Source organism: Prescottella sp. D32 (genome assembly GCF_037287305.1).
In the GTDB taxonomy this organism is placed as follows: domain Bacteria; phylum Actinomycetota; class Actinomycetes; order Mycobacteriales; family Mycobacteriaceae; genus Prescottella; species Prescottella equi.
Map to the genome: position 1 here is coordinate 1,312,894 of NZ_JARBSW010000001.1, position 115,343 is coordinate 1,428,236.

98 protein-coding genes and 4 tRNA genes (2 of these 102 only partly in view) are annotated in these 115,343 nt (G+C 68.1%); 83 read left to right on the forward strand and 19 right to left on the reverse strand.

Translation table 11 applies throughout. The features are described from left to right. A protein-coding gene (locus PSS76_RS06090) for a geranylgeranyl reductase family protein (RefSeq protein WP_005518210.1) crosses the window boundary here: on the reverse strand, nt 1–484 show its 5' end (the start). 803 nt of this gene lie to the left of the window's left edge; 484 of the gene's 1,287 nt are visible here — the first part of the coding sequence; it begins with the start codon at nt 482–484; its stop codon lies off the left edge, out of view. Between the two features lie 131 nt (nt 485–615). On the opposite strand from PSS76_RS06090, the gene PSS76_RS06095 reads away from it, so the two are divergent. Then, nucleotides 616–1,644: a polyprenyl synthetase family protein gene (locus PSS76_RS06095; protein ID WP_044991342.1), complete on the forward strand. Its 1,029-nt coding sequence runs from the start codon at nt 616–618 to the stop codon at nt 1,642–1,644. Between the two features lie 105 nt (nt 1,645–1,749). Beyond that, nucleotides 1,750–2,655: a zinc metalloprotease HtpX gene (gene htpX, locus PSS76_RS06100; protein WP_064077213.1), complete on the forward strand. Its 906-nt coding sequence runs from the start codon at nt 1,750–1,752 to the stop codon at nt 2,653–2,655. Nucleotides 2,656–2,730: 75 nt separating this feature from the next. Here the strand turns inward: htpX and PSS76_RS06105 are convergent, their stop codons facing one another. Continuing rightward, nucleotides 2,731–3,222, reverse strand: coding sequence for a YajQ family cyclic di-GMP-binding protein (locus PSS76_RS06105; protein WP_013416952.1), 492 nt, complete (start codon nt 3,220–3,222; stop codon nt 2,731–2,733). Nucleotides 3,223–3,389: 167 nt separating this feature from the next. On the opposite strand from PSS76_RS06105, the gene PSS76_RS06110 reads away from it, so the two are divergent. The 28 genes from PSS76_RS06110 to PSS76_RS06245 all read left to right on the forward strand — a co-directional run bounded on the left by PSS76_RS06110 (nt 3,390) and on the right by PSS76_RS06245 (nt 31,075). Further along, a tRNA-Tyr gene (locus PSS76_RS06110) sits at nt 3,390–3,472 on the forward strand. A 204-nt stretch (nt 3,473–3,676) separates the two neighbouring features. Then, the gene (locus PSS76_RS06115) at nt 3,677–5,173 is read left to right on the forward strand and encodes an aldehyde dehydrogenase (protein WP_064077212.1); all 1,497 of its coding nucleotides are present in this window, start codon (nt 3,677–3,679) and stop codon (nt 5,171–5,173) included. A 140-nt stretch (nt 5,174–5,313) separates the two neighbouring features. After that, nucleotides 5,314–5,386, forward strand: a tRNA-Thr gene (locus PSS76_RS06120). 45 nt (nt 5,387–5,431) lie between these two features. After that, a tRNA-Met gene (locus tag PSS76_RS06125) sits at nt 5,432–5,504 on the forward strand. Between the two features lie 63 nt (nt 5,505–5,567). Next, nucleotides 5,568–5,735, forward strand: coding sequence for a 50S ribosomal protein L33 (gene rpmG / locus PSS76_RS06130; protein WP_003941903.1), 168 nt, complete (start codon nt 5,568–5,570; stop codon nt 5,733–5,735). Nucleotides 5,736–5,884: 149 nt separating this feature from the next. After that, a complete protein-coding gene (hadA, locus tag PSS76_RS06135) occupies nt 5,885–6,370 on the forward strand; it encodes a (3R)-hydroxyacyl-ACP dehydratase subunit HadA (RefSeq protein ID WP_174525753.1) in 486 nt (161 codons plus the stop codon). Beyond that, nucleotides 6,357–6,782 carry a (3R)-hydroxyacyl-ACP dehydratase subunit HadB gene (gene hadB / locus PSS76_RS06140; RefSeq protein ID WP_005518222.1) on the forward strand — a complete coding sequence of 142 codons (426 nt, stop codon included), beginning with the start codon at nt 6,357–6,359 and terminating at the stop codon, nt 6,780–6,782. The genes hadA and hadB overlap by 14 nt, the downstream gene beginning before the upstream one ends. Nucleotides 6,783–6,945: 163 nt before the next feature. After that, a tRNA-Trp gene (locus PSS76_RS06145) sits at nt 6,946–7,018 on the forward strand. Between the two features lie 30 nt (nt 7,019–7,048). Then, nucleotides 7,049–7,537, forward strand: a complete 489-nt coding sequence (gene secE, locus PSS76_RS06150; protein ID WP_064058360.1) for a preprotein translocase subunit SecE — start codon at nt 7,049–7,051, stop codon at nt 7,535–7,537. Between the two features lie 59 nt (nt 7,538–7,596). Then, nucleotides 7,597–8,394, forward strand: a complete 798-nt coding sequence (gene nusG / locus PSS76_RS06155; protein WP_013416950.1) for a transcription termination/antitermination protein NusG — start codon at nt 7,597–7,599, stop codon at nt 8,392–8,394. Nucleotides 8,395–8,471: 77 nt separating this feature from the next. Continuing rightward, nucleotides 8,472–8,906 carry a 50S ribosomal protein L11 gene (rplK, locus tag PSS76_RS06160; RefSeq protein ID WP_005518227.1) on the forward strand — a complete coding sequence of 145 codons (435 nt, stop codon included), beginning with the start codon at nt 8,472–8,474 and terminating at the stop codon, nt 8,904–8,906. 122 nt (nt 8,907–9,028) lie between these two features. After that, nucleotides 9,029–9,742 (forward strand): 50S ribosomal protein L1, encoded by a 714-nt coding sequence (gene rplA / locus PSS76_RS06165; protein ID WP_005518228.1) that lies wholly within the window; start codon nt 9,029–9,031, stop codon nt 9,740–9,742. Between the two features lie 449 nt (nt 9,743–10,191). Beyond that, nucleotides 10,192–10,749 (forward strand): 50S ribosomal protein L10, encoded by a 558-nt coding sequence (gene rplJ / locus PSS76_RS06170; RefSeq protein WP_005518230.1) that lies wholly within the window; start codon nt 10,192–10,194, stop codon nt 10,747–10,749. Nucleotides 10,750–10,833: 84 nt separating this feature from the next. Further along, nucleotides 10,834–11,220 carry a 50S ribosomal protein L7/L12 gene (gene rplL, locus PSS76_RS06175; RefSeq protein WP_005518232.1) on the forward strand — a complete coding sequence of 129 codons (387 nt, stop codon included), beginning with the start codon at nt 10,834–10,836 and terminating at the stop codon, nt 11,218–11,220. 231 nt (nt 11,221–11,451) lie between these two features. Next, nucleotides 11,452–12,501, forward strand: a complete 1,050-nt coding sequence (locus tag PSS76_RS06180) for an ABC transporter ATP-binding protein (RefSeq protein WP_005518233.1) — start codon at nt 11,452–11,454, stop codon at nt 12,499–12,501. 11 nt (nt 12,502–12,512) lie between these two features. Further along, nucleotides 12,513–13,307 carry an MlaE family ABC transporter permease gene (locus PSS76_RS06185; RefSeq protein ID WP_005518234.1) on the forward strand — a complete coding sequence of 265 codons (795 nt, stop codon included), beginning with the start codon at nt 12,513–12,515 and terminating at the stop codon, nt 13,305–13,307. 4 nt (nt 13,308–13,311) lie between these two features. Next, on the forward strand, nt 13,312–14,172 hold the full coding sequence (locus PSS76_RS06190; RefSeq protein ID WP_005518236.1) for an MlaE family ABC transporter permease: 861 nt from the start codon (nt 13,312–13,314) through the stop codon (nt 14,170–14,172). After that, the gene (locus tag PSS76_RS06195) at nt 14,169–15,500 is read left to right on the forward strand and encodes an MCE family protein (RefSeq protein ID WP_064058359.1); all 1,332 of its coding nucleotides are present in this window, start codon (nt 14,169–14,171) and stop codon (nt 15,498–15,500) included. The genes PSS76_RS06190 and PSS76_RS06195 overlap by 4 nt, the downstream gene beginning before the upstream one ends. An 8-nt stretch (nt 15,501–15,508) precedes the next feature. Then, the gene (locus tag PSS76_RS06200) at nt 15,509–16,576 is read left to right on the forward strand and encodes an MCE family protein (RefSeq protein ID WP_037086055.1); all 1,068 of its coding nucleotides are present in this window, start codon (nt 15,509–15,511) and stop codon (nt 16,574–16,576) included. After that, nucleotides 16,573–17,568 carry an MCE family protein gene (locus tag PSS76_RS06205; RefSeq protein ID WP_005518239.1) on the forward strand — a complete coding sequence of 332 codons (996 nt, stop codon included), beginning with the start codon at nt 16,573–16,575 and terminating at the stop codon, nt 17,566–17,568. Before PSS76_RS06200 ends, PSS76_RS06205 begins: the two co-directional genes overlap by 4 nt. A 1-nt stretch (nt 17,569) precedes the next feature. Continuing rightward, nucleotides 17,570–18,817: an MCE family protein gene (locus PSS76_RS06210; RefSeq protein WP_084968908.1), complete on the forward strand. Its 1,248-nt coding sequence runs from the start codon at nt 17,570–17,572 to the stop codon at nt 18,815–18,817. After that, on the forward strand, nt 18,814–20,061 hold the full coding sequence (locus PSS76_RS06215; protein WP_005518241.1) for an MCE family protein: 1,248 nt from the start codon (nt 18,814–18,816) through the stop codon (nt 20,059–20,061). The genes PSS76_RS06210 and PSS76_RS06215 overlap by 4 nt, the downstream gene beginning before the upstream one ends. Continuing rightward, a complete protein-coding gene (locus PSS76_RS06220) occupies nt 20,061–21,311 on the forward strand; it encodes an MCE family protein (RefSeq protein ID WP_064077210.1) in 1,251 nt (416 codons plus the stop codon). Before PSS76_RS06215 ends, PSS76_RS06220 begins: the two co-directional genes overlap by 1 nt. Before the next feature lie 40 nt (nt 21,312–21,351). Further along, nucleotides 21,352–21,978, forward strand: a complete 627-nt coding sequence (locus tag PSS76_RS06225; RefSeq protein WP_013416945.1) for a hypothetical protein — start codon at nt 21,352–21,354, stop codon at nt 21,976–21,978. A gap of 69 nt (nt 21,979–22,047) precedes the next feature. Next, complete coding sequence (locus tag PSS76_RS06230; protein ID WP_337456010.1) at nt 22,048–22,770, forward strand: mammalian cell entry protein; 723 nt, start codon at nt 22,048–22,050, stop codon at nt 22,768–22,770. 388 nt (nt 22,771–23,158) lie between these two features. After that, complete coding sequence (gene rpoB / locus PSS76_RS06235; RefSeq protein ID WP_022597440.1) at nt 23,159–26,665, forward strand: DNA-directed RNA polymerase subunit beta; 3,507 nt, start codon at nt 23,159–23,161, stop codon at nt 26,663–26,665. A gap of 133 nt (nt 26,666–26,798) precedes the next feature. Next, nucleotides 26,799–30,758: a DNA-directed RNA polymerase subunit beta' gene (locus PSS76_RS06240; RefSeq protein WP_005518248.1), complete on the forward strand. Its 3,960-nt coding sequence runs from the start codon at nt 26,799–26,801 to the stop codon at nt 30,756–30,758. 116 nt (nt 30,759–30,874) lie between these two features. Beyond that, nucleotides 30,875–31,075: a hypothetical protein gene (locus tag PSS76_RS06245; protein WP_005518249.1), complete on the forward strand. Its 201-nt coding sequence runs from the start codon at nt 30,875–30,877 to the stop codon at nt 31,073–31,075. A gap of 1 nt (nt 31,076) precedes the next feature. Here PSS76_RS06245 and PSS76_RS06250 read toward each other — a convergent pair whose 3' ends face one another. After that, nucleotides 31,077–31,886, reverse strand: coding sequence for an acyl-[acyl-carrier-protein] thioesterase (locus PSS76_RS06250; protein ID WP_337456012.1), 810 nt, complete (start codon nt 31,884–31,886; stop codon nt 31,077–31,079). Nucleotides 31,887–32,094: 208 nt separating this feature from the next. On the opposite strand from PSS76_RS06250, the gene PSS76_RS06255 reads away from it, so the two are divergent. The 12 genes from PSS76_RS06255 to PSS76_RS06310 all read left to right on the forward strand — a co-directional run bounded on the left by PSS76_RS06255 (nt 32,095) and on the right by PSS76_RS06310 (nt 46,831). Beyond that, nucleotides 32,095–33,789 carry an FAD-dependent oxidoreductase gene (locus tag PSS76_RS06255; RefSeq protein WP_084847544.1) on the forward strand — a complete coding sequence of 565 codons (1,695 nt, stop codon included), beginning with the start codon at nt 32,095–32,097 and terminating at the stop codon, nt 33,787–33,789. A 71-nt stretch (nt 33,790–33,860) separates the two neighbouring features. Next, entirely contained in the window at nt 33,861–34,826 is a 966-nt protein-coding gene (locus tag PSS76_RS06260) for an NADPH:quinone oxidoreductase family protein (RefSeq protein WP_337456013.1), read from the forward strand. Between the two features lie 151 nt (nt 34,827–34,977). After that, nucleotides 34,978–35,448 carry a MarR family winged helix-turn-helix transcriptional regulator gene (locus PSS76_RS06265; protein ID WP_037084951.1) on the forward strand — a complete coding sequence of 157 codons (471 nt, stop codon included), beginning with the start codon at nt 34,978–34,980 and terminating at the stop codon, nt 35,446–35,448. Continuing rightward, complete coding sequence (locus PSS76_RS06270; protein ID WP_005518255.1) at nt 35,445–36,956, forward strand: DHA2 family efflux MFS transporter permease subunit; 1,512 nt, start codon at nt 35,445–35,447, stop codon at nt 36,954–36,956. The genes PSS76_RS06265 and PSS76_RS06270 overlap by 4 nt, the downstream gene beginning before the upstream one ends. Nucleotides 36,957–37,101: 145 nt before the next feature. Further along, entirely contained in the window at nt 37,102–37,455 is a 354-nt protein-coding gene (locus PSS76_RS06275) for a hypothetical protein (RefSeq protein ID WP_064077204.1), read from the forward strand. 79 nt (nt 37,456–37,534) lie between these two features. Next, the gene (locus PSS76_RS06280) at nt 37,535–38,365 is read left to right on the forward strand and encodes a TIGR03084 family metal-binding protein (protein WP_443147369.1); all 831 of its coding nucleotides are present in this window, start codon (nt 37,535–37,537) and stop codon (nt 38,363–38,365) included. After that, a complete protein-coding gene (locus PSS76_RS06285; protein WP_337456015.1) occupies nt 38,362–40,113 on the forward strand; it encodes an acyclic terpene utilization AtuA family protein in 1,752 nt (583 codons plus the stop codon). The genes PSS76_RS06280 and PSS76_RS06285 overlap by 4 nt, the downstream gene beginning before the upstream one ends. After that, nucleotides 40,110–41,258 carry an acyl-CoA dehydrogenase family protein gene (locus tag PSS76_RS06290; protein ID WP_041674410.1) on the forward strand — a complete coding sequence of 383 codons (1,149 nt, stop codon included), beginning with the start codon at nt 40,110–40,112 and terminating at the stop codon, nt 41,256–41,258. Before PSS76_RS06285 ends, PSS76_RS06290 begins: the two co-directional genes overlap by 4 nt. Continuing rightward, nucleotides 41,255–42,853: an acyl-CoA carboxylase subunit beta gene (locus PSS76_RS06295; protein ID WP_041674409.1), complete on the forward strand. Its 1,599-nt coding sequence runs from the start codon at nt 41,255–41,257 to the stop codon at nt 42,851–42,853. Before PSS76_RS06290 ends, PSS76_RS06295 begins: the two co-directional genes overlap by 4 nt. 8 nt (nt 42,854–42,861) lie before the next feature. Continuing rightward, the gene (locus tag PSS76_RS06300; protein ID WP_337456016.1) at nt 42,862–44,871 is read left to right on the forward strand and encodes an acetyl/propionyl/methylcrotonyl-CoA carboxylase subunit alpha; all 2,010 of its coding nucleotides are present in this window, start codon (nt 42,862–42,864) and stop codon (nt 44,869–44,871) included. Beyond that, nucleotides 44,868–46,031: an acyl-CoA dehydrogenase family protein gene (locus PSS76_RS06305; protein WP_013416933.1), complete on the forward strand. Its 1,164-nt coding sequence runs from the start codon at nt 44,868–44,870 to the stop codon at nt 46,029–46,031. Before PSS76_RS06300 ends, PSS76_RS06305 begins: the two co-directional genes overlap by 4 nt. Nucleotides 46,032–46,042: 11 nt before the next feature. Beyond that, nucleotides 46,043–46,831, forward strand: coding sequence for an enoyl-CoA hydratase family protein (locus PSS76_RS06310; RefSeq protein WP_064077199.1), 789 nt, complete (start codon nt 46,043–46,045; stop codon nt 46,829–46,831). A gap of 54 nt (nt 46,832–46,885) precedes the next feature. On the opposite strand, the gene PSS76_RS06315 is transcribed toward PSS76_RS06310, so the two are convergent. Next, nucleotides 46,886–47,020 (reverse strand): hypothetical protein, encoded by a 135-nt coding sequence (locus PSS76_RS06315; protein ID WP_005518268.1) that lies wholly within the window; start codon nt 47,018–47,020, stop codon nt 46,886–46,888. A 209-nt stretch (nt 47,021–47,229) separates the two neighbouring features. On the opposite strand from PSS76_RS06315, the gene PSS76_RS06320 reads away from it, so the two are divergent. The 7 genes from PSS76_RS06320 to tuf all read left to right on the forward strand — a co-directional run bounded on the left by PSS76_RS06320 (nt 47,230) and on the right by tuf (nt 53,747). Next, complete coding sequence (locus tag PSS76_RS06320; protein WP_005518270.1) at nt 47,230–47,844, forward strand: TetR/AcrR family transcriptional regulator; 615 nt, start codon at nt 47,230–47,232, stop codon at nt 47,842–47,844. 41 nt (nt 47,845–47,885) lie between these two features. Next, a complete protein-coding gene (locus PSS76_RS06325; protein ID WP_221282612.1) occupies nt 47,886–48,434 on the forward strand; it encodes a DUF3558 domain-containing protein in 549 nt (182 codons plus the stop codon). 46 nt (nt 48,435–48,480) lie between these two features. Then, on the forward strand, nt 48,481–49,038 hold the full coding sequence (locus tag PSS76_RS06330) for a DUF3558 domain-containing protein (RefSeq protein ID WP_069856953.1): 558 nt from the start codon (nt 48,481–48,483) through the stop codon (nt 49,036–49,038). 330 nt (nt 49,039–49,368) lie between these two features. Continuing rightward, nucleotides 49,369–49,743, forward strand: coding sequence for a 30S ribosomal protein S12 (rpsL, locus tag PSS76_RS06335; protein WP_003937662.1), 375 nt, complete (start codon nt 49,369–49,371; stop codon nt 49,741–49,743). Beyond that, nucleotides 49,743–50,213: a 30S ribosomal protein S7 gene (gene rpsG / locus PSS76_RS06340; RefSeq protein ID WP_005518273.1), complete on the forward strand. Its 471-nt coding sequence runs from the start codon at nt 49,743–49,745 to the stop codon at nt 50,211–50,213. Before rpsL ends, rpsG begins: the two co-directional genes overlap by 1 nt. Nucleotides 50,214–50,364: 151 nt before the next feature. Next, complete coding sequence (gene fusA, locus PSS76_RS06345; RefSeq protein WP_005518274.1) at nt 50,365–52,467, forward strand: elongation factor G; 2,103 nt, start codon at nt 50,365–50,367, stop codon at nt 52,465–52,467. A gap of 89 nt (nt 52,468–52,556) precedes the next feature. Further along, nucleotides 52,557–53,747: an elongation factor Tu gene (gene tuf / locus PSS76_RS06350; protein WP_005518275.1), complete on the forward strand. Its 1,191-nt coding sequence runs from the start codon at nt 52,557–52,559 to the stop codon at nt 53,745–53,747. 103 nt (nt 53,748–53,850) lie between these two features. Here tuf and PSS76_RS06355 read toward each other — a convergent pair whose 3' ends face one another. After that, a complete protein-coding gene (locus PSS76_RS06355) occupies nt 53,851–54,723 on the reverse strand; it encodes a LysR family transcriptional regulator (protein ID WP_005518276.1) in 873 nt (290 codons plus the stop codon). A gap of 102 nt (nt 54,724–54,825) precedes the next feature. Between PSS76_RS06355 and PSS76_RS06360 the strand changes: the two genes are divergently transcribed. Then, nucleotides 54,826–55,197, forward strand: coding sequence for a YybH family protein (locus PSS76_RS06360; RefSeq protein ID WP_013416928.1), 372 nt, complete (start codon nt 54,826–54,828; stop codon nt 55,195–55,197). On the opposite strand, the gene PSS76_RS06365 is transcribed toward PSS76_RS06360, so the two are convergent. From PSS76_RS06365 to PSS76_RS06390, 6 genes are read right to left on the reverse strand one after another with little or no spacing between them, the layout of a single operon-like run. Then, nucleotides 55,191–55,820 carry a pentapeptide repeat-containing protein gene (locus PSS76_RS06365; protein WP_069856749.1) on the reverse strand — a complete coding sequence of 210 codons (630 nt, stop codon included), beginning with the start codon at nt 55,818–55,820 and terminating at the stop codon, nt 55,191–55,193. The genes PSS76_RS06360 and PSS76_RS06365 overlap by 7 nt on opposite strands. A gap of 4 nt (nt 55,821–55,824) precedes the next feature. Further along, on the reverse strand, nt 55,825–56,442 hold the full coding sequence (locus PSS76_RS06370; protein WP_081184576.1) for a hypothetical protein: 618 nt from the start codon (nt 56,440–56,442) through the stop codon (nt 55,825–55,827). Then, nucleotides 56,439–57,392 carry a DUF6286 domain-containing Asp23/Gls24 family envelope stress response protein gene (locus PSS76_RS06375; RefSeq protein WP_069856745.1) on the reverse strand — a complete coding sequence of 318 codons (954 nt, stop codon included), beginning with the start codon at nt 57,390–57,392 and terminating at the stop codon, nt 56,439–56,441. Before PSS76_RS06375 ends, PSS76_RS06370 begins: the two co-directional genes overlap by 4 nt. After that, on the reverse strand, nt 57,385–57,564 hold the full coding sequence (locus PSS76_RS06380; protein ID WP_005518282.1) for a hypothetical protein: 180 nt from the start codon (nt 57,562–57,564) through the stop codon (nt 57,385–57,387). Before PSS76_RS06380 ends, PSS76_RS06375 begins: the two co-directional genes overlap by 8 nt. After that, nucleotides 57,561–57,881 carry an Asp23/Gls24 family envelope stress response protein gene (locus PSS76_RS06385; RefSeq protein WP_064058350.1) on the reverse strand — a complete coding sequence of 107 codons (321 nt, stop codon included), beginning with the start codon at nt 57,879–57,881 and terminating at the stop codon, nt 57,561–57,563. The genes PSS76_RS06380 and PSS76_RS06385 overlap by 4 nt, the downstream gene beginning before the upstream one ends. Continuing rightward, the gene (locus PSS76_RS06390) at nt 57,878–58,357 is read right to left on the reverse strand and encodes an Asp23/Gls24 family envelope stress response protein (RefSeq protein ID WP_005518285.1); all 480 of its coding nucleotides are present in this window, start codon (nt 58,355–58,357) and stop codon (nt 57,878–57,880) included. Before PSS76_RS06390 ends, PSS76_RS06385 begins: the two co-directional genes overlap by 4 nt. Before the next feature lie 172 nt (nt 58,358–58,529). On the opposite strand from PSS76_RS06390, the gene PSS76_RS06395 reads away from it, so the two are divergent. Together PSS76_RS06395 and PSS76_RS06400 are read left to right on the forward strand one after the other, a co-directional pair. Then, on the forward strand, nt 58,530–59,741 hold the full coding sequence (locus PSS76_RS06395) for an NAD(P)/FAD-dependent oxidoreductase (RefSeq protein ID WP_013416923.1): 1,212 nt from the start codon (nt 58,530–58,532) through the stop codon (nt 59,739–59,741). 18 nt (nt 59,742–59,759) lie between these two features. After that, nucleotides 59,760–60,527, forward strand: a complete 768-nt coding sequence (locus PSS76_RS06400; protein WP_005518299.1) for a glutamate racemase — start codon at nt 59,760–59,762, stop codon at nt 60,525–60,527. A gap of 23 nt (nt 60,528–60,550) precedes the next feature. On the opposite strand, the gene PSS76_RS06405 is transcribed toward PSS76_RS06400, so the two are convergent. From PSS76_RS06405 to mftR, 5 genes are all read right to left on the reverse strand, one after another. After that, nucleotides 60,551–61,168: a TetR/AcrR family transcriptional regulator gene (locus tag PSS76_RS06405; RefSeq protein ID WP_005518300.1), complete on the reverse strand. Its 618-nt coding sequence runs from the start codon at nt 61,166–61,168 to the stop codon at nt 60,551–60,553. Between the two features lie 26 nt (nt 61,169–61,194). Beyond that, complete coding sequence (locus PSS76_RS06410; protein ID WP_013416921.1) at nt 61,195–61,557, reverse strand: SPW repeat protein; 363 nt, start codon at nt 61,555–61,557, stop codon at nt 61,195–61,197. A 192-nt stretch (nt 61,558–61,749) separates the two neighbouring features. Further along, the gene (locus PSS76_RS06415) at nt 61,750–62,805 is read right to left on the reverse strand and encodes a ferredoxin--NADP reductase (RefSeq protein WP_013416920.1); all 1,056 of its coding nucleotides are present in this window, start codon (nt 62,803–62,805) and stop codon (nt 61,750–61,752) included. 159 nt (nt 62,806–62,964) lie between these two features. Beyond that, entirely contained in the window at nt 62,965–63,768 is an 804-nt protein-coding gene (gene mftM, locus PSS76_RS06420; protein ID WP_005518303.1) for a mycofactocin oligosaccharide methyltransferase MftM, read from the reverse strand. Beyond that, nucleotides 63,765–64,397 (reverse strand): mycofactocin system transcriptional regulator MftR, encoded by a 633-nt coding sequence (mftR, locus tag PSS76_RS06425; protein WP_005518304.1) that lies wholly within the window; start codon nt 64,395–64,397, stop codon nt 63,765–63,767. The genes mftM and mftR overlap by 4 nt, the downstream gene beginning before the upstream one ends. A gap of 124 nt (nt 64,398–64,521) precedes the next feature. Here mftR and mftA point away from each other — a divergent pair, with 124 nt between their 5' ends. From mftA to PSS76_RS06460, 7 genes are all read left to right on the forward strand, one after another. After that, nucleotides 64,522–64,623: a mycofactocin precursor MftA gene (mftA, locus tag PSS76_RS06430; RefSeq protein ID WP_103143061.1), complete on the forward strand. Its 102-nt coding sequence runs from the start codon at nt 64,522–64,524 to the stop codon at nt 64,621–64,623. Then, on the forward strand, nt 64,608–64,928 hold the full coding sequence (gene mftB, locus PSS76_RS06435) for a mycofactocin biosynthesis chaperone MftB (RefSeq protein ID WP_022597407.1): 321 nt from the start codon (nt 64,608–64,610) through the stop codon (nt 64,926–64,928). Before mftA ends, mftB begins: the two co-directional genes overlap by 16 nt. Before the next feature lie 61 nt (nt 64,929–64,989). Continuing rightward, nucleotides 64,990–66,240 carry a mycofactocin radical SAM maturase gene (mftC, locus tag PSS76_RS06440; protein ID WP_084866087.1) on the forward strand — a complete coding sequence of 417 codons (1,251 nt, stop codon included), beginning with the start codon at nt 64,990–64,992 and terminating at the stop codon, nt 66,238–66,240. A 33-nt stretch (nt 66,241–66,273) separates the two neighbouring features. Continuing rightward, a complete protein-coding gene (gene mftD, locus PSS76_RS06445; RefSeq protein ID WP_005518307.1) occupies nt 66,274–67,452 on the forward strand; it encodes a pre-mycofactocin synthase MftD in 1,179 nt (392 codons plus the stop codon). A gap of 12 nt (nt 67,453–67,464) precedes the next feature. After that, nucleotides 67,465–69,396, forward strand: coding sequence for a mycofactocin system FadH/OYE family oxidoreductase 1 (locus PSS76_RS06450; RefSeq protein WP_337456039.1), 1,932 nt, complete (start codon nt 67,465–67,467; stop codon nt 69,394–69,396). A gap of 9 nt (nt 69,397–69,405) precedes the next feature. Next, nucleotides 69,406–70,218 carry a mycofactocin-coupled SDR family oxidoreductase gene (locus PSS76_RS06455; RefSeq protein WP_005518310.1) on the forward strand — a complete coding sequence of 271 codons (813 nt, stop codon included), beginning with the start codon at nt 69,406–69,408 and terminating at the stop codon, nt 70,216–70,218. Between the two features lie 12 nt (nt 70,219–70,230). Beyond that, entirely contained in the window at nt 70,231–72,189 is a 1,959-nt protein-coding gene (locus PSS76_RS06460; protein ID WP_337456041.1) for a mycofactocin system FadH/OYE family oxidoreductase 2, read from the forward strand. A 27-nt stretch (nt 72,190–72,216) separates the two neighbouring features. Here the strand turns inward: PSS76_RS06460 and PSS76_RS06465 are convergent, their stop codons facing one another. Further along, nucleotides 72,217–73,518, reverse strand: coding sequence for an HNH endonuclease signature motif containing protein (locus PSS76_RS06465; protein ID WP_337456042.1), 1,302 nt, complete (start codon nt 73,516–73,518; stop codon nt 72,217–72,219). 70 nt (nt 73,519–73,588) lie between these two features. On the opposite strand from PSS76_RS06465, the gene PSS76_RS06470 reads away from it, so the two are divergent. The 4 genes from PSS76_RS06470 (at nt 73,589) to mftG (ending at nt 78,105) form a co-directional block, all read left to right on the forward strand. Beyond that, nucleotides 73,589–74,440, forward strand: a complete 852-nt coding sequence (locus PSS76_RS06470) for a DUF1707 SHOCT-like domain-containing protein (protein ID WP_337456044.1) — start codon at nt 73,589–73,591, stop codon at nt 74,438–74,440. A gap of 29 nt (nt 74,441–74,469) precedes the next feature. Beyond that, nucleotides 74,470–75,150 (forward strand): mycofactocin biosynthesis peptidyl-dipeptidase MftE, encoded by a 681-nt coding sequence (gene mftE, locus PSS76_RS06475; protein ID WP_337456046.1) that lies wholly within the window; start codon nt 74,470–74,472, stop codon nt 75,148–75,150. Between the two features lie 73 nt (nt 75,151–75,223). Beyond that, entirely contained in the window at nt 75,224–76,621 is a 1,398-nt protein-coding gene (mftF, locus tag PSS76_RS06480) for a mycofactocin biosynthesis glycosyltransferase MftF (protein WP_013416912.1), read from the forward strand. A gap of 2 nt (nt 76,622–76,623) precedes the next feature. Continuing rightward, entirely contained in the window at nt 76,624–78,105 is a 1,482-nt protein-coding gene (mftG, locus tag PSS76_RS06485) for a mycofactocin dehydrogenase MftG (RefSeq protein WP_005518321.1), read from the forward strand. 1 nt (nt 78,106) lies between these two features. Here mftG and PSS76_RS06490 read toward each other — a convergent pair whose 3' ends face one another. Continuing rightward, entirely contained in the window at nt 78,107–79,729 is a 1,623-nt protein-coding gene (locus PSS76_RS06490) for an acyl-CoA synthetase (protein WP_337456052.1), read from the reverse strand. Nucleotides 79,730–79,986: 257 nt separating this feature from the next. Here PSS76_RS06490 and exaC point away from each other — a divergent pair, with 257 nt between their 5' ends. The 11 genes from exaC to PSS76_RS06545 all read left to right on the forward strand — a co-directional run bounded on the left by exaC (nt 79,987) and on the right by PSS76_RS06545 (nt 92,479). Beyond that, entirely contained in the window at nt 79,987–81,510 is a 1,524-nt protein-coding gene (gene exaC / locus PSS76_RS06495) for an acetaldehyde dehydrogenase ExaC (RefSeq protein ID WP_013416910.1), read from the forward strand. A 27-nt stretch (nt 81,511–81,537) separates the two neighbouring features. Then, complete coding sequence (gene adhP, locus PSS76_RS06500) at nt 81,538–82,563, forward strand: alcohol dehydrogenase AdhP (protein ID WP_337456053.1); 1,026 nt, start codon at nt 81,538–81,540, stop codon at nt 82,561–82,563. Continuing rightward, nucleotides 82,560–83,090, forward strand: coding sequence for a DUF779 domain-containing protein (locus tag PSS76_RS06505; protein WP_013416908.1), 531 nt, complete (start codon nt 82,560–82,562; stop codon nt 83,088–83,090). Before adhP ends, PSS76_RS06505 begins: the two co-directional genes overlap by 4 nt. Nucleotides 83,091–83,154: 64 nt before the next feature. Further along, complete coding sequence (locus PSS76_RS06510; RefSeq protein WP_013416907.1) at nt 83,155–83,715, forward strand: hypothetical protein; 561 nt, start codon at nt 83,155–83,157, stop codon at nt 83,713–83,715. A 61-nt stretch (nt 83,716–83,776) separates the two neighbouring features. Next, the gene (locus PSS76_RS06515; protein ID WP_337456058.1) at nt 83,777–84,433 is read left to right on the forward strand and encodes a YoaK family protein; all 657 of its coding nucleotides are present in this window, start codon (nt 83,777–83,779) and stop codon (nt 84,431–84,433) included. A gap of 115 nt (nt 84,434–84,548) precedes the next feature. Beyond that, entirely contained in the window at nt 84,549–85,865 is a 1,317-nt protein-coding gene (locus PSS76_RS06520; protein ID WP_013416905.1) for an MFS transporter, read from the forward strand. Nucleotides 85,866–86,036: 171 nt separating this feature from the next. Continuing rightward, nucleotides 86,037–87,689 carry an AMP-binding protein gene (locus PSS76_RS06525; RefSeq protein WP_013416904.1) on the forward strand — a complete coding sequence of 551 codons (1,653 nt, stop codon included), beginning with the start codon at nt 86,037–86,039 and terminating at the stop codon, nt 87,687–87,689. A 15-nt stretch (nt 87,690–87,704) separates the two neighbouring features. Further along, nucleotides 87,705–89,345: a sigma-54-dependent Fis family transcriptional regulator gene (locus tag PSS76_RS06530; RefSeq protein WP_005518332.1), complete on the forward strand. Its 1,641-nt coding sequence runs from the start codon at nt 87,705–87,707 to the stop codon at nt 89,343–89,345. 106 nt (nt 89,346–89,451) lie between these two features. Beyond that, nucleotides 89,452–90,945 (forward strand): aldehyde dehydrogenase family protein, encoded by a 1,494-nt coding sequence (locus tag PSS76_RS06535; RefSeq protein WP_005518334.1) that lies wholly within the window; start codon nt 89,452–89,454, stop codon nt 90,943–90,945. 38 nt (nt 90,946–90,983) lie between these two features. After that, nucleotides 90,984–92,096: an NDMA-dependent alcohol dehydrogenase gene (locus PSS76_RS06540; protein WP_005518335.1), complete on the forward strand. Its 1,113-nt coding sequence runs from the start codon at nt 90,984–90,986 to the stop codon at nt 92,094–92,096. 119 nt (nt 92,097–92,215) lie between these two features. After that, nucleotides 92,216–92,479 carry a GlsB/YeaQ/YmgE family stress response membrane protein gene (locus tag PSS76_RS06545; protein ID WP_005518336.1) on the forward strand — a complete coding sequence of 88 codons (264 nt, stop codon included), beginning with the start codon at nt 92,216–92,218 and terminating at the stop codon, nt 92,477–92,479. Nucleotides 92,480–92,484: 5 nt separating this feature from the next. Here the strand turns inward: PSS76_RS06545 and PSS76_RS06550 are convergent, their stop codons facing one another. Beyond that, complete coding sequence (locus PSS76_RS06550; RefSeq protein WP_064078574.1) at nt 92,485–93,114, reverse strand: SACE_7040 family transcriptional regulator; 630 nt, start codon at nt 93,112–93,114, stop codon at nt 92,485–92,487. A 117-nt stretch (nt 93,115–93,231) separates the two neighbouring features. On the opposite strand from PSS76_RS06550, the gene PSS76_RS06555 reads away from it, so the two are divergent. From PSS76_RS06555 to PSS76_RS06595, 9 genes are all read left to right on the forward strand, one after another. Beyond that, a complete protein-coding gene (locus PSS76_RS06555) occupies nt 93,232–94,791 on the forward strand; it encodes a carboxyl transferase domain-containing protein (RefSeq protein ID WP_005518338.1) in 1,560 nt (519 codons plus the stop codon). An 8-nt stretch (nt 94,792–94,799) separates the two neighbouring features. Beyond that, nucleotides 94,800–96,824, forward strand: coding sequence for an acetyl/propionyl/methylcrotonyl-CoA carboxylase subunit alpha (locus PSS76_RS06560; RefSeq protein WP_084847102.1), 2,025 nt, complete (start codon nt 94,800–94,802; stop codon nt 96,822–96,824). Further along, complete coding sequence (locus PSS76_RS06565; protein ID WP_005518340.1) at nt 96,821–97,984, forward strand: acyl-CoA dehydrogenase family protein; 1,164 nt, start codon at nt 96,821–96,823, stop codon at nt 97,982–97,984. The genes PSS76_RS06560 and PSS76_RS06565 overlap by 4 nt, the downstream gene beginning before the upstream one ends. Nucleotides 97,985–97,987: 3 nt before the next feature. Continuing rightward, nucleotides 97,988–98,461 (forward strand): MaoC family dehydratase, encoded by a 474-nt coding sequence (locus tag PSS76_RS06570; RefSeq protein WP_005518341.1) that lies wholly within the window; start codon nt 97,988–97,990, stop codon nt 98,459–98,461. Then, nucleotides 98,458–99,315, forward strand: a complete 858-nt coding sequence (locus PSS76_RS06575) for an HpcH/HpaI aldolase/citrate lyase family protein (RefSeq protein WP_337456062.1) — start codon at nt 98,458–98,460, stop codon at nt 99,313–99,315. Before PSS76_RS06570 ends, PSS76_RS06575 begins: the two co-directional genes overlap by 4 nt. Nucleotides 99,316–99,318: 3 nt before the next feature. After that, nucleotides 99,319–101,280: an acetoacetate--CoA ligase gene (locus PSS76_RS06580; protein WP_084847101.1), complete on the forward strand. Its 1,962-nt coding sequence runs from the start codon at nt 99,319–99,321 to the stop codon at nt 101,278–101,280. Between the two features lie 161 nt (nt 101,281–101,441). Next, on the forward strand, nt 101,442–102,197 hold the full coding sequence (locus tag PSS76_RS06585) for a FadR/GntR family transcriptional regulator (RefSeq protein WP_005518344.1): 756 nt from the start codon (nt 101,442–101,444) through the stop codon (nt 102,195–102,197). 65 nt (nt 102,198–102,262) lie between these two features. Continuing rightward, on the forward strand, nt 102,263–102,679 hold the full coding sequence (locus PSS76_RS06590) for a PPOX class F420-dependent oxidoreductase (protein WP_013416897.1): 417 nt from the start codon (nt 102,263–102,265) through the stop codon (nt 102,677–102,679). Between the two features lie 356 nt (nt 102,680–103,035). Continuing rightward, a protein-coding gene (locus tag PSS76_RS06595; protein ID WP_443147370.1) for a non-ribosomal peptide synthase/polyketide synthase crosses the window boundary here: on the forward strand, nt 103,036–115,343 show its 5' portion. It continues 8,449 nt past the right edge of the window; 12,308 of the gene's 20,757 nt are visible here — the first part of the coding sequence; the start codon lies at nt 103,036–103,038; its stop codon lies beyond the right edge, outside the window.

A 115,343-nucleotide genomic window follows, 5' to 3' on the forward strand; every position in this document is an offset into this window, starting at 1 on the left:
TCTTCACCGTCACGGCTCGCACCCGGTCGCCGTCTCGCTCGACGCCGACGGCTTTCGCGCCCTGCACCATGCGGGCACCGGCGTCCACCGCGGTCAGCCGCAGACGATCGTCGAGTTCGGTGCGGGGGACCGCGCTACCGACGGCGGGCAGCGCGCCGCCCGGCCACGGCAGTTCCAGCTCGCGGCCCCAACCGGTGAGCCGCAGACCGCGGTTGACCGTCCGCTCACGCACCCAGTCCCCGAGACCGAGATGATCGAGTTCGGCGACCGCGCGGGGCGTCAGCCCGTCACCGCACGTCTTGTCGCGCGGGAAGGTGGCCGCGTCGAGGAGCAGGACGTCGCGACCGGCGCGCGCCGCCCACGTCGCCGCCGCGGAACCGGCCGGACCTGCACCGACGACCAGGACTTCCGTGCTCGAGGGCAGTTCCGCCGAGGGATTCGGGGCATCGCTGGACCCAGCGGTCGGGAAATGTTCGGCCACCACCCCACCATCCTCTCAGGCCGAGGTAGCGCGACGCGGCCAGGGCAGGTGTGGTGACGAGCGTTGCTGACGCTAGGTTCACTACCGTGGTTTCTGCGTTTTCCGGGCCTGCCGAGGCGTTACCGACTACAGGAATGAGTACTGACATCGTGAGCACTGAGGGGTCGAGCACTGTCGTCGCGGGAGTCGATCTCGGCGACCAGCAGCTCGCGGACGCCGTGCGCGACGGGCTCGCCCGCGTCGAGGAGCTTCTCGTCAGCGAACTGTCCGACGGTGAGGACTTCCTCACCGAGGCTGCGTTGCATCTCGCGAAGGCCGGGGGCAAGCGGTTCCGTCCGCTGTTCACCGTCCTGACCGCCCAGCTCGGGCCGGAGGGCTCGGACCCGGCGGTGGTCACCGCGGCGACCGTCGTCGAACTCGTGCACCTGGCCACGCTCTACCACGACGACGTCATGGACGAGGCCGCGATGCGCCGCGGTGCGCCCAGCGCGAATGCGCGGTGGGGCAACAGCATTGCGATCCTCGCCGGTGACTACCTGTTCGCGCACGCGTCGCGTCTGGTGTCCACGCTCGGCCCGGAGGCCGTCCGCATCATCGCCGAGACGTTCGCCGAACTGGTCACCGGCCAGATGCGCGAGACCATCGGCGCCCGCGAGAAGCAGGACCCGGTCGAGCACTACCTCAAGGTCGTCTGGGAGAAGACCGGTTCGCTCATCGCGGCCAGCGGCCGCTTCGGCGGCACGTTCTCGGGCGCCGACGCCGACCAGATCGCGCGCCTCGAGCGTCTCGGCGACGCCGTCGGAACCGCGTTCCAGATCGCCGACGACATCATCGACATCTCGTCGGCGTCCGAGCAGTCCGGCAAGACCCCCGGCACCGACCTGCGCGAGGGTGTCCACACGCTCCCCGTGCTGTACGCGCTGCGTGAGGAGGGCGCCGACGCCGACCGGCTGCGCGTCCTGCTCGACGGCCCGGTCACCGACGACGCCGACGTCGCGGAGGCCCTCGCGCTGCTCGAGCGCTCACCGGGCATGGCCGCCGCGAAGGCGAAGCTCGGCGAGTACGCCGACCGCGCCCGGGCCGAGCTGGCGCAGCTGCCGCAGGGGCCCGCGAACGACGCGCTCGTGCGACTCGTCGACTACACCGTCGAACGCGTCGGTTGATCAACTTCTGAAGTAGCCTGCGAACCAGCCCGGGAACCTTGTTCCCGGGCTGGTTCGTTGTCAGGTCAGCAAGCCACACGGTGGTGAACAGGGAAGAGGCGAGTCGTGCACGGTTACGCAAACGGCGCGAAGACGTTCGGACTGCTGGTCGGAATGTCGGCGCTGATCATCTTCATCGGCGCGCTGTTCAGGAACCCGACGATCCTGGTCTTCTCGATCCTGCTGGCCGTCGGCGCGAACGCCTACGCGTACTTCAACAGCGACAAGCTCGCGTTGCGGGCCATGCACGCGCAGCCCATCACCGAGGTCCAGGCTCCCGTCATCTACAAGATCGTCCGTGAGCTCGCGACGGCCGCACACCAGCCGATGCCGCGGCTGTACATCAGCCCCACGGCGGCGCCCAACGCATTCGCGACCGGACGCAATCCGCGTCACGCCGCGGTGTGCTGCACCAGCGGCATCCTCGACATCCTCGACGAACGCGAACTGCGTGCCGTGCTGGGTCACGAACTGTCCCACGTCTACAACCGCGACATCCTGATCTCGTCGGTGGCCGGCGCGATGGCGGCCGTCATCTCCGGCCTGGCCAACATGGCGATCTTCGCCAACATGTTCGGTGGCGGTCGCGACGGGCAGGGAGCCAACCCCATTGCACTGCTGTTGGTCTCGCTGCTGGGGCCGATCGCCGCCACGGTCGTCAAGCTCGCCGTCTCCCGGTCGCGGGAGTACCAGGCCGACCAGTCGGGTGCGGAGCTGACGGGCGACCCGTTGGCCCTCGCGTCGGCGTTGCGGAAGCTCGAGCGGGGCACGCAGGCCGCGCCGCTGCCGCCGGAGCCGAAGATCGCCGCGCAGTCGCACATGATGATCGCCAACCCGTTCCGCGCCGGCGACCGGGTCGGCAAGATGTTCTCCACCCACCCGCCCATGGCCGACCGGATCGCGCGGCTGGAGAAGATGGCCGGCGGTGGCCCCTCCGACGGGGGACTGCCCCCGACCTACCGGGAGCTCTGAGGTTTCAGACGGCACAGGCCGCACACGTTCCCGACGGGAAGGTGTGCGGCCTGTGTTTCGACAGCGGGGGCGACGTCAGCGGTAGTTGACGAACTGCAGGGCGATCCCGAAATCCTCGCCCTTGAGCAGTGAGATGACGGCCTGCAGGTCGTCACGCTTCTTGCTGCTCACGCGCAGCTCCTCGCCCTGGATCTGCGCCTTGACGCCCTTGGGGCCCTCGTCGCGGATCTTCTTCGAGATCTTCTTGGCGTTCTCGCTGCTGATGCCCTGGACCAGCGAGCCGCTCAGCTTGTAGACCTTGCCGGACTGCGACGGCTCGCCGGCGTCGAACGCCTTGAGCGAGATGTCGCGACGGATCAGCTTCTCCTTGAACACGTCGAGGGCGGCGGTGAGACGCTCCTCGGTGTCGGCGGTCAGCGTGATGGTCTCCTCGCCGGACCATTCGATGCTCGCCCCCGTGTTGCGGAAGTCGAACCGGGTGCCCAGCTCCTTCGCGGCCTGATGCAGAGCGTTGTCCACCTCTTGACGATCAACCTTGCTCACCACATCGAAGGACGAATCAGCCACTGCACACTCCTGAATTCATAGCGGTCGACCCCACCCGGACAGGGGTGGGTTGCCTAGGACGCTATCGGGTCGCAACCCCCTCTATCCACCCGGTTTGCGTATCCGGGGGGACTTCGTTGTATTCTTCGATATGCGTCAGAGCGAGCAAGAAGCTCTGGGCGCAGCCTGGCAGATTGCCCGAGCGGCCAATGGGAGCGGACTGTAAATCCGTCGGCTTATGCCTACGTAGGTTCGAATCCTACATCTGCCACACGTTCAGCCCCGACCTCGAAAAAGGTCGGGGCTGAACTGTTTTCGGGGCTCGGGCGCTGCGCTCCGCCGCCCCCCGGATGTGATCCATCCCACTCATCGAGACCGGCAGGTCTTCTCCTGGTCCCGGCTGTCTAGCGTCCGAACCTGAGTGGCCTCCGTCACAGGGCGGGTGCGCAGGACATGCGAAGGAGCCGAATCGGCGATGACAGGTCTGATCAACGCGAACGAGACGTCACCGAAGTTGCAGCACCCCGGCCGGTTGTTCATCGGCGGACGCTGGGTGGAGCCGAACACGGCGGCCACCTTCGACGTCGTCAATCCGGCAACCGAGGAGGTCTTCCTCACCGTCGCGGAGGCCGACGCGCAGGACATGGCCCAGGCCGTCGACGCCGCTCGTGACGCCTTCGACCGGGGCCCGTGGCCGCGGATGACCCACGCCGAGCGCGCCACCTACCTGCGGGCGATCGGCGCCGGCATCCGTGAGCGCAGCGCCGAACTCGGGGCGATCTGGACCAGCGAGATGGGCATCCTCGCCGCCGTCTCCTCGTACGCCTCCGCCGGCTCCGGCGACGTCTTCGACTACTACGCGGGGCTCGCCGACACCTACGAGTGGGTCGAGGAACACCGGACGAGCTCGGGTCAGGGCGTTGGCCTGCTCGTTCGTGAACCGGTCGGCGTCGTCGCCGCGATCATCCCGTGGAACAGCCCCCTCGGCCTGCTCGCCAACAAGGTCGCTCCCGCGCTCCTCGCGGGCTGCACCGTCGTCGTCAAGGCGTCCCCCGAGGCACCCGGCGCGGTCTACGCGTTCGCCGAGATCGCCGAGGCCGCGGGGCTGCCCGCCGGAGTCGTCAACGTCGTCACGGCCGACCGCGAGGTGTCGGAACTGCTCGTCCGTAACCCCGGCATCGACAAGGTCGCCTTCACCGGGTCCACCGCCGCCGGTCGCCGGATCGCCTCCCTGTGCGGCGAACGGATCGCGCGCTGCACGCTCGAACTCGGCGGCAAGTCCGCGGGCGTCATCCTCGACGACTACGACCTCGCCACCGCTGCCCAGTCCATCGCGACGTCGGCGCGGATCATGACCGGCCAGGTGTGCGCGTCGCTGACCCGCATCGTCGTCAGCCGTCACCGCCACGACGAGTTCGTCGACGCCCTCGGCGCCGCGATGTCCGCGATCCGCGTCGGCGATCCGTTCGACGCCGAGACCGAGATGGGTCCGCTCGCGATGTCCCGTCAGCTCGAGAAGGTCGAAGGACTGATCGCCAAGGGATGCGAGGAGGGCGCCACGCTCGTCACCGGTGGCCGTCGGCCCGCTCACCTCGAGCGCGGCTTCTTCATCGAACCCACGGTCTTCGGCAACGTCGACAACGACTCGACCATCGCGCGCGAGGAGGTTTTCGGTCCCGTCGTGAGCGTCATCGCGGCCGACGACGAGAACCACGCGGTCGACATCGCGAACGACACCGTCTACGGCCTGAACGCATCCGTGTTCACAGACGACATCGAACGTGCATGGACGGTGTCGCGGCAGCTGCGTTCCGGCACCGTGGGGCACAACAGCTTCAAGACCGACTTCGGGATCGCCTTCGGCGGCTTCAAGCAGTCCGGAATGGGGCGCGAGGGCGGTCTCGAGGGCCTGCAGCCGTACCTGGAGGCGAAGACCGTCCTGCTCGACGCGATGCCGCCGAGCCTGACCTGACCCGCTCGTGGTGGCGCGCGGCCGAATCGTGCGCCACCACGGCCCACGTTATGTCACGTGACCAGGCAATTTGTGTCTCGGGCGAAGGTCTGTGTAATCTTCTGGAGGCTTCAGCGCGCAGAGATGCGCGGGACAGCCACGCCCCCTTAGCTCAGTCGGCAGAGCGTTTCCATGGTAAGGAAAAGGTCGACGGTTCGATTCCGTCAGGGGGCTCGCTGGATTGTGGTGTCGCCGGCTTCGCGCGACACTCGACACCGAGGCGGTGTAGCTCAGTTGGTAGAGCAAACGACTCATAATCGTTGTGTCGCCGGTTCAAGTCCGGCCATCGCTACACAAGACGAATGATCCACCCTGATCTCTCTCTGATCAGATTCACGCGAAAGAAGGCGTCCCCGTGGCCTCCTCGACTGACGTTCGGCCGAAGATCACCTTGGCCTGTGAGGTGTGCAAGCACCGTAACTACATCACCAAGAAGAACCGCCGCAACGACCCCGACCGCCTCGAGCTGAAGAAGTTCTGCCCGAACTGCGGAACCCACCAGTCGCACCGCGAGTCCAAGTAGTTTCTCGGAGTCGGCGCTCGCGCGTTAGGTTCACTGTCAGACTGCCCTAACGAGGTTCGCGTCAACAGGGCAGGCAGGTATTCGCTGTGACAGAGACAGTCGTGAGAGAGGCCGAGGTGATCTCCGACCCCGCCGCGCACGCGGCCTCGATGGTCGGACATCACTACCGCGTCTCCGATTTCTACGAGATCGGCCGGGAGAAGGTTCGCGAGTACGCCCGCGCGGTACTCGACAATCATCCCGCTCATCACGACGAGGAAGCGGCCAAGGGCCTCGGTTACGACGGCCTCATCGCCCCTCCGACCTTCGTCTCGATCGTAGGCATGCTCGCGCAGCGCAAGCTGTTCGAGGAGGTCGTGACCGGTTACGACCTGAGCCAGATCATGCAGACCGATCAGCGCCTCGTGTTCCACAGGCCGCTGAAGGCTGGCGACCGATTGATCTGCGACGTGTACCTGGAGTCGTTCCGCCAGGTCGCGGGCAGTGACATCATCGTCACCAAGAACGTCATCACGGACGTGAACGGCGAACTGGTCCAGACCACCTGGACCACGCTCGTCGCTCGCTCCGGTGGTGAGGTGGACGAGAACATCGCGCACGCGGTCAAGGATGTGATGATGCATGTCGCTCCGTAGGTTCGAGGACGTCGCCGTCGGCGACGAACTGCCCGAGCGCGTCGTCACTCTGACCCGCGGAAATCTCGTCAACTACGCCGGCGTCTCGGGCGATCCCAACCCGATCCACTGGAGTGACCACGTAGCCCGACTCGCCGGCCTGCCGGACGTCGTGGCGCACGGGATGCTCACGATGGGTCTCGGTGGTGGATTCGTCTCGTCCTGGCTCGGCGATCCGGGTGCGGTGACCGAATACAACGTTCGGTTCACCAGTCCGGTGTACGTGGCGGCCGACAAGGCTGCCGAAGTGGAGTTCACCGGCAAGATCAAGTCGGTGGACGCCGAAAGCAAGACCGCAGTAGTCGCGATCGTGGCGCGGTCCGAAGGACGTAAGATCTTCGGACGGGCCACCGCAACGGTCCGTTTGGCCTGAGTGTCGGACGGATTGGGTTTGTTCCGGGGCTTTGAAGTACACTAGAGTTTCTGGGGTTACTCAGGCGCTGCGCGCTGCCTAACGGTGCTGTTGCAACAGCCCACGGGGTGGCGCGCAAGTCATGTAATCCTGGATAGGTCGACCAGTTCGATCGGTCGTCCAAAGGGGCGTAGCTCAATTGGCAGAGCAGCGGTCTCCAAAACCGCAGGTTGCAGGTTCAAGTCCTGTCGCCCCTGCACCCGGACTGGCTACTGAGAGGAACGACGGTGAGCGACGAGCGCAACGACGGCACTCCCGGGTCCACGGACCCAGGCGCCGTCGGCGATTCCGAAGCCGGCGCGAGCTCTCGCCCCGCGGCCGGATCCGATCAGAGCGGATCCCAGGCTCCGGAGGCTGCAGCGTCTGCGGGCGTCGTTCCCTCGGGCAAGCCCAGTGGCAAGCGCTCCGCGCGCCGCAGCTCCACCGAAGATCAGTCCGCAAAGAAGGCTGTCGCCGCCTCCTCCGTGAAGTCTCCGGAGTCGAAGCCCGTCGCGAAGACCTCCAAGGCAGACAAGCCCCGCTCGGAGAACATCTTCAAGCGGATTCGCCGCTTCCTGCGGGAAGTCGTTGCCGAACTGCGCAAGGTCATCTGGCCCAATCGCAAGCAGATGATCACGTACACCAGTGTCGTGCTCGTGTTCGTCGCTTTCATGGTGACCTTCATCAGCCTCCTCGACATAGGGTTCGGCAAGGGCATTTCCTGGTTGTTCGGCTAGCCGGGAACGCATGTCGGCGTTTCCGAACGATGTGATTGACGAGAGGAAGAGTGCCTCCAGTGAGCACCCCCGAGAACGACTCTGACGAGGCTCTGGCCGAGGAGCGTGTTTCGGCCGAGGCGGTAACCGAGGAAGACGTGGCTGCCGACGACGTGGCTGTCGAGGACGACGCCGCGATCGAGCAGGCCGAGGACGGTGCCGTGGAGGAGCAGGCTCCTGAGGTCGCCGAGGAAGAGGTCGATCCCGTAGCCGAGTTCAAGGCTGCGATGCGCCGTGCCCCCGGAGACTGGTACGTCATCCACTCGTATGCCGGTTACGAGAACAAGGTCAAGACGAACCTCGAGACCCGTGTCCAGAACCTGGACGTCGGCGACTACATCTTCCAGGTGGAAGTTCCCACCGAAGAGGTCACCGAGATCAAGAACGGCCAGCGCAAGCAGGTCAATCGCAAGGTTCTGCCGGGCTACATCCTGGTCCGCATGGAGCTCAACGACGAGTCGTGGGGCGCGGTCCGGAACACCCCCGGTGTCACCGGTTTCGTCGGCGCCACCTCGCGCCCGTCGCCGCTGACGCTCAACGAGGTCGTCAAGTTCCTCATGCCGCAGCAGGGCCAGAAGAAGCCGGCCACCGCTGCCGCCGCAGCCGGCGACGTGTCCGTCGCCGCCGCCGCGAAGCCGGTCATCGAGGTCGACTTCGAGGTCGGCGAGTCGGTCACCGTCATGGACGGTCCGTTCGCGACCCTGCCGGCGAGCATCAGCGAGGTCAACGCCGAGCAGCAGAAGCTCAAGGTGCTGGTCTCGATCTTCGGTCGCGAGACCCCGGTCGAACTGTCGTTCAACCAGGTCCAGAAGATCTAGCGGTCCCCGAACCGGGTACCCACACAAACTTGCACGCAGTACGCAAGAAACACACCCAGTAAGAACAAGGAACGAAGATGCCCCCCAAGAAGAAGAAGCTCGCAGGGCTCATCAAGCTCCAGATCCAGGCTGGTCAGGCCAACCCTGCCCCGCCCGTCGGTCCGGCGCTCGGTCAGCACGGCGTCAACATCATGGAGTTCTGCAAGGCTTACAACGCGGCGACTGAGTCCCAGCGCGGCAACGTGATCCCTGTCGAGATCTCGGTCTACGAAGACCGGACCTTCGACTTCAAGCTGAAGACTCCTCCGGCCGCCAAGCTGCTGCTCAAGGCAGCCGGCGTGCAGAAGGGCTCCGGCGAGCCGCACAAGACCAAGGTCGCGACCGTGACCATGGACCAGGTGCGCGAGATCGCGAAGACCAAGCAGGAAGACCTCAACGCGAACGACATCGAGGCCGCGGCGAAGATCATCGCCGGCACCGCGCGCTCGATGGGTATCACGGTCGAGGGCTGATTCTCAGCAAATTCTGCCGCGACGCAGAGTTTTCTCCTCCCTGTGGGAGGGCCGGCCAGGCCCGTCACCACAACTGAACCATTCACCGGGGTAGGCCCTGGTGAGAAGTAAGGACAGAAGAAATGGCAAAGCGCAGCAAGGCGTACCTCGCCGCCGCTGAGAAGATCGACGCGGACAAGCTCTACAGCCCCCTGCAGGCTGCGAAGCTGGCCAAGGAGACGTCGTCGAGCAAGATGGACGCGACCGTCGAGGTCGCCGTTCGTCTGGGCGTCGACCCCCGCAAGGCGGACCAGATGGTTCGCGGCACGGTCAACCTGCCGCACGGCACCGGTAAGACCGCCCGCGTCGTCGTCTTCGCCGTCGGCGAGAAGGCCGCCGAGGCCGAGGCCGCCGGTGCAGACGCAGTGGGCGCCGAGGATCTGATCGAGCGCATCCAGGGCGGCTGGACCGACTTCGACGCCGCGATCGCCACCCCGGACCAGATGGCCAAGGTCGGCCGTATCGCTCGCGTCCTCGGACCGCGTGGCCTGATGCCGAACCCGAAGACCGGCACCGTTACGCCGGACGTCGCGAAGGCTGTGGCCGACATCAAGGGCGGCAAGATCAACTTCCGCGTCGACAAGCAGGCCAACCTGCACTTCGTGATCGGCAAGGCGTCGTTCGACGAGGCCAAGCTGGTCGAGAACTACGGTGCGGCGCTGGACGAGATCCTGCGTGCGAAGCCGTCGTCGGCGAAGGGCCGCTACGTCAAGAAGGTCACGGTTTCGACCACCACCGGACCGGGCATCCCGGTGGACCCGAACCGTACCCGCAACCTCCTCGAGGACGGCGAGTAAGTCGCGATTCCACGCGACCTGATCGACATCGAAGGCCGGTACAGAGTTTCTCTGTGCCGGCCTTCGGCGTTCGAGTCCCACGTTCTTCGCCGACCAACCGGTCGCGGACGTGAGCTGAGTCGCACAACCGGGGGAGGCGATCGATCTGTTTTGCGTCCTGGGCATTCCTCCAGTACTGTCTCCGTTGGAGTTCGGTGCTAGATGCGAATTCCGCCCCGAAACATGTTCTACCAAAGACCGTTGGTCACCGAGATCAGAGATGAGATCGGTTGAAGGTCCGGGATTGCCCGGCGGCCCACGCAGGAGGACGAGGTGGGGGATGATTGTCTGCGCTCGGCCTCGGCCGAATGGATGGATCTCCTCGTGTACGCCCCGTGTGCCCTGCACCGGGGCGTTTTGCATGTCACGGCCCCAAGTGGAACAACGACTGTCACGAGAGGAGGCGAAGTATGGCAAAGCCTGAGAAGGTTTCTGCAGTTGCAGAGATCACCGAGCAGTTCAAGGATTCGACCGCCGCCGTGATCACGGAATACCGTGGTCTGTCGGTCACGAGTCTGACGCAGCTGCGACGCGCTCTCGGAGAGGGTGCCACCTACTCCGTCGCCAAGAACACCCTGGTCAAGCGTGCCGCCGCTGAGGCGGGCGTCGAGGGTCTTGACGACCTGTTCGTCGGACCGACCGCCATTGCATTCATCAAGGGCGAGCCGGTCGACGCTGCGAAGGCCATCAAGGCCTTCGCGAAGGACAACAAGGCACTCGTCATCAAGGGCGGGTACATGGACGGCGCTGCGCTGTCCGTGGATCAGGTCAACCAGATCGCGGACCTCGAGTCCCGCGAGATCCTGTTGGCCAAGCTCGCCGGCGCGATGAAGGGCAACTTGGCAAAGGCCGCCGGCCTGTTCAATGCTCCCGCTTCGCAGGTGGCCCGTCTGGCCGCCGCGCTGCAGGAGAAGAAGGCTGCGGAGGGTGGAGCCGCCGAGGCTCCCGCCGACGCCGCTGCCGAATAGCTGATCCGCACCTGCGCATCACAACCATCACCACCTGTCCGGTCGCGGATCGGCGACACAGGACTTAAGAGGAAGGACGCCACCATGGCGAAGCTCACCACCGAAGAGTTGCTGGACCAGTTCAAGGAGCTCACCCTGCTCGAGCTCTCGGAGTTCGTGAAGGCGTTCGAGGAGACCTTCGAGGTCACCGCTGCCGCTCCGGTCGCCGTCGCTGCTGCGGGCGCTCCGGCTGCCGCTGCCGACGCTGCCGAGGAGCAGGACGAGTTCGACGTCATCCTGGAGTCGGCCGGCGACAAGAAGATCCAGGTCATCAAGGTCGTCCGTGAGGTCGTCTCCGGCCTGGGCCTGAAGGAAGCCAAGGACCTCGTCGAGGGTGCTCCGAAGCCGATCCTGGAGAAGGTCGCCAAGGACGCTGCCGACGCCGCCAAGGAGAAGCTCGAGGCTGCCGGCGCGAAGATCACCGTCAAGTAAGACGCGTATCTCCGCTGCTTCTGTCCGAAGCATCGAGAAAGAGGGCCGTTCCCGTAGGGGGCGGCCCTCTTTCGTCACCGGAAAACTCGTCGGGCGGATCTTGATGACAGGGTTGTGATCCTTACTTACTCGTGAGTAGGATTTGGTGTCACGGATAACACTTCGATGCGATAGAGTGACGCAACCCACAGTGGATCGCGCGGTGGGGGGACGTTCCTTACGCAGGAGGTAATGGTGGGAGTCGAGGTAGCAGTCGAAGGGCTCACAAAGTCTTTCGGCTCTCAGAAGATCTGGCAGGACGTGTCGCTGACGCTGCCGGCCGGAGAGGTGAGCGCACTGCTCGGGCCGTCGGGCACGGGTAAGTCGGTCTTCCTCAAGTCGCTGATCGGTCTGCTGCGCCCGGAAGAGGGCTCGATCGTCATCGACGGCACCGACATCCTCCAATGCTCGTCCCGCGAGCTGTACGAGATCCGCAAGCTGTTCGGCGTCCTCTTCCAGGACGGCGCGCTGTTCGGGTCCATGAACCTGTACGACAACGTGGCCTTCCCGCTGCGTGAGCACACCAAGAAGTCCGAGTCCGAGATCCGCAAGATCGTGATGGAGAAGCTCGAGCTCAACGGCCTCGTCGGGGCCGAGGGCAAGCTTCCCGGTGAGATCTCGGGCGGTATGCGCAAGCGTGCCGGGCTCGCTCGCGCGCTGGTCCTCGACCCCCAGATCATCCTCGTCGACGAGCCCGACTCGGGCCTCGACCCCGTTCGCACCACGTACCTCAGCCAGTTGCTGATCGACATCAATGCGCAGATCGACGCCACGATCCTGATCGTGACGCACAACATCAACCTCGCGCGCACGGTGCCCGACAACCTGGGCATGCTGTTCCGCAAGCAGCTCGTCATGTTCGGGCCTCGCGAGGTGCTGCTCACCAGTGACGAGCCGGTGGTCCACCAGTTCCTCAACGGCAGCAAGATCGGCCCGATCGGCATGTCCGAGGAGAAGGACGAGGCGCAGATGGCGCACGAGCAGGCCCTCGTCGACGCCGGTCATCACCATGGCGGCACCGACGACGTCTACGGTGTGGTCCCGCAGATGCAGGCAACGCCCGGGCTCCCCGTGCGCCAGGCTGTCGCCCGCCGTCAGGCCCGCGTCCGCGAGATCCTCCATACCCTGCCGATCGAGGCCCAGCAGGGCATCCTTGCAAGCATGAACGACGACGCTGCCACGCAGGTGATCCCGGCATACGACGAGGGCGGCTTCGAGCAGACCACGTTCGAGCGCGGGTAGGGGACCTGCGTATGGGGGGCACGAGAGCGTCGCTGATGAAGCCTGTCAACGGAGCGCTGACGCAGGCCGGCAACATCGTCCAACTGTTCGTCGACGTGGTTCGGAACACGTTCAAGCGGCCGTTCCAGTTCAAGGAATTCATCGAACAGGCATGGTTCATCGCGAGCGTGACGATCCTGCCGACCGCGCTCGTCGCGATTCCGTTCGGTGCGGTCGTGTCGCTGCAGACCGGTTCGCTGATCAAGCAGTTGGGTGCGGAGTCGTTCACGGGCGCCGCCAGCGTGCTCGCCGTGATCCAGCAGGGCAGTCCGATCGTGACGGCCTTGCTGATCGCGGGTGCCGCGGGGTCCGCCGTCACCGCCGATCTCGGTTCGCGGACCATCCGCGAGGAGATCGATGCCATGGAAGTGCTCGGCATCAATCCGGTGCAGCGGCTCGTCGTCCCCCGGGTGCTCGCGATGGTGCTGGTCGCGGTGCTCCTCAACGGGCTCGTGTCCGTCGTCGGCATCGCCGGTGGCTACTTCTTCAACGTCATCCTCCAAGGCGGCACCCCCGGCGCCTACCTGGCGTCGTTCTCCGCGCTGGCCCAGCTGCCCGACCTTTACATCGCGGAGGTCAAGGCCGCGATCTTCGGCGTCATCGCGGGTGTGATCGCGGCGTACAAGGGGCTGACGCCCAAGGGCGGCCCGAAGGGCGTCGGCGAGGCCGTGAACCAGGCAGTCGTGATCACGTTCCTGGTGCTGTTCTTCGCCAACCTGATCCTGACCATGGTGTATCTCCAGATCGTTCCGGCGAAGGGGGCATGACCCGATGACGATCGCGAGGGGGCGGGGCGACTATGCCCTGATGCGTGCGCGGCGCTGGGCCCGTAAACCGCTCGACGTGCTCGACAACGCGGGCGAGCAGATGTCGTTCTATTCGCGCGCCATCGCCTGGACGCCCCGTACGCTGCGGCGGTACCGCAAGGAGATGCTGCGCCTGCTCGCCGAGGTCACATTCGGCAGCGGCGCCCTCGCGGTCATCGGCGGCACCATCGGCGTCATCGTCATGATGTCCGGTTTCACGGGTGTCGTCGTCGGCCTCCAGGGCTTCGCGGCCCTCGACCAGTTGGGCAGCTCCGTCCTCACCGGCTTCCTGTCGGCGTACGTCAACACCCGCGAGATCGCCCCGATCGTCGCGGCGCTGGCGCTCTCCGCCACGGTGGGTTGTGGCTTCACCGCCCAGCTCGGCGCGATGCGGATCTCCGAGGAGATCGACGCTCTCGAGGTGATGGCCGTTCCCAGCGTGCCCTTCCTGGTCACCACGCGCATGATCGCGGGGTTCGTGGCGGTGATTCCGCTCTACATCGTCGGTCTGCTCGCCGCGTATCTCGCCTCCCGAGTGGTGTCGACGGTCTTCAACGGACAGTCGTCGGGCTCGTACGACCACTACTTCAACCTGTTCCTGCCGCCCGAGGACGTGCTGTGGTCCTTCGGCAAGGTTCTGGTCTTCGCGTTCGTACTGATCCTCATCCACTGCTACTACGGCTTCCACGCCCGCGGCGGCCCGGCCGGCGTCGGCGTCGCCGTCGGCCACGCTGTCCGTACGGCCATCGTCACCATCGCCGTGCTCGACTTCTTCCTGAGCCTGGCGATCTGGGGGACCACGACGACCGTGCGGGTGGCCGGATGATCGAGTCGCCGTCGAAGCTGCGCCGCCGGGTCCTGGGAGTTGCCTTCTTCCTGGTCCTGGCTCTGTTCCTGGGCGGAACCATCGCGAGCTACAACAAGACGTTCAAGCATGTGGTCAAGGTCGACCTGGTCACCGACACGGTCGGCAACGCCCTGCCCCGCAACGCCGACGTCAAGGTGCGGGGGCTGATCGTCGGGGAGGTGCGCGAGGCGTCGACCTCGAACGGCAAGGTCACCTCGGTCATGGCGATCGACCCCGACAAGGCCGACCTGATCCCGTCGAACACCACTGCCCGGCTGCTGCCGAAGACGCTGTTCGGCGAGCGGTACGTGGATCTGGTGATTCCGGCCGATCCCAGCCCCAACCCGATCGAGGCCGGCGGCACCATCTACCAGGACAAGAGCGGCAACGCGGTGGAGCTCGGCAAGATGCTCGACGGGCTGCTGCCGCTGCTGCAGGCGATTCCGCCCGAGAGCCTGGCCTCGACGCTCGGCGCGCTGTCGCAGGCGCTCGACGGCCGCGGCGAACAGCTCGGCGTGACGCTGGACCAGCTCGACACGATCTTCGCGGGTGTCAACACCCGAATGCCGGACCTGCAGGCGGGCCTGCAGAGCTTCGCGACGTTCACGCAGACCTATTCGGACGCGGCGCCGCAGCTCGTCGACGCCCTCGACAACCTGCGCACCACCAACGCGACGATCGTGCAGGAGCGCCCGTCGATCGACGCGCTCATCTCGTCGGTGACGTCGACGGGGTCGAGCACCGCCGATCTGTTGACGACGAATCGTGATGCGCTGATCTTCATTGCCGCCGACTCGCGGGAGGCACTCGAGATCCTCGCTCGCTTCTCCGGAACGTTCGGCTGCACCTTCGCGAACTTCGCCGACGTGATGGCGCGGACCGGTGCGATCACCGGCGAGAACTCCCCGAATCCGGGCGCCCGGGCCACGATCGAACTGGTCAACCCGCGCGGCCGGTACCTACCCAACCAGGACGAGCCCCGCCTGATCGACACCCGCGGACCGCGCTGCTACGAGCCGCCACCGTTGGGGACCGACATCGGTCAGTACCCGGGCGGATCGATTCACGACGGGTCGTACCAGGTGCCGACTCGCAACCCGGGTGACCAGAACATCCCCGAGGTGGCGGCTCCGCAGTACGCGGTGACGCCGGCGTCCACTGCGACGCTCGCCGGTTCGCCGCTCGAGCGCGAGACCCTCGCCGTGGTGTACGGCCAGGCGACGGGGATGGCGCCCGAGGACGTGCCCGCGTGGACGACGACGATCGGCGCACCCGCGCTCCGTGGAAAAGAGGTGAGCGTCAAGTGAAGCGACAGCTGCGAGGGGTGGCTGCACCGCTCACCAAACTGGTGATCTTCGCGCTCGTGACGATCCTCGCGACGGGGGCGTTGGCGCTGACGATCGCGAACTCGGGGTCCCGGGGAGGCACCGAGTTCAGCGCCCGGTTCACGGACGTGACGTCTCTCAACAAGGGCGACGAGGTGCGGATCGCGGGTGTTCGCGTCGGTCAGGTCACCAAGATCGAGATAGTCGACGACCGTGAAGCGCAGGTCACGTTCGCACTCACCGACCGCGACTGGCTGCCCGCGAGCACGACCGCGACCATCCGCTTCCGCAATCTGGTGGGTCAGCGCTACATCGCGCTCGAACAGGGGACCGGTCAGCAGGGCTTCAAGATGAGCGCGGGGGAGACCATTCCGCTCGACCGCACCAAGCCCGCGGTCAACCTCACGACGCTGTTCAACGGGTTCCGGCCGCTGTTCCAGACCCTCAGCGCCGACGACGTGAACAAGCTGTCCTATCAGATCATCCAGGTGTTCCAGGGGGAGGGCGGCACCATCGAGGAGCTCGTGGCGAACACGGCGTCGCTGACGAACACGATCGCCGACAAGGACAAGGTCATCGGTGACCTGGTCACCAATCTCAACCGGGTCCTCGAAACGGTGAACAAGCGGGACGAGCAGGTGGACCAGCTGATCGTGAACACCGAACGTCTCGTGAGCGGGCTGTCCGCCGATCGCGGTGTGATCGGCCAGTCGGTGCAGTCCCTGTCCGAACTGACGAGCGCCACCGCGGATCTGCTGGTGCCGACCAGGCCGTCGATCCAGGGGTCGATCGCGGGCCTCAACACGTTGGCCGGACACGTCAACGAGCGGTCCGGGGAGGTGAACCAGGTGCTCGCGAACCTGCCGGTGAAGATGGAGAAGCTCGGTCGCGCCGGCAGCTACGGGTCGTGGTTCCAGTTCTACCTGTGCGGCATCGACGTCGTCGCCGGTCCCGGTACGGCGCCCCAACTCAACCTTCCGAGCGATCTGCCCACGATCAACCAGCCGATCTACACCAACGCGGCGCCGCGTTGCTGGGCGGACGGTGAGCCCCGATGACCAAGAAGCGCAATCCGGCCGTCACCGGTGCCCTGGGCATCGTCGTGGTCCTCCTCGCGACGATGTCGGCGTTCTTCCTCGACAGCCTGCCCATCGTCGGCGCGGGTAACCGGTACACCGCCGAGTTCACGGAGGCGGCCGGCCTCAAGCCCGGCAACGAGGTGCGGGTCGCCGGAGTCAAGGTCGGCAAGGTGTCGGACGTCGCACTCGACGGCGACCGGGTCCGGGTGACGTTCCAGACCAAGGACGCCTGGATCGGCGACCAGACGACCGCATCGATCCAGATCAAGACCATCCTCGGTCAGAAGTACCTGGCGCTGGACCCGCGGGGCACCGAAGTCCTCGACCCGGGTACCAGCATCCCGCTCGAGCGCACCACGTCTCCGTACGACGTCATCGACGCCTTCAGTGATGCCGCCACGACCCTCGAGGACATCGACACCACCCAGTTGGCGTCCAGCTTCGAGGTGTTGTCGCAGTCGTTCGCCGGCACCCCGGACGAGATCCGTGGTTCGCTCGACGGCGTCGCCCGGCTGTCCGAGACGGTGGCCAAGCGTGATCAGGAACTGAAGAAGCTGTTCGACGCGACCAAGCAGACGTCGCAGATCCTCGCCGACCGCAACGACCAGTTCCAGAAGATCCTGGCGAACGGTGGCCTCCTGCTGGAGGAGCTCAACACGAGGCAGCAGGCGATCGGGCAGTTGCTCACCAGTACCCAGACCCTCTCGCGCGAGCTGACCGGACTGGTCGCCGACAACGAAGCGCAGATCACGCCCGCGCTCACGCAGTTGCAGGGTGTCATCGACATCCTCAACGCCAACCAGCAGAACGTGAGCAAGGCGCTCGAGTTGGCCGCGCCGTTCTACCGGATCTACGCCAACGTGCTCGGCAACGGCCGGTGGTTCGACTCGGTCGTCACCAACCTGACCCCGCCCGGCCTGCCGGAGATCCCCGGGTACCGCGAGCCGCTGCGCACCATGGAGGGGAACTGACATGAGTGAGGAGCGGGCAGCAACCCGCACGTGGATCCCGGTGGCGCTGGTCGCCGCGGTCGTGGTCGTCGCCGTGGGCGTCCTGTGGTGGCTCTTCCAGAACGTCGGCGCCACGAAGATCACTGCGTACTTCGACAAGTCCGTCGGCATCTACGAGGGCTCCGACGTACGTGTGCTCGGCGTCAAGGTCGGCACGGTGGACTCGGTGGAGCCGCAGGGCGATCAGGTCCAGGTCACGATGACCGTCGACCGGGGCGTCGACATCCCGGCCGACGCCAAGGCCGCCCAGGTGACGCCGTCGGTGGTGTCCGACCGGTACATCCAGCTCACCCCCGTCTACACGGGCGGCGAGAAGATGGCGAACGACGCGACGATCCCGCGCGAGCGCACGGCGACGCCCGTCGAGGTCGACCAGTTGTACGCGAGCGTGACCGAACTGTCCGAGGCGCTGGGCCCGAACGGCGCCAACAAGGACGGCGCGCTGTCCAACCTGGTCGACACCGCAGCCGCCAATCTGGACGGTAACGGCGACGCGCTCGGCAACACGTTCACCCAGCTGTCGGCGGCGGCCCGGACGCTGTCGGACTCGCGGGCCGACATCTTCGACACCGTCAAGAACCTGCAGGTGTTCGTCAGCGCCCTTGCCGCGAACGACGCACAGGTGCGCCAGTTCAACACCCAGCTCGCGGACTTCAGCGGCTACCTGGCGGGGGAGAAGGAGAACCTCGGTCTCGCGCTGAACCAGCTCTCGCTGGCGTTGGGGGACGTGGCGCGGTTCGTGGAGGACAACCGGGAACTGCTGCAGGGCAACATCGAGGGTCTGACGACGGTCACCCAGACGGTCGCCGACCAGCGAGATTCTCTGGCCGAGGCGTTGGTGACGCTGCCACTGGCGATCAGCAACCTGGTCAACACCCACGACGCCGAGTCGGGGACGCTGCAGATGCGCGTCGACCTGCCCGATCTACAGGATCCGTTCGGTCTCGGCTGCAAGCTCATCGACATCGCCAAGCTCAAGCCGGGGGATCCCGAGTTCGAGGCGTTGGGTCGGCAGATGAAGCCGCTGATCGACAACTGCAAGGTCGTCACCGACCAATTGACCGCCGGCGTGAAGACGCCGACGCTCAACCTGCCCCTCGGCATCCTGAGCGGCGACAACCTGCAGCGCGGTGCGGTTCCGGGGACGGTTCCCGGAACCCCGTCCCCGCGCCTCGGCGGCGAAACGCAACTGCAGGGGGGCACGCCGTGAAGCATCTTCGGAGGACGGCCGCAGCCGCGGCCGGCGCATGCGTCGTCGCGTTGACCGTCGGCGCGTGCGGCTCGGACGGCATCTACTCGATCCCGCTGCCCGGCGGCGCCGACATCGGCAGCGATCCGATGCACGTGAAGATCGAGTTCGACGACGTACTGGACCTGGTGCCGCAGTCGACGGTCAAGGTCGACGGTGTCCCCGTCGGGCGCGTCGAGAACATCTCGGTGGCCGACGACGGCTGGACCGCGCAGGTCGAGACGCTGGTCAACAGTTCGGTGGATCTGCCGGCGAACGCGGTCGCCGAAGTCCAGCAGTCGAACCTGCTCGGCGAGAAGTTCATCGCCATCTCGGCGCCGCCGCAGGACGCGTCCACCGCCCGGTTGGCCAGCGGGGACACGATCCCGGTGGACCGTACCCGGCACGCCACCGACATCGAACAGGTCCTCGGCGCCCTGTCGCTGCTGCTCAACGGTGGCGGTGTCGCCCAGTTGCAGCCCATCGTCTCCGAACTGGAGAAGGCACTCGACGGTCGCGAGACCAAGGTCCGCGGACTGCTGGAGCAGGCGAACACACTCATCGCGGGTCTCGAGGAGCAGCGCGACTCGATCACGCGAGCTCTCGACGGCCTCGACACGCTGAGCGGCCGGGTGGCGGACCAGACGGTGAAGCTCGAGAAGATCCTCGACGAGCTGCCCGAGGGCGTGGAGATTCTGTCCGAGCAGCGCCCGCAGCTGGTGCAGATGCTGGGCCAGGTCGATCGGCTCGGGCAGGTCGGGACCGACGTGATCAACCGTTCCAAGGACGATCTGATCGCCGACCTGCGGGCCCTGCGCCCGACGCTGCAGGAGCTCGGTGCCGCGACACCCGACATCATCACGTCGGCACCGTTGGTCCCGACGTTCCCGTTCCCGGACTCGATCATCCCGTCCATCCACGGCGGTCAGGCCAACGTGTTCCTGTCCATCGATCTCCAGATCGGCGACACCCTGTCGAATCTGGGCGTCGGTAAGCCGGACCCTGTGTACTACCCGCCGAAGTACGGTCCCCCGGTTCCGGTGAACCCGGACAATCCCTACTACAACGGGAACGGGGCGCGGCCGGGCTGGCCGACGGTGTCGATCCTGCCGTTGCCGCCGATCGTCCCGAACCCGGTGCCGGAGCCGGGCACCGCGCCGGTGTCGGCGCCCGCGGCGGTCAACCCGTTCGACGCTTTCCTGAAGCAGTTGGGGGTGGGTGAGTGATGGTCTCGCGTCTGGCCAAGTGGCAGCTCGTGGCGTTCGTGGTCGTGGCCGTCCTCGGCATCGGTTACGTCGGTGCCAAGTACGTCCGCCTCGACACTTTGTTGGGGTTCGGGGAGTACCAGGTGGATGCCAGGTTCGCGAACTCCGGCGGGATCTTCACCAACGCCGAGGTGACGTATCGGGGTGTGCCGGTCGGTCGGGTCGGTGACCTGACCCTGACCCAGGACGGCGTATCGGTGGCGCTGATGATCGACGACAGCGCACCGCAGATCCCGGCGTCGGCGAAGGCTGTCGTCGCCAATCGGTCGGCGATCGGTGAGCAGTACGTGGACCTGCAGCCCGACACCGACGAGGGCCCCTTCCTCACCGACGGTTCGGTGATCCTGGAGAAGAACACCGCCACGCCGATCCCGGTGGAGGACCTGATCGGCAGCGTCGACCGGCTCGCCAGATCGGTGCCCACCGACTCGCTCCACACGACGGTCGTCGAACTCGGCAAGGCCCTCACCGGCAAGGGTGGGGACCTGCAGGTTCTCGTCGATTCGCTCGGACGGTTCACCGAGACGGCCGACGAGGCGCTGCCCGAGACCCTCGCGCTCATCAGTGACGGGCGGACGGTGTTCGACACCCAGGCCGACCAGGCCGGCGCGATCCGCACGTTCAGCGACGGACTCGATCAGATCGCGGCGCAGTTGAAGTCCAGCGACCCGGACGTGCGTCGTCTCATCGGTACGGGCAAGGACGCGTCGGACACCGTCGGCAAGCTCGTGGTCGAGAGCGGCGACGCCCTCACGACCGACCTGACGAACCTGTCGACCACGTTGACGAAGGTGTCGCCGACGTTCATCGCGCTGCAGCCGATCTTCCAGTTCCTGCCGGCGCTGTCCGCGGGCGCGTCGGCGGTCGCGCCGGGCGACGGCACGATCCACTTCGGGTTGGTCCTCGAGACCAACAACCCGGTGCCCTGCACTCAGGGCTACGAGGGCACGCAGGAGATCCTCGCGCAGATGAAGGCGGAGAACCCGAACTTCGACGACACTGTGGACAACTTCCCGTTCAACGCGGACGCGCGGTGCACCGTCCCCCAGGGCAACCCGACGGGCGTGCGCAGCGCCGAGCGGATCGTGTACGCCGATCCGGAGACCCCGCAACCGTGGGACAGCACGCCGAAGACGGACCCGGACAAGTTGAACCTCAACCCCATCGCGACGCAGATCTCGACCCTGTTGGGCGTCGTGCCGGTCCGGTAGCGTTCGGCAAGCATTCGTTACCCGAGAGTAAGGTTGCCGTGTGACGGAGACCACCAAGAACAACAACACCATCGTCGCGGCCACGGTTGCGGTCGGTGTGCTCCTCGTCGGCGCGCTCGCGGCGGCGGTGTGGTTCGGCTACGGGTGGGCGCACGCCGCGTTGTCGGAGAAGCCCGCCGCCGAGGCCCGGGAATCGGCACTTGCCGATGCGCGCCAGGCCGCGATCAACCTCAATTCGTTCGACGCCGCGAATCTCGACAAGTCGTTCTCCGACATCGAGTCGTCCATCACCGGCGCGCTGGTCGACGACCTGAACGCCACCCGCGACCAGTTGGCGCAGCAGACCCAGCAGACCGGGGCGCGCAGTCAATCGGAGGTGTTGGGGGCGTCGTTGACCTCGCTCAACACCGACGACGGCACGGCCGACGCGATCGTCGTTCTGGCAACCGACACGTCCTGGCCCAACGAGACGTCGCGCAAGGTGCGGGTGACGATGCGGCTGACGATGGAGGAGGGCGACGACGGAGTGTGGCGGGCGTCGAAGTCCGTCAACCTCGGCAACGCCGCCGTGCTCGAGGAGTCGCCCGCGGCCCCGCCGCAGGATCCTGCGGCTTCCGACCCGGATCAGGGCGTCCCCGCCCCGGAGTCGGACGCCGGCGGCCGGTAGCCGCACCACGTCTCACTGCACATCCCGGGCGGTAGGAATCGCGCCGCCCGACGGAAGGAGTTCTGCGTCATGCCTCCCATTCGCCGCACCACCAAGCCCGCGTCGTCCGGTCGGCGCCCGAAGATCGCCGGTACGGGTGGCGGGCGGCCGGGGAGTGAGGTCCGCGCGGCCGAGGTCGACGGCGACTCGAACCTCGGCGCCCCGGCGGCGGTCGGGGTCGCGGTCGTCGACGATGCTCGGCCGGTGGACTCGGCGCCCCCGGTGGGGGAGGGCCAGACCGGAACCGGCCCGACGCGGGCCGGCGGTCCGAGTCGCCGACTTCTCGCGATCCTCGGAGCGGTGGCGGCAGTACTGGCTGCGTTCGCCGTGGTCGCAGCGTTCGAGCCGGGCGCGGACGTCGCGAACACCGCGTACGTCGACATCGGCGGCACCGCGGAGGTGTCGGACGCGGCGCGCTCCGCACTGAACACGCTCTACACGTACAGCCCGGACACCATCGACGCGTACCCGGAGCAGGCCCGCAAGGTGCTCACCGAGAACATGCGCGGCGAGTTCGACAAGACGATCGATCCCACCGTGGCCGCGGTGAAGCAGGGCGGCACGGCCACGACCGTGCAGGTGACCGACGTCGGCGTGAAGGTGCTCGACGGTGACCGGGCCGAACTGATCACGAACGTGACAGTGAGCGCGGAATCGAACGGGGTAGCGCAGGACAGCGCGTCGGGCCCGTTGATCGTTCGGATGGAAAAAGTGGGCGGCGTGTGGCTATTGTCTGATATCGCGGATCAATAGTCCGGCGTCCCACAGATTCGGTCAGCGCCTCCTGTGGCCGGCGATTCGCTTGCACTGCCCCTCGGACGGTCCGTGATCGAATCGCCGGGGCCCAGGCTTGACGCGGCGATGATCTCGCGTCACTCTATCCGTGAACATTCACGCGTCTCACACGCGCGCAGCACCCCGACGGGTGTCCTTTCTGCTGCCCGGCTCGACATCTACTGAGTTTGGGTGTACTTTTGGACGTTGCGCTGGCTGCCTCCTGTCCACCTCTCGACCTCACTGCGGCGAAGTGATTACTTCCTGCTCCTGTGGCGAGGCTTCGTTCGGGTTGTAACCAGCGAATTCGCCCCACAGAAGAAGCAGATACAGCGGCGGTCGCACCAGCAAGAGCGGCCCGCGTGAGGTGCTGGAAGGACGCATCTTGGCAGTCTCTAGCCAGACCAAGGCAGTAGCCGGAATCCCCGGAGCCCCCCGAAGGGTTTCGTTCGCGAAAATTCGCGAACCCCTCGAGGTCCCAGGGCTCCTCGATCTACAGACTGATTCGTTCGAATGGTTGGTCGGCTCGCCGAGTTGGCGCGAGCGCGCGGCCGCACGCCGCGACGGAGCGGTGACCGGTGGTCTCGAAGAGATCCTGGCCGAGCTCTCGCCCATCGAGGACTTCTCCGGGTCGATGTCGCTGTCCTTCTCGGACCCGCGCTTCGACGAGGTCAAGGCCTCGGTCGACGAGTGCAAAGACAAGGACATGACCTACGCGGCGCCGCTGTTCGTCACCGCTGAGTTCATCAACAACAACACCGGTGAGATCAAGAGCCAGACGGTCTTCATGGGTGACTTCCCGATGATGACCGACAAGGGCACGTTCATCATCAACGGCACCGAGCGCGTCGTCGTGTCGCAGCTGGTCCGTTCGCCGGGCGTGTACTTCGACGAGTCCATCGACAAGAGCACCGAGAAGACCCTGCACAGCGTCAAGGTCATCCCGGGCCGTGGCGCGTGGCTCGAGTTCGACGTCGACAAGCGCGACACCGTCGGTGTCCGCATCGACCGCAAGCGCCGCCAGCCGGTCACGACGCTGCTCAAGGCGCTCGGCATGACCGACGAGGAGATCCGCGAGCGGTTCGGTTTCTCGGAGATCATGATGGCCACCCTGGAGAAGGATCCGGCCAAGAACACCGACGAGGCCCTGCTCGACATCTACCGCAAGCTGCGTCCGGGCGAGCCGCCGACCAAGGAGAGCGCGCAGACCCTCCTGGAGAACCTGTTCTTCAAGGACAAGCGCTACGACCTCGCTCGCGTGGGCCGCTACAAGATCAACAAGAAGCTGGGCCTGAACACCGGTCTGCCGATCGAGGCGTCGACCCTCACCGAGGACGACATCGTCACCACGATCGAGTACCTGGTGCGTCTGCACGCCGGCGACACCATGATGACCGCTCCGGGCGGCGTCGAGGTTCCCGTCGAGGTCGACGACATCGACCACTTCGGCAACCGTCGTCTGCGCACGGTGGGCGAGCTGATCCAGAACCAGATCCGCGTGGGCCTGTCCCGCATGGAGCGCGTCGTCCGCGAGCGCATGACGACTCAGGACGTCGAGGCGATCACGCCGCAGACCCTGATCAACATCCGCCCGGTCGTCGCCGCGATCAAGGAGTTCTTCGGAACCTCCCAGCTGTCGCAGTTCATGGACCAGAACAACCCGCTGTCGGGCCTGACCCACAAGCGTCGTCTGTCGGCGCTGGGCCCCGGCGGTCTGTCCCGTGAGCGCGCCGGCCTCGAGGTGCGAGACGTCCACCCGTCGCACTACGGCCGTATGTGCCCGATCGAGACCCCCGAGGGTCCGAACATCGGTCTGATCGGTTCGCTGTCGGTGTACGCGCGGGTCAACCCGTTCGGCTTCATCGAGACCCCGTACCGCAAGGTCGAGAACGGTCAGCTCACCGACCAGGTGGACTACCTGACCGCGGACGAGGAGGACCGCCACGTCGTGGCGCAGGCCAACTCGCCGGTCGACGCGAACGGCCGCTTCACCGAGGACCGCGTCCTGGTCCGTCGTAAGGGCGGCGAGGTCGAGTTCGTCTCGTCCTCCGACGTCGACTACATGGACGTCTCGCCGCGCCAGATGGTCTCCGTCGCGACCGCGATGATTCCGTTCCTCGAGCACGACGACGCCAACCGTGCCCTGATGGGCGCGAACATGCAGCGTCAGGCGGTTCCGCTGGTCCGCAGCGAGGCACCGCTGGTCGGTACCGGCATGGAGTTGCGTGCCGCGGTCGACGCCGGCGACGTCATCGTCACCGAGAAGACCGGTGTGGTCGAGGAGGTCTCCTCCGACTACGTGACGGTCATGGCCGACGACGGCAGCCGCACCACGTACCGCCTGCGCAAGTTCGCGCGCTCGAACCAGGGCACGTGCGCCAACCAGCGTCCGATCGTGGACGAGGGTCAGCGGGTCGAGGCCGGCCAGGTGCTGGCCGACGGCCCCTGCACCGAGAACGGTGAGATGGCGCTCGGCAAGAACCTGCTCGTGGCGATCATGCCGTGGGAGGGCCACAACTACGAGGACGCGATCATCCTGTCGCAGCGCCTCGTGGAAGAGGACGTCCTCACCTCGATCCACATCGAGGAGCACGAGATCGATGCCCGCGACACCAAGCTCGGTGCCGAGGAGATCACCCGGGACATCCCGAACGTCTCCGACGAGGTGCTGGCCGATCTCGACGAGCGCGGCATCGTCCGCATCGGTGCCGAGGTCCGCGACGGCGACATCCTGGTCGGCAAGGTCACCCCGAAGGGCGAGACCGAGCTGACCCCCGAGGAGCGACTGCTCCGCGCGATCTTCGGTGAGAAGGCCCGCGAGGTTCGCGACACGTCGCTGAAGGTTCCGCACGGTGAGTCCGGCAAGGTCATCGGTATCCGCGTGTTCTCGCGCGAGGACGACGACGACCTGCCTCCGGGCGTCAACGAGCTGGTCCGCGTCTACGTTGCCCAGAAGCGCAAGATCCAGGACGGCGACAAGCTCGCCGGCCGCCACGGCAACAAGGGCGTCATCGGCAAGATCCTCCCGCAGGAGGACATGCCGTTCCTGCCCGACGGCACCCCGGTCGACATCATCCTGAACACCCACGGTGTTCCGCGTCGTATGAACATCGGCCAGGTTCTCGAGACGCACCTCGGCTGGATCGGCAAGACCGGCTGGAACGTGCAGATCGCCGGCGACGGTTCGCGCCCGGACTGGGCTGCGACGCTGCCCGAGGAGATGCTGTCCGCACCGGCCGACTCGAACATCGCCACCCCGGTGTTCGACGGCGCCAAGGAGGACGAGCTCACCGGTCTGCTCGGCTCGACGCTGCCCAACCGTGACGGCGAGCGCATGGTCGGACCGGACGGCAAGGCGACGCTGTTCGACGGTCGCTCCGGCGAGCCGTTCCCGTACCCGGTGTCGGTCGGCTACATGTACATCATCAAGCTGCACCACCTGGTCGACGACAAGATCCACGCACGTTCGACCGGCCCGTACTCGATGATCACCCAGCAGCCGCTCGGCGGTAAGGCCCAGTTCGGTGGCCAGCGCTTCGGTGAGATGGAGTGCTGGGCGATGCAGGCGTACGGCGCCGCCTACACCCTGCAGGAGCTGCTCACCATCAAGTCGGACGACGTCGTCGGCCGCGTGAAGGTGTATGAGGCCATCGTCAAGGGCGAGAACATCCCCGAGCCGGGCATCCCCGAGTCCTTCAAGGTGCTCCTCAAGGAGCTCCAGTCGCTGTGCCTCAACGTGGAGGTGCTGTCCTCGGACGGCGCAGCCATCGCGATGGCCGACGGCGACGACGAGGACCTCGAGCGTGCCGCCGCGAACCTGGGCATCAACCTGTCCCGGAACGAGGCCGCGACCGTGGACGATCTCGCGAACTAGTTTTACGGTCCCCGGGCCGTGGGCACGCCCACGGCACCCACGGCCCGGGGGCGCTAGAGCACATTTGAATTGGCAGTCAGGAGAAGCGGATCTCACCCGCTGATCCACAATCCCTCTGGGGAAAGGAAGTTACGTGCTCGACGTCAACTTCTTCGATGAACTCCGCATCGGTCTCGCGACCGCGGAGGACATCCGCAACTGGTCCTACGGCGAGGTCAAGAAGCCGGAGACCATCAACTACCGCACGCTCAAGCCCGAGAAGGACGGCCTCTTCTGCGAGAAGATCTTCGGCCCCACCCGGGACTGGGAGTGCTACTGCGGCAAGTACAAGCGTGTCCGGTTCAAGGGCATCATCTGTGAGCGCTGCGGCGTCGAGGTGACTCGCGCCAAGGTGCGTCGTGAGCGCATGGGCCACATCGAGCTCGCTGCTCCGGTCACCCACATCTGGTACTTCAAGGGTGTGCCGAGCCGTCTCGGCTACCTGCTGGATCTGGCTCCGAAGGATCTCGAGAAGATCATCTACTTCGCCGCCTACGTCATCGTCGGTGTCGACGAGGAGCTGCGTCACAACGAGCTCTCCACGCTCGAGGCCGAGATGGAGGTCGAGAAGAAGACCGTCGCCGACCAGCGTGACGCCGATCTCGAGGCCCGCGCGCAGAAGCTCGAAGCGGACATCGCCGAGCTCGAGGCCGAGGGTGCCAAGTCCGACGTCCGCCGCAAGGTCAAGGACGGTGGCGAGCGCGAGATGCGTCAGCTGCGTGACCGCGCCCAGCGCGAGCTGGACCGCCTCGACGAGATCTGGACCACGTTCACGAAGCTGAGCGTCAAGCAGCTCATCGTCGACGAGTCGCTGTACCGCGAGCTGGTCGACCGCTACGGCGAGTACTTCACCGGCGCGATGGGCGCGGAGTCCATCCAGAAGCTGATGGAGAACTTCGACATCGAGGCCGAGGCCGAGTCCCTGCGCGAGACCATCCGCAGCGGCAAGGGCCAGAAGAAGCTGCGTGCTCTCAAGCGCCTCAAGGTCGTCGCGGCGTTCCAGCAGTCGGGCAACTCGCCGATGGGCATGGTCCTCGACGCCGTTCCGGTGATCCCGCCGGAGCTGCGCCCGATGGTCCAGCTCGACGGTGGTCGTTTCGCGACGTCCGACCTCAACGACCTGTACCGCCGCGTCATCAACCGCAACAACCGCCTCAAGCGACTGATCGACCTCGGTGCTCCCGAGATCATCGTCAACAACGAGAAGCGGATGCTGCAGGAGTCCGTCGACGCGCTGTTCGACAACGGTCGTCGTGGCCGGCCCGTCACGGGCCCGGGCAACCGTCCGCTGAAGTCGCTGTCCGATCTGCTCAAGGGCAAGCAGGGCCGCTTCCGTCAGAACCTGCTCGGTAAGCGTGTCGACTACTCGGGCCGTTCCGTCATCGTCGTCGGCCCGCAGCTCAAGCTGCACCAGTGCGGTCTGCCGAAGCTGATGGCGCTCGAGCTGTTCAAGCCGTTCGTCATGAAGCGTCTGGTCGACCTCAACCACGCGCAGAACATCAAGTCCGCGAAGCGCATGGTCGAGCGTCAGCGTCCGCAGGTGTGGGATGTCCTCGAAGAGGTCATCAACGAGCACCCGGTGCTGCTGAACCGTGCACCCACGCTGCACCGTCTCGGCATCCAGGCGTTCGAGCCGCAGCTCGTCGAGGGCAAGGCCATCCAGCTGCACCCGCTCGTGTGTGAGGCGTTCAACGCCGACTTCGACGGTGACCAGATGGCCGTGCACCTGCCGCTGTCGGCAGAGGCGCAGGCCGAGGCTCGCATCCTGATGCTGTCGTCGAACAACATCCTGTCGCCGGCATCGGGCCGTCCGCTCGCCATGCCGCGTCTGGACATGGTCACGGGTCTGTTCCACCTGACCCGCGAGGTCGAGGGTGCGATCGGCGCCTACCAGCCGGCCGCCGACGGCCAGCCGGAGCAGGGCGTCTACAGCTCGCCGGCCGAGGCTCAGATGGCCGTCGACCGTGGCGTGCTGTCGGTGCAGGCGAAGATCAAGGTGCGTCTGACCCATCAGCGCCCGCCGCGTGAGATCGAGGCGGAGCTGTTCCCCGAGGGCTGGAACTTCGGCGACGGCTGGATGGTCGAGACCACGCTCGGCCGCGTGATGTTCAACGATCTGCTCCCCGCGGACTACCCGTTCATCAACGAGCAGATGCCGAAGAAGCGTCAGGCGACGATCATCAACGATCTGGCCGAGCGTTACCCGATGATCGTGGTTGCGCAGACGGTGGACAAGATGAAGGACACCGGCTTCTACTGGGCCACCCGGTCCGGCGTCACGGTCTCGATCTCCGACGTCCTCGTGCCGCCGGAGAAGGCTCAGATCATGGAGCAGTTCGAGGCGCAGGCCGACCAGATCGAGAAGAAGTACCAGCGCGGTGCTCTCAACCACACCGAGCGCAACAGTGCTCTGGTGAAGATCTGGTCCGAGGCCACCGACGAGGTCGGTAAGGCCATGGAGGCCCACTTCCCCGACGACAACCCGATCCCGATGATCGTGAAGTCCGGCGCCGCCGGCAACATGACTCAGGTTCGCTCGCTCGCCGGTATGAAGGGCCTGGTGACGAACCCGAAGGGTGAGTTCATCCCGCGTCCGATCAAGTCCTCCTTCAAGGAGGGCCTGACGGTCCTCGAGTACTTCATCAACACGCACGGTGCTCGTAAGGGTCTGGCCGATACCGCTCTCCGCACCGCCGACTCGGGTTACCTGACCCGTCGTCTGGTGGACGTCTCGCAGGACGTTATCGTCCGCGAGGTCGACTGTGGCACCGAGCGCGGCATCCTCACCACGATCGCGGAGAAGGCAGCGGACGGCACGATGATCCGCGACGCGCACGTCGAGACCTCGACGTACGCCCGCACCCTGGCCGCGGACGCGATCGACGAGAACGGCAACGTCGTCGTCGAGCGTGGACACGACCTGGGCGATCCGGCGATCGACGCGCTGCTCGCGGCGGGTATCACGCAGGTGAAGGTCCGTTCGGTCCTGACCTGCACCACCGCCACGGGCGTGTGTGCCACGTGCTACGGCCGCTCGATGGCGACGGGCAAGCTCGTCGACATCGGCGAGGCCGTCGGTATCGTCGCCGCACAGTCGATCGGTGAGCCCGGTACCCAGCTGACGATGCGTACCTTCCACCAGGGTGGTGCGGCCGGCGCGGCCGACATCACCGGTGGTCTGCCGCGTGTCCAGGAGCTGTTCGAGGCCCGCGTCCCCAAGGGCAAGGCCCCGATCACCGAGGTCTCCGGCCGGGTGCAGTTGGACGACGACGACCGCTTCTACAAGATCACGGTCGTCCCGGACGACGGTGGCGAAGAGGTCGTGTACGACAAGCTGTCGAAGCGTCAGCGTCTGCGTGTGTTCAAGCACGACGACGGCTCCGAGCGACTGCTGTCGGACGGTGACCACGTGGACGTCGGTCAGCAGCTGCTCGAGGGCGCTGCCGACCCGCACGACGTGCTGCGAGTCATGGGCCCGCGTCAGGTGCAGATCCACCTCGTCAACGAGGTCCAGGAGGTGTACCGGAGCCAGGGTGTGTCGATCCACGACAAGCACATCGAGGTCATCGTGCGCCAGATGCTGCGTCGCGTCACGATCATCGACTCGGGCTCGACGGAGTTCCTGCCCGGCTCGCTGGTCGAGCGTGCGGAGTTCGAGGCGTCCAACCGTCGCGTCGTCGCCGAGGGCGGCGAGCCGGCGGCCGGACGTCCGGTGCTGATGGGTATCACGAAGGCGTCGCTGGCGACCGATTCGTGGCTGTCGGCGGCTTCGTTCCAGGAGACCACCCGCGTGCTGACCGATGCGGCGATCAACTGCCGCTCGGACAAGCTGATCGGTCTCAAGGAGAACGTGATCATCGGCAAGCTGATCCCGGCCGGCACCGGCATCAACCGGTACCGGAACATCCAGGTTCAGCCCACCGAGGAGGCACGCGCGGCTGCGTACGCGGTTCCGTCTTACGACGACCAGTACTACAGCCCGGAGGGCTTCGGCACCGGCACCGGCGCTGCGGTTCCTCTGGACGACTACGGATTCGGTAGCGACTACCGCTGACCCGTAGAAAGTTCGACTCGAAGGTCCCGTTCCCGACAGGGGGCGGGACCTTCGGTCATTCTGGGGACAGGAAGAATGTTCCCGTAATCGGACTAATTGGACAGGCGGAGGGCATCATGGCCGGTAAGAACATCGATCGGGTGAAGGCGGAGTCTGCGCTCGAGGTTGTCAAGGAGAGCCCGGCCATCGTGGCAATCGTCGCGGCACCGGCCCTGGTCGTCTTCGGTGTGCTGTGGTGGCTCACCGGATTCGGCACGGCGCTGCTGGTGACCCTGCTGATCGCGGGTATCGCGGTGGTCGCGAAGAAGGTGTTCTGACTCAGACCTTTTCGCGGGGGAGCATCTCGACGCGCGCGACGGCGCGCACCTCGCTCCCGACGAGGAACCACACCGACAGCGAGGTCTCGTCGCCGTCCGTGCGGAGCCGCACGTGATCGCGCGCGTAGATCGGGCCGAGGTGTTCGACCACCGCCCGGTACGGCGCGCGGCGTAGTTCGGGTCGGTCGGCGAGGCACTCCTCGACCGCGTGCCAGTACGTCGTGTTGTTGACGTGGTTGAACGGATCGATGTCGGTGGTGCGCAGGTGGAACGTCCGCTCGCGGTCGTCCCAGTCGTCGGTGTCGGGCGGCGTCGCCGGCAGCAACGGCTTCCAGCGAAGGCGATGCTCGTCGGTGGTCCGGCCCAGGCTCTCGAGGAGGCCGTCGCTGATCCGGGTCGGCATCCCGGTGTCGGCGCCGATGTCGATCCAGAATCCCTCGGTCTCGATCAGCGCGTCCGCCGTGCTCGTGAGTCGGACCCGCATCGCCGACCACCGCGTCGAATGCGCGGAGCACCAGCGTCGGAGGGTCATCCGGTCCGGCCACACCGCGGGCCGGTGCACCTCGATGACGGTGCGCCGGACGATCCACAGTGGGTCGGTTTCGTCGTATCCGAACGCTGCGAGGTTGTCCGAGCCGATGTCCTGGAGGTAGCGGGCGACGCCGTCGAGGCGTAGCCGATTCTCGATGTCGACGTCTCCCGTACGGATCGGGCGTGAGGTCTCGAAGCACTGCTCGGGCGGGGGCGCCGGTGCCAACGGTTCCGGTGTGGTGACGCTCTGCGTTGGGCGGGCGCTCTGCTCGGAAGCCACGGTGTTCCCTCGGTTCGGCGGTTGTCGCCAGCGATTGTGACAGTTGGCGGCTCCGTAGTCACCGGACACGACCGAGGTGCTTGTTCGATTGCCCGGTGCCGAGTACAGTCCCATACCTGTAACTCATCGTCACATGAAGGCTGTCACATCGGTGACCGGGCCGGGCGTGCGTCACGCCCCGTGTGACACGCGAGACGGGAAATCGAACATGGCCTACGTCATCACCCAGACGTGCTGCAACGATGCGAGTTGTGTGTCGGCGTGCCCGGTGAACTGCATCCACCCGACGCCGGAGGAAGCGGAGTTCGCGACCACCGAGATGCTGTACATCGAACCGCAGGCCTGCATCGACTGCGGCGCATGCGTCGACGCCTGCCCGGTGAACGCGATCTTCCCCGAGGACCAGTTGAGCGAGTCGCTGCAGCGGTATCGCGAGATCAACGCCGACTACTACACGCGGCACCCACTCCAGCCCGACTGGATTCCGCTGACACCCGCGACGCCTCCGGTACGGGACCTCGGCACGTTGCGGGTTGCGATCGTCGGCGCGGGGCCCGCGGCCTGCTACGCCGCGGAGGAACTGCTCAAGCGGTCCGACGTCGAGGTCGAGATGTTCGAGAAGCTGCCGACGCCGTGGGGTCTGGTGCGCGCCGGCGTCGCACCCGATCATCCGGGCACCAAGACGGTGACCGAGATGTTCGAGTGGTCGCTCGGCCGCGATGCGTTCCAGTTCCACCTCAACGTCGAGGTCGGCAAGCATGTCAGTCACGCCGACCTGCTCGCCCACCACCACGCGGTGATCTACGCGGTGGGCGCATCGAGCGACCGCGCGCTGGGTGTGCCCGGCGAGGACCTGCCCGGCAGTCATGCCGCGACCGAGTTCGTGGCCTGGTACAACGGGCATCCCGACTACGCCGACCGCACCTTCGACCTTTCCGGCGAGCGGGCGGTGATCGTCGGAAACGGCAACGTCGCGCTCGACGTCGCGCGCATCCTGACGATGGACCCCGACGACCTGGCGAAGACCGATATCGCCGACCACGCACTGAAGGCTCTGCGCAGCAGCAACATCCGCGAGGTCGTGCTGTTGGGTCGGCGTGGTCCCGCGCAAGCGGCGTACTCCAACCCCGAGTTCCTGGCCCTCGGTGACCTGCCGGGAGTGGACGTCGTGATCGACGAGGCCGAGGCGGAACTCGATTCGCGGTCCCGGGCGCTGATCGACGCGGACGAGACCGAACCGGCGGTTGCGATGAAGGTGCGGCTCGCACAGGAGTACGCACGTCGCACCCCGACGCCCGGCAACAAGCGGATCGTGTTCCGGTACCTGACGTCGCCGACGGAGATTCTCGGCGCCGAGCGGGTCGAGGGACTGACGGTCGTCGCGAACGAGCTGGTGGAGGACGCCTCCGGTGGGCTCGCCGCGCATCCCACCGGACGCACCGAGCACATCGACGCCGCCCTGGTGCTGCGCTCGATCGGCTACCGGGGACGTCCGATCGCCGGGGTGCCGTTCGACGAGCGGCGCGGGGTGGTCCCCAACGATCGCGGTCGAGTGGTGGCCGGCGCCGGCGAACCCGTCGACGGCGTGTACGTCACGGGGTGGATCAAGCGCGGCCCGAGCGGCGTCATCGGAACCAACAAGACGTGCGCCAAGGAAACCGTGGCGCGGATCGTCGAGGATTTCGAGGCGAAGCGACTCGCCGCGCCGACCGCCGGGCGGAAGGAACTCGGCAAGTTGCTCGCCCGGCGTCAGCCCGAACGGATCTCGCGCCGCGGCTGGGAAGCGATCGACCGGGCCGAGCGTGACCGCGGAACGGCGTCGGGCCGACCGCGGGTGAAGATGACGGACACCGCGGAGATGGTGGCGCTCGGGCGCCGGCGTCGCGCACTGTTCGGCGGGTGAGTCCGGGGTAGCGTCACGCACAGGGTGCAGCGTCCACCGGAGATGCCGCCCGGCGGATTCGGAGGTGGAAAGTGCGCGCAGTGGTGGTCACGGACCTGGCAGGGCCGTCGGCGATCGTGGTCCAGGACATCGCCGAACCGGACGCGGACGGGTTGGTGCTGATCGACGTCAAGGCCAGCGGCGTCTGCTTCCCGGATCTGCTGATCAGCTACGGCAAGTACCAGATTCGACCCGAACCACCGTTCGTGCCGGGCACCGAGGTCGCGGGTGTCGTGCTCAGCGCGCCCGACGACAGCGGGTTCGTACCGGGACAGCGGGTGCTGGCGGTGTCGAGTCTCGGTGGCTACGCCGAGCGGGTCGCCGTCCATCGGAATCTGGTGCTGCCCATCCCGGACGAGTTGACGTTCGAGGAGGCGGCGTCGCTGATCATCAACTATCAGACGATGGAGTTCGCGCTGGGCCGCCGCGCCCGGCTGCAGCCGGGCGAGACCGTCGCGGTCCTCGGCGCCGCCGGTGGGGTGGGGACGTCGGCGATCCAGTTGGCGAAGGCCCACGGGGCCCGGGTGATCGCGGTCGTGCGCCGGGGCGGTGCCGACGACTTCCTGCGCGAGATCGGCGCCGACGACGTCGTCCGACTGGCCGACGGGTGGGCCGCGCAGGTTCGTGAACTCACGGGTGGCCGCGGAGCGGACGTCGTGATCGATCCGGTCGGCGGGGACGCGTTCGACGACGCGGTCCGCGCCCTCGCTCCCGAGGGGCGCCTGGTCGTCATCGGTTTCGCGGGCGGGGGCATCCCGACGGTCAAGGTGAATCGCGTCCTGTTCCGCAACATCAGCATCGTGGGCGCGGCGTGGGGTGAGTTCCTCCGGCACGAGCCGTCGGCGCTGGCGGAGACGCACGCGGCGCTCGTGAAACACGTGCGTGCGGGACTGCGTCCCGTCGTCAAGGCGCGCTACCCGCTGGCCGCGGCGGCCGAGGCCCTCGTCGACCTCGAGGCCGGCCGGGTGCTCGGAAAGGCCGTTCTCGTCCAGAGCTGACTGTGTTCCTCGTCACCTGCCCGCTGCCTGTCCGGAAAATGTGTTGCCGCAGGTAGTCGCGGCGTGGTGTCGTTGAAGGGTCGCGGATTCGCGCGGCCGTGGGGGTAATTGCGTTTCCGCAATAGTTGCACGATCGCTACTATTCGAGCCCGTGGCTGATGTGACTCCGGACGACGTCTACACCGTGCTCGAGGAGTTCATCATGCGTCTCCTGGGTATGGGGGAGTCCGAGTCCATGGACACCCTCGTCGCGATGGACCTGTCGTTCTCGCAGGTTCGTGCGCTCTTCGTGCTGGCGCAGCACGGCGAGCCGATCGCGATCAACGAGGTCGCGGAGTGCCTGCGGATGTCGGTGGCGGCCGCGGGTCGCAACATCGACCAGTTGGTGTGTCAGGAACTTGTGCTGCGCCGTGAGGACCCGGAGGATCGTCGGATCAAACGGGTCTCGCTGACGGAGTCCGGGCGAAGCCTGGTCTCCCGTCACCTCGAGGACAAGCGTGACGAGCTCCGAGCGTTCGCGGGCCGGTTGGATCAGCCGGACCGCAGGCGGTTGCTCGAGGCCCTTCAACCGATACTCGCGGGCGATGCCCTGCGGGCCCGAAGTCAGGAATTCTGTACATGACGACGCCAAACTCGACGGCCGGACCCCAACCCGGGGCGCCGGAGTCGGACAAGATCGACGGCGCGGTTCTCAAGATCGCCTCCGTGGTGGTGCTCGGCGCCATCATGTCCATCCTCGACGTCACCGTCGTCAGTGTCGCGCTGCCGACGTTCGCGGAGACGTTCGAGACCAGCTACGCGGTGGTCGCCTGGACGATGACCGCCTACACGCTCGCCCTCGCGACAGTGATCCCCGTGACGGGTTGGGCCGCCGACCGTTTCGGTACCAAACGCCTCTACATCGGCGCACTGGTGCTGTTCGTCATCGGTTCCGTGCTGTGTGCCTTCGCCTGGGACATCACGTCGCTGATCGTGTTCCGCGTGATCCAGGGCCTGGGCGGCGGCATGCTGATGCCGCTGGGCATGACGATCATGACCCGGGCCGCCGGCCCCGAGCGGGTCGGCCGCGTCATGGCCGTGCTCGGCATCCCGATGCTGCTCGGGCCCATCGCCGGCCCCATCGTCGGCGGCTGGCTGATCGACGCTGCCAGCTGGCACTGGATCTTCCTCATCAACCTGCCGATCGGCATCATCGCCCTCGCCGCGGCGTTCAAGCTACTGCCGAAGGACGAGCCGAGCCCCTCCCAGTCGTTCGACTTCGTCGGCATGCTGCTGCTGTCGCCCGGCCTGGCGCTGTTCCTGTACGGCGTCTCGTCGATCCCGGAGCACGGCAAGGGGCTGTCCCCGGAGGTGCTGATCCCGATCGGAATCGGTCTGGTCCTGATCATCGGATTCGTGTTCCACGCCCTCCGCAAGGACCATCCGCTGATCGACCTGCACCTGTTCCAGAACCGTCAGCTCACGGTCGCGGTGCTCACCACCACGATGTTCATCATCGCGTTCATGGGTGCGGGCCTGCTCTTCCCGAGCTACTTCATCCAGGTGCGCGGTGAGTCCGCGATGGCCGCGGGTCTGCTGCTGGCGCCGCAGGGCATCGGCGCGATGGTGACGATGCCGATCGCCGGCCGACTGGTCGACAAGATCGGCCCGGGCAAGATCGTCCTGACGGGTCTGCCACTGATCGCGCTGGGCATGTTCACGTTCACGCAGCTGACCGCGACGTCGTCGTACCCGCTGCTGATGGGCTCGCTGTTCGTGATGGGTCTCGGCATGGGCTGCACGATGATGCCGCTGATGACGGCCGCCATGGTCACGCTCAAGCACGAGATGATCGCCCGCGGTTCGACGCTGATGAACATCGTCCAGCAGACGGCCGGCTCGATCGGTACCGCCACGATGTCGGTGGTGCTGACGAACCAGATGACGTCGCACGGCCTCAGCAAGGACGCTGCCCCGCCGACCGATCCGAGCAGCGTCGCGCAGATGCTCAACGATTCGGCCGACTCGTTCGGCGCGACCTTCATGGTGGCGTTCGTCCTCGTGCTGGTCACCCTGATCCCCGCGTTCTTCCTGCCGCGCAAGCGTGTGGCCGCGACGACCGAGGACGTCCAGCCGGTCATGATGCACTGACATCCGCCGCGGAACGAGCCCCCGAGCGATCCTTCGCTCGGGGGCTCTTCGTGTTGTCCGAGTTCGACTCGGCGCGTCGCTCCGAACGTGTCGGTGGCCGGTTCTATCGTCACGACAGGAGCCTCGAGCAGGGAAGGGGCGCATCATGGCTGAAGAGCCTGGCGTCACGCACAACCCGGACAATCCTTCGCACTGGCACTACTACGCGGTAGTGGGCACCACGATCGGCGGTGGTCACACGCTCGCCGAGTTCGGCCCGCACCCCACCGCACTCTCGGCGCTGCAGGTCGCCGTCCACGCGGTCAATCACACGGCCTACTCGATGTTCGAGCAGGGGATCGTCGGCCACATGCTGGCCGATGCCGCGATGGTGGAGCGGTTGCCCGTCACGAACTTCACCGTAGAACGCCAGCACCCCGTCACGCGCGCGCCCGACGCGGCGTGGTCGCTCAGCGGTGGTCGCCGAGCCTGGGGAGTGGCAGCGCATCTGACGGCGTGAACGGGTACCGCACATCAGCGCCGACATGCCGTCACCGCTAAACAATCATTCATGCTTGATTTTTACTCACCTCGGTGTGATGCTGATCTCAGCATTCGAGGAGGGGTATGTGGCTGACCTGAACAAGATCGTCGACGACCTGTGTGCGGAGGGCGCGGCACTCGATGCGCTGGTCGCCGATCTGCCGGACGAGAAGTGGGCGGTGGCCACGCCGGCGGAGGGTTGGACCGTCGCACACCAGATCGGCCATCTCGCCTGGACCGACCGGGCCGCGCTGCTGGCGGCCACCGACGAGGACGCCTTCACCGCCCAGCTCGCCGACGCGTGGAAGAACCCGTACGGCTTCGTGGACGAGGGTGCCGAGGCCGAGGCGCAGCGTCCGCCCCGGGAACTGCTGGCCGACTGGCGCGAGTGCCGTGCGCGACTCGCACAGATCCTGCGAGACGTTCCGCCCGGCACCAAGCTGCCGTGGTACGGGCCGCCGATGAGTGCGGCCTCGATGGCGACCGCGCGGCTGATGGAGACATGGGCGCACGGCCGCGACGTCGCCGCGGCGCTCGGTGTGGCGGCGGAGTCGACGGACCGGCTCGAACACATCGCGCGGCTGGGGGTGCGTACGCGGGACTTCGCGTACAGCGTCAACGAGATCACGCCGCCCACCGAGGAGTTCCGGGTGGAGTTGGTTGCGCCGGACGGTGGGACGTGGGGGTGGGGTCCGGACGACGCCCCGCAGCGCGTGACCGGCCCGGCCGAGGACTTCTGTCTGCTCGTCACGCAGCGGGTGCACCGCCGGGACACCGCACTGCGGGCCACGGGCGACGACGCCCGCCGCTGGCTCGACATCGCCCAGGCCTTCGCCGGACCGCCCGGCGCGGGCCGTGAACCCACTCGGACGGAGGCGGCCCGATGACGGCGTCCACGGTGCGCATCGGCAACTGTTCCGGCTTCTACGGCGACCGGATCTCGGCGATGCGCGAGATGCTCGAGGGCGGTGAGCTGGACTACCTGACCGGCGACTACCTCGCCGAGCTGACGATGCTGATCCTCGGGCGGGACCGGACGAAGGACCCGGCGCGCGGCTACGCCAAGACGTTTCTGCGGCAGGCCGAGGACTGTCTGGGGCTCGCTCTCGACCGCGGCGTGAAGATCGTGACCAACGCCGGCGGGCTCAATCCCAGCGGCCTCGCCGACGCGCTGCGCGAGGTGAACGACCGACTGGGACTGAATGCGCGGATCGCCCACGTCGAGGGCGACGATCTCATCGCGCGGGTAGCCGAACTCGGGCTCGACCGGCAGGCCGGACCGGAGACGCCGCTGACGGCGAACGCCTACCTCGGGGCGTGGGGCATCGCCCGGTGCCTGGACGCGGGCGCCGACGTCGTCGTCACCGGCCGGGTCACCGACGCATCGGTGATCGTGGGACCCGCGGCGGCGCACTTCGGCTGGGCGCGAGACGATTTCGATCGTCTCGCGGGCGCCGTCGTCGCCGGCCACGTCATCGAGTGCGGCACCCAGGCCACCGGCGGAAACTACTCGTGGTTCACCGAGATCCCCGACCTCGGCCGCCCCGGCTTCCCGATCGCCGAGATCGCGGACGACGGCTCGTCCGTCATCACCAAGCATCCGGGCACCGGGGGAGCGGTGACCGTCGACACCGTCACCGCTCAGTTGCTGTACGAGATCACCGGCGGCCGCTACGCCAACCCCGACGTCACCGCGCGCATGGACTCGGCGGTCCTCACCGGCGACGGCCCCGACCGCGTCCGCATCTCCGGCGTCACCGGAGAGGCTCCGCCGCCGCAGTACAAGGTGTCGCTCAACGCGCTCGCCGGTTTCCGTAACGAGGCGACGTTCGTGCTCACCGGACTCGACATCGAGGCCAAGGCCGAACTGGTTCGGCGGCAGATGAACTCGTGGCTCGTGGACAAGCCGCAGGAACTCGACTGGACCCTGGCCCGCACGGACCACCCGGACGCCGACACCGAGGAGGCGGCGAGCGCGCTGCTGCGCTGCACGGTGCGGGACACCGACCCGAACGTCGTGGGACGGGCGTTCTCGTCGGTGGCCGTCGAGCTGGCGCTCGCGAGCTACCCGGGCTTCACGCTCACCGCCCCGCCGTCGAACGGTCAGCCGTACGCGGTGTTCACCCCCGGCTACGTCGACGCCGGCGAGGTGCCGCACGTCGCGGTACTGCCGGACGGCACACGTGTCGCCATCGCTCCGAGCGCCGTTACCCGAGTGCTCGAGGACGTGCCGGAACCCGCGCTGCCGCAACCACTCGCGGGCGACGACACGGTCACGGTTCCGCTCGGCACGGTCGCGGCGGCCCGCAGCGGCGACAAGGGTGGCAACGCGAACGTCGGGGTGTGGGTGCGTACCGACGAGCAGTGGCGGTGGCTCGTGCACGCGCTCACCGTCGACGAGGTGAAAAGGATGCTGCCCGAGGCGAAGTCGCTCGCGGTCACGCGGCACGTGCTGCCGCACCTGCGGGCCGTCAACTTCGTGATCGAGGGCATCCTCGGCCGCGGCGTGGCGTCCCAGGCCCGCTTCGACCCGCAGGCCAAGGGGCTCGGCGAGTGGCTGCGCTCGCGGCACATCGACATTCCCATCGGCCTGGTCCCCGAGTACGCCGACGAACTTCAGGAAGGACACGCATGAGTGTGTGGGACACCCCGGAGCGACAACAGCTCCGCAAGACGGTCCGCGGCTTCGTCGAGCAGGAGATCCTCCCGCACCTGGGCGACTGGGAGCGCGACGGCGAGATCCCGCGCGAGCTGCACCGTGGGGCCGCGGCGCTCGGACTGCTCGGCGCGGGCTTCCCCGAGGAGGTCGGCGGCGACGGCGGCGACCTGGTGGACGCGGTGGTGATCTGCGAGGAGATGCACCAGGCCGGCGCGTCCGGTGGCCTGTTCGCGTCGCTGTTCACGTGCGGCATCGCACTGCCGCACCTGATCGCGGCCGGTGACCCCCGACAGATCGAGCGCTGGGTGCGCCCCACCCTGGCCGGCGAGAAGATCGGTTCGCTCGCCATCACCGAACCGGGCGGCGGCTCCGACGTCGGACACCTGCGGACCACCGCGATCCGCGACGGCGACCACTACGTCGTCAACGGCGCCAAGACGTTCATCACGTCGGCGGTACGCGCCGATTTCGTCGTGACCGCGGTGCGGACCGGCGGCCCCGGCGCGGGCGGGGTGTCGCTGCTCGTGATCGAGAAGGGCACGCCGGGATTCGAGGTGGCCCGCAAGCTGGACAAGATGGGCTGGCGCGCGTCGGACACCGCGGAGTTGTCCTTCGTCGATGCCCGGGTTCCGGTGGAGAACCTGGTGGGTGAGGAGAACTCGGGGTTCGCGCAGATCGCGCAGGCGTTCCTGACCGAACGCATCGCTCTGGCGGCGCAGGCGTACGCGAGTGCGCAGCGCTGCCTGGACCTGACGCTGCAGTGGTGCCGCGATCGCGAGACCTTCGGGCGACCGCTGATCTCGCGGCAGGCGGTGCAGAACACGGTCACCGAGATGACGCGGCGCGTCGATGTCGCTCGCGTCTACACCCGCACGCTCGTCGAACGTTCGCTCGTCTCGAACGAGGACTTCGTCGCCGAGGTGTGCTTCGCGAAGAACACGGCCGTCGAGGCCGGTGAATGGGTGGCGAATCAGGCCGTGCAGTTGTTCGGCGGCATGGGGTACATGGCGGAGAGCGAAGTGGAGAGGCAGTACCGGGACATGCGCATTCTGGGTATCGGGGGCGGGACCACGGAGATCCTGACCTCGTTGGCGGCCAAGCGATTGGGGTATCAGTCGTGACGATTCTGAAATCGGCTCTGGACACGAAGTCGGCCGAGTACGCGGCGGCGGCCGAGTCGATGACGGCCAAGCTCGCCGAACTCGAGGTAGAGCATGCGAAGGCCCTCGCGGGAGGCGGTGAGAAGTACGTCGAGCGGCACCACAAGCGGGGCAAGCTGCTGGCACGCGAGCGCATCGAGCTGCTGATCGACCCGGACTCGCCGTTCCTCGAACTGTCCCCCCTCGCCGCATGGGGCACCGAGTTCCCGGTGGGCGCGTCGACGATCGTCGGTATCGGCGTCGTCAGCGGCGTCGAATGCCTCATCGTCGCGAACGACCCCACGGTGCGGGGTGGCACGTCCAACCCGTGGACGCTCAAGAAGGGCTTCCGCGCCAACGACATCGCCGTCCAGAACCGGTTGCCGGTGATCTCGCTCGTCGAGTCCGGCGGCGCCGACCTGCCGACGCAGAAGGAGGTGTTCATCCCGGGCGGGCGGATGTTCCGCGACCTGACGAAGCTGTCGGCGGCCGGGATCCCCACCATCGCGCTCGTGTTCGGCAACTCCACCGCCGGCGGCGCCTACATCCCCGGCATGTCCGACCACGTCGTGATGATCAAGGAACGGTCGAAGGTGTTCCTTGCCGGACCGCCGCTGGTGAAGATGGCAACCGGTGAGGAGTCCGACGACGAAGCCCTCGGCGGCGCCGAGATGCACGCGCGGACATCGGGTCTGGCCGACTACTTCGCCCAGGACGAGCAGGATGCGATCCGGATCGGCCGCAGCATCGTCCGCCGGCTCAACTGGCGTAAGGAGGGGCCGGCGCCGCGGGCCGAGGTGATCGAGCCACTCGAGGATCCCGAGGAACTGATCGGCATCGTCCCGTCGGATCTGAAGATCCCGTTCGATCCACGCGAGGTGATCGCGCGCATCGTCGACGGTTCGGACTTCGACGAGTTCAAACCGATGTACGGGTCGTCGCTCGTGACGGGTTGGGCCGCACTGCACGGCTACCCGATCGGCATCCTCGCCAACGCGCGCGGCGTGCTGTTCAGCGAGGAGTCGCAGAAGGCCACCCAGTTCATCCAGCTCGCGAACCGGTCGAACACGCCACTTCTGTTCCTGCACAACACCACCGGATACATGGTGGGTAGAGAGTACGAGGAGGGCGGCATGATCAAGCACGGATCGATGATGATCAACGCGGTCGCCAACTCGACGGTGCCGCACATCTCGATCCTGCTCGGAGCGTCGTACGGCGCCGGCCACTACGGCATGTGTGGGCGTGCGTTCGATCCTCGCTTCCTGTTCGCATGGCCCAGTTCCAAGTCCGCGGTGATGGGCGGCGCCCAGTTGGCGGGCGTCATCTCGATCGTCGGCCGCGCCGCGGCGGAGGCCCGCGGGCAAGCGTTCGACGAGGAAGCCGACGCCGGCATGCGCGCGATGATCGAGAACCAGATCGAGGCCGAGTCGCTGCCGATGTTCCTCTCCGGGCGCCTCTACGACGACGGCGTCATCGACCCCCGCGACACCCGCACGGTGGTGGGGATGTGCCTGTCGGCCATCGCCACCGCCCCGATCGAGGGCACCGAGAACTTCGGTGTCTTCCGGATGTGAGGCCGACTGTGACTACTTCCGACATCACTTCCGTGTTGGTAGCCAATCGCGGCGAGATCGCCCGACGGGTGTTCGCGACGTGCCGGCGCGCCGGCGTCGGCACCGTCGCGGTCTTCTCCGACCCGGACTCCGCGAGTCCGCACGTCGCCGAGGCGGACGCCGCGGTCCGGTTGCCGGGCGCGACACCGTCCGAGACGTACCTGCGCGCCGACGCTCTCATCGCCGCGGCACACGCGGCGGGAGCCGATGCCGTCCATCCCGGCTACGGATTCCTCTCCGAGAACGCAGACTTCGCGCAGGCCGTGGAGGCCGCGGGTCTCACCTGGATCGGTCCACCCGTCAAGTCGATCGAGTTGATGGGCTCGAAGGTCGAGTCCAAGCGAATCATGGCCGAGGCCGGGGTACCGGTGCTGGCGGAACTCGATCCCGGCGCCGTGACCGAGGCCGATCTGCCGGTGCTCGTCAAGGCGTCCGCCGGTGGCGGCGGACGTGGCATGCGCGTGGTTCGTGAGCTGTCGGCGCTGCCCCGCGAACTCGAGGCGGCCCGCCGCGAGGCGCAGTCGGCGTTCGGGGACCCGACGGTGTTCTGCGAGCGCTATCTCGAGACGGGACGACACATCGAGGTCCAGGTGATGGCCGACCGGCACGGCACGGTGTGGGCTGTCGGCGAGCGGGAATGCTCGATCCAGCGTCGTCACCAGAAGGTGGTCGAGGAGACGCCGTCGCCGCTCGTCGAACGCATTCCCGCCATGCGCGCGAAGTTGTTCGAGGCGGCCCGCCTGGCGGCGAACGCGATCGGCTACGAGGGTGCCGGCACCGTCGAATTCCTCGCCGACGAAGCCGGGGACTTCTTCTTCCTGGAGATGAACACCCGTCTGCAGGTGGAGCACCCGGTCACCGAGTGCACCACGGGACTCGACCTCGTCGAGCTGCAGTTGCAGGTGGCGTCCGGGGTGGCACTGCCGGCAGAACCGCCGGCGATCCGTGGTCACTCGATCGAGGTTCGGCTGTACGCCGAGGACCCCGCACACAACTGGCGGCCGCAGAGTGGCACCGTCGAACGAATCGAACTTCCCGGCGGCACTGTCGAATTCGACCTGCTCGCGCGAACCGGGGTGCGCCTCGACTCGGGAGTCGAGGACGGCTCCGTGGTGAGCGTCTTCTACGATCCGATGCTGGCGAAGGTGATCTCGTACGCGTCCACGCGGACGCAGGCCGCCCAGGTTCTCGCGTCCGCGCTGGCCCGCACCCGCCTGCACGGCCTGCGGACCAACCGCGACCTGCTCGTCAACGTCCTGCGCCACCCCGCCTTCCTCGCGGGCGACACCGACACGGCGTTCTTCGACACCCACGGGCTCGAAGCCCTGGCGCGGCCGCTGGCCGACGAGAGGGCCGAGTCGCTGTCCGCGTTGGCCGCGGCGCTGGCCGACGCCGCTGCGAACCGGAGCACGGCACCCGTCGTCGGTGGACTGCCGAGCGGGTGGCGGAACCTACCGTCGCAGCCGCAGGTCAAGCGGTACAGCGGAATCCACGGCGACCACGACGTCCGCTACCTGCTGACCCGGTCCGGTCTGCGAGCCGACGGATTCGACGACGTGGCGCTGGTCTCGTCGGCACCCGACCACGTCGTGCTCGACGTCGCGGGTCTGCAGCGACGCTTCGACGTCGCACGCTACGGCGACACCGTCTGCGTCGACTCGCCGCTCGGACCGGTGTCGCTCACCGTGATTCCGCGCTTCGTCGACCCGTCGACCGTCGTCGCGGAGGGCTCGCTGCTCGCGCCGATGCCCGGCGCGGTGATCCGGCTGGGGGCCGCCGAGGGGGACCTCGTGGAGGCCGGACAGCCGATCCTGTGGCTCGAGGCCATGAAGATGGAGCACACCGTCAAGGCTCCCGTATCCGGTGTGCTCACCGAACTACCCGTCGTCGTCGGCCAGCAGGTGGACGTCGGTTCCGTTCTCGCAGTAGTGGAAGCCCCGGTGTCGAACGAGGCCGGCGCAGAAGGAGAGTCCGCATGAGCAGCTTCATCGAAACCGACGAGCAGAAGGAACTGCGGGCCGCTGTGTCCAAGCTCGCGCAGCGCTTCAACTACGTCGACTACGTGCTGCCCAAGGCGCGCAAGGGCGAACCGCTCACGGAACTGTGGACCGAGGCTGGCAAACTCGGTTTCCTCGGCGTGAACCTGCCGGAAGAGTACGGCGGCGGGGGAGCGGGCATCTACGAACTGGCCCTCGTGCAGGAGGAACTCGCCGCGCAGGGCGCCGGGCTGTTGCTGGTGGTCGTCTCGCCCGCGATCTGCGGCACGATCATCGGCAAGTACGGCACCGATGCCCAGAAGCAGGAGTGGCTCACCGCGCTCGCCGACGGTTCGAAGATCATGGCTTTCGGGATCACCGAACCCGACGCCGGCTCCAACTCGCATCAGATCACCACCACGGCGCGCAGGGACGGCGACGACTGGATCCTGCGCGGCAACAAGGTCTACATCTCGGGGGTCGACCAGGCCGACGCCGTGCTCGTCGTCGCGCGGACCGAGGACCACCGGACCGGCAAGTTGAAGCCGGCTCTCTTCATCGTTCCCACCGATGCCGAGAACTTCGTCGCGCAGCCGATGGAGATGGACATCATCGAGCCCGATCACCAGTTCACGCTGTTCCTCGACGACGTGCGGCTCCCGGCGGATGCGCTGGTCGGTTCCGAGGACGCTGCACTGATGCAGCTGTTCGCGGGCCTCAATCCCGAACGCATTCTCGGTGCGGCGATGGCGATCGGCATGGGACGCTGGGCCCTCGAGGCCGGGGTGAAGTTCGCGAAGGAGCGCACGGTCTGGAAGACGCCGATCGGCGCACACCAGGGACTCGCCCACCCGCTCGCACAGTGCAAGATCGAGCTGGAGTTGGCGAAGCTGATGATGCAGAAGGCCGCGACGCTCTACGACAGCGGCGACGACTTCGGGGCCGCCGAGGCCGCGAACATGGCCAAGTACGCGGCCGCCGAGGCCGCTATCAAGACGCTCGACCAGGCCATTCAGACGCACGGCGGTGGCGGACTCACCAAGGAGTACGGCCTCGCGGCGATGCTCGGCGCCGCGCGCATCGGGCGGGTCGCGCCGGTCAGCCGCGAAATGATCCTCAACTTCGTCGCCCAGCACTCCCTGGGCCTACCCAAGTCGTACTGAGGAAGCTGCAGATGACGAATCGACAAGTTCGCTACGAAGTCGCTGACGGTGTCGCGACGCTCACGCTCGACTCGCCACACAATCGCAACGCGATATCCAGCACGCTCGTGGGGCAGTTGCGCCAAGGGCTCACCGACGCACAGGTCGATGACGGGGTGCGCACCGTCGTTCTCGCTCACACGGGCGGAACCTTCTGCGCGGGCGCCGATCTCTCGGAAGCGAGTGCGGCCGGCGCCGACGCGAGCCCCGACGAGCTCGCGGCGGAGCGGACCCGCCAGATGACGGAGCTGTTGCGGGCGATCCTCGAGCTGCCGAAACCGGTCATCGCGCGGGTGGACGGCCACGTGCGCGCCGGCGGAATGGGGCTCGTGGGCGCGTGTGACATCGTCGTCGCGGGGCCGGACAGCACCTTTGCGCTGACGGAGGCTCGGTTGGGTCTCGCCGCGTCGATCATCTCGCTGACGGTCGTTCCCAGGCTCACCTCGCGCGCGGCCGGCCGGTACTTCCTGACCGGTGAGAAGTTCGGCCCACACGAGGCCGAGGCGATCGGGTTGATCAGCGAAGCGGTGCAGGACTCCGGGGAGGCGGTGCAGGACTTGATCGAGACGCTGCGCAAGTGCTCACCGCAGGGGTTGGCGGAATCCAAGAAGCTCACCACCGCGAAGGTGCTCGCGGACTTCGACACGTTCGGGGAATCCCTTGCGGCGCAGTCGGCTCGGCTGTTCGGCAGTCCGGAGGCCATCGAGGGTGTGACGGCGTTCCTGCAGAAGCGGCAGCCGTCGTGGGCGGCCGGAGGCTGAGACGCGGACGGCGCCCGTCCCCTGGCGGGAACGGGCGCCGTCCGGCAGGTCGGCTCAGGCAGCCGGGAAGAGCGCCGAGACCGCGTCGAGCGAGCCCAGGAAGAAGCTGAGGCCGGAGAAGAAGTCACCGGCGGCACCGACGAAATCGACGAGGAAGTCGGCAACGGGAATGAGCTCGGCAGAGGACATGAGGTCTCCTTGGGATCGATGCGATTCGGAAGGTAGGTAAACCTTCCCTAAGGAGAATTAGTAACGTGCCCGAGACCCTTCCGCAATGCGAATGTGACGAAGGTTACCCTAACTAGCGCAGTGTTTACTTGAATGTCCGCGACCGCCCACTCACGAGGTGGGCTACGCACCCCGCACGACGCCGGAAGACACCGGAGAGGACCACGCCGATGCGCGCACCACAACAGGATCGGAGCCGACTGACACGGCACCGGCTCCTGGAAGCCACCGTCGACTGCCTGGCCGAGTTCGGCTGGTCGGCCACCACCGTCGCAGTCGTCGCGCAGCGCGCCGGGGTGTCCCGCGGAGCCGCGCAGCACCACTTCCCGACGCGGGAGGACCTCATCACCGCCGCGCTCGAGTTCATGTTCGACAGCCGGATGGAGCAGGCACGCCGCGAAGTCACCGAATTGCCGACGGGGGAGGGGCGGACCGAGGCGGTCGTCGCGCGCCTCGTCGACTACTACACCGGCACGCTGTTCAAGGCCGCCCTCCAGGTGTGGACCGCGGCGGCCGCCGACCCGGAATTGCGGGATCGCGTGCTGCCGCTCGAGGAGCGCTTCGGGCGCATCGCGCATCGCACGGCCGTCGAGAGCCTCGGTGTCGACGACTCGGACCCCGCGGTACGCCGACTCGTCCAGGCCACCCTCGACCTCGCCCGCGGACTCGGCCTGGCCGATGTGCTCACCGACGACTCCCGCCGCCGCGCCGACATCGTGAGCAGTTGGGCCGCGCAACTGGACGCCGCGCTCGCGCCGCTCGGGGCGACCGATTCGGTGGTGTGAGCACCGCTGCCGGCGAGGCGAGGCCGGTACAGTTCCGCGTCATGGCGGCGAGCAGGCTGGCGGCGAGAAGGCTGGGATGGCCGGTTGTGGTTCTCGTGACGGCTGCGCTGGTCGGCGCCGGCTGCAGCCCAGGTGACTCGGCCGACGAGTCCCGCGCGACGGAATCCGGGGCGGCCGGCTCCGGGCCCTTCTTCGGTGAATGCGGTTCGGTCACCGACGAGGAGGTGGCCGAGGCGGTGGGGGTCCCCGGTTTCGCCGGCGTGGTCCGGAACTCCGTCGGCTGCGAATGGCAGACGTCGCCCGACCAGGATCGAAACGCGCCGCACTTCGCCTTCTCCTGGTATCGCGGCAGCCCGATCGGACGCGAGCGGGCGGGCAGCGAGATGATCGGGCGTCCCGCAGTGGACATCGAGATCGGCGGACACCCCGGGTTCGAGTCGTCGCTGTCGAGCCGACTGTGCGAACTGGGGGTGCAGTTCGGCGACGACTTCGTGCACTGGTCGATCTCGTACGGCAAAACCGATCCCACCGATGATCCGTGTGTCGCGGCCCGCCGTCTCGCCGAGCTGACCGTGGCAAGGGGGCAGTGAGATGCAGCGAGCCGGGATGCCGGGAGCCGAGATGCCGGGAGCCGAGATGTCGAGAGTCGGGGAGGTGGCGCGATTCGGCCGCCTCGTGCGAACCGCGGGCGTCGCGTCGGCGGTGATCCTGTTCCTGGGCGGATGCGCCGAGTCCGTGACGGGCACCGCCGTGCCGCAGGGCTTCGGCGCCGGGGACTCGTCGAACTACGCGTCCCTGCTCACCGAGTGCGACGTCGTCGCGCCGGACCGGATCGCCGAGATCGTCGGTGGGGAGGCGATCGAGCGCGGCTTCCTGGGCGCGATCTGCCGCTGGACCGTGAACGGGGCCACCGGCCCGGCGCGGGTGACGTTCAACTGGTTCGAGACGGGAACGCTCGCGGTCGAGAAGCGGACGTCCGAACAGCTCGGCTACGAGGTCGAGGACGTCACCGTCGGCGGCCGGCGCGCAGTGCTCGCGCGGACTCCTGCCGACCCCGGCAGTTGCGGCATCACGGCCGGCTTCCCGGCCGGTGGTGTGGTCGGATGGTGGGTCCAGTACCCGGGCGGGGACGGGGCCGATCCGTGTGAGGCCGCATCGACGCTGGTCGAGTCCACGCTGGACCTCGCGGCATAGCATGTCCGACCCACTTTGACCTCCAACAGCGCCGCCGGGTATCGTTGGGGGTCGTGTCCGACCGCTGGGGTCGCTCCACAGGGCTCCTCTCCGGCGTGATCGGGCCGATCTGTGTGCCTATGCGGGGCATTGCCGTGCACGTGATTCTGCGGTTTCTGCAGGTGCGAGCATCCGGCTGCCTGTGTGGGGGTACGCGACACGCCCGACCTCGTGTGCACGAGGATGGGTGCGGGGCAGTTGCTTCCTTGCCCCAACCGATGGATCCCTGATTTCAGAACAGCCAGGGTTGCTCGACTGAGCAGTCTGGAACCGAAGAAAGAAAGCCGGTACATGCCAACCATCAACCAGCTGGTCCGCAAGGGCCGCCGCGACAAGGCCGCCAAGGTCAAGACCGCGGCCCTGAAGGGCAGCCCGCAGCGCCGTGGCGTGTGCACTCGCGTGTACACCACCACCCCGAAGAAGCCGAACTCCGCGCTGCGAAAGGTCGCCCGTGTGCGCCTGACCAGCTCCGTCGAGGTCACCGCTTACATCCCGGGTGAGGGCCACAACCTGCAGGAGCACTCGATGGTGCTCGTCCGCGGCGGTCGTGTGAAGGACCTCCCGGGTGTGCGCTACAAGATCATCCGCGGCTCGCTCGACACCCAGGGTGTCAAGAACCGCAAGCAGGCGCGTAGCCGCTACGGCGCGAAGAAGGAGAAGGGCTGATGCCTCGTAAGGGTCCCGCTCCCAAGCGGCCGCTCGTCGCGGATCCGGTCTACGGTTCGCCGCTGGTCACCCAGCTCGTCAACAAGATCCTGCTGGACGGTAAGAAGTCCACCGCCGAGCGCATCGTCTACGGTGCCCTCGAGCAGGCTCGCGAGAAGACCGGCACCGATCCGGTCGTCACCCTCAAGCGCGCGCTCGACAACGTCAAGCCCGCCCTCGAGGTCCGCAGCCGTCGTGTCGGTGGCGCCACCTACCAGGTGCCGGTCGAGGTTCGTCCGGGCCGTTCCACCACGCTGGCGCTGCGCTGGCTGGTGACCTTCTCGCGCGCCCGTCGTGAGAAGACCATGGTCGAGCGTCTCGCCAACGAGCTTCTGGATGCGAGCAACGGCCTGGGCGCTTCCGTGAAGCGTCGCGAGGACACCCACAAGATGGCTGAAGCCAACAAGGCGTTCGCGCACTACCGCTGGTGATACCACGCCAGGCCGAGGGAGCCTTACGGGCACGAAAACCCTCGGCCTGGCGTTGTCACTACTGTGTCGGTTCCGTCACCGGGCCGGCTGACAAGAAAAAGAGACGTGGCCCCAGAAGGGCCGACACGATCAACGAGCGGGGAAGAATCCTGTGGCACAGGAAGTGCTGACCGACCTGAACAAGGTCCGCAACATCGGCATCATGGCGCACATCGATGCCGGCAAGACCACCACCACCGAGCGCATCCTCTTCTACACCGGTGTGAACTACAAGATCGGTGAGACCCACGACGGTGCGTCGACCACCGACTGGATGGAGCAGGAGAAGGAGCGTGGTATCACCATCACCTCCGCTGCTGTGACCTGTTTCTGGAACAAGAACCAGATCAACATCATCGACACCCCCGGCCACGTCGACTTCACGGTGGAGGTCGAGCGCTCCCTCCGTGTCCTCGACGGCGCCGTTGCCGTCTTCGACGGCAAGGAGGGCGTCGAGCCCCAGTCCGAGCAGGTCTGGCGCCAGGCTGCCAAGTACGACGTTCCGCGCATCTGCTTCGTCAACAAGATGGACAAGATGGGCGCGGACTTCTACTTCACCGTGCAGACCATCATCGACCGCCTCGGCGCGAAGCCGCTGGTTCTCCAGCTGCCGATCGGCGCAGAGGACGACTTCGACGGCGTCGTCGACCTCGTCGAGATGAAGGCCATCACGTGGCGCGGCGTCGTCCCGACCGGTGCCGAGCCCACCATCGAGGAGATCCCCGCGGATCTGGCCGACAAGGCTGCCGAGTACCGCGAGAAGCTGCTCGAGACCGTTGCCGAGTCCGACGAAGCTCTCATGGAGAAGTACTTCGGTGGCGAGGAGCTCACGGTCGAGGAGATCAAGGGCGCCATCCGCAAGATGACGGTCGCCTCCGAGCTGTACCCGGTGCTGTGTGGCTCCGCGTTCAAGAACAAGGGCGTTCAGCCCATGCTCGACGCGGTCATCGACTACCTCCCGAACCCGCTGGACATCGGCGAGGTCCACGGCCACGCCGTGAACAACGAGGAAGAGGAGCTGACCCGCAAGCCCAGCAAGGAGGAGCCGTTCTCGGCTCTGGCCTTCAAGATTGCGGCGCACCCCTTCTTCGGCAAGCTCACCTTCGTGCGCGTCTACTCGGGTCGTATCGAGCCGGGTGCCCAGGTCCTCAACGCGACCAAGGGCAAGAAGGAGCGCATCGGCAAGCTCTTCCAGATGCACGCCAACAAGGAGAACCCGGTCGACGAGGCCGTCGCGGGCCACATCTACGCGATGATCGGCCTGAAGGACACCACGACCGGTGACACCCTGTGCGACCAGGCGAACCCGATCGTCCTCGAGTCGATGACGTTCCCGGATCCGGTCATCCAGGTCTCGATCGAGCCCAAGACCAAGTCCGACCAGGAGAAGCTGGGCACCGCGATCCAGAAGCTCGCGGAAGAGGACCCGACCTTCTCGGTCGAGCTGGACGAGGAGACCGGCCAGACCGTCATCGGCGGCATGGGCGAGCTGCACCTCGACATCCTCGTCGACCGTATGCGTCGTGAGTTCAAGGTCGAGGCCAACGTCGGCAAGCCGCAGGTCGCGTACCGCGAGACGATCACGCGTCCGGTCGAGAAGCACGAGTTCACCCACAAGAAGCAGACGGGTGGTTCGGGCCAGTTCGCAAAGGTCATCATCGCCCTCGAGCCCTTCGTCGGCGAGGACGGCGCGAGCTACGAGTTCGAGAACAAGGTCTCCGGTGGCCGCGTTCCGCGCGAGTACATCCCTTCGGTCGACGCCGGTGCGCAGGACGCGATGCAGTACGGTGTTCTCGCCGGCTACCCGCTCGTGAACCTGAAGCTGACCCTGCTCGACGGCGCGTACCACGACGTCGACTCCTCGGAAATGGCCTTCAAGGTCGCCGGTTCGCAGGCGCTGAAGGAAGCTGCCCGCAAGGCCGGCCCGGTCATTCTCGAGCCCCTCATGGCTGTCGAGGTCACCACGCCCGAGGACTACATGGGTGAAGTGATCGGCGACCTCAACTCCCGCCGTGGCCAGATCCAGGCCATGGAGGAACGCAGTGGTGCCCGTGTCGTGAAGGCGCTGGTTCCGCTCTCGGAGATGTTCGGTTACATCGGTGACCTGCGGTCGAAGACCCAGGGTCGCGCGAACTTCTCCATGGTGTTCGATTCCTACGCAGAGGTTCCCGCGAACGTCTCGAAGGAAATCATCGCCAAGGCGACCGGCGAGTAACCTCGGTTTCGTCGGCCGAAGCACGACCAAAGTAATAACCAACCGCACTGCTGCATACCGCAAGCACAATCAGTCCAGGAGGACATCCAGTGGCGAAGGCGAAGTTCGAGCGGACCAAGCCGCACGTGAACATCGGCACCATCGGTCACGTCGACCACGGCAAGACCACGACGACCGCGGCCATCACCAAGGTGCTCGCTGACAAGTACCCGGACCTCAACGAGAGCTTCGCGTTCGACCAGATCGACAAGGCTCCCGAGGAGAAGGCTCGCGGCATCACGATCAACATCTCGCATGTTGAGTACCAGACGGAGAAGCGTCACTACGCTCACGTCGATGCCCCGGGTCACGCCGACTACATCAAGAACATGATCACCGGCGCTGCTCAGATGGACGGCGCGATCCTGGTCGTGGCCGCCACCGACGGCCCGATGCCCCAGACGCGTGAGCACGTGCTGCTCGCCCGCCAGGTCGGCGTGCCCTACATCCTCGTCGCCCTGAACAAGGCCGACATGGTCGACGACGAGGAAATCCTCGAGCTCGTCGAGATGGAGGTCCGCGAGCTGCTGGCCGGCCAGGAGTTCGACGAAGAGGCTCCGGTCATCCCGATCTCGGCTCTGAAGGCTCTCGAGGGCGACGCCAAGTGGGTCAAGTCCATCGAGGATCTGATGGCTGCGGTCGACGAGTCCATCCCGGACCCGGTTCGTGAGACCGACAAGCCGTTCCTGATGCCCGTCGAGGACGTCTTCACGATCACCGGTCGTGGCACCGTCGTCACCGGCCGCATCGAGCGTGGCGTGATCAACGTCAACGAAGAGGTCGAGATCGTCGGCATCCGCCCCGAGTCGACCAAGACCACGGTCACCGGCATCGAGATGTTCCGCAAGCTGCTCGACCAGGGCCAGGCGGGCGACAACGTCGGTCTGCTGGTTCGTGGCATCAAGCGCGAGGATGTCGAGCGCGGCCAGGTCGTCGTCAAGCCGGGCACCACGACTCCCCACACGGAGTTCGAGGGCCAGGCGTACATCCTGTCGAAGGACGAGGGGGGCCGCCACACCCCGTTCTTCAACAACTACCGTCCGCAGTTCTACTTCCGTACGACTGACGTGACGGGCGTTGTGACCCTCCCCGAGGGCACCGAGATGGTCATGCCCGGTGACAACACCGAGATGTCCGTCGTGCTGATCCAGCCGGTCGCCATGGACGAGGGCCTGCGCTTCGCGATCCGTGAGGGTGGCCGCACCGTCGGCGCCGGTCGCGTCACGAAGATCATCAAGTGAGCTAGTTCTCACTGACGCCTGGGGCGCTCACTCCTTCGGGAGTGGGCGCCCTTCGGCGTTTTCGGTGCCGGTGCGGGCCCGGCTTCGCGGGGACGCCGTCCCGTCAGGCGAATGCGCGTTTCGTGAACGAGAGCAACTCGCGCAGAGCAGGCGAGATCTCCGGCCTCCAGACGAGGGCAAGCACCGCCTCGACGTCGACGTCGGCGATCACCCGCGACGCCAGATCGGGGTACGACGTGGCCATCGACTCGCTGAGGATCGCCACGCCCAGCCCGCGCGTCGCGAGGTCTGCGACGGCATCGGGGGCGCTGGCCTGCAGGGCGATGGAGGCCCGGCAGTTCAGATCCGCACACCCCCGGTCCAGGACCGTGCGAATGCCGGTGCCGGGCGGCAACGTCACGAGTGGATGCGCGCACACGTCGGCGAGCGTCACCGACGACAGCTGGACCAGCGGATGGTTGCCCGGGACCGCCGCGACGAGTCTCTCGCGCACGACGGTGAACGAGTGCAGCCCGGCGGGCTCCGCGCCCGCGACCCCGACGAGCGCCAGGTCGACGGCGCCGGCGCGGACGTCGTCCACGAGCCGATCGGAGTTGTCCTCCCTCAGGCTCACGTCGATCCCCGGATGCGCCCGATGGAACGAGGACAGGGCGTCGAACAGCGGCGTCACCGTGCAGGCGGTGACCATGCCGACCTCCAGACGGCCCCGCACAAGTTGGTTGACGTCGTCGACGGCGTCACGGACCGCGCGGGCGGCGGCCAGTGCGGCGCGGGCGTGTGCGAGGGCGGCCTCTCCGGCCACGGTGAGCGCCGCGACGCGCGTCGAGCGGTCGAACAGCGGGGCGCCCAGATCGTTCTCGAGCTGTCGGATCTGTGCGCTGATACCCGATTGGCTGACGTGTACGCGCGCGGCGGCGCGGGTGAAATTGGCTTCCTCGGCGACCGCGACGAAGTACTCCAGCTGACGCAACTCCATAACTGTGGATTCTAGATGTCAGCAGAACTATCTGTTGGCGTTCTGGTCTGAAGTGATCGAGGCTGGTACGGACGGATTCGGTAGCTACGAGAGGACAGATCGATGACGAAAGCGGATGTCGAGAAGGCGATGACCCCCGAGGACCTCACGAGGTTGTTCGTGGAGCGGTCGAACGCCGGGGACGCGGACGGCGTCGCCGCCCTCTACGAGGAGGACGCTGTGATGGCATATCCGCCGGGTTCCGTCACGGTGGGTCGCGCGGCGATCCGGGACCTGTGGGCTCAGGTGCTCGCGCACGCGCCGCGCTTCGAGCCGGAGCCGCCGCTGCCGACGCTCGTCAGCGGTGATCTCGCGTTGACGTCCACGCCGCCCCGAGACGGTGCCGGGGCCCGCGCGCAGGTCGTGCGGCGTCAACCGGACGGCAGCTGGCTGCGGGTGCTCGATCAGCCGGAGTTCGTCCGGCCGGCTCAGTAGCCGGCGACGCGCAGCCCGTGCGCGGCCGCGTAGCTCACGGCCTGGTTCATCTCGATGCGGGCACCACCGAGCTTCGCCGACGTCCACAGCGAGGGATCGACGCGGGCGCCCTCGAGATCGGCGTCGTCGAGACGGAGGTCGCCCGTGCGGGCGCCGGTGAGGTCGGCCCCGCGCAGGATCGCCTTGCGCAGGTCCGCTTTGACGAGATTCGCCTCCCGCAGTCTGCAGCCCGACAGGTCGACGCCGCGCAGGTCGATCTCGCCGAGGGAGGCGAGCGTGAAGTCGACTTCCTCGAGGGTGAGCGGACGGATGCGGGAGTCCCGGATGACCGATCCGAGGAAACTCGAGTGGCGGAATGAGCTGTCCCACATGCGGGTGTACTCGAAGTGGCAGTTCCGGAACGCGGAGCCGCTGTGTTGTGAACCGGTGAGGTCGGCACCCGTGAAATCGCAGTCGGTGAACGTCACCGATTCGGTGACGAGGCCCGAGAGGTCGGTGTCGCGGAACAGACAGCCCACGTAGGAGCGGTGCTGCCAGTTCTCGCCGGAGAAGTCGGCGTCCGAGAAGTCGTCCCGCTCGAAGGAGGCATCGTCGGTCGAGAGTTCGGAGTCCGTGTCACGCATGGGGTCAGTCTCCTTCACCCTCGGACTCGGGCTGCGGCCGCGGGGCGGGCACCGGGGGTTGGTCGGTGCGATCGAGGTGGAGCAGCACCCGGACCGCCACGTCCGCGATCGCCGAGCCGCCCAGGGCGGCTGTCGTGGTCGCGGCGACGCGGTCCGCGGCGTCGGTCAGGGCCGCGATGTCGGTGCGCGGGTCGGCCTCGACAGTGACCTGGATCGTGGCGAGCCCGCGGTCGGAAAGCGCGCGTCCGCGGGCCCGGCGCACCCCCGGCAGCCTGGCCAGTTCGGCCGCGACGCCGGTCGCGATCGGGCCCAGATCGATGGACACGGGGGTGTCGGTGACGCTCTCGAGCATGCCGGTGGGCGCGGCCCTGCGGCGACTCAGGTCGACGGCCAGGACGACTATCCCGAGCACGAGGCAGACGCCGATCGTCGCGCCGAGCGCCCAGTGCCACCACGGTTCGTCGGGGACGGCGACGACGCGGTCGCGGTCGAGCCGGCCGACCGCGTCGCGCACGGCCGCGACATCGCGGTCCCACGCGAGCGCCGCCGCACCGAGGCCGGCCAGGACGAGACCGATCAGCAGGACGAGGAGGCGGTTGAGTGCCGCCGGCCCGCGCTTCATGCCCGCCGCCGGTCGCGCGTGCGGATCTTCACCCGGAGTTTCAGCGGGCGATCGAGAACGTCGAGGCTCGCGCGCACGGAGTCGGCGACGGCCTGTTCGAGCGCCTGCACGGCCTCCCCGGCGACGGTCTCGTCCGGCCGCACGTGGACGGTGGACCGTCGGCGATCGACCGTCGTGTGCGCGACGGCCACGCCGGGCACCGTGCTGGCCCGCGCGCTGCACATGCGCGCGACGTCGACCGGCCGCATCCACGTGGTCGGAGCGCCGGTGGCCGTGCGGAGCGCGACGTGGGTGCGGGTCCGCGGAGCGAGCGCGAGCAGGACGCACAGGATCCCGACGGCAAGTGCGGCGATGGCGGCCGGGACGAGCCACTGCTGCCAGTGCAGGCGTCCGATCCACTCGAAGGTGTTCCGCAGCCAGGGCGCGCCGCCGATCACGCCACGGGCGATCAGCAGTTCTCGTGCGGCGACGGCGGCGAGCGCGAGGAGTCCGATCGCCGTCACCACGGCAGCAGGCACGGCCGCGGGCGCGGCGGTCGGCGGCCGCGGCGGGGTCACGATGTCGGCGGGCACGGGCGTCGGGCACGCGCCGCCGTCGGACTCGTCGGCGGGAAGGGCCTCGGTGCCCGCGACGAGGACCTCGAGGCGCTGCAGTGGACGGCCGGTCAGGTCCTCGATCTGCTTGCCGACCTCCCGGTGGACCCGGCGGGTGAGTTCGGCGACGTCGCAGGGCCACTGGACTCCGAGATACAGGTTCAGCGCCACGGACGCGTCGCCGGCGGAGACGTCGGCACGTGGGAGATCGCGTCCGGTGAAGCGGGTCAGCCCGCCGCCCTGAGCGACGACGCCGGGTACCCCGAGCGCCGCGGTGGTCGCGATCTTCTCGTAGGCCCGGTCCTTGATGACGAGGCCTCCGCGGGTGCCGGGATCGTCTTCCGGGGTCTCAGCCACGGCCGCGGGACCGCAGTAGGGCGCCGAGGTCGAGGTGGCCGTCACGGTGCGCGCCGATCGCCATGCCCACGGCACCGAGCAGCACCGCGAACACGAATCCGCTGAAACCGCCGAGGATTCCGGCGAGGGCGAGGAGCAGGCCTGCGATCAGTCCCATACCCGTACTGCTCATGTCCGTGGTCCTGTCTCGTCGTGGGGAAGTTCGTCCGTCAGGTCCTCGATGGTCACGTCGACGGGCACGCCGACGACCGCTCGGACGGCGTCGCGAACCCGATCGGCGGTCGCGATCAGGTCTGCCGGATAGCGCAGGATCACGTGGACCGCGCACGCGTCCGCTCCGATGCTGATCCCGGTGATCCGCCGCCCCGGCAGATAGGTCGCGACCGTCCCGAACTCGCCACCGTGCAGGCCCGAGACGCCGGGTACCGCGAGCGCGGCCGCGGCGGCGAGGTCTGCGATGTCGGGTGCTCGGACGTCGGCCTCGGTCACTGGACCCTCGGCTTGGCGTCCACCTCGGAGCCGGGATCGTTCTCGTCGAACAGGACCACGTCGAAGACGGTGATGTTCACCTCGGTGACCTCGAGCCCGGTCATGTTCTCGACGGCGGCGATCACGTTGCGGCGGATCCCGGCCGCGAGTTCGTGCAGCGCGACGCCGTATTCGGCGACGATGCCGATGTCGATCGCGGCCTGCTTCTCGCCGACCTCGACGGCGACGCCCTGGCCGTGGTTGACGCGCGCACCGGGGATGCGGTCGCGCAGTGCCCCGACGACGCGCGCGGTGCCACCGCCGACGTCGTAGACACCGTCGATCTCGCGAGTCGCGATGCCGGCGATCTTCGCGACGACGGCGTCCGCGATGATCGTCCGCCCCTGCGAGCTGACGAGGTCGGACGAGGGGCCGCTCCCGAACTGCACCGGAGCGCGGCCCGCGCTCGAACTGAACGAACCCGGATCAGTGGTCATCGTCGCTCCTCTTCCGGCGCCCTCCCGATGCGGTGCCGGTCGAAATCAACTGTAGTGACCGGGGTGGGGTGGCGCCGGAGATGGCGGCGCCGGGCGACGGGGTGTCGCGCATCACGGCGATTTGGTAGAACATGTTCCAGTTGTGTTCGAGTGGTCGGAGTGGTCCGAGGGGATGGCAGGGATGAGCAGCACCGAGAAGGTCGACGGTCCGGTCGTGATCGTCGGGGCCGGCCTGGCGGCCGTCCGCGCGGCGGAGGAACTGCGCCAGTCCGGGTACGACGGCGAACTGGTCATTGTCGGCGACGAGGCGCACCTGCCGTACGACCGGCCGCCGCTGTCGAAGGAGGTCGTCCGGGGCGAGAACGACGACACCACCCTGCGACCGCGCGAGTTCTACGACGAGCACCGGATCGCGCTGCGCCTCGGCTCCGCCGCGACCGGACTGGACCGGGCGGCACGACGGCTGCTGTTGGCCGACGGCAGCGAGGTCGAGTACGGCGAACTGATCGTCGCGACCGGCCTGACCCCGCGCCGCATCCCCGGCCTGCCCGACCTCGCGGGCGTGCACGTCCTGCGCTCGATCGACGAAAGTCGGGCGCTGCGAGCCGATCTCGGCGAGGGCAAGCGTGCGCTGGTCGTCGGTGCCGGGTTCATCGGATGCGAGCTGGCGGCGAGCATGCGGGCGCTCGGCATGGAGGTCGTCCTGGTCGAGCCGCAGCCGGCGCCGCTCGCGTCGGTGCTCGGTGCGCAGGTCGGCGCGCTCGTGGGACGACTGCACGTCGAGGCTGGCGTCGACGTCCGAGCCGGTGTCGGGCTGGCCGAACTCACCGGCGAGGGACGCGTCGTCGGTGCCGTCCTGACGGACGGCACCGAACTCGAGGTGGACGTCGTCGCGATCGGTATCGGTTCGACGCCGGTCACCGGGTGGCTCGAGGATTCCGGTATCGAACTGGACAACGGTGTGGTGTGCGACGCGGTCGGCCGAACCGGTGACCCGCACGTGTGGGCGATCGGCGACGTCGCGGCGTGGACCCTGGGAACGGGTGAGTGCAAGCGCGTCGAGCACTGGAGCAATGCCGGTGACCAGGCGAAGATCCTCGCCGGTGCGCTCACCGGCACTGGCGATCCGAACGCGCCGACGCAGGTTCCGTACTTCTGGAGCGACCAGTACGGCCTCAAGATCCAGGCGCTGGGCGCGGTGTCGGCCACCGACGAGGTCCACGTCGTCAAGGACGACGGCCGCAAGTTCGTCGTGTACTACTCGCGGGACGGCGTCCTCACCGCCGTCGTGGGTGCGGGATCGGCCGGCGCGGTGATGAAGATGCGCGCCAAGATCGCGGCCGGGGCGCCGATCGGGGAACTGCTCGAGTCCGCCCCTGCCTGAGCGGGCTAGATTTGTCGGGTGATCGTTGCGCTCATCGACTCGGGTCTGGGACTGCTGCCGACGTCTGCGTGGCTGCGTCGATTGCGGCCCGATCTCGACCTGATGCTGTCGCTCGATCCCGAGGGCGCGCCGTGGGGTCCGCGCGACGAACGCTGGGTGATCGACCGGGTGGTCGGGACCGCGCGTCGTGCGGTGGACCGCGGGGCCGAGGTCGTCGTGCTGCCGTGCAACACCGCGAGCGTCACGGCGCTCGAGCACGTACGCGCGGACCTGGGGGACTCGATTCCCGTGATCGGCACGGTGCCCGCGATCAAGCCCGCCGCGGCGGTGTGCGACTCGGTGGCGATCTGGGCAACGGCGGCCACGACCGCGAGTGACTACCAGGCCAATCTCGTGAAGGAATTCGCGAACGGCAGTTCGGTGGTGGGGGTGGCGTGCCACGGGCTCGCCGACGCGATCGACCTCGGGGACGTCGAGGCCGCGCGGGCTGCCATCGCCGCGGCCGCCGCCCGCACCCCGGACGACGTCACCGGTGTCGTGCTGGGCTGCACGCACTACCCGCTCGTCGCCGACGAGATCGCGGCGCACCTGCCGGACGGGGTGGCGCTGTTCGACAGCGCCGAGGCCGTGGCGGCCCAGACCCTGCGCCGGATCGACGCCCTCGGGCGGGACACCACCGGCCAGGGCACCGTGGAGGTCCTACTCAGTGGGACTCGCGGCGAGCTGCCGATCAGTGCCGCGAACTTCGACGCCGGACGCCTCCTGCTCGCGGCGCCGTCGCGCTGACGGTCCGGCGCGGATCGTCGGCGTCAGCCCAGGCGCGCCATGCCCGCGGCCACGACCTGCGCGACGGGGTCGAGTTCCTCACGGTGCTGCCGGGGGATGTCGTCGAGATCGCGCAGCCGGTCGTTGCCGGCCGCGGAGAACATCGCGGCCACCCACGCATTCGCGCACGCCCGCAGAGTTCCCGGCCGGACCGGGACCGCGGCGCTGGCCTCGAGGATCCGCACCGTGGCGTCGTGCAGGTACGACCGGAAGCGGCGCAGGTAGTCGCGGACGTCGGGGTGCGATTCGGCCTCGCGCCAGATGATCACCCGCATCACCGACGAGTGGTGGTCGCGCAGGTTGAGCGCGTTGTCGAGGTTCACCAGGCTCGTGGCGGGATCGCCGGGAGCGACCAGCGGCGCGAGGTCGTCGAGCGGTTCGGCCGGGAGTCGTTCGGCGAGCAGCGCGGTCAGGATGTCCGCCTTGGTGGGGAAGTAGTAGAAGATCAGGCCTTTGGGCACCCCCGCCGCCCCCGCGACCGCGGCCGTGGACGTTGCGTCGAAGCCGTGGGCGGCGAACAGCGTCTCGGCGGCGTCGAGGATCTTCTCGCGGGCGTCGCCGTCGGTCTTCACGCTCCGTCGCCGACGCGGACGCGGCGGCATGGGGGGTGCCTTCCGGTCGGAGTGGATCAGTGTGCGGCCACCCCTCCGTGTCCGTGCATTCGCGAACTCATCGCCGGCATTCCGACGACGGACACCACGACCGCGAGTGCCCCGACCACCCACGCGGTCCAGGCTGCCCCGGTCATGGTGTGGAAGTTCATCACCCACGGGGAGATGAACAGCAGCACGCCGAGCACGCCCATCGCGTAGTCCGCCGCGACCATCTCCGGTCGAGCCATGTGGAGCAGTCCGGCGACCGCGATCAGCACGCCGAGCACGATCAGCGACCACACCGCCGCGTTGTTGGTGTCGAGCCACAGTGGGGAGAGGGCTGCGTAGGCGCCGATGATGACGGCCGCGTAGTCCTGCCAACGAGTTGATGCCTTCATGACCAGCCTCCTAGGGAAAGGATCGTGTCCTCCACCCTCAGTGTCACGCTGACTGACCGGCCGATCAATGTTGTCCGGATTGCACTGACGTCACGGGTTCGTGCAGTTCCGGCCACGACGGGTACGGATGCGGGAAGGGCCCGACCCACCGGACGGTGGAGTCGGGCCCTTCCTGGGACCGGGTGCCGAGTGTCAGAACTCGATCTTGAGGTGATCGGTCACCGGCTTGGCCTGGCAGCCCAGGATGTAGCCGTTGGCGATGTCCTCCTCGTCGAGGACGCCGGCGTGCTCCATGGAGACCTCGCCCTCGAGGACGGTGCAGGCGCAGGAGCCGCACTCGCCCTCCTGGCAGGAGTAGGGCACGTCCAGGCCCTTCGACAGCATCACGTCGACGAGCGTCTGCTTCCGCGGCCAGCTGAGGTTGTGCTTCTCGCCGTCCAGCTCGATCTCGACGGTGGCGGCGTCGGCAGCCTCCTCGGCGGTGACCTCTTCGAGCTCGACGTCCGCGAACGGGTCGCCGCTCAGCGAGTTGAAGACCTCCGCATGGACCTGCGAGCGCGGCATCCCGGCCTGGGCCAGGGCCTCGTGGATGGTGTCCATGAACGGGCCGGGGCCACACATGAAGGCCTCGTACGAGGTGTACGGAGACACCAGCGTCGCGAGCTGGGTCACGCTGGGCAGTCCCTGCACCGTCTCGATCCAGTGGATGATCGTCAGGCGGTCGGGGTACTTGGCGGCGAGCTCACGCAGCTCGGCGGCGAAGATCACCGACTCGACGTCGCGGTTGCCGTACAGGAGGACGACCTTGCCGCCGCCCTGGGTCAGCGCCGACTTCAGGATCGACATGACGGGCGTGATGCCGCTGCCGCCGCCGAAGAGCAGGAAGTCGTGGTCGAGGGACTTCGGGGTGAAGACGCCGGCCGGAGGCAGCACCTCGAGCTGGTCGCCCACCTTCAGGTTGTCGCACAGCCAGTTGGAGCCGTAGCCGTCGGCGGTGCGCTTGACGGTGACCTTGGGGGCGTCGTCGGTGAACGGCGAGCTGGCCAGGGAGTAGCAGCGCGCGACCGAGCCGGTCTGATCGCTCGGGATGCGCAGCGTCAGGAACTGGCCGGGCTTGTACTGGAACTTGCTCTTCATGTCCGCGGGGACGTCGAAGACCAGCGACCGCGAGTCGGGGGTTTCCTCGATCACCCCGGACACGGTGAGCACCGCGGATCGAGAGCTGTGCGGCACGTCGATAGTGGTCATGCGAACTCTGGTCCTCTCGTGGATCAGTGTAGAACGTTTAGAACGTGTTCTAGTTTCAGCGTAGCAGCGTAGCGACGCTACCGGGGCGATGGTAATTCGCCTCTTCCGGCTCCCGCTGATCGGGAGCATTCTCGAGCGCGCGCACGAATCCTCGAGGCGTCAGGCCTCGAGGACGAGCCAGCCGCCGTGGTGGTCGAAGACGTCGAACGGTCGCCCCGTCGATGCGCCGAGCTCCCGCAGTGCGTCGGCATCGAAGGTGCGGACGTGTCCGTGGCACGCCGTGGCCTCGTCCTCGTACGGCACGGCGACGACGACGCGCTCGCGCGCGATGCGCAGGGCTTCGGCGACGACGTCGGCGCCGGTGCGGGCGTCGACGTGCTCGAGGAGGTGGACCGCGGTCACGGTGTCGGCGCTGTCGTCGGGCACCGGGACGTTCGCGGCATCGCAGACGAGCGTGCTGATCGGGATGCCGAGGCGGGGTGCGACGGCGTCGAGCAGGGTCATCGTGCCCGGCAGGATGTCGGTCGCGGTGACGGGGACGCCGGCGCGGGCCAGGCGCAGGGGCAGGAAGCCGAAGCACGAGCCGAGGTCGAGCACCGAGCCGCGGACCAGTGCGGCGGCCTTGTCGTGGATCGGCGCGAAGTCCGCGGTGCCGTCCAGTAGTTCCTCGAGCGAATTGCGGTAGTAGACGGTCCACGACTCGAGCGCGCCCGGCACCGTGGAGCGGACCAGTCCGACCATCGTGAGTTCGAACTCCGTCTGTCCGAAGTCGGCGTCGCCGATCGACGCGGTCACCTCGGCGACCAGCCGCTCGCTCAGCGCTTCGGGGCCGAGTGCGTGCCGGACGTGCAAGCGGTCCCCGCTGCGGGTCAGGGTGATCGGACCACTCGGGACGCGTTCGACGGTGACGTGGTCGTGCGACCACAGTCCCGGGGCGCAGGGTGCGAGCGAGTCGAGCGTCATGGGGCGGTTCCGTTCAGTAGCGGCTCGTGCAGTTCGGATAGTCCGGTGTAGAGCATCCGACTGCCCTTCGTGAGCAGGTCGATCAGGTCGGCCGAGTCGTCGGCCAGCCACGTCTCGTAGGCGCCCATCGCGACGCCGAGCATCAGGTAGCCGACGGTTCTGGGCAGCTGATCGGTGGCCTGGAGGTGGAGCCGACCGGCCACGTACTCGGCGATCACCTTGCGCCATCCCTCGTACATCACGACGGAGTACGCCTGCAGTGCGGGGACCACGAAGATCAGTTCCATGCGCCGGCGGTGGCCGTCGGTGACCTCGGGCGGGAAGGTGTTGAACTCGAGAACCGCCGCGACGAGGTTGTCCAGGATCGGCTCGTCGTCGGGCATCTCCGCGAGCAGGGTGCGCATCTCGGCCAGATGCGCGTCGAAGTCTCCCCACGGCACCGCGTTCTTCGACGGGAAGTAGCGGAAGAACGTGCGACGCGCGATCCCCGCTGCCTCCGCGATGTCGTCGACGCTGGTGTCGTCGAACCCGCGAGTGGCGAACAGGTCGATGCCCACCGCCGCGATGCGGTCGCGTGTGGTGGTCGGCCTCCGGCCGATTCGCGACGACGGGTTTCTACGACTGCGCACTCCTGTGACCTCCTTCACTAGTCATTGTGCACCCGATGCCATTACAGTGGTGAGTCGAGTCACAGTGAAGAAGTCACTATGACCGCAGATCCCGCTGCTGGGGTCCGATTTGGAGGAGGAATCGATGTCCGATCGCGACAGTGTCATTTCTGCCAACGAGAGCTCGCTCGTCGAGGAGTCCCTCGTGGAAGAGGTTTCCATCGACGGCATGTGCGGCGTGTACTGATCGTGTCCGAACAGGCCCTCGGCTCCGGCTCGTCGGCCGGCACGATCGATCTCGACGCGGCATGGAAGCTCCATCCGCAGGTGGCGCTGCGCCCCGAACCTTTCGGGGCGCTGCTCTACCACTTCGGGACGCGCAAGCTCTCGTTCCTGAAGAACCGGACCATCGTCGAGATCGTCGAATCGCTGCCCCAGCACCCGAACGTCGGGGCAGCCCTGCGAGCGCACGGCATCGAGGAGGATGCGGCGCGGCCGTATCTGCGCGCCCTCGGCACGCTCGCCGACTCGCACATGATCGTGCCGTCCTGATCCCAGCCTCTTCTTCACGTTCTGTACCCAACCAGACTCTTCAGATTTGAGGACTCAGCCCATGACCTCAGTTCTCGAGCCGCCCGCGACCACGTCGTCTCCCGCCGCTCCGCTCGTCCCCAAGGTCGGTCGTCTCGTAGACCAGTTCGAACTCGGTCTCGACGCCCCGATCTGCCTCACGTGGGAACTCACCTACGCGTGCAACCTGTCGTGCGTGCACTGCCTGTCGTCCTCGGGGCGCCGGGACCCGCGCGAGCTCAGCACTGAACAGTGCAAGTCGATCATCGACGAGCTGCAGCGCATGCAGGTCTTCTACGTCAACATCGGCGGCGGTGAGCCCACCGTCCGCTCCGACTTCTGGGAGCTGGTCGACTACGCGACCGAGCACCAGGTCGGTGTCAAGTTCTCCACCAACGGCGTCAAGATCGACAAGAAGGTCGCCGAGCGCCTGGCGGCCAGCGATTACGTCGACGTCCAGATCTCGCTCGACGGCGCGACCGCCGAGGTGAACGACGCTGTGCGCGGGCCGGGTTCGTTCGCGATGGCCGTGCGTGCGCTGGAGAATCTCGCCGAGGCGGGGTTCAAGGATGCCAAGATCTCCGTTGTCGTCACCCGCGAGAACGTGAGCCAGCTCGACGAGTTCAAGGAGCTCGCCGACCGGTTCGGTGCGACGCTGCGCATCACGCGCCTGCGGCCGTCGGGTCGCGGCGCCGACGTGTGGGACGAACTGCACCCCACCCAGGAGCAGCAGCGTGAGCTGTACGACTGGCTGGTCGCGAACGGCGAGGGTGTGCTGACAGGCGACTCGTTCTTCCACCTCTCGGCGTACGGCGACGCGTTGCCGGGGCTGAACCTGTGCGGCGCCGGACGCGTCGTGTGCCTGATCGACCCGATCGGCGACGTGTATGCCTGCCCGTTCGCGATCCACGACCAGTTCCTGGCCGGAAACATCGTCTCGGACGGTGGTTTCCAGCAGGTGTGGCAGCACTCGGAGCTGTTCCAGGACCTGCGGTCGCCGCAGACCGGTGGAGCCTGCAGCAAGTGCGACCACTACGACTCGTGCCGCGGCGGCTGCATGGCGGCCAAGTTCTTCACGGGCCTGCCGATGGACGGCCCGGACCCCGAGTGCGTCCAGGGGTACGGCACGTCCGCGCTCGAGGCCGATCGCACGGTGCCGAAGTCGAGCCAGGACCATTCACGGACCGGCAAGCGCGCCGAGCGGCGCACGCCGCAGGCGCCGGTGCCGCTGACCCTGCTGACCCGTCCTCCGGCGAAGATCTGCGACGAAAATCCGCTTGCCGGAATGGAATAGAAGTAGTTCACAAGCAGTACGAGAGGTTTTTCAATGGCCAAGAACACGTGGTTCGAGACGGTTGCCGAGGCGCAACGGCGCGCGAAGAAGCGTCTGCCCAAGTCGGTGTATGCGGCACTGGTTGCCGGCTCCGAGAAGGGGCTGACCGTCGACGACAACATCGCGGCCTTCTCCGAGCTCGGCTTCGCCCCGCACGTGGCCGGGCTGTCCGGGGAGCGTGATCTGTCGACCACCGTGATGGGCCAGCCCATTTCGATGCCCGTGATGATCTCGCCGACGGGTGTGCAGGCCGTGCATCCGGACGGCGAGGTCGCGGTCGCCCGCGCCGCGGCGGCACGCGGCACCGCGATCGGCCTCAGCTCCTTCGCGAGCAAGTCCATCGAAGAGGTCGCGGCAGCCAATCCGCAGACCTTCTTCCAGATGTACTGGGTCGGCGATCGCGACACGCTGCTCCAGCGCATGGAGCGGGCTCGCGCCGCGGGTGCGACCGGTCTGATCATCACGCTGGACTGGTCGTTCTCCAACGGCCGCGACTGGGGCAGCCCGTCGATCCCGGAGAAGATGGATCTCAAGGCGATGTTCCAGTTCGCGCCGGAGGGCATCACCCGCCCGAAGTGGCTGTGGGAGTTCGCAAAGACCGGCAAGGTCCCGGACCTGACGACGCCGAACCTGGCGGCGCCGGGCCAGCAGCCGCCCACGTTCTTCGGGGCGTACGGCCAGTGGATGGGCACGCCGCTGCCCACGTGGGAGGACGTCGCCTGGCTGCGTGAGCAGTGGGGCGGACCGTTCATGCTCAAGGGCGTCATGCGGGTCGACGACGCCAAGCGGGCACTCGACGCCGGTTGCTCCGCGATCTCGGTGTCGAACCACGGCGGCAACAACCTCGACGGCACCCCCGCTCCGATCCGGGCGCTGCCGGCGATCGCCGAGGCGGTCGGTGATCAGCTCGAGGTCGTGCTCGACGGCGGCATCCGCCGCGGCAGCGACGTCGTCAAGGCGCTCGCCCTCGGCGCCCGCGCCGTCATGATCGGGCGCGCCTACCTCTGGGGTCTGTCGGCCAACGGTCAGGCCGGTGTCGAGAACGTCCTCGACATCCTCCGCGGGGGCATCGACTCGGCGGTTCTCGGCTTGGGTCACAAGTCGATTCACGACCTGAGCCCGAACGACCTCGTGGTCCCCGAGGGCTTCCGCCGCGATCTCGGCGTCGGCTAGAACACCGCGCGCGTGCGCGGCAGCCTCACCGAACCGTTCACCCTGGCCGGGCGCATCGCCCCGGCCAGGGTGCTCTTCGGTCCGCACGAGACCAATCTGGGCGACGCCCGCGCACTGTCCGCTCGGCACGTCGCGTACTACGAACGTCGTGCCCGCGGCGGCGCCGGACTGATCGTCACCGAGACCGCGTCGGTTCACCGGAGTGACTGGCCGTACGAACGGTCCCCGCTGGCCGCGGACTGCGAGCAGGGTTGGCGTGCAGTGTCGGATGCGTGCCGCCCGCACGGGACGCTCGTGCTCGCGGGTCTCGGGCACACCGGGCTGCAGGGGTCGAGTGCGTGGTCGCAGTCGGCGTTGTGGGCGCCGTCTCGCTTCCCGAACCCGGTGTCGCGGGAGTTGCCGATGGAGATGGAGCCCGGCGAGATCGCCGCGCTCGTCGAGGGTTTCGGTCGGGCTGCCCGGCTCGCGGTGGCCGCGGGCGTAGACGGTGTCGAGCTCGACGCCGGCCCGTCCTCTCTTCTGCGCCAGTTTCATTCGGGGCTGACGAACCGGCGCACCGACGGCTACGGCGTCGATCGGCTGCACCTCACGCGTGAGGTGATCGCTGCGGTCCGGGCGGAACTCGGTGACCGCATCCTGTCGCTGCGGCTCAGCTGCGACGAGCAGGCGCCGTGGGCCGGCATCACCCCGGACGACGCGGCGAACCACGTCGCTGCGCTGGCCGAGTCGCTGGACCTGCTCGTGGTGGTCCGGGGCGGGCCGTACTCCACCGCCGCCTATCGACCGGACGGCCACACCGCGCCCGGGTTCAATCTCGGGCTGTGCAGATCGATGCGTGCTGCCGCGGGCGGCCGGGTTCCGGTGGTGTTGCAGGGCAGCGTCGTAGACGCGGCGCAGGCGCAGCGGGCGCTCGACGACGGCGTCGCGGATCTCGTCGAGATGACGCGCGCCCAGATTGCCGAGCCGGACCTCGTGTCGCGGGTGCGGGCCGGGTCGGCCCCGCGGCCGTGCGTGCTGTGCAACCAGACCTGCCTGGTCCGCGATCCTCGCAACCCGGTGGTGACGTGCATCGGTAACCCGACGGCCGGATTCGAGACTGTCGATCCGGAACCGGTGGCCGTGGCCGGCCCCGCCTCCGCGCAGGTCGTGGGCGGAGGACCTGCCGGGCTCGAAGCGGCGCGCGTGCTCGCGTCGCGGGGCTTGCGGGTGACGTTGACGGAGCGCACCACTCGGCTCGGTGGGATGCTCCGCACCGCCGCAGCGGGACCGGGCCGGACACGACTGTCGATGCTCGCCGATTGGCTCGAGGCGGAGTGCCGTCGACTGGGCGTGGAGATCAGGACGGCCGCCGAGATCGAGCCGGACGATGTCGCGGACGGGCGGAGCGGAGACGGGGCGCTGATCGTCGCGACCGGGAGCAGGCCCCGCCCGGCACCGTGCCCCGTGGATGCCGCGATGCGCGTGCTCACCGCGGCCGAGGTGCTGTCCGGTTCCAGGGTGGATGCGGGGCCGGTCATCGTGTTCGATCCGGTCGGCGGCCCGGTGGCGGTGTCCGTCGCACTGCTGCTGGCGGACCGCGGGCTGGACGTCACGATCGCGACGCCCGACCAGTTGGTCGGATCGAGACTCGGGCCGACGGGAGATCTGGTGGATGCGAACAAACGCCTGCGGGACGCCGGTGTGACGGCGCTTCTTGCGGTTCTCCCGATGGCCGGGACAGCGGGAGAAGTGCTGCTGCAGAACCGCTTCACGGGTGTCCGCTTCGGCGTACCGTGCTCGGTACTGGTCGACTGTTCGCTTCCGTTGCCGAACGAGTGGTCGGTCGTGGGCGAGGGCGCGGTGAGGGTCGGCGACTGTGTCGCCCCCCGCACCGTCCTCGAAGCCGTCCGCGAGGGAAGACTCGCGGCAATGTCCATGTCGCAGTACGAGGTAGTCACGGGTTAGGAGATCACGGTGGGACAGTTCGACGGCAAGGTCGCCTTCATCACGGGCGCGGCGCGTGGGCAGGGACGCACGCACGCGGTGCGGTTGGCGCGTGAGGGCGCGGCGATCATCGCGGTGGACGTCTGCAAGAGCGTCACCGACCACAACACCTACGACGCCGCGACGGCCGACGATTTCGCGGAGACCGTTCGACTCGTCGAGGCCGAGGGCGCCAAGATCTACGCCCGCGAGGCGGATGTCCGCGACAGCGCGGCGCTGAAGGCCGTCGTCGACGCGGGTGTGGAACAGTTCGGCCGGCTCGACATCGTGATCGCCAATGCCGGTATCTGCAACTGGAATCGCTTCTGGGAGATGTCCGACGACCAGTGGGAGACGCTGATCGACATCAACCTCACCGGCGCCTTCAAGACCCTCAAGGCCGCGGTGCCGGCCATGATCGAGGCCGGCAACGGTGGCTCGATCATCGTCGTCAGTTCGGTTGCCGGCATCAAGGCGCTGCCCGGCCAGGCACACTACGCGGCGTCGAAGTTCGGTCTCGTCGGTCTCACGCAGGCCGCGGCGAAGGAACTCGGCGAGTACAAGATCCGCGTCAACTCGATCCATCCGTACGGCGTCAACACGCACATGGGCACCGACCCGGGCAGCCTCGTCATCCTCCAGCAGTACCCGCACTACGGCCCGAACTTCGCGCCGATCCTCACCGAGAAGCCCATCGCCGATCCCGACGACATCTCGGATGCGGTGCTGTGGCTGGCCGGTGACGGCGCCAAGACGGTGACGGCCAGCCAGGTCGCACTGGACCAGGGCAACACGAAGGTCTGACGCGACCGATCCATGCTGTATCCACGGTTGTCGTCCCCGCTTCGCCTCGGCGGGCGGACCCTGCGTAATCGGGTCGTGTTCACCGCGCACCTGACGAACTACGCGCACGGGGGTCTGCCCACTGAACAGCACGCCGCGTACTACGCGGCCCGTGCCGCCGGCGGAGCGGGGATGATCATCACCGAGGAACAGTGTGTCCATCCGTCGGACTGGCCGTACGAGAAAGTGATTCACGGCTATCGCCCGGAGGCGGTGGACGGGTACCGGGCGATCACCGACGCTGTGCACGGTCACGGCGCGGTGATCCTCGCGCAGCTCAACCACAACGGCGGGCAGGGGTCGGGCATGTATTCGCGCCGACCGCTGTGGGCGCCGAGCCCCGTTCCGGATCCCTTGTTCCGGGAGGTGCCCAAGGCGGTCGAGGCGGCGGAGATCGCGGAGCTGGTGGCCGCCTACGCCGTCGTCGCCGGCCGTTGCCGCGACGGCGGATTCGACGGCGTCGAACTGCAGGGCTCGCAGTCGTCGCTCATCCGGGGGTTCCTGTCCTCGGCCACGAACCGGCGGAGCGATCGTTACGGCGGATCCCTCGAGAACCGCGCCCGGTTCCTCGTCGAGGTGATTGCCGCCGTCCGAGCCGCGATCGGTCCGAATCTGGTGCTCGGTGTGCGTCTTTCGGGCGACGAGCAGGTGCCCGGCGGGACAGTGCTCGACGAGGCCGTCGCGGTGGCCCGGATCGTGGAGGCCTCGGGGGCCGTCGACTACATCAACACCACGATGGGCGTGGCGACCGAGACGCTGCACCTGGTGGAGCCGTCCATGGCGACTCCCCGCGGCTACGCGCTGCACATCTCGGAGGCGATTCGGGCAGCGGTGGCGCTGCCGGTGATCGGCGTGGGCCGGCTGAAAGAACCGGCCGAGGCCGAACGCGCGCTCACCGACGGGCGGTGCGATCTCGTCGGTATCACTCGCGGGCAGATCGCCGACCCCGATTTCGCGACGAAGGCGCTGCGCGGCGCCGCGGACGAGATCCGCACCTGCCTGTCGTGCAATCAGGAGTGTGTGGGACGCATGGGGCTGGGTCGTTGGCTCGGTTGCGTCGAGAATCCCCGTGCGGGAAAGGAATCGGTTCCGCTGCCCGATCCTCGGGTGCCCGGCAGACGGGTGGTGGTGGTCGGGGGCGGGCCGGCGGGGCTGTCGGCGGCGGCGACCGCGGCTGAGCGCGGGCATCGGGTGGCACTGTTCGAACGCTCGCCTGTCGTGGGTGGTCAGATCCGGGTCGCGTCGTCTGCGTCGGGGCGCGGCGAGTTGGGTGATCTCGTACGGAATCTCGAGGGTGAATGCGTGCGTCGCGGGGTGCGGATCGAGACCGGTGTCGAGATGAGCGCGGAGCAGTTGCGGGCGCTGGCCCCGGACGTGGTGGTGGTCGCGACGGGGGCGCGTCCGGTTCGCCCGTGGTGGGCAGGGGAGTGCGCTCGTGTGGTCCATGCCCGGGGCGTGCTGGACGAAAGTGTGACCCCGGCCGGTCGGGTTCTCGTGGTGGACGAGCTGGGTTTCCATCAGGGGCCGTCCGTGGCGGAGACGTTGGCTGCTCGCGGTTGTGCCGTGACGATCTGTACGCCGGGACTGATCGTCGGCCAGGACCTGGGTGTCACACTCGACATGGAGCGATGGCAGCAGCGAGCGCACCGTGCGGGCATCGAGCAGTGGACCGATGTGGCGGTGAGCGGTGTCGCCGATGCGGCGGGCCGTCTGCGGGTCACCCTGGACAACCACCTCTCCGGTGTCACTCTGACCGAGGTGTTCGACTGGCTGGTGTGCGCGAGTCACCAGGAACCCTGTGACGAGTTGTGGAAAGTACTGACACACAGTGGCTCCACTCCGTTCGAGGTGTATCGGATCGGTGACGCCGTGACGCCGCGCCGCTCGCATGCCGCGGTGATCGAGGGGCATCGGGTGGCGGTGTCGCTGTAGCAACGACGACGCCCCCGACACAGCGTCCTACGCTGCGTGTGGTCCTGCCCGCTCGTTGGAGGGAATGGGCTTCTTGTAGGGGTCGACGGTGCTGGGTGGTGTGAACCACGGGTGCCGGTCGGCGCCGATTCTCACGTCCCAGTGGCTGTGGTGGAGTAGCTGGTGGTGGTAGCGGCAGAGTAGGACGAGGTTGTCGAGGTCGGTGGGGCCGCCGTCGGCCCAATGTTCGATGTGGTGGCCTTCGCAGTGGGCGGGTGGTGCGCCGCAGCCGGGGAAGGCGCAGCCGTAGTCGCGGGCGATCAACGCCCGGCGCTGTTTCTTCGACACGGTCCTGCTGGTGCGCCCCAGATTCAGGGGGACGCCGTCGTCCATGACGATGGGGGTGAGGTGGCAGTCGCAGGCGAGCCGCCGGGCGGTGGCAATGGAGAGCGGTCCCGTGTGGGGTAGGCGTGCGATGTCTTTGTCGCCGAACAGGTCCGAATCGCCGTCTGGATTCACCCACTCGTGAGCCGACTGGCTGCGGGCGAGATCGCTGGCGTTCACATGGAGTGACAGGTGGGGCCGCTCCCCGCCCTCGATCGGGGCGTCGCCGGAGTCGAGGTAGCGGCGCAGAATCTCGGCGAAGGCATCGGCTCGCTGCCGTGCCGGGGTGCGTTTTTCGGCGGGGTCGTCGACCGGGTTCCTGGGTTTGGTCAGCGCGGAGAGTGCGGTCAGGAGCATTTCGCCGGTGACGGCGTCGAGGTCACCTTTGACGGAGACGCGGCCGTTGAGGGTTTTCGAGGCGTGGAATTCGTTGCGTTCGGTGTCTTCGCTGGGTGGGAGTTCGTCGGATTCGAAGATCCGCTCCAACCGCGAGATGCAGGTGCGGACGGTCGCGGTGGTCGCGGCGGGACCGGACGCGGCGTCCAGCAACACTTTCCGGCACGAACCAAGCGCTTCGTTCGGCATGCCGCGTGGCGGGGTTTCGCAGAACTTCCCGATCAACGCCGCATGCTCGGCGGAAATATCTCCGGCATTGAAAGCGTCGGCGATCTCGGGCTGCCGGCTCAGCATCCGGCCCAACGCGAGAATCCGTGCCGCGGCCGGCACCTCCAGCAACGTGTTCGCAGCCAACCACTGCTTGACGCTACGAAATCCGAGGGTGTCGAACGAGACCGCACGCGCCTCGACTTCGGCGGCCATCGCTACCCGCAACGCTTGGAGCCGTTCGATCTCACGGCAAACGTCGGCCATTCCCTGCACAAGAACCGCTTCGGCGAGCGATCCCACGTCGCCAGGCCGCAGCGAAGCGGCTGCGATGCCCAAATTGTTGAGTCCCCCCGGATTCATGACACGAGCTTAGTTCGAACTTACGTTCGAGTCAATGGGTATCGAGTACGCCACGCAGTAGGGTCTGGGCGTGCCGGACCCTCGATCTGACAAGACCCGGGCGCGCGACATCGATCGCGCGCAGACGTGCAGCCTGCTCGACGCCGCATATGCGGATGGTCAGCTGGGTGTCGAAGAGCGCGAGTCCCGTACTGCGGCAGCGATGCGCGCGACGACGCTCGGCGCTCTTCGGGCGCTGACGAAGGACTTGCAGGTACCCGATCATCTTGTCGGTGACGGGACCGGCGGTGAGTCCGAGACTGAATCCGACTCCGGCTCGCCGCGGTCGCGCCACCTTCTTGTGGTACTCGCTGCGGTGGTCGTCGTGGCGTTGATCGTGGTCGGCCTGGTCCAGGTGATGTCTGCCGGGGGCTCCAATGGCCCTGCCGCCTCCTCCGAATCGAGCGCCGACGACCACTCGGCCGAGTCGATCGCTCTGTTCACCGCCGACGGCATGCGCGAGTTCGTGCGCCGCTTCGAGTCGAAGTTCGGCAATCTTGTCGCCGACGATGTCGATCTGTACCGCGATGACGCGGTGGTTGCGAAGATGATCCCCCGGCAGCCGACCCGGATGCAGCGGTGGATGTTCACGGGCGCTGCCGGATTCGAGCCGTGGACGCCGCCCACGATGCGGGACGAGGACCAAGATACGGTCGACCTCGCGCTACTCGACAGCGAGTCCATCGCCGATCTGGTCGGACGCGCTACCGGCCTCGTGGGTCTGCCCAGCGGCCACGTCGATCGGGTCGCCATTCGCGCCCTTCGCTCGCCGTCGGGTGTCGCCGAGCCGCGGGTCACGGTCTACGTCGTGGACGCCGACGTCGCCAAGGGGAACGTGACGGCGACATTTGCCGGCGAGGTCGTCGAGGTGCAGGGCCCGTGAGCGGCGGGAGGCCGCTCTACCATCGACCGATGGACCTCGCCTGCACCCCGTGGCCCGATGTGCCGCGCGACGACCTCACCGTCGCGGTCCCGGTCGGATCGTTCGAGCAGCACGGCCCGCACCTGCCGCTGGACACCGACACACGCATCGCGACCGCTCTGACCGGCGCGCTCACCGGCGTCGTGACGGCGCCTGCCATCACGTACGGGGCGAGTGGCGAGCACGAGGGCTTCGCCGGGACCATCTCGATCGGCACCGAGGCGCTCGAGGCGCTGCTCGTCGAGTACGGCCGCTCGGCGTGTCGGTGGGCCCGGCGTGTCGTGTTCGTCAACGGCCACGGCGGGAACGGCCCGGCGCTGGTGAAGGCCGTCGAACTCCTTCGCTACGAGGGCCGCGACGCGGCCTGGCTGCCGTGTGCGGTACCGGGTGCCGACGCGCACGCCGGACGCACCGAAACATCCCTGCTGCTGCATCTTTCACCCGCTGACGTGACGATGGGCCGAGCCGAGCCCGGCAACACGGCGCCCATCGCGGACCTCATGCCGCAACTGCGGTCGGGTGGCATGCTCGCGGCGACCCCCAACGGCATCCTCGGCGATCCCACCGGGGCCACCGCAGAGGAGGGGGAACGACTGTTCGCAGACCTCGTTCGCCGGGCCGGAAAGGCGATCGAGAACTGGGCGCCACGGCCCGACGGGAGGCTGGTGTGACTGGTGTGGCGGTTTGTCCTGGTTTTTCGCGGCAAGTTCTGCCCATGACTGCACCGCCCCTTAACATCGTCTGATGCGCAATGCTCGACTCCCCGACGGGTTCGGGGTCCGCCTCGATCCCCAGGTACGCGCCTATTCGGGAGGCCGGGTACTGATCGGCGGGTCACCGATGCGGATGCTCAAGCTGGCACCGGCGGCGGCCGAGATGATCGGCGACGGCTACCTCGAGGTCGTGGACTCGCAGACCGCTGTGGTGGCGCGTCGCCTGCTGGACTCGGGCGTCGGGAACCCGCGCCCCATGAGTACGCCGTCGCCGAGTGACGTGACGGTCGTCGTGCCGATCCGCGACAACGTCGACGGCATCGCGCGCCTGGTGCCGGCGCTGCGGGGGTTGAACGTCATCGTCGTCGACGACGGTTCCGCCACGCCCCTAGAGCTTCCGGATCTGTCCGGGTGCACCGCCCAAGTGACACTGCTGCGGCACGACGCCTCGCGCGGCCCGGCCGCCGCCCGCAACACGGGACTGCATGCGGCGCAAACACCTTTCGTCGCCTTCCTGGACTCGGACGTCGTACCGAAGACCGGGTGGCTCGAACTGATGCTCGGGCATTTCAGCGACCCCGCGGTGGCACTTGTGGCGCCGCGCATCGTGGCCCTCGAACCCGAGGGGTCGATGCTCGCCCGGTACGAGCACACGCGCTCTTCACTGGACCTGGGCCGCAAGGAGGCCGCGGTCCGCTCCGGCAGCCCGGTGGCGTACGTGCCGAGCGCCGCGATGCTCGTGCGCCGCGACGTCCTGGTGGAGGCCGGTGGATTCGACGAGACCATGCACGTCGCGGAGGACGTCGATCTGTGCTGGCGTCTGCAGGAGTCGGGTTGGCGATTGCGGTACGAACCGGTGTCTCAGGTAGCGCACGACCACCGCGTCACCTTCCGGAAGTGGTTTTCCCGCAAGCTCTTCTACGGCACCGGTGCGGCCCCGTTGGCGTCACGGCACGACGGCATGGTCCCGCCGCTGGCGATGTCGAAATGGACGCTGTTCGCCGTGCTCGCGGCGGCGACGGGAACGCGTATCGGCCTGCTCGGCAGCCTCGCGACCCTGCTCGTGACGGCGACGCGACTGCGGCGCACGTTTCGTGAGCTCGACCAGCCGACACGGATCGCAGCGATCCTCGCAGCTCGCGGCTTTGCCGGTGGCGCATGGCAACTCGCGTCCGCGATGTGCCGTCACTACTGGCCGGTGACGTTCCTGGCGGTTCTGTGTTCGCGGCGTATCCGGCGCCTGGCCGTGGCGGTGGCCGTCGCCGAGGGCGTCGTCGACTGGGTGAAACATCGCGAGCCGGGCGGTTTGGACCCGCTGCGGCACACGGCATTCAAGCGCCTCGACGACGTCGCGTACGGCGCGGGCCTGTGGCAGGGCGCGGTTCGTGCCCGGGACCTGCGAGCACTCGCTCCCCGTATCGGCAGCTGACGGTGAGCCGGGACCAGCCGCATCCGTCCGAGTCCGCCGATGTCGTCGTCATCGGCGGCGGCTCGTGCGGCAGCGTTCTCGCCGGACGGCTCAGTGAGGATCCGAGCCGTCGGGTGCTGCTCGTCGAATCCGCTCCCGGACATCGGATTCCCTCGGAATATCCCCCCGAGCTCGTCGACGCCGGGGTGCTGCCGGTGGGGCCCGACAGTCGTTGGGTGTGGCCGTACCAGGTGAACCTCACCAGCGAACGGTCCGGGTGGATCGCTCGCGGCCGGGTCCTCGGTGGTTCGGGGGCCGTCAACGGTGGGTACTTCGTGCGCGCGCAGACGGACGACTTCGATCGCTGGCCGCGGTCGTGGTCCTTCGACGAGGTGCTGCCGTACTACAAACGCATCGAATCCGACGCGGACTTCACCGGACCGTGGCACGGGTCGGACGGGCCGATCCCGGTGCATCGGGAACCTCGTGATCGCTGGCACCCGGTGAGCAGCGCCTTCGTGGACGTTGCCCGCGACGCGGGGCACGCCGAGGATCCGGACAAGAATGCGCCCGGTTCGCACGGCGTCGGCCCGGTGCCGCTCAACATCCGGGACGGCGTGAGGGTGGGTCCGGCGTCGGCCTACCTCCTGCCGAACCTGGGGCGCCCCAACCTCACGGTGCGCTCCGGCGCAACGGTCACCAAGGTGCTGTTCGACGGCACCCGCGTGGCCGGCCTCGAGATCGCGACGGAAGAGGGGCTGCACACCATCCGTGCGTCGACGGTCGTCCTCACCGCCGGCGCGGTGGCGACCCCGCACCTGCTGATGCTGTCCGGGGTCGGCGACGCCCGACACCTCCGAGATCTCGGCATCGAGGTGGTCGCGGACCTGCCGGCGGTGGGGTCCGGTTTCAGTGACCATCCCGAGGTGGTGCTGCCGTACAGCTACCGGGTGCCGGTGCCCAGGACCACGAGTGTGCCTGCCCTGCAGGTGACCCTCAACGCCGACGGCATCGAAATGCGCCCGTACACAGCGTCGTTCGGTGACCTCATACCCGGATCCGGGATCGGCCGGCCGTGCCTGGGCGTGGTGCTGATGAAGCCGCACAGCCGCGGTGAGATCAGACTGGTCTCGGCCGATCCGGGCGCCCCGCCCTCGGTGTCGTACCGCTACCTCGAGTCGGCAGCGGATCGGGACGCGTTGCGGGCCGCGGTGCTCCATGCCGCCGACCTGATGCGCACCGGTGCGATGCGTGCCCTGGTCGATCCCGACGACGTCGACACGTCGGACGAGTGGTTGTCGGATCACCTCGGCACGTCGTTGCACCTGTCGGGCAGTTGCCGGATGGGGGCCGACCCGGCGACGTCGGTGGTGGACGAGGAGTGCCGCGTCCACGGTGTCGACGGACTGTTCATCGTCGACACGTCGATCTTCCCCGCGATCCCGGGCCGGGGCCCGCACGCCACCGCCGTGATGGTGGCGGAGCGTGCGAGCACCCTCCTGTGAGTCAGCTCGAGACGGCGTCCGATGCGGCGACGTCGGTGGCCCAGCGGTAGTCGGCCTTGCCGGCCGGTGTGCGCTTGACCTCGTCGACGACAACGAACGCGCGCGGCACCTTGTAGCCCGCGAGTGTCTTGCGGCAGTGGTCCTGGACGGCGTCGAGGGTCAGCTCGTCGGAGCCGGGGTACACCGCGACGACGGCGGCGACGCGCTGCCCCATCCGCTCGTCCGGCACCGGTACGACGAGGGCGTCGGAGATCGACGGATGTGCGTGCAGTGCCGCCTCGACCTCCTCCGCGAAGACCTTCTCGCCGCCGGTGTTGATGCACTGCGAACCGCGGCCGAGGAAGACGATGGTGCCGTCCGCCTCGATCGTGCCCATGTCGCCGAGCACCGAGATGCGGGTGCCGTCGGCGCGGGTGGGGAAGGTGCGGGCGGTCTTCTCCTCGTCCTTGTAGTAACCGAGGGGAACGTTGCCGATGCGCGCGATGTACCCGATCTCGTCGGAGCCCGCGGGAATCTGCTCGAGACGTTCGTTCACCAGGATCAGGTTGGGGGAGGGGGGCATGCGCAGGTTGCCGTTGTCGTCGATCGTGAACGCGCCGTCGTTGCCGGACTCCGACGCACCGAAGTTGTCGCGCAGCAACAGTTCCGGTTTGACGGCCAGCATCCGCTCGCGCACGCTCAGTGACCAGATCGCGCCGCCCGAGGTGATCGAGAACAGCGAGCTGAGGTCGACCTCGCCCTTGCGGCGTTCCATCTCGTCGACCAGCGGCAGCCCCATGCCGTCACCGACGATCAGGATCACCTGCAGCTTCTCCTTCTCGATGCCTTCGACGACCTTGACGGGATCGAAGTCGCGCATCACCACGAGGCGGGCCCCGAGGGTGAAGAAGGTGAACAGCGAGTACGACGCGGCGCCGTGCATGAGCGGCGCCGCGATCAGGAACGTCATGTCGGGGAACTCCTTGGCGGCGGCCGCGATCTCCGCGAGATCCTTGCGGGCTTCCGCGCCGTAGGGGTTGCCGCCCGACAGCGGCTTGTGGAAGAAGTCGTCGTGGCGCCACATGACGCCCTTCGGATAGCCGGTGGTGCCGCCCGTGTAGAGGACGTACAGGTCGTCACCCGACCGGGCCGGGAAGTCGGTGGCGTCCGAGTGCGCCTGCGAGTCACTGAACGGCAGCACCGTCACGGACCGTGCCTCGGCCGCGGTGAGCAGCTCCTGCTCGGGTTCGCCGACGACGATCACCGTCCGGACCAACGGGCAGTTGTCGAGGAGGCCGGCGAGGGTGCGCTGGTGTTCGGGAAGTTCGACGACCACCGCGACCGAGTCCGAGTTGGTGAAGATGTACTCGAGCTCGGACGGGGTGTACCGGTAGTTCACGTTGATCGGGACCGCGCGGATCTTGAGGATCCCCAGGAGCGACGTCACGTGCTCGATGCTGTTCTTCAGGAAGAGCGCCACGTGCTCGCCCGGTGCCACCCCGGCCTCGGCCAGGAAGTGTGCAACCTTGTTCGCTTCCGCGTTCAGGCTCTTGTACGACAGGTGCTGGCCTTCGTACGTCAGCGCGATGCGGTCGGGCACGGCGTCCACGACGGTCTCGAAGATATCGGCCAGGTTGAACTGCATCGGCATTCCTTCCAGAGCAACGAATCATCCGGTGGAACGTGTTCCACCTCTGGTCCGCACACTAGCCAGTCGGATGCCGGTTTCGTGACGAAATCGGACATCCTCCGTCGCGCGGCGGCGAAGTGTGCTGTTGCTCCGAAGTGGCGTCGTCGCCCAGTTGTGACCACTTCTACGTCGTAATCGCAATGTTCGCGTGCTTAGTGTCCTGTGTCACACCCCGATCGGGGTGTTCGCCCCGTCCGAGTAAGGAGTCTTCGATGAGCGTGTACGCCCGCCCTGGTTCTCCCGATGCCCTGATGTCCTTCGAAACGCGCTACGACAACTGGATCGGCGGCGAGTGGGTGGCTCCGGTGAAGGGGCAGTACTTCGAGAATCCGACACCGATCACGGGCCAGCCGTTCTGCGAGGTCGCCCGGTCGACCGCCGAGGACATCGAACTCGCCCTCGACGCCGCACACGCCGCGGCGCCGGCATGGGGGAAGACGCCGGTCGCGCAGCGAGCGCTCGTTCTGAACAGGATCGCCGACCGGATCGAGGCCAACCTCGAGAAGATCGCGCTCGCCGAGTCGTGGGACAACGGCAAGCCGATCCGGGAGACCCTGAACGCCGACATCCCGCTCGCGGTCGACCACTTCCGCTACTTCGCCGGTGCCATCCGCGCGCAGGAGGGTGCGCTGTCGGAGATCGACACCGACACTGTCGCCTATCACTTCCACGAGCCGCTCGGCGTGGTGGGGCAGATCATTCCGTGGAACTTTCCGATCCTCATGGCGACGTGGAAGCTCGCGCCCGCGCTCGCGGCGGGTAACGCCGTGGTCCTCAAGCCGGCCGAGCAGACACCGGCGTCGGTGCTGTATCTGTTCTCGCTCATCGGCGACCTGCTGCCGCCCGGTGTCGTCAACATCGTCAACGGTTTCGGTACCGAGGCCGGCAAGCCGCTCGCGTCGAGCCCGCGGATCAAGAAGATCGCGTTCACCGGTGAGACCACGACCGGCCGGCTGATCATGCAGTACGCGTCGCAGAACCTCATCCCCGTCACGCTCGAACTCGGCGGCAAGAGTCCCAACGTGTTCTTCTCCGACGTGCTCGCCGCGAACGACAGCTTCCAGGACAAGGCCCTCGAGGGTTTCACGATGTTCGCGCTGAACCAGGGCGAGGTGTGCACGTGCCCGTCGCGCGCACTGATCCAGCGCGACATCTTCGACGACTTCCTCGCGCTCGCCGCGGTGCGCACCAAGGCCGTTCGGCAGGGTGACCCGCTCGACACCGACACGATGATCGGTGCGCAGGCGTCGAACGACCAGCTCGAGAAGATCCTGTCGTACATCGAGATCGGGAAGAACGAGGGCGCCCGGGTCGTCACGGGCGGCGAGCGCGCCGAGCTCGGCGGCGACCTGTCCGAGGGGTACTTCGTTCAGCCGACGATCTTCACCGGCACCAACGACATGCGGATCTTCCAGGAGGAGATCTTCGGTCCGGTGGTGTCCGTGACGTCCTTCGCCGACTACGACGAGGCCATCGCGATCGCGAACGACACCCTCTACGGTCTCGGCGCCGGAGTGTGGTCGAGGGACGGCGGCGTCGCGTACCGGGCCGGACGCGACATCCAGGCGGGCCGGGTGTGGACCAACACCTATCACCAGTACCCCGCGCACGCGGCGTTCGGCGGCTACAAGCAGTCCGGCATCGGGCGCGAGAACCACCACATGATGCTCGATCACTACCAGCAGACGAAGAACCTGCTCGTCAGCTACGCGCCCGGCGCACAGGGCTTCTTCTGATCGAACGACCGAGTCCGGAGGTTTCGCATGGCCGAGACGATGAAGGCCGCGGTAGTTCGTGAGTTCGGCAAGCCCCTCTCGATCGAGGACGTCCCGATCCCGAAGCCGGGACGCGATCAGGCGCTCGTGAAGGTGCGATCCAGCGGCGTCTGCCATACGGACCTGCATGCCGCCAAGGGAGATTGGCCCGTCAAGCCGACGCTGCCCTTCGTTCCGGGGCACGAGGGCTACGGCGAGGTCGTCGAGATGGGGGAGGGCGTCACCGAACTGACGGTGGGCGATCTCGTGGGCAATGCGTGGCTGTGGTCGACGTGCCTCGAGTGTCGCTACTGCCGCACGGGCTGGGAGACGCTGTGCGAGAGACAGATCAACGGTGGATACACCGTCGACGGCTCGTTCGCCGAGTACATGCTGGTCGACTCCAGGTTCGCCGCCCGAGTGCCGAAGGGAGCCGATCCGATCGAGGTGGCGCCGGTCCTGTGCGCCGGAATCACCGTCTACAAGGGGCTCAAGGTCAGTGCCCTCATCCCGGGCCAGTGGGTGACCATTTCCGGGATCGGCGGGCTCGGGCACGTCGCGGTGCAGTACGCCACCGCGATGGGGTTGCGCGTCGCCGCGGTCGACGTCGCCGACTCGAAGCTCGCGCTTGCGGCCCGCCACGGTGCGGAACTGCTCGTCAACGCATTCGAGGAGGATCCGGTGGAGAAGGTGCGGCAGGCCACCGGCGGCACCGACGCGGTATTGGTGACCGCGGTCAGTCCGGCCGCGTTCGCGCAGGCGATCGGCATGGTCCGACGGGGTGGAACCGTCACGTTCACGGGCCTGCCGCCCGGCGAGTTCCCCACCCCGATCTTCGACACCGTGCTGAAGGGGTTGACGTTGCGCGGATCGATCGTCGGCACTCGGCAGGACATGGTGGAGGCGCTCGACTTCTACGCCCGCGGCTCGATCCATCCCACCGTCCACGCGCGGCGAATCGAGGACATCAACGATGTCTTCGACGAACTCGATCGCGGCATGATCGACGGCCGCGTCGTCCTGGACTTCGCATGAGCGCGGCCCCGCCCCGCGCGGTCGTCACGGGCGCGGCGGCGTCGTTGCTGCGCCACCTCGCGGACGTCCACGGCCCGCTCATGCTGCACCAGTCCGGGGGCTGCTGCGACGGCTCCGCGCCGATGTGTTTCCCGATGGGAGAGTTCACCGTCGGCGATCGGGACGTCCTGCTCGGGGTGTTCGATCTGAGTCTGGGGGTGGGCGAGCTCGGCACGATCGCCCCGCAGGACGACGACGCCGTGCCGCTGTGGATCTCGGGTCCGCAGTTCGACGCGTGGAAACACACGCAGTTGGTCCTCGACGTCGTCCCCGGCCGCGGTGCGGGGTTCAGCCTCGAGGCGCCGGAGGGGGTGCGCCTGCTCAGCCGGGGGCGGGTGTTCGACGCCGCCGAACTCGCCGCGCTGGAAGGCGAGGTCCCGCTGCTCGGTGCCGACTGGGAACGCGGCGCGCGTCCCGGGCCGGCGTCGGCCCCGCTCGTGGTGGCCGAGGCCGCCGACGCGTGCCCGGTGCCGGGCCACCGTGGGTGACCCGGCGCGGATCCTCGGGCGGTAGGTTTCCTGTCGGAACCACCGCACACACGAGGAGAACACGATGGCCTTCGCGGGCAACGTCGACGAACTGGCACTGCTGCAGACGATCCGGCTGAAGGGGCAGGTGACGGCCGACGTCCTCGCCGCGCAGCTGGGCGTCGCACTCGCATCCGCGGAGGCGGCACGTGACGCCCTCCTGGCACAGGGCAAGGCGGAGGAGACCGGTGACGGCGCGTTCGCGCTGACCGATGCGGGTGTGGCCGAGCTCGGCGATCAGCTCGACGCCGAGCGCGTGTCGATCGACGAGGATTCGATCGCCGAGATCCACGAGCGCTTCCTGGAACTCGACGGTCCGCTGCGCGAACTCGTCGAGGGCGGCCCGAACGTCGAGGCGCTCGCGGCGCTGGACCGGAAGGCGCAGGACGTCCTCGACGACGTCTCCGCGTTCGTGCCGCGGCTGTCGCGCTACCAGGACCTGTTCGCCGAGGCGCTGCGGAAGGCGCAGGCCGGCGACGCGGCGTGGATCGCCGCCCCGGAGATCGCGTCGTACGCCACGGTGTGGGGTGAGATCGCGCGCGAGCTGCGCGGCGCCTGCGGGCTGGACGAGGACGCCGCGGCCTGACGCGATCCCCGCCCGGCGGCCGGACGGCCGGTGGGCGGGGCACCCGGACTATGTTCCAACCATGGTGCTGCACTATCCCCGTGGCGTCGCGGTCGTCGCGGTTTTCCTGTCCGCCCTGGCGGGGTTCGTGGACGCGATGGGATTCATCACGCTCGGTGGATACTTCGTCTCCTTCATGAGTGGTAACTCGACCAAGCTGGCGGTCTCCCTCGGCGAGGGGCTGGTCGGCACCGCGCTCACCGGTGCCGGCATCGTCGTCCTGTTCGTGATCGGGGTGATGGCCGGATCCTTCACGGGCAGGACCGCCGGACGCAGTCACCGCCAGGCGGTTCTCACCCTCGTCGCGGTGCTCCTCGCCCTCGCCGCGACGGCCCACCTCGTGGGGGGCACGCCCGTCGCGATCGCGCTGATGGTCCTGGCGATGGGGGCGGAGAACGCGACCTTCGAACGCGAGGGAGAGGTGAGTATCAGCCTCACCTACATGACGGGAACTCTCGTGAAGATGGGCCAGCGCCTGGTCACCGCGCTGACGGGCGGCGAGCGGTGGGGGTGGGTCCGGCACTTCCTGCTCTGGGCGGCGATGGTGATCGGAGCCGCTCTCGGGGCGTTCGCCCACAATCTCGTCGGATTGAACGCGCTGTGGGCGGCCGCGTCGTGGGCGGCGGCGCTCGCCGTCGTCCTCGCCCGGATGCCCCCACCGCGCCCCGCGTGCGGGTGACACAGCTCACTCCACCCCCTTTCGGGGGTGGCCGGTCAGTGACGTGGATCACTACCTTTCCTCGCAGTCGCTGACGCCAATCGGGGCGTCACGCACGGCTCGAGAAGAGGGATCCATGACGACTGTGTCGCCATCGGTCGACTCGACGATCACCCCGCGCACCGGAGTGCGCAGAGTGGCAGTCGCGAGTTGCATCGGAACGACGATCGAGTTCTACGACTTCTTCATCTACGGAACCGCTGCCGCACTGGTCTTTCCGACGGTGTTCTTCCCGGCGCTCGGTTCCACCGCGGGCACCGTCGCGTCCTTCGCGACGTTCGCGGTGGCGTTCATCGCCCGGCCCGTGGGCGCAATGTTGTTCGGGCACTACGGCGACCGCATCGGACGTAAGAAGACCCTCGTCTCGACGCTGCTGCTGATGGGCATCTCGACGCTCCTCATCGGGTTGCTGCCGGGGGCGGAGACCATCGGGGTCGCGGCGCCGATCATCCTGGTGCTGCTCCGGTTCGGTCAGGGCTTCGCGGTCGGCGGCGAATGGGCCGGCGCGACCCTGCTCACCGCGGAGTACGCCCCACCGGGCAAGCGCGGCTTGTACGCGATGTTCCCCCAACTGGGCCCGGCAATCGCGTTCGTGCTCTCGAGCAGCACGTTCATCCTCACCGGGGCGATCTTCGGCGACACCAACGAGGCGTTCCTCGACTGGGGCTGGCGCGTGCCGTTCGTGTTCTCGATCGTCCTCGTCGGCATCGGGCTGTACATGCGTCTCGCCATCGAGGAGACTCCGGTGTTCCGCGCCCAGCAGGCGTCCGACGACACGTCGGCTCCGCGGACGCTTCCGTTCCTCGACGCATGGCGATTCCAGTCCAAGGAGATCCTGCTCTCGGGCGGCGCCCTCGCGACGCTGTTCGCGCTCTTCTACATGGGCACCGCGTTCCTCACCAGCTACGGCACCAAGACCCTCGGGTTCGGCCGCCCTTTCGTGCTCGCTGTCGGCATCGTCTCGGCCGTCGTCTTCGGCGCGGCGATCGTCGTGTCGGCGCTCTACTCGGACCGGATCGGCCGCCGCCGGGTCATCATGATCTCCTGCGTTCTCGCCGTCGTCTGGGCGCTCGTGCTCTTCCCGCTCCTCGACACCGGCTCGGCCGCCGCGTTCGTGATCGGCATGTGCGTCACGCTCGCGATCTTCGGCATGGCCTACGGACCGTGCGGGGCTCTACTGCCGGAGATGTTCCACACGCGCTACCGCTACACCGGTGCCGGGCTGGGCTACAACCTCGCCGGCGTGCTCGGCGGCGCGATCCCGCCGCTGATCGCGGCGCCGCTGGCCTCGTCCTTCGGCAGCTTCGCGATCGGCCTGATGCTCGCGGTGCTCGGCGTCGTCAGCTTCGTGTGCACCAGGGCGCTGGTCGAGACGAAGGACCGCGCCCTCTGAACGTTCGTTCTCCGAACGTTTGACCGGTCGGGGGTGTTCGAACACTGAACAGTTGTCGGCACCCCCGACCGTCGACTATGTCCTACATCACACTCGAGCGAGTACGTTGGGGGAGCCCGCATTGCCGGGCTTTCCCCGTGGGTGCCGGGAAGGCGCCCGGAGAGGAACGCGATGACCACGACTTCGCTGTCGCAATCGGTGCCGAGCTACGCCTCGGGCACGTGGGATGCGCCCATGCTGGGCGACACCATCGGCGACAACTTCGACCGCACCGTCGCGGCGCACGGCGACCGGGACGCGTTGATCGATCGAGGCTCGGGCCGCCGCTGGACCTATCGTGAGCTCGCCCGCGAGGTCGACGCGCTCGCGACGGGACTGCTCGGCACCGGCATCACGAAGGGCGACCGGGTCGGCATCTGGGCGCCCAACTGCGCCGAGTGGACGATGGTGCAGTACGCGACGGCGAAGATCGGTGCGATCCTGGTCAACATCAACCCCGCGTACCGCTCCCACGAGCTGGAGTACGTCCTCGATCAGGCGGGAATCCGGATGCTGATCGCCGCACCGGCGTTCAAGACGTCCGACTACGCGGCGATGATCGAGCAGGTCCGCCCCGAACGTGCCGCCCTGGAGCACGTGCTGCTGCTGGGGTCGGAGCAGTGGGACCGGCTGCTCGACGACGGACGGGCCGCTCTCGAGGCCGACCGCGCAGCCCTGGACCGGGCGCAGGGGGCGCTCTCCGCCGACGATCCCATCAACATCCAGTACACCTCGGGGACAACCGGATTCCCGAAGGGCGCGACGCTCAGTCACCACAACATCCTCAACAACGGCTACTTCGTCGGCGAGCTGTGCGGATACACCGAGCACGACCGGGTGTGCATACCGGTGCCCTTCTATCATTGCTTCGGCATGGTGATGGGCAACCTCGCGTGCACCAGCCACGGAGCGGCGATGGTGATTCCCGGTCCGGCGTTCGAGCCGGCCGCGACTCTGGCGGCGGTGCAGGCGGAGCGGTGCACATCGTTGTACGGGGTGCCCACGATGTTCATCGCCGAACTGGCCGACCCCGACTTCGACAGCTACGACCTGTCGAGCCTGCGCACCGGCATCATGGCCGGATCGCCGTGCCCGGTCGAGGTGATGAAGCAAGTCATCGAGCGCATGGGCATGGCGGAGGTGTCGATCTGCTACGGCATGACCGAGACGTCGCCGGTGTCGCTGCAGACCCGTCGGGACGACTCCATCGATCAGCGGGTGTCCACGGTCGGTCGTGTCGGCCCACACCTCGAGGTCAAGATCGTCGACCCGGCGACGGGACTGACGGTGCCGCGCGGCGAAGCGGGGGAACTGTGTACGCGCGGGTACTCGGTGATGCTGGGTTACTGGAACAACCCGGAGAAGACTTCCGAGGCAATCGATTCCGCCCGCTGGATGCACACCGGTGACATCGGGGTGATGGACTCCGACGGTTACGTCGCGATCACCGGCCGGATCAAGGACATGGTGATCCGGGGCGGCGAGAACGTGTATCCGCGGGAGATCGAGGAGTTCCTCTACACGCATCCCGACATCCTCGACGCCCAGGTGATCGGCGTGCCGGACGCGAAGTACGGTGAGGAACTGATGGTGTGGATCCGGATGCGGGAGGGCGCGCAGCCGCTCGACGTCGACAAGGTTCGCGAGTTCTGCACGGGGCGCCTCGCGCACTACAAGATCCCGCGGTACGTGCACCTCGTCGACGAGTTCCCGATGACGGTGACCGGAAAGATCCGCAAGGTCGAGATGCGGGAGCTGTCGCTCGAACTGATCGATCGCGGCTGATCGGAGGAGTCGGTGGTGCACGGTCTACGGCCGGAGATCGAACTGTCCTGGAAGCGTTCGCAGCTCAGCGGCATCGACCCGGCCAGGGTGCCCGAGCCGACCCTGTTCGATCCGTCGGACTCGTCCGAGCGTCTGTTGCGGGCAGCCCGCCCGGTGCTCGACGAACTCGGGGTCCAGTTGGCGGGGACGGGCTGCGGCGTCCTCCTGGTCGACCGCGACTGCCGTGTGGTGGCGCGCGTGTTCGATTCGGACGCGCTGCGAGGCGCGATGGAGGGTGTCGGTCTGCTGACCGGCGTCGTGCTCAGCGAGGAGAACTACGGCACCAACGCGCTCGGCACACCGCTCGAGGTGCGGCAGGGCGTGGTCGTCCACGGTCACGAGCACTTCCTGGAGTCGTTCCGCCAGTTCAGTTGTTACGGACAACCGATCGTCCATCCGGTGACCCGGCGGATCGAGGGCATCCTCGACATCACCGCCACCGAGAAGACCGCGAACCCGCTCTTCGCGCCGTTCGTCGCCCGCGCGGTCGGCGACATCGAGGCGCGCCTGCTCGAGGGGGCGCGCGAGTCGGATCGCCGCGTCGTCGACGCGTTCCAGCGCGCCGCCCGGCAGCGCGGACTGGCGGTCGCCGCGATGGGGCAGGACATCATGCTCACCAACAAGGCCGCGGTCGAGATGCTCGCGCCGAGTGACCACGCGGCGCTGCGCGCCCTCGCGGCGGACGTCCCGGCCGGGGAATCGCGTCGGCTGCACTTCGCGCTGTCGGCCGGCGGCAGCACGGCCCTGCAGATCGACCGGGTCGCCGGAGCGGACAGCGGTGCCCTCTTCCTGCTCGACGCCGGTCGGACGCGGGCACCGGTGCGCCGCACCGCCGTACCGCAGGACGCGACGTCACGGCTGCGACGCCGGTTGCACGAATTGCGATCGGGGACGGGCTCGCTCGCGCTCGTCGGCGAACCCGGCAGCGGACGGACGTGGGCGGCCCGGCAGTTCGCTGACGGCGCGGTCGACGTGCTGGACGCCGCGCAGATCGTGGGGCAGGGGGAGCGCGAGTGGTCCGCCGGGCTGCTCGAGGTCGTCGGGCAGGCGCCCTCGCACGTGCTGATCGAGCACGTGCATCTGGCGCCCGACTCGGTGCTCGCGCTCATCGCGTCACTCGTCGCGAATCCGGCAGGACCGCGGATCGTCATGACCAGCGACCCGGTGGACACCGTGCCGCCGGCTGCGCGTGATCTGCTCGCGCGCTGCGGAAATCAGGTGAGCGTCCCCGCGCTCCGGCATCGGATCCGCGAACTCGACGGACTGGTCGCGGCACTCGCGGATCAGCTCGGGCGCGCGGATCTCAGGCTCGGGCCCAGCGCACTGGCCGCGCTGTCCGAGCACGCCTGGCCCGGGAATCTCGTCGAGTTGCGTGCCGTGCTCGCCGGGCTGCCGGACCGACCGGACGGTGGCGTCGTCCGGGTCGAGGATCTGCCGGAGGACTACCGCGCGCCGGGCCGTATCGCGCGGCTCGGTGGGCGCGAGCGGGCCGAGCGTGACGCGATCGTCGAGGCCCTCAGCGAGAGCGGTGGCAACAAGGTGCATGCCGCGGCTCGACTCGGGATCAGTCGAACGACGCTCTACAGCCGTATCCGCGCGCTCGACATCACCGTCTGACCAGGCGATCGGCAGAGCTGTCCAAAGCTTGAACAGTTGACGACCCACCTCCCGAAGCACGATGGCTGTGTTGCACATCACAGACAGAACTGCAGGAGGTTCGGGCATGACAGTCGTTGCCGAGCAGACCCTTTCGCCGCGAGTTCGTGAGTTCCTCGCCGGCACCAAGCAGTTGTACATCGACGGCGAGTTCGTCGACGCTGCGTCGGGGCGGACGTTCGTCACGTACGACCCCGCGACGGGCGAGCGCCTCGCCGACGTCGCACACGGGGAGGCCGAGGACGTCGACCGCGCGGTGCGCGCGGCACGACGGGCTTTCGAGCCGTGGGCCGCGATGAAGCCCAACGAGCGTGAGCGTCTCATCTGGCGGGTCGGCGACCTGCTCACCGAGCGTGCGGCGGAGTTCGGGCAGCTCGAGGCGCTCGACAACGGCAAGTCCGCCGCCATCGCATCGGCCGTCGACACCGCGTGGGCCGCGGACGTGTTCCGCTACTACGCGGGCTGGGCCACCAAGATCGAGGGCAGCACGGTCAACGTGTCGATGCCGTTCGTTCCGGGCGGCGAGTTCCACGCCTACACCCTCCGCGAACCCGTCGGGGTGTGCGGGCTCATCGTGCCGTGGAACTTCCCGCTGCTGATGGCGTCGTGGAAGCTCGCGCCCGCACTCGCGGCCGGCAACACGGTGATCCTCAAGCCTGCGGAGCAGACCCCGCTCACCGCGCTCATGCTGGCCGAGGTCTTCGAGGAGGCCGGTTTCCCGCCCGGTGTCGTCAACGTCGTCACGGGGTTCGGCGACGCCGGCGCCGCCCTGTCGGCGCACGACGACGTCGACAAGGTGGCATTCACCGGCTCCACCGAGGTGGGCAAGAAGATCGTCGAGGCGGCGAAGGGCAACCTGAAGAAGGTGACTCTCGAGCTCGGTGGCAAGAGTCCCAACATCGTCTTCGCGGACGCCGATTTCGATGCGGCCGTGCAGGGTTCGCTCAACGCGTGGCTGTTCAACCACGGCCAGTGCTGTGTCGCGGGTACGCGACTGTACGTCGAGAACTCCATCTTCGAGCGTTTCACCGAGGCCGTCGCGGAGGCCGCGAGCAACGTCAAGATCGGGCCCGGGCTCGACCCCACCACCGAACTCGGCCCGCTGGTGTCGCAGGAACAGCTCGACCGGGTCACCGGATACCTGCGCGACGGTCTCGCCGACGGCGCCCGTGCCCTGACCGGCGGCAAGCGCTGGGGCGAGACGGGCTACTTCGTCGAGCCCACGGTGCTGGTCGACGTCGAACCCGACTTCAGTGTCGTCCGGGAGGAGATCTTCGGACCCGTCGTCGCGGCCATGCCGTTCGATGCCGACGAGGGGATCGTCACCGCCGCCAACGACTCGATCTACGGACTCGCCGCCGGCATCTGGACCCGGGACATCTCCAAGGCGCATCGCACGGCGCGCCGCCTGAAGGCCGGCTCGGTGTGGATCAACCAGTACAACGGGTTCGACACCGCAATGCCGTTCGGTGGCTACAAGCAGTCCGGCTGGGGCCGTGAGCTCGGCGCCTCCGCCATCGACCTCTACACCCAGACCAAGGCCGTCAACGTCGCGCTCTGACTTCGACACCCCCGACAGAACACTTCGAAGGAGAACCCATGAAGACCAAGGCCGCCGTGCTGCTCGACGCCGGGAAGCCGTTCGAGATCATGGAACTGGACCTGGACGGGCCCGGCCCCGGTGAGGTCCTGATCAAGTACACCGCTGCGGGACTGTGCCATTCGGACCTGCATCTCACCGACGGCGATCTGCCGCCGCGCTATCCCATCGTCGGCGGGCACGAGGGTTCCGGCATCATCGAGGAGGTCGGTCCGGGCGTCACCAAGGTCAAGCCCGGTGACCACGTGGTGTGCAGCTTCATTCCCAACTGCGGCACGTGTCGCTACTGTGCCACCGGGCGGCAGAACCTGTGCGACATGGGAGCCACGATCCTCGAGGGCTCGATGCCCGACGGCACGTTCCGATTCCGCTCCGGCGGTAAGGAGTTCGGTGCGATGTGCATGCTCGGCACGTTCTCCGAGCGGGCGACCATCTCGCAGCACTCGGTCGTCAAGGTCGACGAGTGGCTGCCGCTCGAGACCGCCGTTCTCGTCGGCTGCGGTGTGCCCTCGGGGTGGGGGACGGCGGTGTACGCGGGCGGCGTCCGCGCCGGCGACATCGTCGTCATCTACGGCATCGGTGGTCTCGGTATCAACGCCGTCCAGGGTGCGGTGCAGGCCGGCGCCCGATACGTGGTGGTTGTCGATCCGCTCGAGTTCAAGCGGGAGACCGCGCTGAAGTTCGGGGCGACGCACGCCTTCGCGTCAGCGGAGGAGGCCGCGGTGAAGGTGAACGAACTCAGCTGGGGCCAGGGAGCCGATCAGGCACTGATCCTGGTGGGCACGGTGGACGAGGAGGTGGTGGCGGCAGCGACCGCAGTCATCGGCAAGGGCGGCACCGTGGTCATCACCGGCCTCGCCGATCCGACCAAGCTGACCGTGCACGTCTCGGGTGCCGACCTGACGCTCAACGAGAAGACCATCAAGGGGACGCTGTTCGGCTCGGCCAATCCGCAGTACGACATCGTCCGCCTGTTGCGGATGTACGACCAGGGTGAGCTCAAACTCGACGAACTGGTCACGACGCGCTACTCGCTCGAGGACGTCAATCAGGGCTACGAGGACCTGCGCAACGGCAAGAACATCCGCGGCGTCATCATCCACGAGTCGTGATGGACTCGCTCGCACAACGATCTCGGTGATCTTCCGCCCTGGTTCGTCGGAGAAAGTACCGTCGAGCCAGGGCGGGAGTGTGTTCCGCGCATGACGGGGGCGTAGGAAAGGAGCCTGTCATGGGCGAGATCATCGGCACGATCATCTTCGGCGCGGTCATCGGCGTCCTCGCGCGCTTGGTGGTCCCGGGCAAGCAGGCGATGGGCTGGATCATCACGATCGTGATCGGCATCGTCGGCGCGCTGATCGGCTACTGGATCTGGGGACTGATCAGCGACAAGGGAGACACGCCCGGCATCGACTGGTGGCGGTGGATCATCAGCATCGCGGTCGCGGCGGTCCTCACGCTCGCGTACACGTCGGTCACGGCCAAGCGGAGCTGACGGACTCAGCGGGTCTCGGCGGCGAGCGCCGCCAACGTCATTCGGCGCAGCACCGAGCGGGTCAGATCCCCGTCCGCCGCATCGGCGGTCGGGGACACGGCGCTGTAGGGAGTCGAGTTGATCAGGCCGAACGCCGCGTGGGCGGCGATGCGCGCCCGCGTGCTGTCGAGACCCGGATCCATCTTCCGCAGTACCCCCACCCACAACTCCACGTACCGACGCTGCGTCTGACGCACCCGGTGGCGGGCTTTGTCGGGCAGCGAATGCAGGTCGCGGTCCTGTACCCGGATCAGGTCGGGCTCACCCAACGCGAAGTCGAGGTGGAAGTCCACCAGTTCCGCGAGGGCCCGGTGGGGGTCGGGCACCCGCTCGACGACATCTGTTCCACCCGCGAGCAGCCGCTCGCTGATGTCGGTGAGCAGTTCGACGAGCAGCGCGTCCTTGTTGGGAAAGTGTCGGTACACGGCGGGTCCGCTGATTCCCACCGCGGACCCGAGGTCTTCGAGGCGCACACCGGGGAAGCCGCGTTCGGCGATCAGCCGTGCCGCGGCACGCAGGAGCTCGCGGCGTCGGTCGGCCTTGGCGCGGCTGCGCCGGCCGGGGACGACACCCGCTTCACGATCGACGTCGGTCATCGGTCACATATTTCCGTTCGTGTGATCTGGACAACTCAGTTAATCACGGATAACCTAAATTCAGTTAGTCGGGATTAACCGAATCTCATCGTATCCATCAACTGCGAGGACGGTGACGTGACAACCGCTCGAACCGCTTCCATCAGCTCCCATCGGGAGCAACACCTCGCCCTCGTGTCCGAGTTGCGCGGCAGGCTGGCCGCGGCGGCGCTCGGCGGCAGCGAGAAGTCCCGGGAGCGCCACGTCGCTCGCGGCAAGCTGCTGCCCCGCGATCGCGTCGACGCCCTGCTCGACCCGGGTAGCCCGTTCCTCGAACTGGCCCCGCTCGCCGCGAACGGCATGTACGACGACGAGTGCCCCGGTGCCGGCGTGATCGGCGGAATCGGCCGAGTCTCCGGCCGGGAGTGCGTGATCGTCGCCAACGATGCCACCGTCAAGGGCGGCACCTACTACCCGATGACGGTGAAGAAGCACCTGCGGGCGCAGGAGATCGCGCTGCAGAACAATCTGCCGTGCATCTACCTCGTCGACTCCGGCGGCGCGTTCCTGCCGATGCAGGACGAGGTGTTCCCCGATCGCGAGCACTTCGGGCGGATCTTCTACAACCAGGCGACCATGAGCGCCAAGGGGATTCCTCAGATCGCCGCGGTCCTCGGCTCGTGCACCGCGGGCGGTGCGTACGTCCCGGCGATGAGTGACGAGGCCGTGATCGTGCGCAATCAGGGCACGATCTTCCTCGGCGGTCCGCCGCTGGTGAAGGCGGCGACCGGCGAGGTGGTCACGGCCGAGGAACTCGGTGGCGGCGACCTGCACTCCAAGGTCTCGGGCGTCACCGACCACCTCGCCGAGGACGATCGTGATGCCCTGCGCATCGTCCGGAACATCGTCGCGACCCTCGGTCCGCGCGCGCCCCGGCCGTGGGACGTGGCCGAGCCGGTTGCGCCCGTTGCGGACCAGGACGAGTTGTACGACGTGGTCCCCACGGACCCGCGCATGCCGTACGACGTACGCGAGGTCATCACCCGCCTCGTGGACGGCGACGGCGACGGGGCGCCGCGGTTCCAGGAGTTCAAGGCCGAGTACGGCAAGACCCTGGTCACCGGGTTCGCCCGCATCCACGGCCACCCGGTCGGCATCGTCGCGAACAACGGCGTGCTGTTCGCCGAGTCGGCGATGAAGGGTGCCCACTTCATCGAACTGTGCGACAAGCGCAGCATCCCGCTGCTGTTCCTGCAGAACATCACGGGCTTCATGGTCGGCCGCGAGTACGAGGCCGGCGGCATCGCCAAGCACGGCGCCAAGATGGTCACCGCCGTCGCCTGCGCCCGGGTGCCGAAACTGACCGTGGTGATCGGCGGCTCGTACGGTGCGGGTAACTACTCGATGTGTGGCCGCGCCTACTCGCCGCGATTCCTGTGGATGTGGCCGAACGCCCGCATCTCCGTCATGGGCGGTGAGCAGGCCGCGTCCGTTCTCGGCGCCGTCGGGTCCGGGAAGGATCCCGACGCGATTCGTGCCCAGTACGAGGCGCAGGGCAACCCCTACTACTCGACCGCCCGGCTGTGGGACGACGGCGTGATCGATCCTGCCGATACCAGAACCGTTGTCGGCCTGGCGTTGTCGGCGTGCGCGAACGCGCCGCTCGAGCCGGTCTCCTACGGCGTCTTCCGGATGTGAGGGCACATATGACTACACAGTTCCAGACGATCCTCGTCGCCAACCGCGGCGAGATCGCGGTCCGGGTGATCCGCACTCTCCGGCAGATGGGGATCCGCTCGGTCGCCGTCTACAGCGAGGCCGACGCCGGCGCCCGGCATCTCCGCGAGGCCGACACCGCCGTCCTGATCGGGCCGGCGGCGGCCCGTGAGAGCTACCTCGACATCGACCGGGTGCTCGATGCGGCGAAGCGCACCGGCGCGCAGGCGATCCATCCCGGGTACGGGTTCCTCTCCGAGAACACGGCGTTCGCCGCGGCTTGTGCTGCGGCCGGTATCGCCTTCCTCGGCCCGTCCGCGCGGGCCATCGAGGTGATGGGGGACAAGATCACCGCGAAGAACGCGGTGGCCGCGTTCGACGTCCCGGTGGTGCCGGGCATCGCGAGGCCGGGACTGTCCGATGCCGAACTGATCGCGGCCGCCGACGACATCGGCTACCCGGTGCTCGTCAAGCCGTCCGCGGGCGGCGGCGGCAAGGGCATGCGGTTGGTCGAGGATGCCGCGGATCTGCCCGGTGCGCTGGTGAGCGCACGCCGTGAGGCGGCCTCGGCCTTCGGGGACGACACGCTGTTCCTGGAGCGGTTCGTGTTGCGGCCCCGGCACATCGAGGTGCAGATCCTCGCCGACGGCCACGGCAACGTCGTGCATCTCGGCGAGCGCGAGTGCAGCCTGCAACGCCGGCATCAGAAGGTGATCGAGGAGGCGCCGTCGCCGCTGCTCGACGCCGCGACCCGGGCACGGATCGGCGCCGCGGCGTGCGACACCGCCCGCAGCGTCGACTACACGGGCGCCGGCACCGTGGAGTTCATCGTGTCCGCCGACCGGCCCGACGAGTTCTTCTTCATGGAGATGAACACCCGCCTGCAGGTGGAACACCCGGTGACGGAGTTGGTGACCGGACTCGACCTCGTCGAGTGGCAGGTTCGGATCGCCGCCGGCGAGCCGCTGGGATTCACTCAGGACGACGTCACACTCACCGGACACGCGATCGAGGCGCGCGTGTACGCCGAGGATCCGTCTCGTGGCTTCCTGCCGACCGGCGGCACGGTCCTCGGTCTCGCGGAGGCCACCGGTGCCGGCGTGCGTGTCGACTCGGGGCTGCAGGACGGGACCGTCGTCGGCAGCGACTACGACCCGATGCTGGCGAAGGTGATCGCGCACGGCGACGATCGGGCTGAGGCGTTGCGACGGCTCGACCGGGCGCTCGCCGACACCTCGGTGCTGGGCGTGGTCACCAACATCGCCTTCGCGAGGTTCCTGCTCGCCGACGACGACGTCCGCGCCGGACGTCTCGACACCGGTCTGCTCGATCGCCGGGTCGCCGATTTCCACACCCCGCCGGTCGACGACGACGTCCTCGTTGCCGCGGCCGCCTACCACTGGCTCGCACTCTGGGCCCGGGACACCTCGAATCCGTGGGACGTCCCGAGCGGGTGGCGGGTCGGCGGTACTCGTCCGGTCTCGCTGCGCCTGCGCGCCGGCGACCGTACCGAGCACGTACTGGTCGCCGGCACTCCCACCGACGGCCTCGTGCACGTCGAGGGCGGCGAGAAGCGCACGCTAACAGCACGACTCGACGACGGCGTCCTCACCGTCGTGCTCGACGGGCGTAGCGATCGCTATCGCGTCGCGGAGGACGCCGACACCCTGTGGCTCGCCGGCGCCACCGGCACGTGGACCGTCTCGCAACTGCGCGAGGCGAATGTCCGCGGCGGCGACGCCCACGCCGGCGACGCCGAACTGACCAGCCCGATGCCCGGCACCGTCATCGCGGTGGCCGCGGCGTCCGGCGACACCGTCGACGCCGGGACCGCCGTGGTGGTCGTCGAGGCGATGAAGATGGAACACACCCTGTCCGCGCCGATCGGCGGCGTCGTCGAGGTTCTCGTCGCCGTCGGCGATCAGGTCAAGGTCGATCAACCCCTCGCGCGGGTCAGTCCCGCCACCGAATCACAGCCCTCACCCGAACTCGCAACGGAGGATGCCGCGTCATGACCGAATATCTGTCCACCGGATCGCTGCCCGACGAGTACCAGCAGCTTGCCAAGACCGTTCGGGACTTCGCGCAGAACGTCGTCGCTCCGGTGTCCGCGGAACACGATGCGAACCACACGTTCCCGTACGCGGTGGTCGACGGGATGGCCGACATGGGCCTGTTCGGTCTGCCGTTCCCCGAGGAGTACGGCGGCATGGGCGGCGACTACTTCGCGCTGTGCCTCGCGCTCGAGGAACTCGGCAAGGTCGACCAGTCCGTCGCGATCACCCTCGAGGCCGGTGTGTCGCTGGGTGCGATGCCGGTGTACCGCTTCGGCAACGAGGAACAGAAGCAGGAGTGGCTGCCGCAGCTCACGAGCGGCAAGGCGCTGGCCGCGTTCGGTCTCACCGAGCCCGGCGCCGGCAGCGACGCCGGCGGCACCCGCACCAAGGCCGAACTCGTCGACGGCGAGTGGGTGATCAACGGCAACAAGCAGTTCATCACCAACTCCGGCACCGACATCACCAAGCTCGTCACCGTCACCGCGGTCACCGGAACCAAGGAGAACGGCCGCAAGGAGATCTCGACCATTCTGGTCCCGACCTCCACACCCGGCTTCACCGCCGAACCGGCGTACGACAAGGTCGGCTGGAACGCCTCCGACACCCATCCGCTGACGTTCCAGGACGTGCGTGTTCCCGAGGCGAACCTGCTCGGCGAACGCGGCCGCGGCTACGCGAACTTCCTGCGCATCCTCGACGAGGGCCGCATCGCGATCGCAGCTCTGGCGGTGGGCGCCGCGCAGGGCTGCGTCGACGAGTCCGTCCGGTACGCGAAGGAACGCGAGGCGTTCGGGCGTCCGATCGGGGCCAACCAGGCCATCGAATTCAAGATCGCGCGCATGGAGGCGCGGGCCCACACCGCACGGGCCGCGTACTACGACGCGGCCGCACTCATGCTGTCCGGCAAGCCGTTCAAGAAGCAGGCGTCGATCGCGAAACTCGTCGCGAGCGAGGCCGCGATGGACAATGCGCGCGATGCCACCCAGATCTTCGGCGGATACGGTTTCATGAACGAGTACCCGGTGGCCCGGCACTACCGCGACAGCAAGATCCTCGAGATCGGGGAGGGCACCACCGAGGTCCAGTTGATGCTGATCGCACGGGAACTGGGGGTCTGACCAGTGACGGCACGAAAGATCGTCCAGCGCGGGCTGTGGTTCGAGGAATTCGAGACCGGGGTCGTGTACGCCCACCGGCCCGGGCGCACCATCACCGAGGCGGACAACGTCCTGTTCACGACGCTCACCATGAACACGCAGGCGCTGCACCTCGACGCCGCGTTCGCCGCCGAGACGCAGTTCGGTGAGCGGCTGGTCAATTCGATGTTCACGCTCTCGACGCTGGTCGGTCTGTCGGTGGCCCAGTTGACACAGGGCACCATCGTCGCGAACCTCGGATTCTCCGAGATCGCGTTCCCCAAGCCGCTGTTCCACGGCGACACGCTGTACGCCGAGACCGTCGTGACCGACCTGCGCGAATCCCGCAGCCGGCCGGGGGAGGGCATCGTCACGCTCGAGCACACCGGCCGCAACCAGCACGGTGACGTCGTGGCGACCGCCGTTCGCAAGACCCTCGTCAGGAAGAGGCCGGCATGAGTGAACCGTCGAACGGCGAGAGCATCTGGGCGGGAACGATTCCCGGGTCTGCGTGGCTGTTCTGTCCCGCCGACCGCCCGGAACGCTTCGCGAAGGCGGCCGCCGCGGCCGACGTGGTGATCCTCGACCTCGAGGACGGCGTCGCACCCGCCGACAAGGAGGCCGCGCGTCGCGCACTCGTCGACGTCCCGCTCGACCCCGACCGGACGGTCGTCCGCGTCAACGCGCACGGTACCGACGACCACGCACTCGACTGCGCCGCACTGGACCGCACGCCGTACACCGCGGTGATGCTGCCCAAGTGCGAGTCCGTCGACCAGGTGCTCGACCTCGCGCCGCTGTCGGTGATCGCTCTCGTCGAATCGCCGCTCGGGGCGCTCGCGATCGAAGGGGCGGTGCAGGCCGGGAACGCCGTCGGCGTGATGTGGGGAGCCGAGGACCTCGTCGCGGCCCTCGGCGGCACGTCCAGCCGGAAGCCGGACGGCTCCTATCGGGACGTGGCCCGGCACGTCCGGTCGACCGCCCTGCTCGCGGCGAAGGCACACGGCAGGTTCGCGCTCGACTCGGTGTTCCTCGACATCGGCGACCTCGACGGGCTCGGCGCCGAGTGCGAGGACGCCGTCGCGGTCGGATTCGATGCGAAGGTGGCGATCCACCCGAGCCAGATCGACGTCATCCGCACCGCCTACACGCCGACCGCGAAGCAATTGGGCTGGGCGGAGCGGGTTCTCGCGGCAGCGTCGAGGGAACGCGGGGTGTTCACCCTCGACGGGCAGATGGTCGACGGTCCGGTGCTACGGCACGCGGAGGAGATCGTGCGCCGCTCGGGCATCGCCCGGACAGGGGAGAGGTGACCTGTGACCAGTGAAGGAACCGTCGGTACCCGGCCGCAGTGGGTGCCGACCGACGAGGACGTCACCCGCGCCCGCATCACCGACTTCGCGCGCCGGGTCGAACGCCGCACGGGGCGGACCTTACCGGACTACCGGGCGCTGTGGCAGTGGTCGGTGGACGACGTGGGCGCGTTCTGGCAGTCGGTGTGGGAGTACTTCGAGGTCGGCTCGGTGTCGGATCCCGGGCCGGCTCTGGCCGTCGACGCGATGCCCGGGGCCGTCTGGTTCCCGCAGGCCCGGCTCAACTACGTCGACCACGTGATGCGCAACGCCCGAACCGACCGGCCCGCCGTGGTGTACGAGAGCGAGGCCGGCGACCGGGAGACGGTGTCGTGGGCCGAGCTGATGCGGCAGACCGGGGCGCTCGCCGCGACCCTGCGCTCGCTCGGCGTCGGGCCCGGAGACCGTGTCGTCGGCTACCTGCCCAACGTGCCGGAGGCGATCGTCGCGTTCCTCGCGACCGTGAGCATCGGTGCCGTGTGGTCCGCGTGCGGGCAGGACTATTCGGCGCCGGCCGCGCTGGACCGCCTGGGACAGCTCGAACCGACGGTGCTGGTGGCCGCCGACGGCTACCGGTTCGGCGGCAAGGAGCATCCGCGTACCGGCGAGATCGAGCAGTTGCGCGCCGGCATGCCCTCGCTCGCAGCGACCGTCGTGGTCCCGCGACTCGCAGCCGGCGAAGTGCCCGGCGCAATCCGGTGGGAGCAGGCCACTGCGGGCGACGCCGCGCTCGAACCGGTACCGGTGCCGTTCGACCACCCCCTGTGGATCGTCTTCTCGTCCGGCACGACGGGCCTGCCCAAGGGCATCGTGCACGGTCACGGCGGTGTCCTCCTCGAACACCTCAAGGCGATCGCGCTGCAGAGCGACATCGGGCGAGACGACACCTTCTTCTGGTACACGAGTCCGAGCTGGATGATGTGGAACTTCCAGGTGGCCGGACTCCTGGTGGGCGCCACGGTCGTCTGTTACGACGGCAGCCCCGCCCACCCGGCACAGGGCCGGTTGTGGGAGTCGGCGGCCCGGCTCGGCGTCACCGTGGTCGGAACCAGCCCCGGCTACGTCCTGGGCTGTCAGAAGGCCGGGATCGTGCCGGCGGCGGAGTACGACCTGGGCGCGCTCCGGGCGGTGGGGATCACCGGGTCCACGCTGCCGGCGTCCTCGTCGTGGTGGCTGTCCGAGAACGTGGGTGAGCACGTGCCGGTCATGTCCATCAGCGGCGGTACCGACGTCGTGTCGGCGTTCGTCGGCGGGACCCGCATCACCGCCGTGTGGCCGGGGGAGTTGTCGGCCCCGTACCTCGGCGTCGCTCTCGACGCGTTCGACGAGTCCGGTCGGCCGGTGCGCGACGGCGTGGGCGAACTCGTGATCACCCGCCCGCTCCCGTCGATGCCGGTCCGGTTCTGGAACGACCCGGACGGCGCCCGGTACCGGGCGAGCTACTTCGAGACTTTTCCCGGGGTGTGGCGGCACGGCGACTGGATCTCGATCACCGACCGCGGTGGCGTCGCGATGCACGGGCGCTCGGATTCGACCCTCAATCGCAACGGCATCCGGATGGGCAGCGCCGACATCTATCAGGCCGTCGAACGGCTGCCGGAGGTCGTGGAGGCCCTCGTCATAGGTGCCGAGCGAAGTGACGGCGGCTACTGGATGCCGTTGTTCGTCGTCCTCGCCGACGGATGTGAGCTCGACGACGCGCTGCGCGAGCGGATCCGCACGGAGATCCGGGAGAAGGCGTCGCCGCGGCACGTGCCGGACGAGATCGTCGCTGCTCCGGGCATTCCCCACACCCGCACCGGCAAGAAACTGGAGGTCCCGCTCAAGCGGCTGTTCCAGGGCGGCGACGCGGCCCGCGTCGTCGATCGCAGCGCCGTCGACGATCCCGCACTGCTCGACTGGTTCGCCCGATTCGGATCTCGTTGACGGTGTGAGATTACCCATCGGTAGCATCGCTTGCGCTCGTCGTGCGGGGTGACACCGACCGATTGCGCCGTCGGAAGGCGAGGAAACAACTAAAGCCTTGTACTCTTCATCGGTACCGAGTCCGGGCGCGTGCCGGGACGGGAGCCGAGGAGAGGGACAACGTGGCGGTCGGATCGAAGTCGACTGTGGTGCGGGTGCCCAAGGCGGGTGAGCTCGTCGCCGCGAACCTGCGCCGACGGATCATCACCGGCGAGCTCGGCGCGGGTGATCCGTTGCCGAACGAGTCGGTGCTCATGGAGCAGTTCGGGGTCTCGCGTCCCACTCTCCGGGAGGCCTTCCGGATTCTCGAATCGGAGTCGATCATCACGGTGCTCCGGGGAGCACGCGGGGGCGCCCGGGTCATGGCACCGGACGCATCGGTCGCCGCGCGGTACACCGGCCTGTTGCTGCAGTACCAGGGGACCCCGCTGGTCGACGTCTATCGCGCCCGCGCCTCGCTCGAGGTGTCCGCGGTGGGGGTCCTGGCGGGTCCGGGGCATACGGAGCAACTCGATCGCCTCGCCGAGTTGATCGACGAGGGTGCCGACCTCGTGGACGACGCCGCGGCGTTCGCGCACCACGACGTGCAGCTGCACCAGAGCCTGGTCGACCTCGCCGGCAACGAGACGCTCGCGGTGCTCGCGGGCATGCTCGTGCACATCATCGAGGCGCACAATGCGCTGTTCATCGCGTCGCACGGCGACAATCAGGACAAGCCGGCCGCGCGGGCGGCGCATCGCGCGTACACGAAGCTGCTCGCTCACCTGCGCAGCGGCGACGCGATCGCGGCCCAGGACTTCTGGCGCAAGCACTTGGACGGTATCGAGAAGTACATGGTCGGCGACTCGGCGACGACCCTGGTCGAAGTCCTGTCCTGACGAGAGCCGGGCGCCCGGCGGCCCGCCCGCGTACTGTTCGGTTCGTGAGCAGTCTGCATGACAGTTTGCAGGACCCGGACGTCCGGCAGTTCCTCACGCGAGGGACCCGGACCGGCAAGCTCGGCTTTCTCTCCGGAGACGGCCGCCCTCTGGTTGCCCCCGTCTGGTACGTCCTCGAGGGGGAGGATGTGGTGTTCAACACGGGGGCGTCGACGGCCAAGGGGAGATACCTCGCCCGGGATCCTCGCGTGACCCTGTGTGTCGACCTCGAGGAGCCGCCGTATGCGTTCGTGCAGATCCAGGGTGAGGCCGCGATCTCGACCGATCCGGACGACTTGCTGCGGGTCGCGACCGAGATCGCCCGACGCTACATGGGGGAGGAGCGGGCGGAGGAGTTCGGACGCCGCAACGCTGTCCAGGGGGAACTCGTGGTGCGGGTCCGCCCCACCAAGGTGATCGCCGCCCTCGACGTCACCGAATGAATGCTCGGTGAACTGGGCGGAAATGGGTTCTGACGGACCGACCCTGTAGATTGATGCGGGTGTGTTCGACCCAGGTGAATCGGTGACAGACCGCCATAGGTGACCCCTCGGAAAGACAGGGGTTCGGCGAGTCTGCGCGATTGCGATCCACGCGGTCGGCCGTCTCTCCCTGAACTCTGTGACCGGCGTCCGTCGGCGCCGCACTGCTGTAACGGAACAGGTCCGATCAGCAGATATATCCCGAGTGTGTGCCTTGTCGGCTGTCGTTCCGGACCCGTGTCGGGCGCGGCTGAGAAGGGTCATGTGTTTCGGTGTCCGCCCGGTGTCGCTCGGCGACACGGGGGCGGGGGCGCGTGATGGTGAGAAGAGAGGCTCTGGGTTTGGACTCGCTAGGCGTCGGTGGACTAGAGGGTGACAGCTCGTTCGGTGGGGACGCACAGCCGTTCCCGCTGTCCCAGGCACAGCTCGGCATGTGGTTCGCGCAACACGTGGATCCGTCCGTGCCGGCCAACATCGCGCAGTACGTCGAGCTCCGGGGTGAACTCGACATCGCCCGACTCCATCGGGCCAGCGCCCGTGCGGCGGGCGAGACCGGGTCCGGCTACGTGCGTCTCCTCGAGGTCGACGCCGAACCGCGGCAGCTGGTCGACACCACGCTCGACGACACCCCCGAGTACGTCGACCTGCGGTCCGAGCCCGATCCGCGGGCGGCAGCGCTGGCGTGGATGCGCGCCGACTACAGCGCGCCCGTCGACCTCCTGCGTGACCGCCTCGTCGTGGCCGCGGTCCTCCACGTCGAGGACGGTCTCTACTACTGGTACAACCGGGCCCACCACGTCGTGCTGGACGGCTTCGGGGCCACCACGTTCGTGAACCGGGTGGCCGAGTTGTACTCGGCCGAGGTCGACGGGGTGGAGCCGTCGCCGAACGTGGCATCGCCGCTCGAGAAGGTCTACGACGCCGACCGCACCTATCGCTCGTCGACACGGTTCACGTCGGACCGCGACTACTGGCTCGAACGCGTCGCCGGGGTCGAGGAGCCCACGAGTCTCGCCGGCCGGGCCGCGCCGCCTGCGCCGCTGAGCCGGATCGACAGCGCTGCGCTCTCCGACGGGACGGCGGCCCGGATGGATGCGTTCCTCGAGCGCGAGGACACGACGGTCGCGACGGCCGTCATCGCAGCCTTCGCCGCATACCTCGCCCAGATGACCGGGCGTGAGGACGTGGTGCTGAGTCTGCCGGTCACGGCGCGCACGAACGCGGTCCTGCGCCGCTCCGGCGGCATGACCTCCAACGTGGTGCCGCTCCGCCTCACCGTGTCCGCCGACACCACCGTCTCGCAGTTGCTGGGCCTGGTCGCGACCGAGGTGTCGGGCGCGCTGCGCCATCAGCGGTACCGGCACGAGGACATCCGCCGTGACGTCACCGGCGCGGCCGGCCAGGCGTCGTTCTTCGGTCCGTGGGTGAACATCATGATGTTCCACACGGAACTGCGGTTCGGCGACACGGTCGGTGAGCAGCACATCCTGTCGACGGGTCTCATCGAGGACCTCGGCGTCAACGTCTACCAGGGCATCGCGGGTTCCACGACGCACGTGGACTTCGAGTCGAACCCCAACCTGTACGGCGACGACGAGGCCCGCCGCAACCACGAGCGCTTCGTCGAGTTCCTCGACCGCTACGTGGCGGCGGGGTCCGAGCAGCCGGTGTGGGAACTGCCGCTCGGCACCGATGTCGAGCGCCGCACGGTGCTCGGCGACTGGCTCCGCACGGGGCACGAGTTCCGGCCGCGCAACCTCGCGGAGGCGTTCGACGAGCAGGTGGCGCGCACTCCCGGCGCGACCGCGCTCGTCTTCGAGGGCGAGACGCTCACGTACGCCGAGCTCGACGCGCGCGCGAACGCGCTGGCCCGCACGCTCATCGGAATCGGCGTCGGTCCCGAATCGCTTGTCGGACTGTCCATCCGGCGTTCCCTGGACCTGATCGTCGGCCTGTACGCGATCGTGAAGTCCGGTGGCGCGTGGGTGCCGATCGACCCGGACCACCCGGCCGATCGCACCGCGTACATCCTCGAATCCGCCGGTCCGGCCTGCGTGCTCACCACCGCGCGGGACGCCGTGGACCTGCCCGCGGGCATCGTGTCGATCGAGATCGACACGATCGATCTCCCGGCGCTGGACACCCGGACGGTCACGGACGCCGACCGGTTGGCGCCGCTGCGTCCGGAGAACACCGCGTACGTGATCTACACGTCGGGTTCGACGGGTCGTCCCAAGGGTGTCGCGGTCTCGCACGCCGCGATCGACAACCAGCTCGAGTGGATGCTGCACGAGTACCCGATGACCGAGTCGGACGCCTACCTGCAGAAGACGGCGACCACGTTCGACGTGTCGCTGTGGGGCTTCTTCATGCCGCTGCGGGCCGGTGCCTCCATGGTGATCGCCACGCCGGACGGGCACCGCGACCCGGTGTACGTGGCGAACAAGATCGCCGAGCACTCGGTGACCGTGACCGACTTCGTGCCGTCGATGCTGACGGTGTTCGTCGCGAACGCCCCTGCCGGGTCGTGTGATTCGTTGCGGGACTGCTTCGTCATCGGCGAGGCGTTGCCGCCCGAGACCGCAGCCGACTTCCGGGAGCTGTGCGGTGCGGGTCTGCACAACCTGTACGGACCCACCGAGGCCGCGGTGTCGGTGACCTACTACGAATCCGGTCCGCAGGACACCGCCACCGTTCCGATCGGTTTGGCCGAGTGGAACACTCGCGCCTACGTGCTCGACCACCGGCTGCGTCCCGCCCCGATCGGTCAGCCGGGAGAGCTCTATCTCGCGGGCGACCAGCTGGCCCGCGGCTACGTCGGCCGACCCGACATCACGTCGGATCGGTTCGTCGCCAACCCGTTCGGCGGACTCGACGGTGTCGGCCGAGCGGGTGAGCGGATGTACCGCACCGGTGACCTCGTCCGCTGGCGCGCGGACGGCAACCTCGACTACATCGGGCGCACCGACTTCCAGGTCAAGTTCCGCGGCCAGAGGATCGAGCTGGGCGAGATCGAGACCGTCCTGCTGGCGCACGAGGACGTGTCGCAGACGGTCGTCCTCGTGGTCTCGACCGCGACCGGCGACCAGTTGGTGGCGTACGTGGTGCCCGCACCCGGGCGCACCCTCGTTCCGGCGGATCTGGCGGAGTTCGCCGGCCGCTCGCTGCCGGCGTACATGGTTCCGGCGTCGGTGACCGTGCTCGACGCCTTCCCGCTGAACACCAGCGGCAAGCTCGACCGCAAGGCGCTTCCGGAGCCGACGTTCCTGAGCAACAAGGAGTTCCGTGCTCCGCGCAGCGACGCCGAGAAGACGGTCGCCGCGGTGTACGCGGAGGTCCTCGGCATCGAGCGGGTGGGTCTCGACGACGACTTCTTCGAGCTCGGCGGCAACTCGCTGGTCGCGACGCAGGTCGTCACCCGGGTGGGCGCCGCCCTCGACGTCCGCCTCGGTGTGCGGGAATTGTTCGAGGCGTCCACCGTCGCGGCGCTGGCCGCGCGTGCCGGGGACACCGCCCAGCGCGGCACCGGTGTACCGGCCCTCGGTTCGGTCGCCCGCCCGGCGAGCATCCCGCTCTCCCTCGCGCAGCAGCGGATGTGGTTCCTCAACCGCTTCGACGCCGCGACGGCCGTGTACAACCTCCCGTTCGCGGTCCGGTTGTCGGGTGCGGTGGACCCGCAGGCCTTCTCCGCCGCCTTCGCGGACGTGGTCGAGCGCCACGAGTCGCTTCGCACGGTCTACCCCGAGGTCGACGGCGTCGCCCGACAGGTCGTCCTTCCCGCCCGCGACGTCGTGCGGGACCTCGAACCGGTCGCGACCGCCGCGGACGATCTCGAGCCGACGCTGCTCCGTCTCGCCTCCCGTGGCTTCGATGTCACCTCGGAACCGCCGTTCCGGATCGAGTTGCTGCGGCTCTCCGACGCCGAGTACGTGGTCGCCATGGTGCTGCACCACATCGCGGCCGACGGCTCGTCGTTCGGCCCGCTCGCCCGCGATCTGATGATCGCGTACGCCGCCCGGTCCGAGGGTGCCGCCCCCGCGTGGGAGCCGCTGCCCGTGCAGTATGCCGACTACGCGGTGTGGCAGCACGAGATGCTCGGCTCCGAGACGGATCCGAATTCGATTGCCGGACAGCAGATCGCGTACTGGACCGAAGCCCTCGCGGGGCTGCCGGACCAGCTGGATCTCCCGGCCGACCGGCCGCGCCCGGCGGTGGCCTCCAACGCCGGAGCCAAGCTGCGTTTCGACATCTCCGCGCAGACCCACGCCCGACTGCTGGACGTCGCGCGCGAGCACGGCGCGACGTTGTTCATGGTCGTGCACGCGGCGTACGCGATGCTGTTGGCGCGGTTGAGCGGCACGTCGGACATCGCCGTCGGCACCCCCGTCGCGGGGCGTGGGGACCAGGCGCTCGACGGGTTGATCGGCATGTTCGTCAACACGCTCGTGCTCCGGACCCAGGTGGATCCGGACATCACGTTCGCCGACCTGATCGACGCCGTCAAGACCACCGATCTCGAGGCGTACGGCAACGCGGACGTGCCGTTCGAGTGGCTGGTCGAGGCGCTCGAGCCCACCCGGTCGCCGGCACGCCATCCGCTGTTCCAGGCGATGCTGTCCGCCGAGGTCGCCGGAGTGCGCGACCTGAGTTTCGCCGGCGTCCGTGCCGCAGCCGCCGAACTCGACGTCCCCGTCTCCAAGTTCGATCTGCAGCTGCAGATCTCGGAGGGATTCGACGAGTCCGGCGCGCCCGCATCGATCGGCGCGGTCTTCGAGTACGCGACGGACCTGTTCGACGAGTCCACCGTCGCGACGTTCGCGGAGCGCTTCGTGCGCATCCTGAATGCGATCGTCTCCGACACCACCGTGACCGTGGGTGACGTCTGCCTTCTCGACGAGACGGAGCAGCGCCGGGTGGTCCACGAGTGGAACCGGACCGGCCACGAGCTCCCCGCCGTGACGCTTCCCGAACTGTTCGACCGGCAGGCAGCGGCGACGCCGTCGGCGCCGGCAGTGGTCTTCGCGACGGGTTCGTGGACCTACGAGGAGTTCGCATCCCGCGTCAACCGGCTCGCGCGCCATCTGGTCGGGCTGGGCGTGGGACCCGAGAGCGTGGTCGCGGTCGCGATGGAACGGTCGCCCGAACTGCTCACGGCCGTGTACTCCGTCCTCGCTGCCGGTGGCGCGTACGTGCCGATCGATCCCCAGCAGCCCGCCGAGCGGAACACCCACATTCTCGGTACCGCGGGCCCCTCGTGCGTCCTGACGACGTCCGGTGACGACATCGACCTGCCGGACGACGTGCGGCGTGTCGACGTCGACACGCTGGATCTGTCCGCGCTGTCGCCGGCGCCGCTGACGGACGCGGCCCGGCGTGCCCCGCTGCGTCCCGAGAACGCCGCGTACGTGCTGTTCACGTCCGGATCGACCGGTCGCCCCAAGGGGGTGACGATCTCGCATTCGGCAGTCGTCAACCAGCTGCTGTCGATGCAGGACGAGTACCGCCTCGGCGCCGACGACTCGGTGCTGTTCAAGACCCCGGTCACGTTCGACGCGTCGGTGTGGGAGCTGTTCTGGCCGTTGGAATCCGGGGCCCGCATCGTGGTGGCCGCGCCGGACGGCCACCGCGATCCCGCGTACCTGGCGAGGATCCTGGCGGAGCAGGCGATCACGGTGGTGCAGTTCGTTCCGACGGTGCTCGACGCCGTCGCGGACCACCTCGAACGCCAGGGGTGTGTGTCGTTGACACACGTGTTCTGCGGTGGTGAGCCGCTCACCACGGCGGTCGTCTCGCGGGTCCGGAGCATCTGCGACGCCGCGATCCACAATCTGTACGGCCCCACCGAGACCGCGGTCCAGGTAACCCGTCGTACCGTCGCCGGGACCGAGTCCGCGGCCGTGCCGATCGGTGCCCCGGTGTGGAACAGCCAGGTGCGGGTCCTCGACTCCCGCTTGAACCCGGTGCCCGCCGGTGTGGTCGGGGAACTGTACGTCTCCGGCGCGCAGCTGGCACGCGGATACCGCGGCCGCTCCGATCTGACGTCGGAGCGGTTCGTCGCCGATCCGTGGGCGCCGGGCGAGCGGATGTACCGCACCGGTGACCTCGTGCGGTGGATCGTCGACACCGACGGCGCGGGCGAATTGGAGTACGTGGGACGCAGCGACTTCCAGGTGAAGTTGCGCGGACTGCGTATCGAGCTCGGCGAAGTGGAGACGGCTGTCCGCGAGCACGGATCGGTGTCCCAGGCCGTGGTGGCGCTGCACCACGATCCGCGTGCCGGTGACCAGCTCGTCGCGCACGTCGTCGCGTCCACCGAGTGCGCCGTCCCGTTCGATCCCGCGAATCTGCGGGAACACCTCTCGCTGCGTCTGCCGTCGTACATGGTGCCGACGATGTTCCTGCCGATCGACGCCCTGCCGCGGACCACGTCGGGCAAGATCGACCGGCGCGCGCTGCCCGTCCCGGTGTTCGAGGCGAAATCGTTCCGGATTCCGCGGACCCCGGTCGAGGAGATCGTGGCGGACGTCCTCGCGGACGTCCTCGGCGTCGAGACGGTCGGCCTGGACGACGAGTTCTTCGCGCTCGGCGGCAACTCGCTGATCGCTACGCAGGTGGTCGCGCGCCTCGGGGCGGCTCTGGACACCTCCGTGCCGGTGCGGGTGCTGTTCGAATCGTCCACCGTCGAGCAGCTCGCGGTGCGGGTGGAGCAGCACGCAGGCGCGGGGAACCGCGCCCCGCTCGTCGCGCAGGAACGCCCGGACCGGGTCCCGTTGTCGTTGGCTCAGCAGCGCATGTGGTTCCTCAACCGGCTCGACCCCCGATCGGCGACCTACAACCTCGCGTTCGGTCTCCGCTTGCGGGGTGACCTGGACGTCGTGGCCCTGCAGGTCGCGCTGGTGGACGTGCTCGACCGACACGAGTCCCTGCGGACGGTGTTCCCCGATTCGCCGGACGGGCCGCACCAGGTGGTGGTGGACGCCGTACGCGTCGTCCCGAACCTCACCCCGGTGCACGTCGGAGTCGACGAATTGCACCGTGCGATGGTCTCTTTCGCGTCGGCCGGGTTCGACGTCACGACGGAGACCCCGGTGCGCGCCACACTGTTCCGGATCGATCCGTTCGACCACGTCCTCGCGATCGTCGTCCACCACATCAGCGCCGACGGCTGGTCCATGGGCCCGCTGGCCCGTGACGTCATGGCGTCGTACGACGCGCGCGTTCGTTGGGGGCAGCCCGTGTGGGAGGCCCTGCCCGTCCAGTACGCCGACTACGCGCTGTGGCAGCGGCAGATCCTCGGCTCGGAGGACGACGAGGACTCGATCGTCGCGAAGCAGGCGCGCTACTGGTCGGCGCACCTCGACGGTCTACCCGACCAACTCGACCTGCCGACGGACCGTCCGCGCCCGGCGCGGCAGTCCTATCGCGGCGCGAAGATCGACTTCACGGTGCCGGCGGACGTGCACCGCGCACTGATCGCGATCGCGCACGAACGCAACGCGTCGCTGTTCATGGTGGTGCACGCGGCGCTGTCGGTGTTGCTGTCCCGTTCCGCCGCGACCGACGACGTCGCGATCGGCACCCCGGTGGCCGGACGCGGCGAGCAGGCGCTCGACGACCTGGTCGGCATGTTCGTCAACACGCTCGTGCTGCGCACCCACGTCGAATCCGGTACGCGGTTCGCCGATCTGCTCTCGCACGCGCGGGACGTGGCGCTCGGGGCGTTCGCGAACTCCGACATCCCGTTCGAGCGGCTCGTCGAGATCCTCAACCCCGCGCGGTCGACCGCCCGCCACCCGCTGATCCAGGTGATGCTGTCGTTCGAGAACCTGGGCACGACCCATCTCGAGTTGCCCGACCTCACGATCGACAAGGTCGAACTCGACGCGGAGGTCGCGAAGTTCGATCTGCAGTTCACCTTCCGGGAATCGATCGGCGAGGGTGGCCTCGCGGACGGGATGGCGGGCGAGTTCACCTACGCCACAGACCTGTTCGACGCGTCGACCGTGCAGGCGTTCGCAGACCGGTTCCTGCGCATTCTCGCTGCCGTGGTCGCCGACCCGGACACCGTCGTCGGGGACATCGACCTGCTCGGCGCCGAGGAGATAGCCCAGCTGACCGGCCCGGCCGGGCTCGATGCGCCCGCGCCGACGCCGCTGCCCGATCTGCTGGCCGCGGCGGCGGACAGCGATCCCGAGGCACTCGCGCTGATCGCCGGTGTCGAGGAGCTCACCTACCGCGAGCTCGACGAGCGGTCCACTCGACTGGCGCGGCTGCTGGTGTCCCGCGGTGCCGGGCCCGAGGACGTCATCGCGGTGGCACTGACGCGGTCGGTCGAATCGGTGACCGCCGTGTGGGCGGTCGCGAAGTCCGGTGCCGCGTTCGTGCCCGTCGACCCGAACTACCCGCGTGATCGGGTGGCGCACATGGTTTCGGACTCGGGGGCCGTGCTCGGTGTGACGACGTCGGAGCATGCCGACGCCCTGCCCGACGGCCTGCCCTGGCTGGTGCTCGACGATGCCGCCGTGGCGGCCGGCCTCGCGGAACAGTCGGTGGACCGGCTCTCGAACGCCGATCGCGTACGGCCCCTCGCCCCGGACCATCCCGCCTACGTCATCTACACGTCCGGTTCCACGGGTGTGCCGAAGGGCGTCGTGGTCACGCACACCGGCCTGGCCGCGTTCGCGGCCGAGCAGGTGGAGCGGTACGGCATCGATTCCGGTTCGCGGACACTGCATTTTGCATCCCCGAGCTTCGACGCGTCGATCCTGGAACTGCTGATGGCCTTCGGTGCGGCCGCGACGATGGTGATCGCGCCGACCTCGATCTACGGCGGTCAGGAGCTCACGGAACTGCTGGCGTCCCGTCACGTCAGCCACGCGTTCGTGACCCCGGCGGCATTGGCGTCGGTGGATCCGTCCGCGCTGGACGCCCTCGGCGTGGTCGTCGTCGGTGGCGAGGCCTGCTCGGCGGACCTGGTGGCTCGCTGGGCGACCGGAGGCCGAAAGATGTTCAACGCGTACGGTCCGACGGAGGCGACCGTCGCCTCCAACATCTCGGACCCGCTCGTGCCGGGCGAGCCGGTGACGATCGGCCGCGCTATCCGTGGGGCGGGCACCTACGTGCTCGACGCGCGCCTGCGCCCGGTTCCGGCCGGCGTCGTGGGTGAGCTGTACCTCGAGGGCGCTGGACTGGCCCGCGGCTACCACGAACGTGCCGGGCTCACGGCGGAGCGGTTCGTGGCCAACCCGTTCGGCCTGCCCGGCTCGCGCCTGTACCGGACCGGTGACGTCGTGCGCACGACCGCGGACCGGGTGCTCGAGTACGTCGGCCGCGCCGACGACCAGGTGAAGCTGCGCGGTTTCCGGATCGAGCTCGGTGAGATCGAGGCCGTCCTGCACCGCCTGAGCGACGTCGCGCAGGCCGTCGTCGTGGTTCGGCACCAGCAGCTCGTCGCGTACCTCGTGGCCGCGCCGGGCGCGTCGATCGACCCGGCCGAGGTGAAGGACACGGTGGGGCGGGCGCTGCCGGCGTACATGGTCCCCGCGGCCGTCGTCGTGCTCGACGAGCTGCCGATCAGCGGCAGCGGCAAACTGGACCGAAAGGCGTTGCCGGAGCCGGAGTTCGAGGTGCGCGAGTTCCGGGCTCCGGAGACTCCGATCGAGGAGATCGTCGCCGGGGTGTTCGCGGAACTGCTCGACACCCCGCGAGTGGGACGCGACGACGACTTCTTCGAGCTCGGCGGCAACTCGCTCGTCGCGACGCGGGTCGTCGCCCGGATCGGGGAGGGCCTCGACACGCGGATTCCGGTGCGCGAGTTGTTCGAAGCCTCGACCGTGCAGGCGTTGGCGGCGCGGATCGAGCAGTCGGTGGGCAGCGGGCGACGCCCGCTCGTCGCGAAGTCGCGGCCCGAGCGGATTCCGCTGTCGTACGCCCAGCAGCGGATGTGGTTCCTCAACCGATTCGACGTCTCGTCCGCGGGTAACAACATTCCGGTGGCAGTCCGGTTGTCCGGGCTGCTCGACCGCACCGCGTTGCGGGCGGCGGTCGGCGACGTGATCGTCCGACACGAATCGCTGCGGACGGTCTACCCCGAGATCGACGGTGTCGGCACGCAGGTGATCCGTCCCGCGTCGCAGGTGCGGGTCGCACTCGAGCCGGTCGCGATCGGCGCCGACGAACTGCCGGCGGCCCTCGGTGAGCTGGCCCGCTGGACGTTCGACGTCACGCGGGAGGTTCCGCTGCGGGCGGAGCTGTACGAACTGAGCCCCACCGAGCACGTCCTCGCCCTCGTGGTGCACCACATCGCGGCCGACGGCTTCTCGATGGGGCCGCTGACCCGGGATATCATGGTGGCCTACACCGCTCGGTGCGTGGGCAGCGTGCCGGCGTGGCAACCGTTGCCCGTCCAGTACGCCGACTACGCGCTGTGGCAGCGCGAGGTGCTCGGCGCCGAGGACGACCCGGATTCGGTGTTCGCGCAGCAGATCGCCTACTGGCGCGATCGGCTCGCGGGCGCCCCGGACCAGCTCGACCTGCCCGCCGACCGGCCGCGGCCCGCGGTGGCGTCCGGTCGCGGCGCCACCCACCGGTTCACCGTCTCCGCGTCGATCCACCGGGCTGTCGTCGCGTTCGCCAAGCGCACGAACACGACGCCCTTCATGGTGTTCCACGCGGCACTGTCGGTGTTGGCGGCCCGGCTGAGCGGCACGTCGGACATCTCGATCGGTACCCCCGTCGCGGGACGCGGCGAGTCCGCGATCGACGACCTCGTGGGAATGTTCGTCAACACACTCGTCCTCCGCACCGAGGTGGACGGCGATCGGTCGTTCGAGGCGCTCGTCGAATCCGTGCGAGAGACCGACCTGGGCGCGTTCGCGCACTCGGACGTGCCCTTCGAGCGGCTGGTCGAGGTCCTCGCGCCGGCGCGCTCCCAGGCCCGGAACCCTCTCTTCCAGGTGATGCTCGCCTTCCAGAACCTCGGTCGGACGAGCTTCGAACTCCCCGGTGTGACGGTCTCGGAGGTCGACTTCGACGAGGTCTTCTCGAAATTCGACATCCAGGTCAGCGTCATGGAGTCGATCGACGACGCCGGCACCGCCGGCGGTCTCACCGTCGAATTGACCTACGCGACGGACCTGTTCGAGGCAGCGACGATGGCAGAGTTCGGGACGCGTCTGGTCCGGATCCTGTCCGCAGTGCTGGCGGATCCGTCGGTTGCCGTGGGCGATGTCGCGCTGTTGGACGCCGCCGAGCGGTCTCGGGTCGTCGAGGACTGGAACGCGACCGGCCGAGTGGTCGACGGCACGACGCTGCCGGAGTCGTTCGAGGCGCAGGTGTCCCGGACCCCGGACGCGACGGCGGTCGTGTGCGAGGGCGAGTCGCTGACCTATGCGGAGTTCACGGCCCGCGTGCGCCGCGTGGCGCGGTTCCTGATCTCGGAGGGTGTGGGCCCCGAGTCGCTGGTCGCGGTCGCCATGGGGCGTTCGCTCGATCAGCTCGTGGCGCTGTACGCGGTGACCGTTGCCGGTGGTGCTTACGTGCCGGTGGACCCCGACCAGCCCGCCCGGCGCAACGCCTACATCCTCGAGACGGCGAATCCCGTTCTACTGCTGACCACCTCGCGGGAGCACGAGGGGCTGCCCGCGGTGCGTCGCACGGTTCACCTCGACACCGTCGACGTGTCCGGCTACTCCGATGCCCCGGTCACGGCGGCGGAGCGTCCGGCGCCGTTGCGTCCGGACAATGCTGCATACGTCGTCTTCACGTCGGGTTCGACGGGCCGGCCGAAGGGCGTGACGGTCTCGCATCGGTCGATCGTCAATCAGCTCGCGTGGATGCAGGCCGAGTACACGCTGAGCGCGGCCGATCGTGTTCTGCTGAAGACGGTGTTCACGTTCGACGCTTCGGTGTGGGAACTGTTCTGGCCCCTCCAGGCCGGCGCCGCCATCGTCGTCGCCCCGCGCGACGCGCACCGCGATCCGCTCGCGCTCGCCCGGATCATCGGGGATCGGGCAGTCACCGTGGCGCAGTTCGTACCGTCGGTTCTCGAGGCGACGATCGACCACCTCGACGCGGACGCAGCGACGTCGCTGACCCGAGTGTTCAGCGGTGGTGAGGCACTGACCGGAGCCCTGGTGTCGCGTCTGCGACGAGTCGCGGGGGCGTCGGTGCACAACCTGTACGGCCCGACGGAAGCGACCGTGCAAGCCACCCGGCACGAGGCCACCGGGGCCGAGTCCGGCGTGGTGCCCATCGGAACACCGGTGTGGAACACGCGAGCGTTCGTGTCGGACGAACGCCTGAACCCGGTGCCGGTCGGCGTTCCGGGTGAGCTCTATCTGGCAGGCGTGCAGTTGGCGCGCGGTTACGCCGCACGGACGGATCTGACCGCGGATCGCTTCGTGGCGAACCCGTTCTCCGACAGCGGCGAGCGGATGTACCGGACGGGGGACCTGGTCCGCCGGACCCGCGACGGCCGTCTGGAGTACCTGGGCCGCACGGACTTCCAGGTGAAGCTGCGTGGTCTGCGGATCGAGCTCGAGGAGATCGAGACCGCATTGCTCGCCCTGCCCGAGATCACGCGAGCAGTCGTCGTCGTCAAGGACGATCAGCTCGTCGCGTACGT

Bases quoted from the DNA above. Each gene is read 5' to 3' on its own strand.
- PSS76_RS06330 (WP_069856953.1), top strand. From the start codon at position 48,481: ATGTCGAGAGTCGGGGAGGTGGCGCGATTCGGCCGCCTCGTGCGAACC.
- PSS76_RS06255 (WP_084847544.1), top strand. From the start codon at position 32,095: ATGGCCTACGTCATCACCCAGACGTGCTGCAACGATGCGAGTTGTGTG.
- PSS76_RS06370 (WP_081184576.1), bottom strand. From the start codon at position 56,442: ATGAAGCGCGGGCCGGCGGCACTCAACCGCCTCCTCGTCCTGCTGATC.
- adhP (WP_337456053.1), top strand. From the start codon at position 81,538: ATGGCCGAGACGATGAAGGCCGCGGTAGTTCGTGAGTTCGGCAAGCCC.
- rplK (WP_005518227.1), top strand. From the start codon at position 8,472: ATGCCCCCCAAGAAGAAGAAGCTCGCAGGGCTCATCAAGCTCCAGATC.
- PSS76_RS06390 (WP_005518285.1), bottom strand. From the start codon at position 58,357: ATGACCACTGATCCGGGTTCGTTCAGTTCGAGCGCGGGCCGCGCTCCG.
- PSS76_RS06405 (WP_005518300.1), bottom strand. From the start codon at position 61,168: ATGCCGCCGCGTCCGCGTCGGCGACGGAGCGTGAAGACCGACGGCGAC.
- PSS76_RS06560 (WP_084847102.1), top strand. From the start codon at position 94,800: ATGACTACACAGTTCCAGACGATCCTCGTCGCCAACCGCGGCGAGATC.
- PSS76_RS06245 (WP_005518249.1), top strand. From the start codon at position 30,875: ATGGCCGGTAAGAACATCGATCGGGTGAAGGCGGAGTCTGCGCTCGAG.
- mftA (WP_103143061.1), top strand. From the start codon at position 64,522: ATGTCCGATCGCGACAGTGTCATTTCTGCCAACGAGAGCTCGCTCGTC.
- rpsG (WP_005518273.1), top strand. From the start codon at position 49,743: ATGCCTCGTAAGGGTCCCGCTCCCAAGCGGCCGCTCGTCGCGGATCCG.
- PSS76_RS06210 (WP_084968908.1), top strand. From the start codon at position 17,570: ATGAGTGAGGAGCGGGCAGCAACCCGCACGTGGATCCCGGTGGCGCTG.
- PSS76_RS06270 (WP_005518255.1), top strand. From the start codon at position 35,445: ATGACGACGCCAAACTCGACGGCCGGACCCCAACCCGGGGCGCCGGAG.
- hadA (WP_174525753.1), top strand. From the start codon at position 5,885: ATGGTCGGACATCACTACCGCGTCTCCGATTTCTACGAGATCGGCCGG.
- rplJ (WP_005518230.1), top strand. From the start codon at position 10,192: ATGGCAAAGCCTGAGAAGGTTTCTGCAGTTGCAGAGATCACCGAGCAG.
- PSS76_RS06535 (WP_005518334.1), top strand. From the start codon at position 89,452: ATGACAGTCGTTGCCGAGCAGACCCTTTCGCCGCGAGTTCGTGAGTTC.
- PSS76_RS06545 (WP_005518336.1), top strand. From the start codon at position 92,216: ATGGGCGAGATCATCGGCACGATCATCTTCGGCGCGGTCATCGGCGTC.
- rpsL (WP_003937662.1), top strand. From the start codon at position 49,369: ATGCCAACCATCAACCAGCTGGTCCGCAAGGGCCGCCGCGACAAGGCC.
- PSS76_RS06180 (WP_005518233.1), top strand. From the start codon at position 11,452: ATGGTGGGAGTCGAGGTAGCAGTCGAAGGGCTCACAAAGTCTTTCGGC.
- PSS76_RS06315 (WP_005518268.1), bottom strand. From the start codon at position 47,020: ATGTCCTCTGCCGAGCTCATTCCCGTTGCCGACTTCCTCGTCGATTTC.
- rplA (WP_005518228.1), top strand. From the start codon at position 9,029: ATGGCAAAGCGCAGCAAGGCGTACCTCGCCGCCGCTGAGAAGATCGAC.
- PSS76_RS06515 (WP_337456058.1), top strand. From the start codon at position 83,777: ATGGTGCTGCACTATCCCCGTGGCGTCGCGGTCGTCGCGGTTTTCCTG.
- PSS76_RS06230 (WP_337456010.1), top strand. From the start codon at position 22,048: ATGCCTCCCATTCGCCGCACCACCAAGCCCGCGTCGTCCGGTCGGCGC.
- PSS76_RS06380 (WP_005518282.1), bottom strand. From the start codon at position 57,564: ATGAGCAGTACGGGTATGGGACTGATCGCAGGCCTGCTCCTCGCCCTC.
- exaC (WP_013416910.1), top strand. From the start codon at position 79,987: ATGAGCGTGTACGCCCGCCCTGGTTCTCCCGATGCCCTGATGTCCTTC.
- PSS76_RS06520 (WP_013416905.1), top strand. From the start codon at position 84,549: ATGACGACTGTGTCGCCATCGGTCGACTCGACGATCACCCCGCGCACC.
- PSS76_RS06185 (WP_005518234.1), top strand. From the start codon at position 12,513: ATGGGGGGCACGAGAGCGTCGCTGATGAAGCCTGTCAACGGAGCGCTG.
- PSS76_RS06325 (WP_221282612.1), top strand. From the start codon at position 47,886: ATGGCGGCGAGCAGGCTGGCGGCGAGAAGGCTGGGATGGCCGGTTGTG.
- PSS76_RS06365 (WP_069856749.1), bottom strand. From the start codon at position 55,820: ATGCGTGACACGGACTCCGAACTCTCGACCGACGATGCCTCCTTCGAG.
- PSS76_RS06395 (WP_013416923.1), top strand. From the start codon at position 58,530: ATGGCAGGGATGAGCAGCACCGAGAAGGTCGACGGTCCGGTCGTGATC.
- PSS76_RS06460 (WP_337456041.1), top strand. From the start codon at position 70,231: ATGCTGTATCCACGGTTGTCGTCCCCGCTTCGCCTCGGCGGGCGGACC.
- PSS76_RS06490 (WP_337456052.1), bottom strand. From the start codon at position 79,729: ATGCAGTTCAACCTGGCCGATATCTTCGAGACCGTCGTGGACGCCGTG.
- PSS76_RS06465 (WP_337456042.1), bottom strand. From the start codon at position 73,518: ATGAATCCGGGGGGACTCAACAATTTGGGCATCGCAGCCGCTTCGCTG.
- PSS76_RS06360 (WP_013416928.1), top strand. From the start codon at position 54,826: ATGACGAAAGCGGATGTCGAGAAGGCGATGACCCCCGAGGACCTCACG.
- PSS76_RS06220 (WP_064077210.1), top strand. From the start codon at position 20,061: ATGGTCTCGCGTCTGGCCAAGTGGCAGCTCGTGGCGTTCGTGGTCGTG.
- mftE (WP_337456046.1), top strand. From the start codon at position 74,470: ATGGACCTCGCCTGCACCCCGTGGCCCGATGTGCCGCGCGACGACCTC.
- mftD (WP_005518307.1), top strand. From the start codon at position 66,274: ATGGCCAAGAACACGTGGTTCGAGACGGTTGCCGAGGCGCAACGGCGC.
- PSS76_RS06205 (WP_005518239.1), top strand. From the start codon at position 16,573: ATGACCAAGAAGCGCAATCCGGCCGTCACCGGTGCCCTGGGCATCGTC.
- PSS76_RS06195 (WP_064058359.1), top strand. From the start codon at position 14,169: ATGATCGAGTCGCCGTCGAAGCTGCGCCGCCGGGTCCTGGGAGTTGCC.
- PSS76_RS06290 (WP_041674410.1), top strand. From the start codon at position 40,110: ATGAGTGTGTGGGACACCCCGGAGCGACAACAGCTCCGCAAGACGGTC.
- PSS76_RS06320 (WP_005518270.1), top strand. From the start codon at position 47,230: ATGCGCGCACCACAACAGGATCGGAGCCGACTGACACGGCACCGGCTC.
- PSS76_RS06550 (WP_064078574.1), bottom strand. From the start codon at position 93,114: ATGACCGACGTCGATCGTGAAGCGGGTGTCGTCCCCGGCCGGCGCAGC.
- PSS76_RS06305 (WP_013416933.1), top strand. From the start codon at position 44,868: ATGAGCAGCTTCATCGAAACCGACGAGCAGAAGGAACTGCGGGCCGCT.
- PSS76_RS06190 (WP_005518236.1), top strand. From the start codon at position 13,312: ATGACGATCGCGAGGGGGCGGGGCGACTATGCCCTGATGCGTGCGCGG.
- PSS76_RS06410 (WP_013416921.1), bottom strand. From the start codon at position 61,557: ATGAAGGCATCAACTCGTTGGCAGGACTACGCGGCCGTCATCATCGGC.
- mftM (WP_005518303.1), bottom strand. From the start codon at position 63,768: ATGACGCTCGACTCGCTCGCACCCTGCGCCCCGGGACTGTGGTCGCAC.
- PSS76_RS06505 (WP_013416908.1), top strand. From the start codon at position 82,560: ATGAGCGCGGCCCCGCCCCGCGCGGTCGTCACGGGCGCGGCGGCGTCG.
- rplL (WP_005518232.1), top strand. From the start codon at position 10,834: ATGGCGAAGCTCACCACCGAAGAGTTGCTGGACCAGTTCAAGGAGCTC.
- PSS76_RS06525 (WP_013416904.1), top strand. From the start codon at position 86,037: ATGACCACGACTTCGCTGTCGCAATCGGTGCCGAGCTACGCCTCGGGC.
- PSS76_RS06565 (WP_005518340.1), top strand. From the start codon at position 96,821: ATGACCGAATATCTGTCCACCGGATCGCTGCCCGACGAGTACCAGCAG.
- PSS76_RS06280 (WP_443147369.1), top strand. From the start codon at position 37,535: ATGCTGATCTCAGCATTCGAGGAGGGGTATGTGGCTGACCTGAACAAG.
- PSS76_RS06310 (WP_064077199.1), top strand. From the start codon at position 46,043: ATGACGAATCGACAAGTTCGCTACGAAGTCGCTGACGGTGTCGCGACG.
- PSS76_RS06355 (WP_005518276.1), bottom strand. From the start codon at position 54,723: ATGGAGTTGCGTCAGCTGGAGTACTTCGTCGCGGTCGCCGAGGAAGCC.
- hadB (WP_005518222.1), top strand. From the start codon at position 6,357: ATGTCGCTCCGTAGGTTCGAGGACGTCGCCGTCGGCGACGAACTGCCC.
- PSS76_RS06510 (WP_013416907.1), top strand. From the start codon at position 83,155: ATGGCCTTCGCGGGCAACGTCGACGAACTGGCACTGCTGCAGACGATC.
- PSS76_RS06285 (WP_337456015.1), top strand. From the start codon at position 38,362: ATGACGGCGTCCACGGTGCGCATCGGCAACTGTTCCGGCTTCTACGGC.
- PSS76_RS06095 (WP_044991342.1), top strand. From the start codon at position 616: ATGAGTACTGACATCGTGAGCACTGAGGGGTCGAGCACTGTCGTCGCG.
- PSS76_RS06275 (WP_064077204.1), top strand. From the start codon at position 37,102: ATGGCTGAAGAGCCTGGCGTCACGCACAACCCGGACAATCCTTCGCAC.
- PSS76_RS06575 (WP_337456062.1), top strand. From the start codon at position 98,458: ATGAGTGAACCGTCGAACGGCGAGAGCATCTGGGCGGGAACGATTCCC.
- PSS76_RS06115 (WP_064077212.1), top strand. From the start codon at position 3,677: ATGACAGGTCTGATCAACGCGAACGAGACGTCACCGAAGTTGCAGCAC.
- PSS76_RS06540 (WP_005518335.1), top strand. From the start codon at position 90,984: ATGAAGACCAAGGCCGCCGTGCTGCTCGACGCCGGGAAGCCGTTCGAG.
- mftF (WP_013416912.1), top strand. From the start codon at position 75,224: ATGCGCAATGCTCGACTCCCCGACGGGTTCGGGGTCCGCCTCGATCCC.
- mftC (WP_084866087.1), top strand. From the start codon at position 64,990: ATGACCTCAGTTCTCGAGCCGCCCGCGACCACGTCGTCTCCCGCCGCT.
- PSS76_RS06415 (WP_013416920.1), bottom strand. From the start codon at position 62,805: ATGACCACTATCGACGTGCCGCACAGCTCTCGATCCGCGGTGCTCACC.